This is a genomic window from Enterococcus xiangfangensis, from assembly GCF_005405365.1.
GTDB lineage: Bacteria > Bacillota > Bacilli > Lactobacillales > Enterococcaceae > Enterococcus_A > Enterococcus_A xiangfangensis.
This window is the reverse complement of sequence record NZ_BJDX01000003.1, coordinates 173,014-288,356: the sequence shown is the minus strand read 5'-3', so window position 1 is coordinate 288,356 and position 115,343 is coordinate 173,014. Positions and strand designations below refer to the sequence as shown.

125 protein-coding genes, 2 tRNA genes and 2 riboswitches (2 of these 129 only partly in view) are annotated in these 115,343 nt (G+C 38.0%); of the genes, 19 read left to right on the top strand and 108 right to left on the bottom strand.

Annotated features, from left to right (window positions below):
* The 11 genes in view from eutJ to FFM68_RS05395 are tightly spaced (at most 40 nt apart) and all read right to left on the bottom strand, a layout consistent with a single transcriptional unit that may run on beyond the window.
* A protein-coding gene (gene eutJ / locus FFM68_RS05445; protein ID WP_137618408.1) for an ethanolamine utilization protein EutJ crosses the window boundary here: on the bottom strand, nt 1-729 show its 5' portion. It extends 54 nt beyond the left edge of the window; the window shows 729 of its 783 coding nt (coding positions 1-729); the start codon lies at nt 727-729; its stop codon lies beyond the left edge, outside the window.
* Between the two features lie 11 nt (nt 730-740).
* The gene (locus FFM68_RS05440) at nt 741-1,364 is read right to left on the bottom strand and encodes a phosphate propanoyltransferase (RefSeq protein WP_137618407.1); all 624 of its coding nucleotides are present in this window, start codon (nt 1,362-1,364) and stop codon (nt 741-743) included.
* A gap of 28 nt (nt 1,365-1,392) precedes the next feature.
* Nucleotides 1,393-1,671 (bottom strand): propanediol utilization microcompartment protein PduA, encoded by a 279-nt coding sequence (gene pduA / locus FFM68_RS05435; RefSeq protein ID WP_280531855.1) that lies wholly within the window; start codon nt 1,669-1,671, stop codon nt 1,393-1,395.
* A 12-nt stretch (nt 1,672-1,683) separates the two neighbouring features.
* Nucleotides 1,684-2,175 (bottom strand): BMC domain-containing protein, encoded by a 492-nt coding sequence (locus tag FFM68_RS05430; RefSeq protein WP_137618405.1) that lies wholly within the window; start codon nt 2,173-2,175, stop codon nt 1,684-1,686.
* Nucleotides 2,176-2,514 carry a glycerol dehydratase reactivase beta/small subunit family protein gene (locus tag FFM68_RS05425; protein WP_137618404.1) on the bottom strand — a complete coding sequence of 113 codons (339 nt, stop codon included), beginning with the start codon at nt 2,512-2,514 and terminating at the stop codon, nt 2,176-2,178. It lies immediately after the preceding gene.
* A gap of 3 nt (nt 2,515-2,517) precedes the next feature.
* The gene (locus FFM68_RS05420; RefSeq protein ID WP_137618403.1) at nt 2,518-4,350 is read right to left on the bottom strand and encodes a diol dehydratase reactivase subunit alpha; all 1,833 of its coding nucleotides are present in this window, start codon (nt 4,348-4,350) and stop codon (nt 2,518-2,520) included.
* A 15-nt stretch (nt 4,351-4,365) separates the two neighbouring features.
* Nucleotides 4,366-4,875: a diol dehydratase small subunit gene (locus tag FFM68_RS05415; protein WP_137618402.1), complete on the bottom strand. Its 510-nt coding sequence runs from the start codon at nt 4,873-4,875 to the stop codon at nt 4,366-4,368.
* Between the two features lie 11 nt (nt 4,876-4,886).
* Nucleotides 4,887-5,609: a propanediol/glycerol family dehydratase medium subunit gene (locus tag FFM68_RS05410; RefSeq protein ID WP_137618401.1), complete on the bottom strand. Its 723-nt coding sequence runs from the start codon at nt 5,607-5,609 to the stop codon at nt 4,887-4,889.
* 22 nt (nt 5,610-5,631) lie between these two features.
* On the bottom strand, nt 5,632-7,296 hold the full coding sequence (locus FFM68_RS05405) for a propanediol/glycerol family dehydratase large subunit (protein WP_137618400.1): 1,665 nt from the start codon (nt 7,294-7,296) through the stop codon (nt 5,632-5,634).
* Between the two features lie 40 nt (nt 7,297-7,336).
* Nucleotides 7,337-8,137, bottom strand: a complete 801-nt coding sequence (gene pduB / locus FFM68_RS05400) for a propanediol utilization microcompartment protein PduB (RefSeq protein ID WP_137618399.1) — start codon at nt 8,135-8,137, stop codon at nt 7,337-7,339.
* 2 nt (nt 8,138-8,139) lie between these two features.
* Nucleotides 8,140-8,430 (bottom strand): BMC domain-containing protein, encoded by a 291-nt coding sequence (locus tag FFM68_RS05395; protein ID WP_137618398.1) that lies wholly within the window; start codon nt 8,428-8,430, stop codon nt 8,140-8,142.
* Nucleotides 8,431-8,705: 275 nt separating this feature from the next.
* Here FFM68_RS05395 and FFM68_RS05390 point away from each other — a divergent pair, with 275 nt between their 5' ends.
* Complete coding sequence (locus FFM68_RS05390) at nt 8,706-9,713, top strand: PocR ligand-binding domain-containing protein (protein ID WP_239585077.1); 1,008 nt, start codon at nt 8,706-8,708, stop codon at nt 9,711-9,713.
* A gap of 61 nt (nt 9,714-9,774) precedes the next feature.
* A riboswitch (cobalamin riboswitch) is annotated at nt 9,775-9,949 on the bottom strand.
* Here FFM68_RS05390 and FFM68_RS05385 read toward each other — a convergent pair.
* The 15 genes from FFM68_RS05385 to FFM68_RS05315 all read right to left on the bottom strand — a co-directional run bounded on the left by FFM68_RS05385 (nt 9,918) and on the right by FFM68_RS05315 (nt 26,566).
* Nucleotides 9,918-10,994, bottom strand: a complete 1,077-nt coding sequence (locus tag FFM68_RS05385; protein ID WP_167483453.1) for a glycerate kinase — start codon at nt 10,992-10,994, stop codon at nt 9,918-9,920. (Overlaps the previous riboswitch by 32 nt.)
* Nucleotides 10,995-11,048: 54 nt before the next feature.
* The gene (locus FFM68_RS05380) at nt 11,049-11,441 is read right to left on the bottom strand and encodes a DUF4430 domain-containing protein (RefSeq protein ID WP_137618396.1); all 393 of its coding nucleotides are present in this window, start codon (nt 11,439-11,441) and stop codon (nt 11,049-11,051) included.
* Between the two features lie 13 nt (nt 11,442-11,454).
* A complete protein-coding gene (locus FFM68_RS05375) occupies nt 11,455-12,273 on the bottom strand; it encodes an ECF transporter S component (RefSeq protein WP_137618395.1) in 819 nt (272 codons plus the stop codon).
* Nucleotides 12,246-13,931, bottom strand: coding sequence for an ABC transporter ATP-binding protein (locus tag FFM68_RS05370; RefSeq protein WP_137618394.1), 1,686 nt, complete (start codon nt 13,929-13,931; stop codon nt 12,246-12,248). The genes FFM68_RS05375 and FFM68_RS05370 overlap by 28 nt, the downstream gene beginning before the upstream one ends.
* 4 nt (nt 13,932-13,935) lie before the next feature.
* Nucleotides 13,936-14,880 (bottom strand): energy-coupling factor transporter transmembrane component T, encoded by a 945-nt coding sequence (locus FFM68_RS05365; protein ID WP_137618393.1) that lies wholly within the window; start codon nt 14,878-14,880, stop codon nt 13,936-13,938.
* An 11-nt stretch (nt 14,881-14,891) separates the two neighbouring features.
* A complete protein-coding gene (locus FFM68_RS05360) occupies nt 14,892-16,106 on the bottom strand; it encodes a DUF4430 domain-containing protein (protein ID WP_137618392.1) in 1,215 nt (404 codons plus the stop codon).
* Nucleotides 16,103-21,019: a prenyltransferase/squalene oxidase repeat-containing protein gene (locus tag FFM68_RS05355; RefSeq protein ID WP_137618391.1), complete on the bottom strand. Its 4,917-nt coding sequence runs from the start codon at nt 21,017-21,019 to the stop codon at nt 16,103-16,105. Before FFM68_RS05355 ends, FFM68_RS05360 begins: the two co-directional genes overlap by 4 nt.
* A gap of 91 nt (nt 21,020-21,110) precedes the next feature.
* Nucleotides 21,111-21,299, bottom strand: a riboswitch (cobalamin riboswitch).
* Nucleotides 21,285-21,632 carry an ethanolamine utilization microcompartment protein EutS gene (eutS, locus tag FFM68_RS05350; protein WP_137618390.1) on the bottom strand — a complete coding sequence of 116 codons (348 nt, stop codon included), beginning with the start codon at nt 21,630-21,632 and terminating at the stop codon, nt 21,285-21,287. (Overlaps the previous riboswitch by 15 nt.)
* A 23-nt stretch (nt 21,633-21,655) precedes the next feature.
* Nucleotides 21,656-22,102 carry a EutP/PduV family microcompartment system protein gene (locus tag FFM68_RS05345; RefSeq protein WP_137618389.1) on the bottom strand — a complete coding sequence of 149 codons (447 nt, stop codon included), beginning with the start codon at nt 22,100-22,102 and terminating at the stop codon, nt 21,656-21,658.
* Nucleotides 22,103-22,383: 281 nt separating this feature from the next.
* Entirely contained in the window at nt 22,384-22,875 is a 492-nt protein-coding gene (locus FFM68_RS05340; RefSeq protein WP_167483452.1) for a pyridoxamine 5'-phosphate oxidase family protein, read from the bottom strand.
* A gap of 138 nt (nt 22,876-23,013) precedes the next feature.
* Entirely contained in the window at nt 23,014-23,778 is a 765-nt protein-coding gene (locus FFM68_RS05335) for a C39 family peptidase (protein ID WP_371852007.1), read from the bottom strand.
* 113 nt (nt 23,779-23,891) lie between these two features.
* The gene (locus tag FFM68_RS05330; RefSeq protein ID WP_137618387.1) at nt 23,892-24,578 is read right to left on the bottom strand and encodes a beta/alpha barrel domain-containing protein; all 687 of its coding nucleotides are present in this window, start codon (nt 24,576-24,578) and stop codon (nt 23,892-23,894) included.
* A 31-nt stretch (nt 24,579-24,609) separates the two neighbouring features.
* Complete coding sequence (locus tag FFM68_RS05325) at nt 24,610-25,224, bottom strand: glycoside hydrolase family 73 protein (protein WP_137618386.1); 615 nt, start codon at nt 25,222-25,224, stop codon at nt 24,610-24,612.
* Between the two features lie 9 nt (nt 25,225-25,233).
* Nucleotides 25,234-26,016 (bottom strand): M15 family metallopeptidase, encoded by a 783-nt coding sequence (locus tag FFM68_RS05320; RefSeq protein ID WP_137618385.1) that lies wholly within the window; start codon nt 26,014-26,016, stop codon nt 25,234-25,236.
* Between the two features lie 16 nt (nt 26,017-26,032).
* Complete coding sequence (locus FFM68_RS05315; RefSeq protein WP_137618384.1) at nt 26,033-26,566, bottom strand: hypothetical protein; 534 nt, start codon at nt 26,564-26,566, stop codon at nt 26,033-26,035.
* Nucleotides 26,567-26,845: 279 nt separating this feature from the next.
* Between FFM68_RS05315 and FFM68_RS05310 the strand changes: the two genes are divergently transcribed.
* Nucleotides 26,846-27,805, top strand: a complete 960-nt coding sequence (locus FFM68_RS05310) for a Gfo/Idh/MocA family protein (protein WP_137618383.1) — start codon at nt 26,846-26,848, stop codon at nt 27,803-27,805.
* 94 nt (nt 27,806-27,899) lie between these two features.
* The gene (locus FFM68_RS05305) at nt 27,900-28,493 is read left to right on the top strand and encodes an FUSC family protein (RefSeq protein ID WP_137618382.1); all 594 of its coding nucleotides are present in this window, start codon (nt 27,900-27,902) and stop codon (nt 28,491-28,493) included.
* 121 nt (nt 28,494-28,614) lie between these two features.
* On the opposite strand, the gene FFM68_RS05300 is transcribed toward FFM68_RS05305, so the two are convergent.
* The 4 genes from FFM68_RS05300 to ykzS (FFM68_RS05285) all read right to left on the bottom strand — a co-directional run bounded on the left by FFM68_RS05300 (nt 28,615) and on the right by ykzS (FFM68_RS05285) (nt 32,157).
* Entirely contained in the window at nt 28,615-29,316 is a 702-nt protein-coding gene (locus FFM68_RS05300; protein ID WP_137618381.1) for an ABC transporter ATP-binding protein, read from the bottom strand.
* A gap of 285 nt (nt 29,317-29,601) precedes the next feature.
* Nucleotides 29,602-30,747 (bottom strand): N-acetylglucosamine-6-phosphate deacetylase, encoded by a 1,146-nt coding sequence (nagA, locus tag FFM68_RS05295; RefSeq protein ID WP_137618380.1) that lies wholly within the window; start codon nt 30,745-30,747, stop codon nt 29,602-29,604.
* Nucleotides 30,748-30,823: 76 nt separating this feature from the next.
* Nucleotides 30,824-31,648, bottom strand: a complete 825-nt coding sequence (locus FFM68_RS05290) for a helix-turn-helix domain-containing protein (protein ID WP_137618379.1) — start codon at nt 31,646-31,648, stop codon at nt 30,824-30,826.
* Between the two features lie 323 nt (nt 31,649-31,971).
* Complete coding sequence (ykzS, locus tag FFM68_RS05285) at nt 31,972-32,157, bottom strand: protein YkzS (RefSeq protein ID WP_137603240.1); 186 nt, start codon at nt 32,155-32,157, stop codon at nt 31,972-31,974.
* Nucleotides 32,158-32,263: 106 nt separating this feature from the next.
* On the opposite strand from ykzS (FFM68_RS05285), the gene FFM68_RS05280 reads away from it, so the two are divergent.
* A complete protein-coding gene (locus tag FFM68_RS05280) occupies nt 32,264-32,518 on the top strand; it encodes a hypothetical protein (RefSeq protein ID WP_137603241.1) in 255 nt (84 codons plus the stop codon).
* Between the two features lie 354 nt (nt 32,519-32,872).
* Here the strand turns inward: FFM68_RS05280 and FFM68_RS05275 are convergent, their stop codons facing one another.
* From FFM68_RS05275 to FFM68_RS13100, 3 genes are all read right to left on the bottom strand, one after another.
* Nucleotides 32,873-33,559 (bottom strand): DNA-directed RNA polymerase subunit omega, encoded by a 687-nt coding sequence (locus FFM68_RS05275; RefSeq protein WP_137618378.1) that lies wholly within the window; start codon nt 33,557-33,559, stop codon nt 32,873-32,875.
* 393 nt (nt 33,560-33,952) lie between these two features.
* Entirely contained in the window at nt 33,953-34,648 is a 696-nt protein-coding gene (locus tag FFM68_RS05270; RefSeq protein ID WP_239585076.1) for an Abi family protein, read from the bottom strand.
* Between the two features lie 131 nt (nt 34,649-34,779).
* Nucleotides 34,780-34,851, bottom strand: a tRNA-Met gene (locus FFM68_RS13100).
* A gap of 470 nt (nt 34,852-35,321) precedes the next feature.
* Between FFM68_RS13100 and FFM68_RS05265 the strand changes: the two genes are divergently transcribed.
* Nucleotides 35,322-35,516 carry a CsbD family protein gene (locus FFM68_RS05265; protein WP_137618377.1) on the top strand — a complete coding sequence of 65 codons (195 nt, stop codon included), beginning with the start codon at nt 35,322-35,324 and terminating at the stop codon, nt 35,514-35,516.
* 72 nt (nt 35,517-35,588) lie between these two features.
* Here FFM68_RS05265 and FFM68_RS05260 read toward each other — a convergent pair whose 3' ends face one another.
* From FFM68_RS05260 to FFM68_RS05215, 10 genes are all read right to left on the bottom strand, one after another.
* The gene (locus tag FFM68_RS05260) at nt 35,589-36,605 is read right to left on the bottom strand and encodes a peptidoglycan recognition protein family protein (protein WP_137618376.1); all 1,017 of its coding nucleotides are present in this window, start codon (nt 36,603-36,605) and stop codon (nt 35,589-35,591) included.
* Between the two features lies 1 nt (nt 36,606).
* Nucleotides 36,607-36,822: a phage holin gene (locus FFM68_RS05255; protein WP_137618488.1), complete on the bottom strand. Its 216-nt coding sequence runs from the start codon at nt 36,820-36,822 to the stop codon at nt 36,607-36,609.
* Complete coding sequence (locus FFM68_RS05250; protein WP_244925808.1) at nt 36,812-37,183, bottom strand: hypothetical protein; 372 nt, start codon at nt 37,181-37,183, stop codon at nt 36,812-36,814. The genes FFM68_RS05255 and FFM68_RS05250 overlap by 11 nt, the downstream gene beginning before the upstream one ends.
* 64 nt (nt 37,184-37,247) lie before the next feature.
* Nucleotides 37,248-37,376, bottom strand: coding sequence for an XkdX family protein (locus FFM68_RS05245; RefSeq protein WP_137618375.1), 129 nt, complete (start codon nt 37,374-37,376; stop codon nt 37,248-37,250).
* Nucleotides 37,369-37,749 (bottom strand): hypothetical protein, encoded by a 381-nt coding sequence (locus FFM68_RS05240; RefSeq protein WP_137618374.1) that lies wholly within the window; start codon nt 37,747-37,749, stop codon nt 37,369-37,371. Before FFM68_RS05240 ends, FFM68_RS05245 begins: the two co-directional genes overlap by 8 nt.
* A gap of 11 nt (nt 37,750-37,760) precedes the next feature.
* Entirely contained in the window at nt 37,761-39,491 is a 1,731-nt protein-coding gene (locus FFM68_RS13230) for a BppU family phage baseplate upper protein (protein WP_137618373.1), read from the bottom strand.
* Nucleotides 39,491-40,543: a pectinesterase gene (locus tag FFM68_RS05230; RefSeq protein ID WP_137618372.1), complete on the bottom strand. Its 1,053-nt coding sequence runs from the start codon at nt 40,541-40,543 to the stop codon at nt 39,491-39,493. The genes FFM68_RS13230 and FFM68_RS05230 overlap by 1 nt, the downstream gene beginning before the upstream one ends.
* The gene (locus FFM68_RS05225) at nt 40,543-41,565 is read right to left on the bottom strand and encodes a phage tail protein (RefSeq protein WP_137618371.1); all 1,023 of its coding nucleotides are present in this window, start codon (nt 41,563-41,565) and stop codon (nt 40,543-40,545) included. Before FFM68_RS05225 ends, FFM68_RS05230 begins: the two co-directional genes overlap by 1 nt.
* Before the next feature lie 8 nt (nt 41,566-41,573).
* Nucleotides 41,574-42,398, bottom strand: coding sequence for a phage tail family protein (locus tag FFM68_RS05220; RefSeq protein WP_137618370.1), 825 nt, complete (start codon nt 42,396-42,398; stop codon nt 41,574-41,576).
* On the bottom strand, nt 42,399-47,252 hold the full coding sequence (locus tag FFM68_RS05215; RefSeq protein WP_137618369.1) for an aggregation-promoting factor C-terminal-like domain-containing protein: 4,854 nt from the start codon (nt 47,250-47,252) through the stop codon (nt 42,399-42,401). It lies immediately after the preceding gene.
* Nucleotides 47,253-47,332: 80 nt separating this feature from the next.
* Between FFM68_RS05215 and FFM68_RS05210 the strand changes: the two genes are divergently transcribed.
* Nucleotides 47,333-47,536, top strand: a complete 204-nt coding sequence (locus FFM68_RS05210; protein ID WP_137618368.1) for a hypothetical protein — start codon at nt 47,333-47,335, stop codon at nt 47,534-47,536.
* Nucleotides 47,537-47,542: 6 nt separating this feature from the next.
* Here the strand turns inward: FFM68_RS05210 and FFM68_RS05205 are convergent, their stop codons facing one another.
* From FFM68_RS05205 to FFM68_RS05110, 20 genes are all read right to left on the bottom strand, one after another.
* Nucleotides 47,543-47,797, bottom strand: a complete 255-nt coding sequence (locus FFM68_RS05205) for a hypothetical protein (RefSeq protein ID WP_137618367.1) — start codon at nt 47,795-47,797, stop codon at nt 47,543-47,545.
* Between the two features lie 14 nt (nt 47,798-47,811).
* Nucleotides 47,812-48,435, bottom strand: a complete 624-nt coding sequence (locus tag FFM68_RS05200) for a Gp15 family bacteriophage protein (protein WP_137618366.1) — start codon at nt 48,433-48,435, stop codon at nt 47,812-47,814.
* A 5-nt stretch (nt 48,436-48,440) separates the two neighbouring features.
* Complete coding sequence (locus FFM68_RS05195) at nt 48,441-48,890, bottom strand: hypothetical protein (protein WP_137618365.1); 450 nt, start codon at nt 48,888-48,890, stop codon at nt 48,441-48,443.
* 61 nt (nt 48,891-48,951) lie between these two features.
* Nucleotides 48,952-49,209, bottom strand: coding sequence for an Ig-like domain-containing protein (locus FFM68_RS05190; RefSeq protein ID WP_137618364.1), 258 nt, complete (start codon nt 49,207-49,209; stop codon nt 48,952-48,954).
* Nucleotides 49,209-49,679: a phage tail tube protein gene (locus tag FFM68_RS05185; protein ID WP_137618363.1), complete on the bottom strand. Its 471-nt coding sequence runs from the start codon at nt 49,677-49,679 to the stop codon at nt 49,209-49,211. Before FFM68_RS05185 ends, FFM68_RS05190 begins: the two co-directional genes overlap by 1 nt.
* A gap of 12 nt (nt 49,680-49,691) precedes the next feature.
* The gene (locus tag FFM68_RS05180; protein WP_137618362.1) at nt 49,692-50,084 is read right to left on the bottom strand and encodes a phage tail terminator protein; all 393 of its coding nucleotides are present in this window, start codon (nt 50,082-50,084) and stop codon (nt 49,692-49,694) included.
* Entirely contained in the window at nt 50,084-50,419 is a 336-nt protein-coding gene (locus FFM68_RS05175; protein WP_137618361.1) for a minor capsid protein, read from the bottom strand. The genes FFM68_RS05180 and FFM68_RS05175 overlap by 1 nt, the downstream gene beginning before the upstream one ends.
* On the bottom strand, nt 50,419-50,766 hold the full coding sequence (locus FFM68_RS05170; protein ID WP_137618360.1) for a putative minor capsid protein: 348 nt from the start codon (nt 50,764-50,766) through the stop codon (nt 50,419-50,421). Before FFM68_RS05170 ends, FFM68_RS05175 begins: the two co-directional genes overlap by 1 nt.
* Nucleotides 50,763-51,161: a head-tail connector protein gene (locus FFM68_RS05165; protein WP_137618359.1), complete on the bottom strand. Its 399-nt coding sequence runs from the start codon at nt 51,159-51,161 to the stop codon at nt 50,763-50,765. The genes FFM68_RS05170 and FFM68_RS05165 overlap by 4 nt, the downstream gene beginning before the upstream one ends.
* A gap of 25 nt (nt 51,162-51,186) precedes the next feature.
* Nucleotides 51,187-51,531: a hypothetical protein gene (locus FFM68_RS05160; RefSeq protein ID WP_137618358.1), complete on the bottom strand. Its 345-nt coding sequence runs from the start codon at nt 51,529-51,531 to the stop codon at nt 51,187-51,189.
* Between the two features lie 3 nt (nt 51,532-51,534).
* Nucleotides 51,535-52,521 carry a capsid protein gene (locus tag FFM68_RS05155; RefSeq protein ID WP_137618357.1) on the bottom strand — a complete coding sequence of 329 codons (987 nt, stop codon included), beginning with the start codon at nt 52,519-52,521 and terminating at the stop codon, nt 51,535-51,537.
* Between the two features lie 17 nt (nt 52,522-52,538).
* Nucleotides 52,539-53,123, bottom strand: coding sequence for a phage scaffolding protein (locus FFM68_RS05150; protein ID WP_137618356.1), 585 nt, complete (start codon nt 53,121-53,123; stop codon nt 52,539-52,541).
* A 110-nt stretch (nt 53,124-53,233) separates the two neighbouring features.
* Nucleotides 53,234-54,370, bottom strand: a complete 1,137-nt coding sequence (locus FFM68_RS05145; RefSeq protein ID WP_137618355.1) for a phage minor capsid protein — start codon at nt 54,368-54,370, stop codon at nt 53,234-53,236.
* Nucleotides 54,371-54,372: 2 nt separating this feature from the next.
* Nucleotides 54,373-55,932 carry a phage portal protein gene (locus FFM68_RS05140; protein WP_137618354.1) on the bottom strand — a complete coding sequence of 520 codons (1,560 nt, stop codon included), beginning with the start codon at nt 55,930-55,932 and terminating at the stop codon, nt 54,373-54,375.
* Nucleotides 55,926-57,251, bottom strand: a complete 1,326-nt coding sequence (locus tag FFM68_RS05135; protein ID WP_137618353.1) for a PBSX family phage terminase large subunit — start codon at nt 57,249-57,251, stop codon at nt 55,926-55,928. Before FFM68_RS05135 ends, FFM68_RS05140 begins: the two co-directional genes overlap by 7 nt.
* A complete protein-coding gene (terS, locus tag FFM68_RS05130; protein WP_137618352.1) occupies nt 57,217-57,927 on the bottom strand; it encodes a phage terminase small subunit in 711 nt (236 codons plus the stop codon). The genes FFM68_RS05135 and terS overlap by 35 nt, the downstream gene beginning before the upstream one ends.
* 323 nt (nt 57,928-58,250) lie before the next feature.
* Nucleotides 58,251-58,667 carry an ArpU family phage packaging/lysis transcriptional regulator gene (locus FFM68_RS05125; protein WP_010739651.1) on the bottom strand — a complete coding sequence of 139 codons (417 nt, stop codon included), beginning with the start codon at nt 58,665-58,667 and terminating at the stop codon, nt 58,251-58,253.
* Nucleotides 58,668-58,946: 279 nt separating this feature from the next.
* On the bottom strand, nt 58,947-59,156 hold the full coding sequence (locus FFM68_RS05120; RefSeq protein ID WP_137618351.1) for a hypothetical protein: 210 nt from the start codon (nt 59,154-59,156) through the stop codon (nt 58,947-58,949).
* Entirely contained in the window at nt 59,153-59,347 is a 195-nt protein-coding gene (locus FFM68_RS05115; RefSeq protein WP_090409304.1) for a DUF1642 domain-containing protein, read from the bottom strand. The genes FFM68_RS05120 and FFM68_RS05115 overlap by 4 nt, the downstream gene beginning before the upstream one ends.
* A 7-nt stretch (nt 59,348-59,354) precedes the next feature.
* Nucleotides 59,355-59,903, bottom strand: coding sequence for a DUF1642 domain-containing protein (locus FFM68_RS05110; RefSeq protein ID WP_137618350.1), 549 nt, complete (start codon nt 59,901-59,903; stop codon nt 59,355-59,357).
* Between the two features lie 112 nt (nt 59,904-60,015).
* On the opposite strand from FFM68_RS05110, the gene FFM68_RS05105 reads away from it, so the two are divergent.
* Nucleotides 60,016-60,687 (top strand): hypothetical protein, encoded by a 672-nt coding sequence (locus tag FFM68_RS05105; protein WP_137618349.1) that lies wholly within the window; start codon nt 60,016-60,018, stop codon nt 60,685-60,687.
* Nucleotides 60,688-60,748: 61 nt separating this feature from the next.
* On the opposite strand, the gene FFM68_RS05100 is transcribed toward FFM68_RS05105, so the two are convergent.
* The 12 genes from FFM68_RS05100 to FFM68_RS05045 all read right to left on the bottom strand — a co-directional run bounded on the left by FFM68_RS05100 (nt 60,749) and on the right by FFM68_RS05045 (nt 66,383).
* Nucleotides 60,749-60,952: a hypothetical protein gene (locus FFM68_RS05100; RefSeq protein WP_137618348.1), complete on the bottom strand. Its 204-nt coding sequence runs from the start codon at nt 60,950-60,952 to the stop codon at nt 60,749-60,751.
* Between the two features lie 17 nt (nt 60,953-60,969).
* A complete protein-coding gene (locus tag FFM68_RS05095; RefSeq protein WP_137618347.1) occupies nt 60,970-61,437 on the bottom strand; it encodes a hypothetical protein in 468 nt (155 codons plus the stop codon).
* Complete coding sequence (locus FFM68_RS05090) at nt 61,437-61,844, bottom strand: DUF1064 domain-containing protein (RefSeq protein WP_137618346.1); 408 nt, start codon at nt 61,842-61,844, stop codon at nt 61,437-61,439. Before FFM68_RS05090 ends, FFM68_RS05095 begins: the two co-directional genes overlap by 1 nt.
* A gap of 4 nt (nt 61,845-61,848) precedes the next feature.
* On the bottom strand, nt 61,849-62,754 hold the full coding sequence (locus FFM68_RS05085) for a DnaD domain-containing protein (RefSeq protein ID WP_137618345.1): 906 nt from the start codon (nt 62,752-62,754) through the stop codon (nt 61,849-61,851).
* A 48-nt stretch (nt 62,755-62,802) separates the two neighbouring features.
* Nucleotides 62,803-63,369, bottom strand: a complete 567-nt coding sequence (locus FFM68_RS05080; RefSeq protein WP_137618344.1) for a single stranded DNA-binding domain-containing protein — start codon at nt 63,367-63,369, stop codon at nt 62,803-62,805.
* 22 nt (nt 63,370-63,391) lie between these two features.
* Nucleotides 63,392-64,084: an AAA family ATPase gene (locus FFM68_RS05075; protein WP_137618343.1), complete on the bottom strand. Its 693-nt coding sequence runs from the start codon at nt 64,082-64,084 to the stop codon at nt 63,392-63,394.
* A 1-nt stretch (nt 64,085) separates the two neighbouring features.
* Nucleotides 64,086-64,634, bottom strand: a complete 549-nt coding sequence (locus FFM68_RS05070; protein ID WP_137618342.1) for a host-nuclease inhibitor Gam family protein — start codon at nt 64,632-64,634, stop codon at nt 64,086-64,088.
* 204 nt (nt 64,635-64,838) lie between these two features.
* A complete protein-coding gene (locus tag FFM68_RS05065; RefSeq protein WP_137604281.1) occupies nt 64,839-65,039 on the bottom strand; it encodes a hypothetical protein in 201 nt (66 codons plus the stop codon).
* A 2-nt stretch (nt 65,040-65,041) separates the two neighbouring features.
* The gene (locus FFM68_RS05060; RefSeq protein ID WP_239585075.1) at nt 65,042-65,287 is read right to left on the bottom strand and encodes a helix-turn-helix domain-containing protein; all 246 of its coding nucleotides are present in this window, start codon (nt 65,285-65,287) and stop codon (nt 65,042-65,044) included.
* A complete protein-coding gene (locus FFM68_RS05055) occupies nt 65,284-65,838 on the bottom strand; it encodes a hypothetical protein (RefSeq protein WP_137604282.1) in 555 nt (184 codons plus the stop codon). Before FFM68_RS05055 ends, FFM68_RS05060 begins: the two co-directional genes overlap by 4 nt.
* A gap of 63 nt (nt 65,839-65,901) precedes the next feature.
* Nucleotides 65,902-66,156 (bottom strand): hypothetical protein, encoded by a 255-nt coding sequence (locus FFM68_RS05050; RefSeq protein WP_137618341.1) that lies wholly within the window; start codon nt 66,154-66,156, stop codon nt 65,902-65,904.
* Nucleotides 66,153-66,383, bottom strand: coding sequence for a helix-turn-helix transcriptional regulator (locus FFM68_RS05045; protein WP_239585074.1), 231 nt, complete (start codon nt 66,381-66,383; stop codon nt 66,153-66,155). Before FFM68_RS05045 ends, FFM68_RS05050 begins: the two co-directional genes overlap by 4 nt.
* Nucleotides 66,384-66,547: 164 nt before the next feature.
* On the opposite strand from FFM68_RS05045, the gene FFM68_RS05040 reads away from it, so the two are divergent.
* From FFM68_RS05040 to FFM68_RS05000, 9 genes are all read left to right on the top strand, one after another.
* Nucleotides 66,548-66,880: a helix-turn-helix domain-containing protein gene (locus tag FFM68_RS05040; RefSeq protein ID WP_137618340.1), complete on the top strand. Its 333-nt coding sequence runs from the start codon at nt 66,548-66,550 to the stop codon at nt 66,878-66,880.
* 6 nt (nt 66,881-66,886) lie between these two features.
* Entirely contained in the window at nt 66,887-67,351 is a 465-nt protein-coding gene (locus FFM68_RS05035) for an ImmA/IrrE family metallo-endopeptidase (protein WP_137618339.1), read from the top strand.
* A gap of 20 nt (nt 67,352-67,371) precedes the next feature.
* Entirely contained in the window at nt 67,372-68,340 is a 969-nt protein-coding gene (locus tag FFM68_RS05030; RefSeq protein ID WP_137618338.1) for a TerB N-terminal domain-containing protein, read from the top strand.
* 56 nt (nt 68,341-68,396) lie between these two features.
* A complete protein-coding gene (locus tag FFM68_RS05025) occupies nt 68,397-69,095 on the top strand; it encodes a hypothetical protein (RefSeq protein WP_137618337.1) in 699 nt (232 codons plus the stop codon).
* A 51-nt stretch (nt 69,096-69,146) separates the two neighbouring features.
* Complete coding sequence (locus tag FFM68_RS13225) at nt 69,147-69,929, top strand: hypothetical protein (RefSeq protein ID WP_239585073.1); 783 nt, start codon at nt 69,147-69,149, stop codon at nt 69,927-69,929.
* A 77-nt stretch (nt 69,930-70,006) separates the two neighbouring features.
* A complete protein-coding gene (locus FFM68_RS05015) occupies nt 70,007-70,198 on the top strand; it encodes a hypothetical protein (protein ID WP_137604286.1) in 192 nt (63 codons plus the stop codon).
* Nucleotides 70,199-70,275: 77 nt separating this feature from the next.
* Nucleotides 70,276-72,042: an AAA family ATPase gene (locus tag FFM68_RS05010; protein WP_137618336.1), complete on the top strand. Its 1,767-nt coding sequence runs from the start codon at nt 70,276-70,278 to the stop codon at nt 72,040-72,042.
* Between the two features lie 55 nt (nt 72,043-72,097).
* The gene (locus FFM68_RS05005; RefSeq protein ID WP_137618335.1) at nt 72,098-72,973 is read left to right on the top strand and encodes a DNA adenine methylase; all 876 of its coding nucleotides are present in this window, start codon (nt 72,098-72,100) and stop codon (nt 72,971-72,973) included.
* A 172-nt stretch (nt 72,974-73,145) separates the two neighbouring features.
* Nucleotides 73,146-74,273, top strand: coding sequence for a tyrosine-type recombinase/integrase (locus FFM68_RS05000; RefSeq protein WP_239585072.1), 1,128 nt, complete (start codon nt 73,146-73,148; stop codon nt 74,271-74,273).
* 89 nt (nt 74,274-74,362) lie between these two features.
* On the opposite strand, the gene FFM68_RS04995 is transcribed toward FFM68_RS05000, so the two are convergent.
* The 9 genes from FFM68_RS04995 to glgB form a co-directional block, all read right to left on the bottom strand.
* Nucleotides 74,363-74,446, bottom strand: a tRNA-Leu gene (locus tag FFM68_RS04995).
* 47 nt (nt 74,447-74,493) lie between these two features.
* Complete coding sequence (gene ykzS, locus FFM68_RS04990; RefSeq protein WP_137618333.1) at nt 74,494-74,679, bottom strand: protein YkzS; 186 nt, start codon at nt 74,677-74,679, stop codon at nt 74,494-74,496.
* A gap of 61 nt (nt 74,680-74,740) precedes the next feature.
* Nucleotides 74,741-75,343, bottom strand: coding sequence for a hypothetical protein (locus FFM68_RS04985; protein ID WP_137618332.1), 603 nt, complete (start codon nt 75,341-75,343; stop codon nt 74,741-74,743).
* Nucleotides 75,344-75,427: 84 nt separating this feature from the next.
* On the bottom strand, nt 75,428-77,260 hold the full coding sequence (locus FFM68_RS04980; protein WP_137618331.1) for a glycoside hydrolase family 13 protein: 1,833 nt from the start codon (nt 77,258-77,260) through the stop codon (nt 75,428-75,430).
* Nucleotides 77,241-79,676: a glycogen/starch/alpha-glucan phosphorylase gene (locus tag FFM68_RS04975; protein WP_137618330.1), complete on the bottom strand. Its 2,436-nt coding sequence runs from the start codon at nt 79,674-79,676 to the stop codon at nt 77,241-77,243. Before FFM68_RS04975 ends, FFM68_RS04980 begins: the two co-directional genes overlap by 20 nt.
* A gap of 99 nt (nt 79,677-79,775) precedes the next feature.
* Nucleotides 79,776-81,203, bottom strand: a complete 1,428-nt coding sequence (glgA, locus tag FFM68_RS04970; RefSeq protein WP_137618329.1) for a glycogen synthase GlgA — start codon at nt 81,201-81,203, stop codon at nt 79,776-79,778.
* Between the two features lie 2 nt (nt 81,204-81,205).
* Complete coding sequence (glgD, locus tag FFM68_RS04965; RefSeq protein WP_137618328.1) at nt 81,206-82,354, bottom strand: glucose-1-phosphate adenylyltransferase subunit GlgD; 1,149 nt, start codon at nt 82,352-82,354, stop codon at nt 81,206-81,208.
* The gene (locus FFM68_RS04960; RefSeq protein WP_137618327.1) at nt 82,341-83,486 is read right to left on the bottom strand and encodes a glucose-1-phosphate adenylyltransferase; all 1,146 of its coding nucleotides are present in this window, start codon (nt 83,484-83,486) and stop codon (nt 82,341-82,343) included. Before FFM68_RS04960 ends, glgD begins: the two co-directional genes overlap by 14 nt.
* 39 nt (nt 83,487-83,525) lie before the next feature.
* Nucleotides 83,526-85,430, bottom strand: coding sequence for a 1,4-alpha-glucan branching protein GlgB (gene glgB, locus FFM68_RS04955; RefSeq protein ID WP_137618326.1), 1,905 nt, complete (start codon nt 85,428-85,430; stop codon nt 83,526-83,528).
* A gap of 367 nt (nt 85,431-85,797) precedes the next feature.
* On the opposite strand from glgB, the gene FFM68_RS04950 reads away from it, so the two are divergent.
* Nucleotides 85,798-86,352, top strand: a complete 555-nt coding sequence (locus FFM68_RS04950; protein ID WP_137618325.1) for a DUF2179 domain-containing protein — start codon at nt 85,798-85,800, stop codon at nt 86,350-86,352.
* Between the two features lie 4 nt (nt 86,353-86,356).
* Here the strand turns inward: FFM68_RS04950 and FFM68_RS04945 are convergent, their stop codons facing one another.
* From FFM68_RS04945 to FFM68_RS04910, 8 genes are all read right to left on the bottom strand, one after another.
* On the bottom strand, nt 86,357-87,220 hold the full coding sequence (locus tag FFM68_RS04945; RefSeq protein WP_137618324.1) for an alpha/beta hydrolase: 864 nt from the start codon (nt 87,218-87,220) through the stop codon (nt 86,357-86,359).
* 3 nt (nt 87,221-87,223) lie between these two features.
* Nucleotides 87,224-88,021, bottom strand: coding sequence for a DUF1803 domain-containing protein (locus FFM68_RS04940; RefSeq protein ID WP_137618485.1), 798 nt, complete (start codon nt 88,019-88,021; stop codon nt 87,224-87,226).
* Nucleotides 88,022-88,230: 209 nt separating this feature from the next.
* A complete protein-coding gene (locus FFM68_RS04935) occupies nt 88,231-89,160 on the bottom strand; it encodes a manganese-dependent inorganic pyrophosphatase (RefSeq protein ID WP_137618323.1) in 930 nt (309 codons plus the stop codon).
* A gap of 269 nt (nt 89,161-89,429) precedes the next feature.
* Complete coding sequence (pflA, locus tag FFM68_RS04930) at nt 89,430-90,215, bottom strand: pyruvate formate-lyase-activating protein (protein ID WP_137618322.1); 786 nt, start codon at nt 90,213-90,215, stop codon at nt 89,430-89,432.
* Between the two features lie 127 nt (nt 90,216-90,342).
* Nucleotides 90,343-92,634, bottom strand: coding sequence for a formate C-acetyltransferase (gene pflB / locus FFM68_RS04925; protein ID WP_137618321.1), 2,292 nt, complete (start codon nt 92,632-92,634; stop codon nt 90,343-90,345).
* A gap of 285 nt (nt 92,635-92,919) precedes the next feature.
* On the bottom strand, nt 92,920-95,367 hold the full coding sequence (gene parC / locus FFM68_RS04920; protein WP_137618320.1) for a DNA topoisomerase IV subunit A: 2,448 nt from the start codon (nt 95,365-95,367) through the stop codon (nt 92,920-92,922).
* A 14-nt stretch (nt 95,368-95,381) separates the two neighbouring features.
* Nucleotides 95,382-97,412 (bottom strand): DNA topoisomerase IV subunit B, encoded by a 2,031-nt coding sequence (gene parE / locus FFM68_RS04915; protein WP_137618319.1) that lies wholly within the window; start codon nt 97,410-97,412, stop codon nt 95,382-95,384.
* Nucleotides 97,413-97,667: 255 nt separating this feature from the next.
* The gene (locus tag FFM68_RS04910) at nt 97,668-98,090 is read right to left on the bottom strand and encodes a CoA-binding protein (RefSeq protein ID WP_137618318.1); all 423 of its coding nucleotides are present in this window, start codon (nt 98,088-98,090) and stop codon (nt 97,668-97,670) included.
* 119 nt (nt 98,091-98,209) lie between these two features.
* Between FFM68_RS04910 and plsY the strand changes: the two genes are divergently transcribed.
* The gene (plsY, locus tag FFM68_RS04905; protein ID WP_137618317.1) at nt 98,210-98,839 is read left to right on the top strand and encodes a glycerol-3-phosphate 1-O-acyltransferase PlsY; all 630 of its coding nucleotides are present in this window, start codon (nt 98,210-98,212) and stop codon (nt 98,837-98,839) included.
* Nucleotides 98,839-99,453 (top strand): NUDIX hydrolase N-terminal domain-containing protein, encoded by a 615-nt coding sequence (locus FFM68_RS04900; protein WP_137618316.1) that lies wholly within the window; start codon nt 98,839-98,841, stop codon nt 99,451-99,453. Before plsY ends, FFM68_RS04900 begins: the two co-directional genes overlap by 1 nt.
* A gap of 79 nt (nt 99,454-99,532) precedes the next feature.
* Here the strand turns inward: FFM68_RS04900 and FFM68_RS04895 are convergent, their stop codons facing one another.
* From FFM68_RS04895 to FFM68_RS04820, 16 genes are all read right to left on the bottom strand, one after another.
* Entirely contained in the window at nt 99,533-100,402 is an 870-nt protein-coding gene (locus FFM68_RS04895; RefSeq protein WP_137618315.1) for an aldose 1-epimerase family protein, read from the bottom strand.
* Nucleotides 100,403-100,505: 103 nt separating this feature from the next.
* Entirely contained in the window at nt 100,506-101,294 is a 789-nt protein-coding gene (gene codY, locus FFM68_RS04890; RefSeq protein ID WP_137618314.1) for a GTP-sensing pleiotropic transcriptional regulator CodY, read from the bottom strand.
* Between the two features lie 18 nt (nt 101,295-101,312).
* Nucleotides 101,313-102,704 carry an ATP-dependent protease ATPase subunit HslU gene (gene hslU / locus FFM68_RS04885; protein WP_137618313.1) on the bottom strand — a complete coding sequence of 464 codons (1,392 nt, stop codon included), beginning with the start codon at nt 102,702-102,704 and terminating at the stop codon, nt 101,313-101,315.
* 68 nt (nt 102,705-102,772) lie between these two features.
* Nucleotides 102,773-103,318, bottom strand: a complete 546-nt coding sequence (gene hslV / locus FFM68_RS04880; RefSeq protein WP_137618312.1) for an ATP-dependent protease subunit HslV — start codon at nt 103,316-103,318, stop codon at nt 102,773-102,775.
* A 73-nt stretch (nt 103,319-103,391) separates the two neighbouring features.
* Nucleotides 103,392-104,273, bottom strand: coding sequence for a tyrosine recombinase XerC (gene xerC, locus FFM68_RS04875; RefSeq protein ID WP_167483459.1), 882 nt, complete (start codon nt 104,271-104,273; stop codon nt 103,392-103,394).
* A 219-nt stretch (nt 104,274-104,492) separates the two neighbouring features.
* A complete protein-coding gene (gene trmFO, locus FFM68_RS04870; RefSeq protein WP_137618310.1) occupies nt 104,493-105,791 on the bottom strand; it encodes an FADH(2)-oxidizing methylenetetrahydrofolate--tRNA-(uracil(54)-C(5))-methyltransferase TrmFO in 1,299 nt (432 codons plus the stop codon).
* Between the two features lie 21 nt (nt 105,792-105,812).
* On the bottom strand, nt 105,813-107,891 hold the full coding sequence (topA, locus tag FFM68_RS04865) for a type I DNA topoisomerase (protein WP_137618309.1): 2,079 nt from the start codon (nt 107,889-107,891) through the stop codon (nt 105,813-105,815).
* A 101-nt stretch (nt 107,892-107,992) separates the two neighbouring features.
* Nucleotides 107,993-108,847 (bottom strand): DNA-processing protein DprA, encoded by an 855-nt coding sequence (gene dprA, locus FFM68_RS04860; protein WP_137618308.1) that lies wholly within the window; start codon nt 108,845-108,847, stop codon nt 107,993-107,995.
* Nucleotides 108,848-108,905: 58 nt separating this feature from the next.
* Nucleotides 108,906-109,670 (bottom strand): ribonuclease HII, encoded by a 765-nt coding sequence (gene rnhB / locus FFM68_RS04855; protein ID WP_137618307.1) that lies wholly within the window; start codon nt 109,668-109,670, stop codon nt 108,906-108,908.
* Entirely contained in the window at nt 109,670-110,518 is an 849-nt protein-coding gene (gene ylqF, locus FFM68_RS04850; RefSeq protein ID WP_137618306.1) for a ribosome biogenesis GTPase YlqF, read from the bottom strand. Before ylqF ends, rnhB begins: the two co-directional genes overlap by 1 nt.
* Nucleotides 110,519-110,748: 230 nt before the next feature.
* Nucleotides 110,749-111,297: a signal peptidase I gene (gene lepB, locus FFM68_RS04845; RefSeq protein WP_137618305.1), complete on the bottom strand. Its 549-nt coding sequence runs from the start codon at nt 111,295-111,297 to the stop codon at nt 110,749-110,751.
* 36 nt (nt 111,298-111,333) lie between these two features.
* Nucleotides 111,334-112,755: a S41 family peptidase gene (locus FFM68_RS04840; protein ID WP_137618484.1), complete on the bottom strand. Its 1,422-nt coding sequence runs from the start codon at nt 112,753-112,755 to the stop codon at nt 111,334-111,336.
* A gap of 82 nt (nt 112,756-112,837) precedes the next feature.
* Nucleotides 112,838-113,059, bottom strand: coding sequence for a YozE family protein (locus FFM68_RS04835; protein WP_137618304.1), 222 nt, complete (start codon nt 113,057-113,059; stop codon nt 112,838-112,840).
* Nucleotides 113,060-113,091: 32 nt separating this feature from the next.
* Entirely contained in the window at nt 113,092-113,706 is a 615-nt protein-coding gene (locus FFM68_RS04830) for a YpmS family protein (RefSeq protein WP_137618303.1), read from the bottom strand.
* Nucleotides 113,706-114,554: an SGNH/GDSL hydrolase family protein gene (locus FFM68_RS04825; RefSeq protein WP_137618302.1), complete on the bottom strand. Its 849-nt coding sequence runs from the start codon at nt 114,552-114,554 to the stop codon at nt 113,706-113,708. Before FFM68_RS04825 ends, FFM68_RS04830 begins: the two co-directional genes overlap by 1 nt.
* Before the next feature lie 54 nt (nt 114,555-114,608).
* Nucleotides 114,609-115,343 carry the 3' portion of a DegV family protein gene (locus FFM68_RS04820; protein ID WP_137618301.1) on the bottom strand. 105 nt of this gene lie beyond the right edge of the window, so the window shows 735 of its 840 coding nt (coding positions 106-840); the start codon falls outside the window, past its right edge — the gene reads right to left on this strand; its stop codon occupies nt 114,609-114,611.

Below are 115,343 nucleotides of genomic sequence, written 5' to 3'. Positions count from 1 at the left end.
ATCCTCAAAATTAGTGGCGCCTCCAACTAAAAGAATCGGTGCTGCTTCATTGAGTACTACGTATTGTTTTGCAATACTTGCCATTTTTTCAGCAACTGGACGAATAATTCCAAAAATTTCTCTTTCATCACTAGTCTCGCGTTTTAGAATTTCTGCTTCTGCTAAAGGAATTTTTTTTGCGCCAGATAGTACCAACGACATATGATACCCACCGGTTGGCTCATCAAAAACAGCGATTTCTTTCCCGTTTTTGAAGTTGCTGATCCCTGTAGTTCCGCCCCCAATATCAACAACACTACCTTCTTCAAGTTTTAAAAAGCGTGCTGCTGCAGTTGGTTCATCAATAATCGTATGAGCAAGAAAGCCTGCATCATTGATGACATTTGCTACTACTTTTTGAGCAGTTTCTCCAGTTCCTGGTGGAATCGCTCCGCAAGCAGAAGTCAATTCAATCCCTAATTTTTCTTCCGCTTGAAGTTTTAATTTTTTAACAATCTTCACTGAATCAATATAGTTGACGACAATTCCATCACGTACGACATCTGCATATTGAAAAGCCCCATAGAGTGGAACATCATCGTGATCTAAAACAGCCAAGACGATGGATGAAGTTCCTAGATCGATTCCTACTTTTAACTTTTCTTTTGGCGAAATTGGTCTAACAGCTTGCTGTTTTTTGACAATTTCAGCAAATTTCTTCAATATTTTGTTTGACTGTTTTAAATCCATGAGAAAGCTCCTTACTCTTTTACTAAACGGCCAACCGTTCCTTTGCCTACATTTGCGGCATTTGCTTCATCTGTATCAATATGCATTTCTAAAACAAATTTAGGATCAGGACGAACGACTACATCATCGTAAATTGTTTTCCGCTGTTCTGTTTCGATCTCGACTTTAACGAGGTCGCCTTTTTTAACGCCTAAATTTTCAGCATCTTTATCACTCATATGAATATGACGCTTTGCCGCGATAGCCCCTTGGATCTCTACTTGCCCATCAGGCGTCTTAACGGTGATTACTGGCGTTCCAGCTAAATCGCCTGACATTCTGATAGGTACCGCTACGCCGATTTGACGCCCTTCTGTCCGGGATAACTCAACTTGTGAGTGTGTTCGGCAAGGTCCTAAGACACGTACACGTTCAATCGTTCCTTTGGGTCCAACCACAGTTACTGTTTGATTTGAAGCAAACTCGCCTGGTTGCTTTAAGGGGGCTTTGATTGTCATCTCTTGACCAGGAAAAAGAATAGCAAAATCTTCTTTAGTCAAATGGATATGGTGATTCGAGACTCCAATTGGAATAACTGGTTGACTTTCTTCTGCAATAATTTTACGAATCAGCGTTCTTAACTCTTCTTCATTCATTTTATTCATCCTATCTTTGTTCTACATCCTAGTTTTTCTTTGGTAAAATTCCTTCAACATCTGTATGTGGACGAGGGATTACGTATGAAGCGTAAACATCGCCAACGGATTCAGCGGCACTTGCACCTGCATCAACTGCGGCTTTAACAGCACCAACATCACCACGAACCATAACAGTCACTAAACCAGAACCAATTTTTTCAGTACCGACAAGACTGACATTTGCTGCTTTTACCATTGCATCTGCTGCTTCAATTGCTGCTACTAAACCTTTTGTTTCGATCATTCCTAATGCGTTATTCATAATATATTCCTCCGATTATTCTTTATTTTTTAATTCTTCATAATGGATGCAAACTTTTCGCGGTTCGCCTTTTTTACGAGGACACGCGGAATCTTTGCATAAGTTGCAGGTATAATGACCTGTTGTTTCTTTTGACTCAAGTGTTGATGCTAGTTCAACCAGCTCTTCACCAACAGATGATTCAATAGCTATCGACTTCTTAATTCTTTTTGATTCAGTACTGGCATCTATTCCATTTTTTAACCAAATATCTGATAAACCATCAGCCATCCTTGGAATGACAATTGCCGAAACAAATTTTAAATGCATTTGTGCAATTTTTTTACCTGATTCTACGGCAGCATTAACTGCTCCAACATCACCAACGACTTTGATAGACAACCAACCTGAACCTTTTGCTCTTTCAATTCCGATGACTGAAACATTTGCCGTTTTCACCATCACATCTGCTGTGTTTACAGCACACGCATAACCAACTACTTCGATTAGTCCTAAAGCTTGATTCAATCATTTCACTTCCTTTAATACTTTGAAAGGAATCCTTTTTACTAAACGGGCAGCATTCGTGCCAAGCTTTCTCAGCTCTTCGTAGTCCGTATCAATAATAAAAAGCGGTTCATCTTCCGGTAATTTCTTATAATGTAAGACTGCTTGATCTTTATTCATGACAATACCTACTTCCAAAGGTGAATTAGCTGCTAATTCATAGGCCGCTTCTACCAAAGTTAGTTTAGTCGTCACCACTTCTTCGTAAGGAATTCCTTCTTCTTCAATTCCCAATAAAACAGGCTTCAAAGAAATATCGGGTACTAATTTAGTAACAAAAATCGTCGGTCTGACTGTCACTTTCTATTCCCCCTTGAGCTTATTGGCATAGGATAAAATTAATCCCGTAGCAACAGCATTTCTTGGGCCTTCAACACCGCGAATATTTCCACGACCTGCTACTAGTGAATAGTGAGATAATGCATCTGTTACTAATTGTGGAACCTCAAAATCTAAAGCTGAGCCTCCAACGATTACAATAAAGGGTATGTCTCGAATGTTTCCTGTCGGACTAACATGTGCGAGTGCTCTTAGTGCATTTGTAACAAAAACTCGTTCCTTAGCTGTTTGACGGACAATCTTTATTTTCTCAATACTCAAATCACCCGTAACGGGAACAAATCCATCTGGTGTAATAACCACGGTTTTAGCAAAAATATTTGCTGGTAGTGCTTTATCAAAAAATTCTACGGTCCCGTCTTCATGGCGGATATAAAATAGGCTTTCTACTTTGGCTAAAGGATACTTCTTGATTTCTTCAGCTAAATACCGATCTTCAAGCCCAAGCTCCGAATTAATGATCATCGTCACCATATCACCGGCTCCAGCTAAATGAGTGGCAGTCGTTTTACCAGTTTGATCAATAATCGATGCATCAGTTGAGCCGGCTCCTAAGTCTAAAATTGCTAACGGCTTGTTCGTTCCCGCCGTCGTCAATGCGCCCAAGATTGCTGCTTCTGCTTCTGCACCACCAATTTCAACTTGTATCCCTAATTGTTTCTGGATCTCATCCGCAATCAAAGCCATCTGTAAATGATCTGATTTAACCATTGAAGCGATGCCGACTGCCTGTTCAAGTGAGAATTCTCCAGCTAAACCGCCTTTGACATTTAATGGTACAAATGTATCGATTGCTAATAAATCCTGAATACAAATATCCTTCAATTGTTTGTTGGTCAATTCTGACATCGTTACACGGACCCGCTCTAGCATGCCGCCTATGTTAGTCCCAGCTTCTCCTGTTACGTTATCGATATTCTCAAAACTGGAAATGACCTTCATAATTTTTTCAGCACCAGCTGAAATCCCAATTTTTTCGGTGCGTCCATCCCCTTGTAATACTAAATTACCGGCAGGGATCACACGGGCCTTGACATCTCCTTCAGGTGTCTTAATGACAACTGCTGAGCGATTTCCAATCAATGCTCGAGAAACAGGAACGATATTTTTAGTCTCGTCAGAAGTCAAGTCAAATACTGTCGCGATTCCATAAGGATTAGAAAGTTCAGAAATAACTTGCCCCTGACTGGCTACTTCTACTGCTGCCAGCATATTTAAAGGCACTTTTTCAACAAAAGCAACTTCATCGACGATCGGAATTTTTTTATTCAGCCGATTGTGGATTAATACACCATCATCTTTTTGTAAAATTGCGGCAGTCACATGGTAACCGTATTCGTCATAGAGATTGATCAGTTTAGCAGCATCATCAAAATCGATCAGCTTCGGCACAACAACAATGTATTTTCGTTCTTTATTCGTTTCAGTAAAAAGGTCAGTTAATAGAACGGTATAGCCAATACCCAATCCTTCACCACCAGGTGTTTTGGGATCATGGCCGATCATCGTTGATTCTGTAATGATCGTTTCAGTAATTGTCTCCATTGCTACATCACCGATAACTGGTGTTGCTTCATTGATTCGGATTAAATCAATTTCTTTTGTGGAGAGCTCGGCTTTTTTCAAAACTGCTTGAATCGATTTTTGAATACCGATTAGATTTCTTTTAGTTCCTTTGATCCCAGTTGTTTCGGAAATCGCTGATGCAATAAAATTAACTTCACCGATTTCTGAAACCTCTGCTAAAGCAACTTCAGTCGAGGAATTTCCGATATCGACGCCTATGACTTTTTTCATACTAAGCCTCCTCGTCTAGTTATCCCCTTTAAGTTTCTTACGTGTCTCGTAATATTCAGCCGCTTCACGGACAAAATCAGCGGTAATTTGTGCATTATATTTTGTTTCTAGTTCATCAGCCATTGCTAATAAATCAGCTTTAGAAGAACGATATGGACGTAATTCACCATACATTTCTAACAATCGTTCATCTGGAATCGCTGTTAACTCAGCGGCTCGTTTGAAGTTTTCTTGTAAAACATCACGTCCGGCATCACTTGCAATCTGACCTTGATATTTCAGCGTTTCGCGAGTAATACGTAGATCTTTTCCATCAATTTCGCCAGCTAAAACTTTGTCTAACGTGATGTCATTGATTCCTTTGCCACTTGGTGAACGCACGATATCAGGATGTTTTTCGAATAATGGATAATCACTGCGCTTCATTTCTGCTTGAGGTGCCGTCGCAACTGAAGAATGATCGGTGTTCCCTTCAGCAGCGATTTGTGCACTGATTCGTTTGATTAATTCATCTATTTCAGCCATTTTTTTCTCTCCTATGCTTGCGTGAAATCAATTTGGATTTCTTCAGCCGGTTTTCCAATCACAACATATTTTGTTTCTTTGATGTGCATCAAAGCAGATTTTGCTTGATAAGCAACTCGAGACATTTGATCACTGACGGTCGGAACTGGGTCTGGTGATTCACCTTTGGCATATTTCGCTGCATTTTTACCAATCGCCCGATAAGTATCGAGTGTTAATGTCGGTGCTTGCGGGAATAATTCAAGATTTGAAAGTGGTTCAAGATCTTTTTGATGGATGATCGTTGTTCCCTTTGATTGAATCGCAATCGAGATTCCAGATCCTGAGATTTTGTCTCCCTCGGCTCCAGCAAAGGAAACATCAGCTGTTCGATAGACTTTGACTACCCGCGCTCGTAATCCTTCTTCTTCAATTCCTGCAATCATTTGACGTAAAATTTCTTTATGAGGAATTCCTAAAAGATTTTCTTGCATTGCTTCCGCAAAACCAGGTGCAACTGCAATAACAACTTCGTCTTGGGCCACTCCAGGTTGTGCTACATCAATATGCTTGAACCATGCTAATTGTTTGATTGCGGTAGGTACATCTGACTTTTCAGATTTTGCTTCGCTTAATTTAGAATTTCCAGCAATACTTTCTTTAAATGTCACAGGTTTATCATCCAGCGGCATCTCTTTTAAAACATCTCGAATAATTGCGCGTAATAGAGATTCATTGATCGTTGTTTCTGACATTTTCTTCTCCTTTCTGTCCCAGTTAAATAGAACGTGGGTCCATGGCCATTGGGATGTTCTTGACTTGTTCCCAATTTTCGCCAGATAAACGGTAACTGCTGCCTGGTCCCATATAATCATTGCTGTCGTTAACTGCTGATACTACATGCCAATTACCATCAAAAATTGCTGAGGTTTGTAAGAAATCTCCAGCGACCCGCTGTTTTAAGAGACTCAATACTTCTTCGGCTACATCTCTAAAACCGCCTTCTGCTAAAGCTTTAACAATATCTGCACCATTCAATTTTCGATCTAACAATTCTTGTGCAGCTTTCATATCTTCAACTAAGTTACGAGCAGGCATATCTTTAGAACCATGTGCATAAGTTGCTGCTTCAACTTCTTCATCAGTTATTTTTGGTAATCCTAAGCCTTCAAAAACAGCTTGAATCGCACGAGCTGCCTTACTTCTGATTTTTATGACTTCTTCTTCCGTCACCGGACGAAGACCACCATCGACTTTTAAATCACGTTGGAAGACTAGGTAATCGTCAACATCTTCAATATCAGTATTAGAGCCTGCAAACATATTGTCGTAGTTTGGTACTGCTGAATATCCGCAAGAAATAATATCCGTTCCTGGTAAAAACTGACACATCAATTTTTCTGTTCGACGCATATCTGAATGAGAAAATGCTTGGTCATTTCCTGAAGCTACTTCTAAATCCATCATGACACAAATTAAGTTTTCAGCTAAGACTGCACGAATCCCTGAAGGCACACTCCCTGGAATTCCGATACAGCTAACGGCGCCATTTTGCAAACCTTGAACACCGCTGGCCTTTGTAATGAAAATACACCGCGCTTCTAAATAAAGCATCGATTTCCCTTCAGCGTAACCCATCATGACTTCAGAACCGGATCCGGAGGTAAAACGCATTTTCAAACCGCGAGAAGCATAACAAGAAGCTAAGAATCCTTTTGACCAAGGTGTGTCATCCCCATCAGTAAAGACCGGTTCAGTTCCATAAACGGAAATTGTTTCCGCATAGGAGGTAAATCCGCGCATTCCAAGATCAAGTTCTAATGCTTCTTCTACTGAACATTGTGTCAACACACCTGGACGACCCACTTGTGACCCAACCATGATTGAGATAGCATTAAATGGCGCATATCTTGCGACAGCAACCGTCGTTTCTTGTTCAGCAAATCCGCGCAATGCACCTTCAGCCGCGTCAGCCGCAATCTGTACTGGATTATCACGTAAATTTGTAACATGTGATTGTGTTGCTACACTGCGGCGAGGATGCATTTTTTGCATCGCCATCATCATTTCAACAACATTCATTTGACTAACAACATCCACTACTTTAGCTGGCGTCATTGATAACGTTAATTTCACGATATCTTCACGAGCAACATTTGGATTACATAACATATTTGCTAATTCAACTGAATCCATTGCTAGAACTCGTTCGGCTCCCTCTTTATCAATACCGTGTTCGGCGATATAAAGATCGATCAAGTCAAAGTCTTCACGTTTTTTTCCATCAAGTTCTGTAATCACACCGTTTTCAACTTTAATACTTGGTTTTGGATCATTTGGACTTTCCATAGCAATAAATCCTTCATCGATCCATTCTTTAACAAAGCCATCTTGATGAATTGGGCGTTGTTCAAGTACTTCAAAACGTTTCGAACGTTTCATTTTTTTTCCTCCTAACTAAAAAACAAAGCTTAGATAATTATTAAATATATGAAGGATAATCATTGACTGGCTCGCTACCTAACGTGTTTAATAAATCTTTTCCAACTTCACGAGCAGCGATGACCGCCTGACGTACGGCACCTGAATCACCTTTGATATGGATCGTTACTTCATTCGAATATTTTTGTCCATGGTTAGGAGAAGCATAAGAAATAACTTCAACATTAGCCGCTTTAACTGCTGTATCCGCCATGACTACACCGATTGCGGCAGGAGCAGCGGCAATCAACCCATAAGATTTACCTACTTCAGCTCCAAAAGCCTCTGATAACGCGTAGCTTGCACGAGCTGAATATTGTAATTCAATATGTCCAGCTTCATTGTTATAAACATCCCCAAAAGTTCGCTCAGTTTCTTTCAAAGTTACTTCAACTGCTCGACGAACATCTGAAACATCCTCTCCGCCAAAAATGATCAATACTCCATGACCGCCTCCGCCTTTTGTATCACGTGGCAGTTCTACACTGACAATTTCAGTATTTGTTGCTTTGACTGCTTCATCAGCCGCAGTAATTTGTGGCCCAGCTCCTGAACGAGCCCCCACAATTCCTAATGAACGATAATTTTTTTTGAGATTCATCGCCTCGGCCAAATTACTGTCTACATTAGCAATTACTAAACCAATCGTGTCTCCAATAGGAGCAGTCCCTACAAATTCTGTTAATGAACTAATTTTTTTATCCACAGAAGTTTCCTCCTTTTTATTTATTAAATTGGAAGAATTAGTGGATACGATTAAGCGTTCCATAATTTTATTAACTAACTCTTCTTCAGCTATCATGTCTATTCACTTACACTTTCTGGTAATAGTTTTTCAACATCTGTATGTGGACGAGGAATTACATAATTTGAAACAACCTCCCCGATTGATTCAGCTGCTGAGACACCTGCGTCAACAGCTGCTTTGACAGCGCCAACATCTCCACGTACCATTATAGTGATCAGCCCTTGACCAATTTTTTCTTGACCAACTAACTTAACGTTAGCCGCTTTCACCATTGCATCTGCAGCTTCAATCGCTGCTACTAATCCACGTGTTTCGATTAACCCTAATTGCTTCTTGTTGCATCGTATTGCCTCCTAAAATATATTTTTTGACACCCCGAGTATATGAAAAAAAGCTATGACATATTTGTCATAGCTTTTTTGTAATTGTTTTCTTAATTGGTAAAAAGGCGATGATTTTGCTAAAAATCACTAGTTATTTTCGGAAAAAAAGTCAAATAAGTCCTTTATTATTAATCACTTCACAAAGGAATCAATAATTAGTATAATATCAAATTGTAGCACGATTCTGCTTCCTCAAAAACAAAAATATACGATTTTGAACTGAAAGAAGGCTGCTTATTTTGAAAGATTATTTTCAATATATTGAATCAAATCAAAAGATATTAGATAAAATTTTAAGCGATTTCACCGAGGCCACAGGTTTAGCCACAATTTTGGTCGATACTCATGGTATGGAACTTACTGCTGGCTATGGCTTTTCACCGTTTTGTCAATTAATGCGTAACAATGAAGAAACGCGTCATTTATGTCAAACCTGCGACATGTTCGGTGGGCGCAGCTCAATAAAAAATAATGAAACAACCCCATATATTTGCCATGCTGGGTTAGTTGATTTCTCTTACCCAGTAACAATCGACGAACAAGTAGTAGGTTTTATTCTTTGTGGCCAAACACGCATTGAAGATAAAGATGATTTTCATCCGATTATTAAAGAACAAACTTACTGGAAAGATGATCCAATTCTTGTTGAAGCTTATGAAAATATGCCAATTACGACCCCTGAGAAAATTCGTTCTGGCAGTAAGCTGTTAACAATCATCATTAATTACTACCTGTCAGATATCATGAGTAAACATTTAGTTGTGCAGCAACCTACTCAGCTTCTGAATGCGGTCGATTACTCTGAAAAGGATCTTGCCGATGCTCGAATGGATCATGCCCAGATTCCATTCACTTACCACGATTCACAAGTACAAGAAGTTCCGCATGAAAAAGTCAAAAATAAAATCAGTCGGCCAGAAGTTGTCGAAGCATTAGAATATATCAATCATCACTTGAATGAAGTGATCACTTTAGATGAAGTTGCAGATCACGTTTACTTATCTGGCTATTGCTTTGGGAAACTTTTTAAAAAAGAAGTTGGAATGAATTTCGTTGATTACATCAATGAGAAAAAGATCAATCGTTCTATGATCTTATTACAAGATTCCACTTGGTCAATTGATAGTATCGCCCACAGTTTAGGTTTCTCTCAATCCAGTTACTTTAGCAAACTATTCAAAAGGGTCACCAATATTTCTCCTCGTGAATATCGACAACAAATCCAAAAAGAAGCACTCCGAAAATAGATCGGAGTGCTTCTTTTCACAAAAAAATGTGCAACAAACACGCCGACCTTTTTATTCCCGAAAAGATCCTGCGATGAAGTATCCTGGCTTTGCTTCTTCCGCCACAAGTCCTTCCAACAATAATTGCCGTGGTTACTTGCTTTGTCCACAATACAGTTGCGGGTACAGTATCAGATTCTCACTGATTTCCTTCATTTTATTCAATTAATGACTGCGAAAATAAAGCAGTCGAACAACAATTTTCAAATAGTCAAAAATCCCTATCATATTTTCTGGAGTAAAGTCAAAATATGGCAACAATATTTCATTATCAGAAATTGATGAAACTGATTGCGTTTTGATGACCATTGTTGGAACTGAATGCTCTGCCAAAATTTGACGGAAAGTTGTATACTTCTCAGGAATAATGAAATAATCGGCTTGTTGTAGCCTTTCTTCAAAATCTGTCAATTTGACAAACGCATCTAATTGATCAATTATCTCCACATGACGCATGAAAGCTAAACAAGCAAACCCCAACCCATTTCCAACACTAGCGATTGGTTCAGTCAAACTTGGTTTATTCAATAATCGACTAATCGTCTGAACACATTTTTCTGTCTCACGGTCCAATACCTTGACAATTTCATTGCTGGCTCCAGTCAAGTCTTGATTCTGATAAGAAATCCCCTGTTCACCAACCAATGGATCCAGCTCTTTTTTGTCAGAAAGAATCAGATACTGATAATCAAGCCACTTCTTATCAAGAGCTTCGTATGAAAAACTACTAATTTGTCCAATCTTTCCACCGCTGATTTTAAAAGGATACCCTTGCGCATCATAAAAAGTAATTCCTAATTCTTCAAACATACCTAACCCTAAATCCGTTGCAATGCTATGGACATTCATAAAAACAATTTTTTCTGTTTCTGAACGAACGATTTTCTTCAAAACAGACCCGATGATCTCACTGTTTGAAATCAGTGGCGCCTTGGCTATCTTCGGCACCGTAGTCGGACCAATAATTGACTTTATGTCTAAAAAAACAGTTTTCTTATCCTTAGTATATCCATATTTTGGCTTGATTGAAAATACAAACAACCCATCTTCAAGTAAAAATTTTATTGGCTGTTTGTTGTAATTTAAGATCATTTTTAATGGATCATTATGATCAACAAACGAAAATAAGCGTGCTTCAGCAGAAACATTTTCTTGCATCAAATATTCATTGAATTTTTTGACAAGATTCTCATCTGTTTTTATTTCATCTAATATCGGCGCAATCGCGTACACTTCTGTCATATTTTTCACCCAAATATATTATAGCAGAAACGGTTGCTATTATTTAGTTATTGGCTATTGCATTTGTGCTAAATTAAAGACAATTTGGTCATTTTCTTTTACTTTAATTTCTTTTGCCCCTTTCATGATTTCTTTATTATTAATTTTAAAGGTCCAATATTTTTTTGCCCTTTCGTCTTGACTATGACCTTCAATCTTAGTGATAAAGCCATCCTTACCTTCAATCGCAAAATTTTTGGCTATTACTTCATATAGTGTCGCGCCATCTTTAAACGCAACCGTTTTTTTCGAGATTTCTTTTCCATCCTCTTGTAATTTAATTGTTGCTTTTTGCTCGGTAGTTTGGCTGACAGATGTTTCTTGCGATGCTTTTGTTTCTGTTTTTTGGCACCCAGCAAAACCTGCTAAACTAAAAAATAGCGCTGTTATAATCATCATTTTTTTCATTTCAATTCTCTCCTTAAATTAAACCATATTTTATTTTGATACGTTGTAATTTTTCTAACAATGGACGTGCTAGAATAGCTAAAAAAATCACAGTCGAAATTGCATGGATTAAATCCATCGGTGCCCCAGAAATAAAGACAGTAATCAATGCTTCTTTACTGATCAGAGGTGTAAACATTAATAGTGACGCAGGATTCATAATCAATCCATAAATCAAAAAGATACTGAAAAAACCAAAAATACACAGCGATAGACGATTTGCTCGTAATAAGCCCCAACGGTAAAATATACCCGCAATGAAACCAATCATCCCAAAGGCAAACATCTGCCAGGGAGTCCAGGGTCCTTGGCTGAAAAAGATATTTGAGACCAATGCTGTACCACTTCCTACCAAAAAACCAACTTCAGGTCCAAAAGAAACCGCACTAATAATCACTAACGCTGCAACTGGTTTAAACTGTGGAAACATAAAGAAGGCTCCTCTGCCAGCAACGCCTAATCCAATCAAAACTGCGATAATGATCAATTCACGTGCTTGAGGTTTGCGTCCTTCAAAGATTAATAAAAAAGGAGCTGTTGCTAATCCTATCATCAGTAGGCTGATTTTTAAATAACTACGATCACCGCTTTTTATCCCATAATAGATAACTAAAGGGAACAAAAGCACATTTACTAACAAACTAAGTCTCGTGCGCCGAGATAGTTTGTTAGATTCAGTTTTCTGATTCCAGACGTTCATACTCGGCTGATATTCGGTTTTTTTAGACAATTTCTTCTGATAGTTCTCATCTTGATAAAATTGCGTCAAGAAATCTGGGTCTGATTGAGACATTCAATAACCTCCTTTACTGTCACTGCATTTGGAAAATAGCCACGTGCCATCCGATTGGCAGCAGTTGTGTAAAAACTATTTCCTGCAAAAAAATCTTTTGCTGGTTTTGTTGTGACAAGTGAACCATCAAAAAACAAACCACAAACATCGCTGAACTCCGCTACGAATTCAACATCATGTGAAACCATCAAGATTGTCACACCTTGAAGTTTTAATTTCAATAAAATTTCGCCTAATTCTTGTTTGAAGAAATCATCTAATCCTTTTGTAGGCTCATCAAGTAATAAGATTTTAGGTCTTAATAATAAGACTTTTGCTAATGCTAAGCGTTGCTGTTCTCCTCCGCTAAGATCATAAGGATGTTTATCTAGCAACTGTTCCAAGTGAACCAGTTCAACAATCCCAGCGACTGCCGCTTCTTTACTCATTTTTAAAGGATAGGCGGCTGATTTTTTTTCTTGCTTTCCATCGGTTATCTCAAAAAGATCATCCAATACCGTTTTCTTAACGAATAGACTTTGAGGATTTTGCGGCAATACACCTAAAAACTGATGATAAAGTTCATCCTCAGAAAACTTATTCAACGGTCTGCCATTTAATTTTATTTTTCCTCGATATGGTTGACGAATACGGCTGATCAATGATAATGCCGTACTTTTACCGGTACCATTTCCTCCGACGATACTATAAAAACTACCTGTAGGAACTTTGAAAGATAGGTCCTTGATCACATCTGGGGCAGTACGTTGATAACGAAACCATAGATCCTTTACTTCAATCATTGGCGGTGTTTTCGGTATATTTACTTCAACTGTTTTTTCCTCTGTATTGATCGTTTGTTTTTCTAACCAGCTTCGACCTTCTCCAACAGTTAAAGGATAATCTGTTCCTTGATCACAGCTGCCATAAATTTTCATGGGGGCAGGCATCGCGATAAAAAGATCATTTTTCGTCTCTTTTAACATCCTGCCCACATCTCTTGGTTTTCCATTAACGATTATTTTGCTTTTTTCCATCAGAAAGACTTGATCTGCCATTGGTAACACTTCTTGTAAACGATGTTCAGAAATTAAAATGGTTGTCCCTATTTCTCGATTGATCTTCGCAACAGTCTCTAGAAAATTTCCAGCTGCAATTGGATCCAATTGAGAGGTAGGTTCATCTAATATTAGAAGTCTGGGATGTAATGCCATGATACTGGCTAAATTTAACAGTTGTTTTTGTCCTCCTGATAATTCTTGAACATCTTTTAGAAACCATGATTGAATTCCAAAGTAAGAAGCCATCTCGGCAACTCGTAAACGAATCGTGGCTTGATCCAATCCCAAACTTTCTAATCCAAAGGCCAATTCATGCCAAACTTTATCTGTTACGATTTGGTTATCAGGATTCTGCATGACAAATCCGATTTTCTCAGTCTGTTCACGCAAATTTAATTCATCCAACGGACGACCATCAAATCTAATCAATCCTGATTTCTTTCCAAATGGACTCAAAGCGGGTTTTAATTGTCTTAACAAAGTTGTTTTCCCGCTGCCACTTTTGCCGAATAGAACATTAAAGCTGCCGGAAGCTAATTCAAGATTAATATCATCCAGTTTCTTTTCAGAAGATTCTGGATATGAAAAACTTACTTTTTCTAAACTTAAAAGGCTCATTTTTTTACTCCTTTTGACTGATTTGATCAAAGTATTTGGGCAAGACAGCCCTTTGATCTACTTTGATGCGAAACCATTTATAAGTATCCCAACAGCGGATAAAAATCGGTAAACTAACAAGGAAAAAGAAACTGACTAATCCTATCCCGCTTTGCCAGTTCAATGGCCAGCCCTTAATCATAATCTGGGGATTATAACTCACATAAAGTGCCTGTTTAGCAAAGCTCCAGAAGCATCCCACTGAAGAGATCAGCAAATATGCCAAGATTACCCCGTCGCGCAAATCAAAACGATACAATGAAAATGCTGTTCGACCTTTCAAGCCGTAGCCGCGTGCTTTCATTGAATCAGCTGTTTCAATTGCGTTTTCCAATGCCCAAGTAACCATAATTGAAAAGATTCTAAATGCTTGCCGAATTTTATAGATAAACTTGCCATTACTAAAATCTCTGCCAATACTTTTTTGCCCATTTCGCACCACCGTCAGTTGTTGACTGAACTTCGGCACGAACCGAAAAGCCATTGATAAGATCAATGAACTGGCAGGAATGATCTTGCCGAAAAGATAAATAAATTTATCACTAGTCATCACTTGATTGTAACAAGTAAACCAATTAATTGTATTAGCAAAAACCAATGCTAAAGCAAATCCAATTACAATCGCCTCTAGCGTAATTGCATTTCCATTCTGCATTCGATACAACTGTGTAACACCATAATGATTAAAAGCGGGATTAACCACTATCACCACCAGCATTCCTGGAATAATAAATTTTAATTGAAGCAGTAGAACCTTCTTGATTCCTTCCAATAATAGGCTGTAACTTACAGCACCAAAAAAGGATATTGCTAAAATGTATGGATGTAGCGAAAACATACTTATGCCAATCACAAGCAAGAAATATAAAAAATTATTTAATGGATGGACCTGTGAAAAAGGATCATTCATACTATCTCCCCTTATTTTGAATTATTACCGATATCATGACCTAGATCGCACGTATATTCCCATTTAATTTCGTCGCCACCATGAAGATCTTTATACTTCGAACTGCCGTAGTTTGGAAACCAACCATTCACTTGATACATCCAGCCAGATAGATTTCTACAATCAAATTCATATAACTGATGGATCCCTGATATATAATAGGCGTTATACATGAGTGTCCAGTTCGATTCCATTTGGATTCCTCTTTCTTTGGTGACTCGAACTAGCAAGTCGTATACACTGTCGCCAGACTTTAGTGAAACTTGTGTAGGCGGCAAAATCCAGCCGTCTTTTGGAACATAAGGTTGTTTTTCCTTTGCTAAATCAGACCAATTTGCTAAAACTGCTTTCGCCGAGATCGAAAAAGTAACGGTTGCTTTAGGTACCGGCTGAGTACTTTTCGCTCCTTCTTGAACTTGATTTATCGTTCCTTTCAAATTTTCTGTTTCAGTTTTGGTTGCTCCGTCATTCGCTTGGATGTTCTCCGAGTTTTCAGTGGGTTGCCCTTCTTTACCTTCTGAGGACTGCTGGAAAGAGTTATCCTGCTGTGTTCTCTGCGTAGAGTTGTCTTGACTAGCTTCATTAAAACCAGTTTTCGTTGCAGCAGATGTATCTTCTACTATTTTGGTGCCACCAGCAACAATATAATAATCAACGTTTGATTCAAGAACACGAAAGCTCAAGATAGTTTGTTCACCACTATTCTTCATTGTTACTGGGCTTCCTGTGACTTTTTTCAATTTTCCTTTGATATCACCAACTAAGTAGGCTTTATTAGCTTGCCATTGTTTGGGAATAGTCACTTGCAATTCTGGCGTCCCTGCCAACTCCATTTTACTGATTGAAAATCCGATACTTTCATTAGCGTTGTTTGCAGCTTTTTTGACCTGTTCTAAACCTTGATTTTTGAACCTCAACTTTAATTTTTGTTTAACGGGATTTTGGATTTGCTGTCCTTGATAAATCCAGCGATACTTAATTTTTTGATTTTCTCCAATAAAATTGTACGCCTGCTTTTTTCCAACGATCGTTTTCATTCTAGCTTTGGTAATTACCCCATTTTTAGGTAACTGGGTCTCAGTCGTTAAAGGTCTCACTTTTTTTTGCTCTTTAGCCTGAGCACTTCCACATGCTCCCAAAGTAATGATTGCTGTGATTAATAACAAGCAGTTGAGGAGTTTTTTCATTTTGATTGTCCTCCTACATGAAATTTTTTAACATACCAGAATATTCCCCCAGCGATCACCAAGATACTCGCCACTATTTCACTGATAATAGCCACATTAGTATGTCCGTGCCCTTTATCAGCGTTAGATGAATGCCCACCGGCTTTACTTGAGTCATCATTTGGTGTATAAGAATCCCCCGCGAAGTCCCAATCTTTTTTATTCTTCGTAGTTTTCTTTTGCTTTTTAGCAATAGGAATATTATCAGCTTTAATAGTTGAATGATTCTTTTTCGCATTTGAAACTGGAACTTCACTAATATAAGACATATCTGGATACATTCCAGCAGTGTCTTCACCTGATTGAGTATTATTTATCCCGCCATTACTAGATGAAATAACTGGCCCTACATGCTGCTCACTTAGTTTGCTGATTGGATCTTTGTAAGTCGTTTTTCCTTCTTTTATAGTACCTGCTGCTTTTTTATTTCCGGTTAATTTTTGAATCGTTGCTTCTGCGGCTTTCAATGTTTTCAAATCACTACTTGCTATCAGCCGTTTTTGATTTTTAGTTAAACCTTCATAAGCAGCAAGTGCCGCTGCTACTTGATTCTTTTTACTTAAAGTAATTGTTCCTAGTATTCTGATTTGATCTGTTACTTGCGCGCTGATCAGTGCATCGTTTTCCGAATAGGCATCCGTCATATCATACAATCTATTTTCATCTCTAAGGAATCGCTTGTACGCGACCAATGCATTCATCGCTTGTTCTGTTGCGATGCCATCTACTTTTCCTGGAAGAGCTCCCCCATTACTGCTTTTTCCTGGTAATATATGCATAAATCCGCTACCTGCTATATGATAATCAACCAATGAATCAAACACACTATGTTGTTTGATAAATCGTGGGTCTTTGTCTCCATCAATACCTAACGCACTCAATGCTACAAGTACTTGAGCACTAGATTCTAACGTTGCTCCATTGCTGCCAGAAACTGATGCTGAAAAACTGCCATCTTTATTTTGTAAATGGCTCAAAGTAGTCAATCCGCGATTCACTGCTGATTTAACCTTTGGTTGTTTCTTATAATAAGGAGCCAATGCTTGCAATGTCATTGCAGTTAAGTCAACATCTGGTTGTGTCCCAGACAAATTCCAACCACCATTTTTTAGTTCTTTATCTAGAATAAATTCGATCAACTTTTCTCGTGATGTTTGATTTTTAGTCGGTTGATTTTTTGGAAATTGATATCGACTATTTGAATCTACGGCTATCAAAGCAAAATCTGCCCCATTGATTCCTTGAAAAGTTGTCTGATTAAAATCACTGAGAGGAGCAAAAAGATTATAATTTTTACTTCCAACTTCAATATTTTCTGCATCTTTCCCCAACGCTGTGACCGCTAAAATTACTCGCGAATACTCAGTATATTTTCGTTGGTCAAGGACGCCCTTCGAGGCACTGATGGCTTTAATTAAGTTGCCGTAATACGTCAAGTACAGAGGATTTTTACTATTAAATCCGTTGTAGCCGTTTCGGGCCAATCCTAAAATACTCCATTCTGAACCATAACCAATGACTGTCTTTTTCGGATTTAAAATTGGCAGCATATAGTTTTGTGTTTCTTTTAAAAGGCTCTCCACAGTTTGTTCTGGTTTCACATTCTCAAGTTCTTTAATTTTTTCGACTGCTTGTTGCAGTTTTTTCTGTAGATTCCCATCTACTTGTTTTTGTAAGGTTGCCGATAGTTGGTAAAAATTTGATTCTACAGCAGATACTAGTGATTTTTCATTCAATGTCAGATTTGTGACTGCTGGCAACGCTGTGATTTGTTTTTCAACAGCTTGAATAATCGCTTGATTCTTCTCTAATTCAGCAATCTTAGCTATCGCTTCTTTTAATGATGCTTGCAATTGTTGATCGATTTTCTCTTGTTTATCTTTCGCAAGTTTTTTATAGGCTTGTTCTACTTGTACAACTGCTGCTTTATCCGTCAGTGTTAGATCTTTTACTGCTGGTAATTCTATAATCTGCTTTTCGATTTGTTTGATAACTGGATCAACAAGTGCTGGCACTGGATTTTTTTCAAAATCATAAATCAATCCTCGGTTGTTTTTTTGCATCAATACCTGACTTAAGGCTTGCACCGCTTGCTGAGTAGCCATTCCATTTTCATAGTCCTCATTTTTTAACCATTCAAAACCGCCATTAGATAATTGGAAATCTATTAAAGCATCAATTGGATTCCCGTCTTTCTTTTTATAAACAGCACCAGTTAGATCTTCTCCCACTGAAGCCAATCCTAAAATTGCTTGAGCTTGACTATTTGAATTCGCCTCTTTAGCGTAATAAGTAGAGACAAAAAAATTTCCATCTTGATTCTCAATTTTTTTAAAATAGGCGATCGCCTTTTCAATAGCTATACTAACTTTCTCTTGACCTTTATACGGTGCTAATGCCGTTAAAGTCATCCCTGTAATATCGATATCTCCTGTGTTTCCAAACAGCGCCCAGCCGCCATCAGTTAATTGTTGATCAAGCAGCTGTTTAATCAACAGATCTATTTGATTTTTTTGATTTTTCTCTGCTGGCTTTTTAGCTGATAACACAATCAATCCATATATTTGATTATTGATCGTCCCGCTCAAATTATTATTAGATAGATCTGCTAGTACATTGTAGCCATTGATATCTGTCAAATTCCCACCCAAAGATAAAACACCGATTGCTTGACGCTCGGCGTCCGTCCAAGAAGCAGTTTTCCCATACTGATCTTTTTTAGTGATTATTTTCTTAGCAAGATTATCATAGGAAATCTGACGTTGCTCATCGCTGACCGAATAGCCTGAATGTGCTAGAGCTAACGCATCCCATTCTGACAATGCCTTATTTTTGTTCTGACTGATGATGCGTTCTGTTCCACTGTTCAAAGCAGTTTGATAAATCTTTTCTAAAGAAAACTCATCCATTTTTTGTTTGGCTTGATCCAAAATAGCTTTATTAGTGACCAAAGCTTGTTGTTTGGAATCAAGTGCATCAAAAGCTGCTTCAATTGATTTTATGTCAGTAAAATCTTTCTCAGTCAACTTTTCATAGGCTGGTAAAGTATTGATTTTATCAATAACCGCTTGAACAGAGGCTTGATTTTTCAGTTTCTTGATTCGATCAACGACTGTATTTAATTTATTTAAAAGATCCTTTGAAACTTGATCCTGTTGTTCCACACTTAGTTTGTTGAACAAATCCTGCACCATTGATACAGCTGATTCATCACTTAATTTCAGCTGATTTATATCAGGAAGATTGGTTATTTTTTTCTCCACTTCTTTGATTGGAAGAAGTGGATCTTGTTGACTAAGCATTTCGCTGATTTTTGCTTCAACTTCAACTAAATAGTCAATATCTGCCTGATTGACATATTGTTTTTGTGCGTCCGTCAATTGATCGTATGTTAATCGGCAATTTTGTGCATAAAGTTGGATACTCTGCAATTGGGAACTGTCGATTACTTTTGCTTTTTCTCTTAATGTTGTGATGTAGTTAGCAAAATCATTGGCTTGCTCCTTATTCAACTGGATGATCCTCGCCTCTAGCCCTTCCAGTTTTGCTACAGCTTTTGCTGAAACTAATTGTTTTGCCTCTAAACTCAGAGCATCGTATGCTTTACGCAAAGCTGGAACCTTTTTCATGCTCATAAATCCTAGACTATCTGGCTCAGGTAATTTATTTAGTTGCTCTTCAAAAGCAATACGCTCGTTATCGGCTTGACCAAGTCTATCGATGTAGGTCACAGCTTCTTGTAGTTTTTTTTGTAAAGAACCAGATATTTTCACCTGCTCATTAGTAGGTAATGAATCAAATGCAGATTTCACTTTCAATATGAAATCTTTGTCGGTTAGTTTCAACTGTTCTTTAGCTGGCAATTTATTGATTTGTTCACTGATTTCAGTTGCTGCCCCCGACTCATTCATTGGATTGACTAAGTCTGTTAAAGCCTGATCGATCTGAAGTTGTGTTGCAGTCAGATCTTCCAATTCTTTCATCGCATTCTGATAAGCTGATTTATAGTTGCTCCCCTGTGCCTGCCAAGAATTCTTGTCTCGATTAATCTCAGCAATCTTTTTTGTCAATGCTGTTTTATCTACCGCCGAACTAGTTTCTAAATCGGTGCCTAGACCGATAACTGAATACTGGATACGAAAGACATCTCCATCTGCCGGCAATTTGTCACTCATACCAACGCCAGAGAATACATTGTTAACCGAATACATCCAACCAGCCGTTTGAGAATAATCAAACTCAGCTAAATTAGTATCCTCATTATTTTTTAAAGACGAATTACTTTCTACTGCAATTTTTTTTACTATTTCTGGAACCACGGGTGCTCCATTATCCGCATTATCGATTCCTGATAAATAAAATTGACTATCCAATGTTCCAGTGTGTTGATACGTCATTCCATTCGCTCGAAATACATTATCTAATAGCGTTGCATAGTTCATCTTTGTACTAACATGTATTTGCATTGGTTCGACAACATACCCTTCACCGATAGTAAAACGTTCTACCGAAAACGTAATGGTTTTTTCTTCTGTCGGATTTTCCGAAGTAATTTCTTCAGCAACAGATTTTTGTAATAGTCCTTGAATTTTTTGTGATGCTTGTTGTAATACCTCACTACTTTTAACTTGTATTTTTTCTTCATTTGTTAATTGATTATAATTTTGAATCAACTGTTCCACTTTTTCTTGATCCGCAACTGTTAATGATTCTAATCTGATTTGGGCAATTTGATCATTTAAATTTGTAACTTGACTAGTGGACACTGCCTCAGTTTGAACTGAACTGCTTTCAGCAAATACTGTTAGTCCAGCATTAAGTATCAATGGACTCATCATCATTAGTATTGCCAACAACTTCACTGTCTTTTTCATTTTATCCTCCAAACTATTTATAAAAAAAGACACTCAAAAAGAGTGTCTACTATCCCCATTTATTATGAGAACTGAACGTCACACCCTGATATTGTTCAGAATCAATGAATAAGGTATCCTGACTTCGCTTCAACCTTTATCTGCTCTTCCCAAGTAAAACTTAGTGAGTATCATCCAGATATTGTCCACGTTACAGTAGAAAGGGGCTGTTGAAGAATTTCACTTCATTCCCTTTATTCATTGACCAGTATTTAATTAAAATTTTTTAAGTGCGCGTAATACCACAAACCACAGTAAAATTAAGGATATTTTTTAATCCTTTGATAGCAGCATTTAACCCTTCTTCAACTGACCCAACATCTCCTGTTACAACTACAGAACCAGAGAATCGATCAATAAAGCCGATTTCAACATTTCCACTTTTGGTCGCGATATCAACAGCAATGATGGCTGCTTCACTTGGAGTAATCGTCATGATTCCCAACGCAGCCCCTTTATTATCTTGTAATCCCAATTTTGCATATAAGTTTCGATCTGGACTAGCAATGATATGTGCCATAGTAACTTGCTTTCCGGGAACGTATTCCTGAATCATTCGTTTAGTCTCTTCCATCGTAGTACTCCTTTCATTCTCTGTTAAAATTCTAATTGTTCATTTTTTAAAAAGCCTTCTAATTCTTCAAGCCCGCTATGATTAATTGATGAAGCATAAAATATTTTTTCTGCTCCTGCTGATTGCAACTGTTGCCGAATCAAATCAATTTGTTTTGCATCTTTGGCTAAATCCGTCTTACTGACAATACCAACTACTTGTTTAGGAAACATAGAGGCAAATCCAGGTGAAAAAACTTGTTCTAGTTCCGTTACGCTTTGAACCAGTCCAATCACTTGTGCGTCAGCTGCTGATACAGAAAGCGCGCTGTAGTATTGACGATGCAAAACAAATTCACCTGGAGTATCAATGATATCTGTATAATAAGAAACCGCCTGAGTTTTATTGTAACTCAAATTGTCCCCGTTCAACGCTTGGCATAACGTCGTTTTTCCGCAGCCTATAGCTCCCATTAAGATAATTTTTCTCATCCATTCCCTCCCATTCTCATGAAAACAAGAAGCAGCATTCATTAACTTTTCAAATCATAGCACTTTTTTTCTCCTGTAAAACCCCTTCCAATAGAATCACCTAAATCTTATTAGAACTTTGCTGTAAACTATGATGATTTATCTATTTCAGCAACATCGCAATTTTTCACGATCTTAAATAATAGTACGATTTAGTTCAAAAAGTATAATTCTGCTTTAAAAAAGCAAAAAAAAAAAGAGAGAGAATCAGTGACATGATCTTCTCTCTTTTACTTACTAAATTATCGCTTAGCTGGCTGAACATTTTCTTTCATCGTATATGAATTTAACGTGATCTTAATGACTCCTGTCTGTTTTAGCATTGTTTCTGGTATCTCATCAAAGGGTTTGCCTTTAGCTGCATGAGCCATCAGACTATGCAGGGCCTGCCTTTTATCTGCTAAGTCTGCTAAAATTTCAGCTTGACCAAAACCAATCAAACTTTGATAGGCATAGGAATAGGTCGCAGCATTCCTGCTTCCTTGGATTAATTGGTGATTGCCGTCCATCTCTACCGATACTTTAGGATCTTTTTTAATCCTATTGATTTTTTCCCCTTCGCTAGCTCCATGAACAAAAAGCGTTAATTTGTCTTCGTTCCATTCGTAACCAAAATTCACTGGAACTACATAGGGATACTCTTCGCCGTTCATCGCGATTCGTACTACTTGTGATTCTTCAACAAAATTTTTAATAGCTATCAGATCCGTGACTTGTCTCTTTTTTCTCCGCATAATTCTTCCCCCATCTGTTACCCTACCCTCATCATAATAGATTTATTTTTAAAAATAAATCCTTTTTAGTCAGGTATGCTGAAGACTAACTATTTTTGCATAAAAGAAGAGATGGCAAGTCGTCTGTTACAACCACTTTTATGCTTTATTATTTGTAAGGTAAAGTGATTGTTCGCCCATCTTCTGATAGATTTTCTCAAAATCAGCACGATCGACCATTCGATCTTTGTACCCATAAGGATCATTAACATATACATAGTCATCATCGACGCCAGTGACAACCGCTGCATGACATAAAGGAGAGACTGTCACTTCTCCATCAGTCGTCTGCCAAGTCAATAAATCATCTTCTGTTGGTACTTCAAAGTCAACTGTGGTCACTACCCAAACCGGGGTACCTGATTCAATCACTTTTACTAGATCATCAAATGATGTTTTACTACCAGCCACAATCGTGTGCTCTTCTCCTACAATTTCACTCGCTACTTCTGCGATTGGTTCGACGGCGACACCCATTGCATCCAAACCGCCGTAAATATTTCCTACAAAGCCTTCGTGCGGATTCCCGTGGATATTTTCGGCTTCATTTTCATATACCGGCACATAATTAAGCCTGTTAGCTAAGTCATTTTTATTTGTATCATAGCCATAATAATTTAACACCATCGACAACGCAGTGATCTCACAACCATTTTCTAAAGGAACTGTTCCATCATTTTGATTTTCCAGCGGGACATCGATCAACGCAGTATCGATAGTTTGATCGGCAGCAAGTAGAACTTTGGAACTATCTATTTCATGAACTTTATCGGTCGTGCTTTGCGATTGTTTTTGATAGAAAAAGCCAAAACAAATCACACCTAGCAAAACAATGGGACTTGCCCATTTTATTAAACGTCTGATTTTTCTCACCTCAACTTTGCGTTATGCTTCACAGTGAGTTTCTCAAAACAATCTTAACTGAACCTAAATTTATATTAAAAAAGTCGAAATCATTAACGATTTCGACGATTTTTTTATTGATGGTTCTCATCGTATTCTGTCTTACGATATTTTTCCATCTTTTTACTAAATAAAACACCATTAGATGGCGGTGTGTACGTAATAGCATTTGCACCAGCCTTGATCGTAGCTTCAATCGTGGCTTCATCTGGACCGCCTGTTGCGATGATTGGTAGTTTGGGATATTTTTTGCGGAAATAACCCACTGCTTCGGCAGTATCTTTTCCTGCACTAATATTAATAATTGCGACACCAGCCTCTAATTTTTCTTTGATTTTAGAATATTTTGAAGTCACTGTAGCAATTACTGGAACATCCACAACGTCATAAATTGCTCGAATCGTGTCTACTGGAGTTGGACCATTCACAACGACGCCAATACTTCCTTGAGATTCTGCGAACATCCCCATATAAGCAGAACGTACGCCATGAGTCAATCCACCGGCGACGCCTGAAAAAACTGGAATATCAGCGGCTTCAATGATACTTTTAGTGATCGCAGGATGCGGAGTGAATGGGTAAACAGCAATTACTGCATCTGCGTCTGTGTTTCGAATGATCGCGATATCCGTCGTGAAAATGATCGACCGAATCTTCTTGCCAAAAATCACTATTCCTGAAGCTTTCTCAATTACTTTAGGTACTCTTACGATATCTTGCCGTAATTCAGTCATAATTTCAGGTATGTTGTTTTCTGTCATAAGTCCTCTCCCCTTCCTTAGAACAATTCTACTATGGATGATCGTATTGACCCAAGTTATATGTTTCAATCACGCTAATAATTTTATTTGCGTAATCAGGATCTGTTGCATAACCGGCTGTTTGCAGGGCTTGCGCTGCTGCTTTGTAATCAGTAGCGGTTAAGACATTCGCATAAAGCTGCGGGTCCCAATTCGTTCCTTTAACAAAAAGCATCGTGTGATCATCTAAAGACTCGTCCCATGAATGATATACTTTGAAATCACCTTGGATCGTGACCCATTGCTCATTGACGTATTCTTTTGTTTCGAGGCTGACTTTGGGTTGATTACCAGAAGCTTTTATTCCAAAAAGATTTTTGTATTGACTGGCTAACTGAGATTGCCCCCAGTTAGATTCCAAAATGGCCTGCCCTAAGATGATACTTGGTAAAACACCGTACCCTTGTTGCAATTCTTGTGCATGCGGAGCCAACTGATCGATAAACGCTTGATGGGTAAGCGTTTCTTCTGGTTGCCCGCTTTCGTTTCCAAAATTTGATAATCGTTGTAAAGAAAAAACGAAAGCTAACCCAATAACTAGGATTCCCGCGAAGATAAGCGGGATCGAAGCTTTGGACTTTCGTCTTTGACCTATTTTTTTAGGCATAATGCCTCCTTACTTAGCTGACAATTGTTTTAAAAATTCTTCTAGTGTCAGATCGTGTTTAGTAATATACTCCGCATTTTCTTTCCCGACATAACGGATATGCCACGGTTCATAAGTAATGCCTGTAATGTCCTGACGGTCTTTAGGATAACGAATGATGAACCCATATTTTGGAGCATTTTCAGCGATCCATTTTGCTCCAGGCTGATCGCCATACGAGGCATCTAATACTTGGGTCGAATAAGAATTGTAGCGATCTTGATCGACGACATCGACAGCAAGTCCCGTATGATGTTCACTATAACCGGGTTCAGTGATTGTTTCTTTCGTTTTTGCGATAGCATCTTCTTCTGACAAACCATCTCCGCTAATCAAACTATTGACATTTGTATCAAAGACTTCCTTTTGTGCAGCCACAGAACGAAAAGCAGAAATGATCACTAAAGGAAAACCTGCCTTTGTTGCCGCTTCAGAAAATGCCTCATAGCTTTCAGCGATGCGACTATCGACTTGGTGGCTATTGTCTGATAACGTAGTCAGCTTGTCTTCAGAAACTTCTTCTTCAATTTTATTATTAGGACCAACTAGCGTAAGATTCCAGTCGCTTGCTTTGGAATCTGGTAATGCTTTTTGAACGGCATTTTCTTTTTTGGCTGTCGTTTTCTTTTCAAATGAATAAGTCGTAGCTGTCGTTTTCTTTGTATCTGAGTCTGTAGGTGTACTATAAAAAAGTGAATAGGCAGTCATCCCAAGCATGATAATGACTGAAAGTAGTCCTACTGTTTTTTTCAATTAAAAAATCCTTTCATTAATCATCGAGCAGTGTATATGTCTCTGTTAGATTTTCATTTACCCAATCAAGTAAGGCTGTTTTTTTATGTGCGCTAGCAATCTGATTTTGAATATGTGCCGGCAGACGAAAGCTTAGTATATCACTATAGCCCCAGTTATCGTAATCAATCGTGACGCGTAAATCAATAAAATCTTGATTTTCTTCTTCATTTTTATTTTTAAAAGGGATCATTTCCACTTGAGCCAAGCCGCTGGCGATCCATTTTTGTGCAACGATCGTTTTCATCTCACGGTACTCAGCTACTGCTGTAGGCCGCTTTTCAGGGAATAAAAACGTTTGACGGATAACTTTTTGACTCAGCATCCATTCATAGTCACTGAATAGATTTTTGATTTTCTGATTTGCTTCCGGTGATAAATTGTTTTGGCCCGCTTTCCACTGTTGCCATTGAACCTCATTAACCCCTAAGTAATCTAGATAAAAATCTTGTTCTGTATGGAATTGTTCAAAAATTGCACTCATTACTAAATCTAAATAAATTTGGTTCACACGAATCCCTCCTCTTCTATTCTACTGAATTTTTGGCTAAAATACATCTCTTTAGCAAATGGATTGAAATTTTTTAACATTTACTGCTATACTTTGAAAAAAGCAGCTAATTTTTTCAAAGTTTTACACGATTCAGTCACAGGTAACCTTCGTTTCAAAAATGCTATTCTCGTTTCGTTTAAAAGAATATATTTGTTTTTGGACATGGAATCAATCTTGTCCTACATCCTGAAAACCTATTTTTGATTGAAAAAATTTTATTTGACCAGGAGGAGCATTATGAATAACTTACAATGGGGCATCATCGGTCTTGGTGACATCGCCCACGAATTTGCTGAAAGCTTCAACCAAACTACAAGCAGTCTCACGGCTTGTGCTTCACGTACTTTGGCAAAAGCCGAAGAATTTGCCAAACACTATCATTTACCAAAAGCTTATGGCAGTTACAAAGAGTTATTGGCTGATGAAGATATTTCCATTATATATGTAGCTGTTCCAAATCGCCAACATCACGAGCACATCGTCCAAGCCTTAGAAGCCGGAAAACACGTCTTATGCGAAAAAGCCATCACAATGAATTTGGCAGAATTGCAATCAGTCATTGAATTAGCCGAACAAAAACAGTTGATTCTAGCAGAAGCTATGACCATTTTCAATATGCCTTTGTATCAGGAACTGCATGACTTGATAGCAAGCGGGCGAATGGGCAAATTAAAAATGATCCAAGCGCCTTTTGGCAGTTACAAAGATCCTGACCCAACGAATCGTTTCTTCAATCCGGAATTAGCCGGCGGTGCTTTGCTGGATATTGGGACTTATGCCGTGTCGTTTGCTCGCTGGTTCTTGACGGAACAACCAGAAGTAGTCGCTTCTACTATGGTTCCTTTTTCAACCGGGGTCGATGAACAATCCGTCACGATTTTGCAAAATAAAAAGAATGAGCTGGCGACAGTTAGTTTAACTTTTCAAGCCAAAATGCCGAAAAAAGGAATCGTTGCCTTTGAAAACGGCTATCTAACGGTTGAAGACTACCCTCGAGCGGACAAGGCTGAGCTGTTCTTCAACGATGGAACAAAAGAATTTATCGAAGCTGGTTTTACCGGTAATGCAATGAATTATGAGATTGAAAACATGGTGAAAATAATCCGTGGAGAGCGACCAAATAAATCTCTTTTCTTTACTAAAGATGTTATTGAGATTTTAGACCAGATGCAGCAAAAGTGGCAACTAAATAAATAATTCCACTACAAAAGACTTCATTCAAGTGAGGTCTTTTGTTTTTTTGTCATAATTTGGTTAAACTATTATATATAAAGAAAAAGGAGGGAGTTCCATGCAAATTGGTCGTTTTCGTTTAGGGATGCGAACGTTGAAAACTGCATTAGCTGTCATGTTATGTATCTTACTTTTTCAGGTGACTGATCGCGGGTCTCCTTTGATTGCTGCTTTAGCCGCTGTTTTTTCTTTGCGGCAAGATTTGAATACTAGTATCTCATTCGGTCGCTCGCGGGTTTTAGGCAATTCTCTCGGTGGACTGTTAGCCTTGATTTTTTACTATATCCAATCATTTTTCAAAAATGATTTCTATGTTGAATTGATCCTCTTGCCTTTATTTGTCATTTTAGTCATCGTACTTTCTGATGGTCTCAATAATAATTCCGGAATTATTTCTGCAATTGCAACGATGTTGTTGATTGCCTTGAGTATCCCCCAAGGAGAATCGTTTCTTTATGCCTTGAATCGCGTTCTTGATACATTCATTGGCACGATTATCGGGATCTCTTTAAATGGAGTTATTTCCCCGCAAACAGATGAAAAGGAAAAACAAATCAAAGAAGACTTAGTTGAGTTGCGAAAAAAAGAAGCAGAATTAAATAAAATGCTTTACAGTGTTCGAAAACAAATAAAGGATCAGTCACATAAGTAAGACTGATCCAAAACTGCAAGCCTCAATGCTTGCTTAAGTTTATTGACTGTTATTTTAGAAAATAACAGTCGAGATTGTCATAAGGTACTAGCTCAGCGCCCCGCTTTTTCAGTGTATAAACTTACCATTGGATATCTTCAATGGATTGCGGTGCTGGATTCAATTCCTCGCTGCGTACACGAGCATCATTGATTCGGATGACTCGATCAGCCATTGGAGCGATTGCTGAGTTGTGAGTGATGATTACAACGGTAGTCCCATTTTTATGTGCGGTGTCTTGTAAAATTTTTAAGATCTGTTTGCCTGTTTCAAAATCCAAAGCACCTGTCGGCTCATCGCATAACAATAATTTTGGTCGTTTAGCTAACGCACGAGCGATCGTTACTCGCTGCTGTTCACCGCCTGATAATTGCGCAGGAAAATTATCCATTCGCTCCCCTAACCCAACCGACTGTAAGACTACTGCAGGTTCCATCGCATCTGCTACGATTTGCGACGCCAACTCTACATTTTCTTTCGCCGTTAAATTAGGTACCAAATTATAAAATTGAAAAACAAAACCGACATCATTGCGACGATAAGTAGTCAATTCCTTGTCACTAAAAGTCGCAATGTCCGTTCCATCTACGATTACTTTTCCTTCATCGCAATTATCCATCCCACCTAAAATATTCAACACTGTAGATTTTCCCGCACCGCTAGGGCCCAGAATTACCGCAACTTCTCCCTTTTCGATTGAGAAATTTATTTTTTCATTTGCTTTGATTAGGGTTTCACCCATATGATAATATTTGCTTTCATCAATTACGTCAATGTATGACATGCTGGCTCCTCCTCATCCGTCAAAAATAGCCAAAAGAGCGTTTATACTTTTTAGTTTAACATAGTAAAACTAAAAGCCAACAATAGAACCCAAACAGATTTTAAAAACATGGCTAAATTTTTACTGATTAAAACGCATCTATTAATCAATTTTTGAATGGTTGATTAGTCACTTTTCTCTGTGCATTTAAAAAAAAATGGGCAACTTTAAGGTATATACGAAAATTTTCGAAAAAAAGAGGATATGACAAGCCCCTTGTCATATCCTCTTTCAAAAAGCTCATGATTATGCGTGATAACGTTCTACACCATCTAAATATGTTGCCACTAGATCCATGTTAGGTTCCAAGACGATAAAGTCCGCCGCACGACCTTCAGTGATTGATCCGCATTTGTCATCGATTTTACAGCTGACAGCTGGAACATAAGAAGCCATCATGATTGCTTGTTCTGGTGTTGCGATGTCCCATTCAACAACATTTTTAATTGCTTCTTTTAATTTCAAAATACTTCCAGCTAAGTTGCCCGATTCAAGCCGTGCTGTTCCTTCTTTAACGACTACTGGAAATTCACCTAAATTGTAATTGCCATCTGGCATACCACCAGCCATCATACAGTCAGTGATCAAAGCTACATGATCATGACCTGCTTTTTCCATCAATACTTCTGCTGCTTGCGGATGAACATGATGTCCGTCACAAATCAATTCAGAAAAAACATGTTGCAAGGTCAATAAAGCTCCGACCATCCCTGGTTCGCGATGATTCAATCCGCGCATCCCATTATAGGCATGGACAAAGACACTTGCGCCTGCTTCTACAGCCTCTTGTGCTTCTTCTAACGTTGCGTTTGAATGTCCTAATGAAACGACTACGCCTTCATCAGTAACAGTTTTGACGAATTCTTTTACCCCATTGCGTTCAGGAGCCAATGCGATTTTTTTGATCAATCCGCCTGAAGCTTCTTGCCATTCATGGAATGTGTCTAAGCTAGGATCGCCAAAGTAACTAGGATTTTGTGCTCCTTTGTGTTCTTCAGTGAAGAACGGGCCTTCAAAATAGATTCCTTGAATCTTCGCGCCATCCACGTCTTGATAAACTTTTCCAATCGTTGCTGCAACATCTTTTAAACGTTCCTTAGATGAAGTCAGTGTCGTTGGTAAAAAGCTTGTCACGCCACATGATAAAAGACCTTCAGACATTGCTTTGATACCTTCTGCATCATTATCCATAACATCATGATTTTTATAGCCATGGATATGTGTATCGACTAAACCGGGAGCGATCCACTTTCCACTTTGATCAATGATTTCTGCAGCTTCGGGTCTTTCCTTTGTATACGTTCCAAAAATGCCATCGGTGACATCTAAATAACCTGCGTTTTTAACACCAGAGTTTAAAAAGAATTTGTCAGCATAAATAAATGTTTTCATTGTGAGTTCTCCTTTTTTCTTTGTATCTTAAAGTTACTCCTGAATCCATTGTAAGTCAAGAATGGTGTAGACCATTCTACAAATCTTTTAATTTTTCTAAAGCCCGCAGTATTTTACGATAATTGATCACCGAATAAAGTTCATCGCGGCTCTCTAACATGAGGATCTTCAATTCTAGAAGCTCTTTTAATTTATAGTAACTACATTGTTGACGATTCCATTTCAATCCCATATCAACGACTTTTTCAGCCAAATCAAAGCGTTCTTGCCTAAATAAAAACGTCCCATAATTAACGAATAAATTACTTAATTCACTGCGTTCTGAATAATCAGCCATCATCGTTTGGAATAATTCAAAACTTTGACTGTAATAACTATTAGCTTTGTTCACTTCCCCTAAAACTGAACACATTTTACCAGCAAAACTCAAAAGTAAGATTCGGCTGTCAAAATAGCCGTCGTATTTTTTTGATACACTGATTGAAAGTCCTTGGATAACATGATTCAAAGCTTTCTCAGGGTCCTCGTCAATAAAATACGCGCAGACAGCTTTAAAAAAACAAGCAAGCTGCCGATCTTTGTCAAGATGAGTGATTTGACGTTCATCTAAATACTCTAGTGTCGTTTGAATTTCTTGATATTTTCCAATCCGCAGATACATGAACATCTTGTTGAAATATTTGCGTAAAAACAGTTCTTCTGGTAAAAAATCAAGCATCAATTGGTCAATAGTGATTCCCAAGCGATGACAAAGTTGCTGAATCACAATAACATTGGGGATCTCTTCATTATTTTCGATCCGGCTTAAGACACTTTGAGAACAGATCCCTTGCGAAAGGTCTTTTTGTGTCATGCCATGTTCTTTTCTGAAATCTTTTAAGACTTCACCAATTACTGCCATTGCTGATTCCTCCAAAATATGCAAATTCCCATTTTAATAGCCTCATTCTAGCTGATGGTCAACGAACAAGCAACTCATGCGATCCAAATATAGATATGGATTAAACTAAAATGAGAAAATATTTCTCTCCTACTTTTTGACACCAATTTTTCCAAAAAAAAGAAGACACCTTAACCGGGTGTATTCTTGATGCGGCGAATGGGCTTATCGATACAAAAGTACAATTCCATTCTATTAAATATACTTAAAATTTTCAACATCTACCCTTTGTGTATTTATACTATTATAACCCTTTTCGTGGTTTTTTCGTGGGTTTCTTCTCTTTATATCACACTAGTGTCATACACATATGTGACATTGCCTTTAAGACCGGCGATCCCTCGAAAGAATTTCTTATCTTCTTGTTTGATCCATGCTTCACGCCACAAAAAGAAATTATCATGTTTGACTTCGATCTTATCTATCTTACCATCGCGCAGATCTTTTATCTGTTGCTCATATGATTCCATGTGCTCACCTCGCCAATATTATACCAGATATTTTAATAATCTGTTCGCTTTACTAAAAGAACGTATGTTCGTATAATGGAGGTAACAAATTTCAAGGAGTGATCTCATGGAATCGTTAAACGGAATTGTCAGCAGCGTTAAAATTTTAAAAATGTCAGAGCGTCCCCTCGTCTATTTTAAATTGGATAATCAGTCGTGTTTGATTGCTGGTCACTCATTGAATTTTCTTGCCGACGTTGCCGACGGAATGAAGATCGTTGTTGGTGGACAATTTAATAGTAGAAAACAGTTTGTGGTGAAGAAATATGCGGTGGTAGGCATGACGAAGATTATGATGGAGTTTGAAATGATGAGAATATAAATACCCACTCTCTAGTAGGATAAAGAGTGGGCAAAAGAAAGCGAGAGTGGACTACTCTCTAATTAGTAGTTTATCATTTTTAGGTTTCAACGCAATAAAAAAACAGGCACCTATCGCCAGGGTGCCTGCCCTCCCTAAAAGGGAGTAGAAATGGATAGTTTCTGAATGTCAGTTTAGCATAAAACGGTTTCAGCAACAAGAATTATACTATTTTAACACAAAAAGAGCTCCCGATTACTCGAATGCTCCTTGCAGAAAATAAAGATTTTCTTGGATTGGTTTTATTATACAATGTAACGCTTACATGTGTAATAGAAAAGATCTTAGCCTACCTACGCTAAGATCTTTTTTAATTTATTTATGTTGGTCGACTAATTGTTGGGACTTGTTCGCTGTGTCTTTTACATCTTGGTTAGCTTTGTTTAATTTATCAATATACGCTTTTAAATCAGAATTTTCTTTAGTTGCATTTGCTAACTGCTGTTTAGTAGAATCGAGCTCTGCTTGTAAAGAATTCTTTTCACTGTTTAATGTGTTGATTTGGTTATTTAGTGAATTAATGGTATTTCGCAGATCATTCGCTTGATTTAATGCTTCTTGCAGTTTAGAATTCCATTCTTGATTTTTCTGATTGATCTCTTGATTTTTTTGATCAATTTCTTTCAATTTGTCCGCAATTTCTTGCTGTTTAGATTGTAACTCTCCATTTTTACTATTTAATTGAGATTCTAAACTAGTTTTTTCTCCAGCTAGTTGATTATTTTCATTTTTTAAATTCTCTAACTGTTGCCGATAACCGTCAATATCTTTTTGAAACTGATTTAATTGGTTCTGTGTACTAGTTGATTCATTGGATAATTGTGCGATTTTCTGTTCCTTGACTGATAGTGAGTTACTCAACTTGTCTAAGTTACTATTGATGGTAGAAATGTTATCTTCCCCACCCCAATTTAAAATGCTATCTGCATAATTTTTACCAGCTAAACCAATAAATGTTAGTACAACGATGAGTGTTCCGATTACATATTTTTTCTTTTTCATTATTCAATTTTCTCCTTACATATATAAAAGCGACATAGCAACTCTTATATAATAGAGTTTTATCTATTATTTTTCAATATCGTTGTTTATTTATAATTAAATTTTAATGTATACTTACATATTATAAAAAAGTTGTGTTTAAAAAATCAGTAACCGATACCATAAAAAATACTATGCAAGTGTGAGCACGTGACCAAAAAAAGACCTTAGCGATTGCTAGGGTCGATTAACTAAGATATTCTTCCCAATTCTCAGGAAAACCTATTTTATCAATATCTATATAATCCTTATAAATACCAATCAAGTTAGTTAGATTAGCTTTAAACATTCCAAAATACTCGGTATCCAAGCAAATTTTATGGCATATATAAATAGCTACGAACGCACGATTGTTTAGAATGTCACTATCTTTTTTCGATAACTGCGCCTGTATGGGGAAAATTCGGTCGTATATTCTCCCATTATGTGCACATATATTTCTAGTAACTGATAGAACATAAATCCAATTCGAAATATAAAAGCTACTATAACCATAATTTTTTTCGAAATCTTATTTCTTAGAGGTCGATTTATATTGTAAAAAAATTTTGATAACGATCCAAAATCAGACATCTCCATTGCGACCCATACAGGGAAAATATTATCGTAATTTTTTATGTAGTGATCTGTATATAATTCCCTTCTTTTGGATGACTGAGAAGTTAATTGTTTGAATTTCTCTAACCAGCTCTCATGAAAATCAAGTCTGTCAAAGTTATGCGGGTCATAAAAACCAAGCGGACTAGTCTCTAAAGCGAAATCTCTGGCAATGATGGATTTTAATTCTACTTCTACATGCTCAATAATTTGAAATAATAACAAACGAAATCTCTCATCAAAACGGTAATTCTGATAGATACTAAAGAAAGTTACATTTTCCCAAAATTTATCTTTTGATTTATAAAATGGTAAACAATAACCTTTGAACCTAAAATATCCAATTTTTTTTAAAGCAGCGATAGCAAAAGAACGGTCTTCGATTATTAAACCTCTATCTTCTAATATATCTACTTGTTCTTCAATAGTTGTTGCACATCTATCATATTTCATGTGATTATATCTCCTAAATACAAAAACGTCCCCGCTTGGGACACATTGTAAAGAGGTGTGCGGGGTTCTATTAATTATATTAAACTACACATAAATTCTAGTGTCAAATGTTTTAAAGATATATTTTTCTACGTACTCCGCAGGCCTCGAACCCGCATCTTCCGATATGAACCGGAGTATTCTACCAATTGAACTAGGGATACTCTTAAATAAGGATTATTATTTTTAAAACGTGTTATAATACAGAATAGAACGTCAGATCTTCCCCACAGTCCACTTCCCCAAGTAACTGTATCTGACGTTCCTTTTTTTATGGGCGAGTGACTTCCCATTAGAATTAACTTACCCATAAACCGATTTCTTTGCAAATGATACACTCATGACAAAGTGATACACTACACAAAGAAACAACCAGCCCGCACACGACTGGTTGCCGATCAAGATGAAACTTAGTTATGAAAGAAGTAAGGTTTGACGAAAACCTCACCTATATTTATACCTTTATAACTTCCTTTTTGCAAGCGGTCTCTTCTTATTTTCTAACTTATTGATATAAAAATAAAGGCCCTTGCTTGCTTGGATATTTATTATTTTTAACCTTAAATGTATATGATTTGCTTTAACTTTTGAACTACTACTATAATATGCTTAGAAATAAAAGGAGGGCTTTATTATGACAGACAAAGGTTTTACGGACAAAGCTAAAGGTAAAGCGAAAGAAACCACTGGAAAAGTAACTGGTGACAACAAAAAGAAAGCTGAAGGCCTACTTGATCAAGCTGTTGGGAAAGTAAAAGAAGTAGCGGCAGACGCAAAAGAAAAAGTTGAAGATATCACGGATGACGTTAAGAAAAAATTAGACAATTAATAGAATCTACAAAAGTAATTAGACTAACATATACCCTCCACAACCAACTAAGGCTGTAGAGGGTGTTTGAGTTTACTTAATATCGTGATACCAGCGTGTTTCATAAAAGTCTTGATGACCACCAGAAGTATTTCCGTTAGCATCATTGGTTGCACGTGTCATAACAATGACTGATTTCCCACTAAATTGTTTAGCATTGAAGTTCACATCATAACCGACTTTACCAGTCGTTTTATATGCTACATTCACATCTGGGCGTGCTACACCAGGTGCTTTTTGACGTGCTAATTCTTTACCAGTTGTACGATCAATAATGAATACATATTGATATTGATAATTAGCTACGTGCCACCCTCGTGTTTTGAGTGTGTTACCAATTCGTCCCCATTGATCCAAGTGACCATGATTGTTGCCACTATCCATTACAGAATATCCAGAACCAGCCGTTGTTGGATCAACTGGCTTAGATGGAATTGGCGTTGGGTTAGTAGCTGGATTGTCCGCTTCAGAACCGTCAATACCGTATTTCACATCATGAGCAAACTGCGTTTGGGATACGCCTTGGCTAGCTAAATATCCGTACGGATCAGTATGATCGCCCCACCAATTTGTTGAAATATACTGGTGACTGATTACACCTTTTCCATTAACTGGACTGTCTACAGTCAAAGGAATATTAAACCGCTTTGCGCTATCACGAATCAGATCAATATAAACTTTGTAGTTTTGTTTGAACAATGCCGCATTTGGAGTTGCTTGCAACTCAATTTGAACGGGTGAATTAGCGTTAGCATATGAGCCAGCACCATATTGCACGTAACCAGGTTCTCCAACTTGATACACAATACCATCACCAACGATATAAGCAGTGTAGGCATTTGCCCAATTCCGTTTCATGAACGTCGCTTCGTTACGACCTGTTGCATTTGGATTTGCAGTATCATGCGCCACAATATAATTTGGATTTGCTTGAATTGAACTCCCCTCGCCAGGGCCTAAATTAAATTCGTTGTTGACTGTGTACGCAAACGCCTGTGTTGGCAACAAAAAAAGAGCTGCGACAGCTCCAATTAAAAATTTCTTTTTCATTCTAGTCCTCCTGACTATCTGTAGAAAATTTTTTGTATGTGCGGTTCGATACTCCTAAAACAGTACCTAAAAAGGTGCTCAAACCAGTAATGATGATTACAGCAATATCTGTGTATTGCCAATTGATTGCTTTACCGATTAATCCGACAAACGTTGCTAATGCTGGGATTACAATTAAAGCAATCCATTTTAAAGTTTCAAATGTTTTATTTTGAATGGGACTCACCTCCCTTCAAAGGAAGTTCTCTAACTCGATTGTATAGAAGCTCTCCAGTTCCATTTCCTCCCAATCCGCGATACCCTCGCCACAAATATTCGAGATTATCCAAATCATCTACAGCAACTGCCCCTTCTTCAATAAAATAAGAGCATTGCTTATAAATCTCATTGTGTAAGATAGCTATATTTGCAGCTTCAAGCATTTTAAATCGCTGTTCCGTTAGTTGTTTATTTTGTTCTGCAATATTTTTATTCTTTAGTATCAATTTTCCTACCCAACCTAGAACGCCTACAATACCTCCAATTCCCAAAGACATTAAAAGCCCATTGAGTTCTAGTAACTCGTCGAAAAAATGCACATGCCTTTCCACCTTCCAATCAAAATAAATAGCCCCGTCAAAAACGAGGCTAAAAAAATAAAGCTTATTCAGCTTTAGCGATAATCTGATTCGCTTCTTCTTCAGTAATACAAGTAGGCACGAATTGTTTTACATCCTCTTCAGTGAAGCAACCCCAATCGTACATCATTTTAATATCATCAAAATTAAACATTCGCAGCACCTCCGATTTGAGTTTTGATCGATTCAATTTCTTTATTTATTGCTACATCATTCAACATTAATTTGGCATTCAGTTGTGCCATTGAATCTGTTTTAGTAGTTAGTGCCGCGTTTGATTCTTTTAGCGTTGTGTTATCAGCTTGCAAACCTGTAGACAGATTTTCCAACAATTCAAGTTTCTCAGAATAATCTTGTGTGACTGCTTCTTCCCATTTTCCTTCTGTAAAATTGAAGAATTGGGATTGCGGTTCAGTCAACGAATCTAAAGGAACAATTTCAACAAATGGTAACGTTGTTGGGAAATCATCTGCCACTTCGTGTTCTTCATATCCCAATGGATATAATACTTTGTAAATTGTTTTCATATTTTTCCCTCCTAAGCCAATTTAACAATAGCCAAATTTATTTTCTGCATGGTCGTTCCTGCGGTTCCCGAATTAAATTCGATAGTTAATTGATCATTGCCTTCAAAACTTCTGACGTACGTTAGTGAGTTTGAGCCAGATGCTGGAGACCCTAGCAAATTTCTATTTACTAAAGATGTACCGTTCAACCTCGAAATTCCAAATGTTAACCAATTGGTTAATCCAGTGTAATTCACTCCTAGCGTCATCATATAAACGCCTGATTTTTTGATAGTAATTACTTTACCACTCATTGAAAAAGCCTCAGCGTTCGAAGTGGAAAATCTTTGAATATCAGGATTTACTATTCCCGCAGTTAAATTATTAACTGCAAAATCTTCACACCAGCAAGCGTCATTGACAAGGCCAGCTGGATTCCCGCCCACTTGAAGCCCATCTTGAAAATTCTTTGTTCCTAAAATAGTTTCATTTCCAGTCGCAGAAACAAACTTGCCTTGAACCCATTTTGCGATTGCTTTAAACACTAAAGAAGGTGTCATAAACTTATTAGTGGCCGTCCCCGCTTCAGCTTCAGCCTGCGTAGCAGTCGAATAGTTATCAACGTTTCCTAGTCCAATTTGCGTTTTCGTGACTTTATGTGGATTACTGATATTTTCAGTATGGGAATCAAGAGTTGCTTTTTTAGCAATCGTGTTATCCTCAGGTTGCCACGAATAGTCCGCTGGATTATCGCTATCAACGATTGAGATACCTTTGTAGGTTGGATAGGCGTTGGCGAAATCTTCTGATGGAGCAGGTGTGTAGATTGTTGATGTGTTGCCTTTTTCAACCTTTAATTTTGATGAAGGGTCTGTATTTTGTGGTTTGACGAAACGGAGATACGCTACATTTTCAGGAACAGTATATCTGACTCTGTTTAATGAGTTTTCTGTACTTGAATATACTGATTCGAAATTTGAGTCGTACGCAACCACATTAAGAGCAACTAACTTACCGTCCAAGCCGAAAACTAATTCGTCACCTTCTTCAACTTCAATGAAGTTGACGGATCTAATTCTATCAGTTGCTGTATAGTCATCACCGCTATCCCATACCAAACCTCCGAGTTCCCAGCCACCCTCGATGATATTCTCCCCCGGGTAAACAGGCGTAAACCTGTCCGTTCCGTCTGCTGACCAAGACCATGCAGTTTTAAATCTTGCTCTAACCTCAACATCATCTAATTTTTCTTCGAGTGTTAAAATTCGAGCTTGCAGTTCATTAAGTAATCTTTCAGATTCTGTTTCAATTCCAGCAATGGTTTGATGATATTGATTCATAATCTCGTTGAAACCTTGCCAGTAGTAGTCATCTAATTCAGGCGTGTTCAAATCAATCGGGCTTCGTTTGATGTCAAAGGTAAAACGTCCAGCGGTATCGAGTGAACGCGAATCAGGTAACTCAATATAAATTGACCCCTCTACGCGACCAACGTAGCCTAAAATATTATCTTCTAGAACAATTGATACAATTCCGTTCACTGCATCTTCGATTATCGCATGATAAATATGACGACCGCCAATAAAATCTAAGCAAATTGGAACAATCGTTCCTTCAGCTAATGTTTGATTAACATAATCCTTTTGCAGTTGAAAAAGCATTTTAGCGGTTCCTTTGTCATGCGACCAAAAAACCACTCCAGTCGAAATAGGAGTGGTCGCTTTTGCCTGAATGACAATGATTTCTTCATTTGTTTTGAACATTAGGACAACACCGTCCCTTTAGAGATAATCAAGCCTTGACCGCTAGTTTTTTGTTTAGTCGTTGCTGTTAAAGCACTCGTACTACCATCGCGCACAGTGCCATCTGAAGCTTCAAAACCAATATTATTTCCAGTTCCAAGTACATCTTGAGCAATACGCGTTTCAGACATTAAAATAGATAAATTAAGTTGATTTTGATTGGAAAAATACGAATTGTAAATATGACATCTTGAAGAGCCTCCTGTGTAAACTGCAACATGGTTTGAAATAGCTTTCGTATTTTCGACACACCTAACTTGATTTAGCGCTAGATAGCCGCTTTGCTCACAAAGAAAGCTATATTTACGCCCACCATAAACAGGCGCGTTTGCTTGGTCCACTGCTTGAATTCCAGCAATTTGAAAATACCCCGTACAATTAAAGAAACTGATTGACCGGACTTTAACAGGCATATCATTTTTACTTTGGTCTAAAACGCCTAAACTTTGAATGGTCCGAATATTAATCCTTAAAGCATTGATAGATTTAAGAACTATATCTTCTAAATACACGCCATCATCGATCCAGATAGTGATTTGAGAAGAAGAAATCAACGGCATTACGTTCACTGCCATTTGAATTGTCTTGAACGGTTTTTCTTCTGTCCCGTCCCCATTTTTGTCATCACCATCAACAGAAACATATAAATCTAACGTTGCCCCATATGTTCCCATTAATTTTCCAATTGCTTGGTTTAACTGTTCAAACTGTAGTCTCTGATTTTCTTGAGTCATGTCTAATTGAGTCACGTCTTCATCGTGTTTATCCTCTGAAGCGAGCAGTCTCGATTCTAAAGTATCGAATGTTTCGCCTTTATTATTTACTCGCGCGTCCACTACTTCGTTAGGAGAATCACCGCCACTATGCAAAACGAGGTTGTCGATTCGACTGTTCGTAGTATCTAGTTTTTGATCTTGATCATGAGCATTGCGATTTAGAATATCAACATTGTCGTTAAACGTTTTTTTCCACTCTGAAGAGATACGATTCTTAATAAGTTTGAGTAATTCCATCAAATCACTCCTTTCTTAGCGAGATTCGCTAGTATTGATGTCATTGTTTTCTTCGTATTTGATAAAGTGATTTCAGGCGGTTTATTAGGCAATGCAGGGTAACAAGTTATACCTACCACTCGTATAAGAGAATTAATATTTAAAGGCTCATAGATAAATGGAACTCTATCGCCTTTTTCCAATTCAATAACCCACTTTAGTGAGATTGAGCCAGAAATATCAGGGAAGTCATGTATCTCTTGCTTTAGCCGTGCAGACATATTTCCCGGTATTGTATATCTTTGATCCTCAACCGGATCTTGAACTCTAATACCATATTTCTCAGCCAGAGGACTTGTATAAGTTATTGGACTAAAAATATAGTTATCTTTATCATCCGTTTTACCAAAACCACGGATTTGAGTCTTTAAAGCAAACGTGTCAATATCAAACTTCACTTCATCAGTATTAAATTTATATCGGATTTGTTTTTCTGTGGTTTGTCCATATTCCTCTCTAGGATAGAACCTAAGGTGTTTATTGTCAGGAATAACTACACATTTGTAATCATCTATAACCTCATTAATAAGATCCAAATAGTTACCATTTCCAAAGTTTTCCTGCTCAACTTTACTAAATACACCGATCGGATCTATAACCTCCCAAGTAAAACTATTGTTTCCTGATTTGAAAATATGTGATAAAACTTGATTAATTGTCAAATTCCCGGTCAGTGAACCATCATATTGTCTACAGTCCTGAATCGTATAGTAAATATGAGTAGCTGTCACATCCTTATATATTTTTGAGCCGGAAGCATAACTGGCCATTTGCTTGATTACAAAGCGTTGACCATTCCAAATCAAAATGTTTTCGTAATCAATCAAATCAAAACTAATTCCGTTAAAATTTGTTCTTTGTATAGTAAAACTGACTTCCCACGTTTCATTTTCTTGCCAAGATTCATAGAAAGAATCCTTATCATAACCGATAAGGATTTCTTCTTTATTCTCTTCTAAATTTCTAACTAACAAATCAGTCATGATATCACCTACTTATATAAATAACGAAAATCCCAAAAAGATTTAACGTTAGCTACATTTTGAATTTCAATTTCGTTGATCCCTTCGACTAGTGTGATTAATCCGTGATTTGTATCAATGCCCCGACTAACACCGTTTAATTTCGGATATACACGATCTATAGTGACTGTTTGCCCTAAATTAGTAGAGAACTCAGGGAAATAGATGAATCTTTCCCCAGTAGTTCTGTTAAAGATGGTCGCATTTCCTCCAGACTCACCTTGTAAAGTGATTTTTAAATACACTTCTCTAGGATCTACAGGAAAACTCCCAGCGTTAAAGATAGTAAAACGACTAGTTTCATGAGTATATTTGTAATCTCCATCCACAAGTCCCTGACTGAATTGCCATTCATTATTCAGACTGAAATCAGATAGCGTTGAGGTAATCGATTCAGCGTACCCTTTAAACACATTAAAAGATACAGTGAAATGAGACATGAAAAACGCTTTTTTTGTAACCGATATACTGTCTAAAGACACCGGATAACGTTTTCCCGGCTCTTTCGAATAGATGAAATAGTATTCAGCTTCTCGAGAAAACAATTCTCTCAACTCAGTTTCTCTTAAAACGAGGTCGTCTAAAGTGCTGACCTTTAAATCAAAATCAAGCATGATTGGAAATGAATCAAATGAATGATTAACTAATCTTTGGCCGACGGATCCTTGAAATGATGTAAATTCATTTTTTGGGACGGGCATTCCAATGACAATTGAAGCAACTTTAATATCATGATCATTCGTCAAACAGTAATCACAATCACTAAATCTTAATAAGACATCTGTTTTTACCATCTAAGCCCTCCTTGCCGTATATAATTTGCGTTTAAAAGTTGAAGCGTTTGTTTGATCTACAGAATGCCCGACTTGTTTGCCATCTATATAGCTATTTACTTCTACTGGTCGTTTATTTATCTGATCAACTAAATGATCCAAATCGGATTGACTTACACTGTGACCTCTTGAGTTACTGTAAGCAGAAACGCTTGGCGCTGATGTTGCAGGCTTGTACTGCTCTCTAGCAGCTACTGCTTTTTGAATCAACAAATCAGCGCTGTCCTTGGCAGGGTTGATAATAAATTCCTTAGCATAATTCGGGTCTTCACCAATCCATGCAAGGGTTGGTTTATCTACTTCTCCGCCGTTAGCGTACCAATGATTAGCTTTCCAAAAACTCAAAGCCCCGTTGGCTCCGCCATATCGCCCATTAACATAATCACGCATCCATCTTAATTGCGTAATTGGATTCGTTCGCCAGTCAGAACCAGCTGAAGCTAGTTTGCTAGCTGGTAATGATTGCGGAAGTCCGTATGCACCACTTCCTGGATTAGTAGCTTGAGGGTTCCAACTAGACTCGTGGTTAACAATGTAATCGATTGCCGCATATTCAGACGGACTAAATCCGGCCTGTTTCATCCAATTTTGATGACCGCCGGTTGGTTTTGCGTTTGTTCCTCCAGAATTTGTATTACCATGATATATATCACCTGATCCCATCCGTCCAGAAATATGGACATGGTTGTCATGGTCAGTTGATCCCCAAGGGACCCATTTACCAGAAGTGCCTCCGTGGGTGTATCCCATGCGGTCACGAACCATTCCGTTAGTGATTACATAGCCAACTTCTTTCGGAAATTTTTCAAATGCATAGTTCGCCGCCTTGGTGTAAAGTGGATTCAATATAGATCCTGGAATTGCGATATCAATAGCCTGATGTTGTCCATGATGATACTGATCGCCAGCTCTATAGCCTGAAGAAACATAAAAGCCACTGCCAAATTTCCCGATAACTTTTTGAGCTACCTTAACTAAGTAATCATAAACGCCATTCGCGTTCATAGCCCCATCAAAACTACCGGAACTTCCAAATTCTTCTTGATACTGATCAAATAAAGATTGAGCATATTTGATTACGTTGTCCTTAACCGTATTCAAGCCACCTTTAGCAACCTTGAATTCTGCTGAGTCTCCTAATGAGTCCAAAAACTTGGATATACCAAGCTTATCCGTGACAGTGTTGTAAAGTTTGTCGGCTCCATCAAAGACAAAGTCTTCAACATTTTCAGCCTTCTCTTTGACCCAATCTGCTATGTTGTTGATCGTTCCCCAAACACCACTAGCATGGGCAGGAAGTCCTTTTGTCATAGATAAAAACTGTTTCGATGCTTCATGAGGTAAAATAGACGTACCTGCTTGTAAAGGTCTAATTTCGGGACCATTTACACCGACCGCGAAAATTCCCTTAGATGGATGATGGGCCATTTCAAACCCTTCTTCACCAACTAGCGCAATTTCATCTTCTGTTAGACCGCTTGTACCTTTTGCGTGAGCACCCCATTTGGGAATTTTTCCCCATCCTTTATGCAATCCATTTAACAACCCGTTAATACCATCCACAATGCCATTCACAATGGATTTAAGGTTGGTTTGTAATCCTTTCCAAGAACCTTGTACTGTGCCGGTCTCATTTTGTGATGCACCGATATGTTGCCTAGCCTGATCATTCGCTAATGTAACAACAGCTGTTTTTTGCTTTTTAATCTCGTCGCTGACTTTATCGTGCTGTTCTTTTGCTTTAGCAGTTACTTCTTTGTATTGATTTTTTGCAGCAGTATGAGTATCGTCGCGTTGTTTTCTAGCTTCTTTGACAACTTTTTCATACTGTTCTTGAGAAAGAGTACCTGTTTCATCACGTTGACGTTTAGCTGCTTTAACAGTCTCTTTGTACTTTTTGTCAGCAGCCTTAATAACATCATCACGAGTCTTTTTTGCTGGTTTGACAGATGCTTCGTAAAGTTTATCTGCCTCTTCTTGAGTGGCCTCTAAATCTTTTGCGCTTAACTTGCCTTTTTTCTTACGTAGTTGTTTAAGCAAATCTTCTTGTTCTTTAGCGCCGTTTTCGATTGCTTCGACAGCTTTCCCATTCATGGCAAATTGATCAGCAACATAATCCTTGACGAACTGTTTCCGTAATTTATTAAGTTCTTTATTTTTTTGTTTTTCACTTTTGCTGGAATCATTCTGAATGCCTTCTACCTTTTTGTAGTATTCGTTGACGGTCGTCTGCATTTTTATGAGCGCATCTTTTTTACTTTTCTTGGAAGCATCGTTATTTTTTTGTTCTTTCTTGAGAAGTTTATCCGCTTCTTCCCTTGTCATAACGCCTTGCTTAACAAGCAAATCTAAATCTTTTTTAGATTGTTTTTGCTTCTTTTTGTAGTAACCATCGATGTCTTTGCCCATTTCTTCAAAAAGTTTATCGGATTCTTTTTTTGCTTTCTTAGTGCTTTTAGGGTCAATACCCATGTCGACAAGAAGTGCTTTATTTAGCTTTTTGATCTCTGGAGCGATTTTTTTATTTATTTTTTTCTCATCAATTTCAATTTCGATTTTAGCCTTGGTTTTTTTTACTTTAGGCTTCAACGGTTTTCCATTCAGAGATTCTTGCAAGCTGCCAACAAAGCCACTACCAAATTTCGAGCCGGCAAACTGTCCTGCCGCGCCGCCTAACACGGTACCTATTGCGGTACCAATTCCAGGAGCTATCATCGTTCCAATCGTTGCGCCTAATTTAGCACCACCAAGACCGCCGCCGATACCGCCTAAAAATCCTCCAGTTTTTTCTCCTGTAGATCCTTTTTTGAAAAGCTCTGGTACACTTGCTATCACGCTTATAACCGGCGTTAACTTAGCCAGTCCTGTCACTAAAGATCCTAATTTCGCTGCAATACCTGTTCCACCAACAGCAGCAGGCGCTACAGTAGCTGCCGTCTCCGTAACTGTTTGAGTCACTCCTGCTTTAGTGGCGTTTCCAAATCCTCCGCTTAAAAAGCTAGTGGCTTTTTCAATAGCAGTGAATTCTAATAAGTGTTTTTTAGCATCTTTTATCATCGAAATGAATTCAAAACCTTTTTTCACTGCGAACATAGTCACAAGTGCTTTACCCAGTAATTCAACTTTATCTTTATTGTCAGCTAGGTTTTCAATGATTTTATCCAACTGTTTAAGAGGATCTTTGATTTTCTTTGTATTATCATCGATCAAACCGAACATATCTGCAACAGCAAGGAGAATATCCTTTCCTTGCTCCCAAGCGCCAGAAATCAATGCACCGGCTAAGTCCTTGACGTTGCCAGTGATATTTCCAATCGTGGACTTGTTTTTGTCCAGATAAGAAAAGACGTCAGAAACATGTTGAAATAACCCGACAACAGAATCAGATGCGCCGTTGATTATACCTGTAAGCTTATCTTTTCCAAGATGTTTGATAATGTCATTGATTCCACCGACGATATTCGCTTGCAAATTACCAATTGCGCCTTCAAAAGTTGTGGTTGTTTTAGCGGCTTGAATTGCACCGTCGTTCATTCCTAGTTTAGTAATCGCTTGGTTAAACTCATCAGCAGAAATCTCGCCTTTTTCCATTGCATCACGGAAATTGCCTGTGTATGCACCGTTATCGACCATCGCTTTTTGTAACACGCCTGATGCACCAGGTATTGCATCTGCCAACTGATTCCAGTTTTCAGTAGTAAGTTTCCCTGCCCCAGCTGTTTGGGTAAGCATCATTGCTACTGCCTTGAAAGTCTCAGCACTCCCGCCAGCTTGAGCATTCAAGTTACCTGCTGCTTGAGTTAATTCGGTATAATTTTTAATACCGTTTGCCGCTAATTGAGCAGTTGTGTTAGAAACTGTAGAAAGGTCATATACAGTATCATCTGCATATTTTTGTACAATTTTAGTCGCTTCGTTGATCTCTTTTTCACCAAATCCACCTAGTTTCATAGTGGATTTAAATTTATCGATTGAGTCAGAAGCTTGTACAGATTCACCAATTAATTCACTAAAACTACCAGTGATTACTTGAATTGCACTTGAAGCAACTCCAGCAATTGCACCAATAGAAAGCTTGTCCTTTAAGCTCATATACTTCGATTCTGTTCGTTCAGCAGTTTCCCCAAGTTCTTTTGTTTCAGACTTTGCTTGAGTGGCATCAGCATTCAAAATAGTTTCTTTTTGTTTAGGAATTTCAGCGATAATTTTTTTATAATCGATTGCTTCGCCAGTTTTCGCCATTGTCCGAAGTTCTACTTTTTTTTCATAAGGTAATTTTTTCAATAATTTATCGAAATCTTTAATACCTTGCTCTTCAGCATCCGCAATGATTTTTGTTTTTAATTCTTTCGGGAATCTAACAATTTTCTTTTTTGTCGTTTCAACTTGCTGATTGAATTCTGTGTTTTCTAAATCTACAACTGTTTTCTTAGTAGTAGGTATTTTGCCAATTCCGTCTTTAGTGGATTGGATTTTCAACGCCATACCATCGTTATCAGCTTTCAGTTCAGTGATCTTACTTTTCGGAATATCCTTTAAGAAAGCTTTTGTTTCTTTAACGTCTTTTTCTGCATCTGAATTATCCGCTTTAATAGTGAATTTAACTGGATTATCAAATGTATTATCTACATATTTTTTGGTAGACTTCGCAATAGATTCAATTTTAACCGTTTCAGCTTTAAACGAATCATCCATCTTTGAACCAGTATTCATGCCTAACTTAGTCAAAACATCGTCAACAAAAGAGACGTCGTTTTTGAAATTCGGAAGGTTAGAGAGCATTACATCAATATTTATTGTTGCATCTGCTGCCATTCATTTCCCTCCTTTCCATTTATTGTGTATTTAATTATTTTTTTGTTTTACTATATTGATTGAAGATTGGAGGTGAAGTTATGAGCTATAACAAATTAATAGGAGAAAAATTGCTTGATATTATTAAAGAAGCCCCGACAGGCACTTCAACACATTATCTAAAAGAGTTTGATCAAAAAGACGTTATGGATACCGTTAACTTTTATCACGGAAAATATCCAGAGAATATCTTGTTATCTGAAATGTATTACGATGATTTTGCTCCCATTGTTATAAACAAATAATTTCTTTTATCCTTCCTTTGAATCACTTAGATATTTGCTCAGAGGAAGGATTTCTTTACCCACAAGCACCTCTTTAATATCTACCTCATCCAAATAACATTCTATTTTTAACTTAGGCCGTTCGTAAGCAGGCATAGATAATTCAATTTTTGTTACCCCATGTCCTAGAACCCAATCGTTGAGTTTAACCTCGTGATTAGCTGATATAGTCGGATTTTCTGTTTTTGGTTTGATTGACAACTTTAAATATTCGTTATCCATTATATTGCCTCCGTTTATGATTTTGCTTGTGCAGCTAACATGTCGAACATGCTGCCTAATTGACTATCTAAGTTATCCACAGTTTTTTCGGACTCCAAAGCATAGTACTGTTGCAACTCCAAAAGATTTGTCAGTGATTCTCCTTCTAATCCGCTAACTGTTCTAGATCGAATAGATAGAATTCGTTGAAATTGAGTTTTCTCACTCAATCCTGACAATAACGATTTAAAGGTGATATAGTGCATCTTCCCTCTTTCTTTCAACAGATCTATTCCATAGTCCGCAAAAAAAGACGCATAGATTGCACCAGCGTCTTGCGTGTAAGAATATAATTTTTCGGGTTCTACACCTTCAAATTCCAAGCTGCCATCCTCAGAATTCCCATAAGGATTCTTTTGGATATAATTGCTGACATCCTCAACTAGTTTAGATTTTTGTTCAAAACTAAATTGCTTTGCCAAAACATCATCACCAAAATAGAAAAGATCAAATGCTTTATAGATTTTTTCGAATGATTGCAGTCGGTCATCTTCCAATAATTCATAAAACTTCAAGACTGTATCAAATGAAAGGTCTAGCGGGATCTCATAATCATCAATTAGAATACTCGTTTCTAGATCATCAATTAAATCAAACAATCAGATCACTTCTTTTTATTATTTTTGTGGCGGTTGCTGTAATGTTTATCAGCTGTTTTCTTTCGTTCGACCATTACCTTATCCAGTTCTGCTTGAATCAATCCGATAACTGTGTTCAGAACTTTTGTGCTTGAACCATAAAATTCATAAACACGTCTGCCTTCTCCTTCACCTAAAACTGCATCTAACGTAGCTAAGGCGCTATCTCGCATTGAATCAATTTCATTTTGAGTAAAAGTTTTGTATTGGTCTGCTGTTGTCGTTTCTGCATCATCCATTTTTTCTAACTTAGAAGCCATGTCTCGCAGTTGGACAGATACTTCAATGTTTGTATAGTTAGCTAATGCTTGATCGACCTCATCTGAAATAATGACATCGTAGTCTTGACCCGCAATTCGTAATCGTTTAGTTAGTGATAACTTTTCATCTAAATCGATAATATTGTTAATAGCCATTCGTTTTCCTCCTAATAACCAGAGGCTTCATAGCCTCTAGTTATACATTCTCAATCTTTTTTTATGCAGCTGTAACGGTTACTGTGCATTTAGCAGTTTTACTTGCAGTAGTTGTTGTTACTGTAATATCTGCTGTGCCCTCTTTAACAGCTGATACTTTACCAGCTGTATCAACAGTGGCTATTGTTATATCGCTAGATTTCCAAGCAACAGTTTTATCAGTTGCCGTTGCTGGTGTAATAGTAGCTGTTAAGGTTTCATTTGCCCCAACCACAAGTGAAGTCGTCGTTTTATTAAGCGCTACACTGGTAGGGCTAATTACTCCCCCACCGCTGGTACCGTTACTGGTTTACCGTTAAACGCCATCGTAAAGCTGAATGTTTGCTTAGCATTCGCAGCTCCACCAAAAGGTACGATAGCCGTCAATGTAACCACAGCTTGTACCTTATTCCCTTTTGCATCGGTCCATTGAGCCAATGTGCGTAATTCATCTCCGATTGACAAGAATTTAGACGCTACATAATCCTGCGCAGCGTCACCAAATACACGGTGTCCCGCAACTTGGAACGTAATACTTTTACCGGTTACAGTGGAATCAGTGAAGCCTTCTCCATCGTAGTAAGGGGATGCATCTGTAGTGTCCGCTGCAGCCGGAGTAATAGTTGTGATCCCTGCTGCAAGTAACGCAAACGACGCGCTAGCCACATCTGCAATATCAGTATTCCCCGCTGTGTCGATTTCCAATTTGTTTTTAAAGTTCAGTAAAAATTCTTTATTGTTTTCTGCCATTTGTGTTTCCTCCTAATTTTTGAATTGATGAATAGTGATTTTGATACCTAACAAATAAGTTGAATTCCCTTGCACGTCCTGTTCACTAACGAAAGGTGTTTCACTTATTTCGATACCTAAAAAGACGAAGCTCCCATCTTCTGATTCCAAAGTTGAGAGTTCGTCCAAATGATTTGATATGAGCCAAAGCGTTTGATTGGCTTTTTCTTGATCTTTCGTATTAAATCCGACTTCATAGAGCATTTCCCGCTCTTTCGTACCGTCAAAGTATTCCTCGACTGTCCGACTTCCCGGCATGGAATAAACGCAAAGCGTGTCTTCACCGTTTAGAAAACCCATCGAGCATGGCATTGGAAGGCCTTGAATAGAATCTATTGAATCAGATAATCGTTCCCATAAATCCACTACAAGTTCCCCCCCTTGATAAATGCTCTACGCCAAGCGTCCATGTGATTCGCTTTTGCTCTAAGATCCCAACGTCTGCTAGTACCGGGAGTGGTGTAGTTTCTGACTCTACTCCCATTAACAAACCCTCTAAACTGCGCTTGTGCATACGGCACTGCATACGTGATTCGGTTCTTACTCACAAATGATTTGTCTCTTAAATGCCCATGACGTTTTGGCGCATATAAGTTCATGTCTGGATGCATTTGAGCAGTCATGTAGTACAGTGCTGAATTGATATTCACCACCGACAACTTACGATCTACACCGTTTTTTTCGACCTTAACATGAAGCATTACAGCACCTCCAGCTCATATGAATAAACTTCATTGCTGTAAGGATTGCGGTTATCAACGATTGTTGTGATAGTGTAAGTCTCACCCTCAAAATCAATCTCTGAACCAACATGTTTCTTAGTTATTGTTGGCATTGGGTCAGACACACCTGCAAACAAAAAAGCGATAGCATTCGCTACCACTTGCCGATTGTTATTACCCCCACTGTAAACTGTTTGAGGTTGAAAGATCATATGATTAATCGTGATTGGTTCAGAAAAGACAGGTTTTTGCCATTTGTCATGACCATCTAGCAGCCTCAAAGTAATTGACTGGTTACAAAGTTCTTTTGGCATTAAAGGAATCATCTATAGTCAACTCCTTTATAAAGCAGGCCTGTATAGATCAACTCGTTATAAGCCTCTGTTGCAACCATCGTTCTGCCAACTGTTGCTGCATTCGTGCTTCCCGATTCAATACGCATACGACCAACGCTGACACTTGAAGGTGAAGCATTTAGTAAGTCTGATAACGAAGTAACTCCAACTGACTTCAAATATTCAATTTGGACAGCCATTGCGATTTTGAACTTATCCGCTCGATATTTGAATGTGTCATCAGCTAAAGAATGTCTCATGTAAAAATCACCGGTAACACGATTTAGTTGGCGCTCAGCGTATTGTTCTAATTCGTCGAATACTTTTGCTTCAGATACTTTACTGAATCCGAGTTCTTTATATTCTTCGTGTGTTAAATAGCTCATTTGATCACCTCGTAAAAGAGAAAAACTATTTAATCTCTCCTTCTGACTCGTTTAGCAACTCGATTAGTTTTGAAGTGGGAGTATTATTAGCGAATTCCACTCCTAAAACTTCCAATTTTTTCTTTAAATCTTCCCGATCAGGCTCGCTATTATTTTCTAATTCAGCAATTCGTTTTTTTAAAGATTCGTTTTCGTCCAAAATTTCGTTGTACTGACCAACAGTAAATGTCTTACCACCGGTAGCTTTTTCAGTCACTTTGTAAGCCCGACCAGATTGGTCAAGCTCAACGATGTCATATCCTTGAGCTTTGTAGAAATCTTTATCGGCTGAATCAATAGTTAATACACGATTAGCGTTTTTAGCTTTCATAAATTACTCACCTCCACCAGTAGTTTTAGGTGGTGATACAACAAATGACAAGCCGTCCGTCTTGGTTTCAAACAAGATAACATCATCATAAGATTGTTCGTAGTATAAGTAATTACCAGCAGTTGATGCAGACGGTTTGTCTAAACCAGCAAATGTATATTTTTCAGGTGCACACATACAAGGCACGTGAATCAACATCATTTGAATGGTTTGAGCTGTTGGATCTGCTACAGCCCCGACAGTGAAATCATAAAGAGTCTTCATATATGCAGATGGGACAGCTGGTTCAATATCCACCTCATCCAGACGTCGTACTGCACGATCAATAACTCCATTGTTGCTTTGAACAGACAAAGTACGTTGCAACCCTTGAGCGTTTTTCAGAATAGTGCTGACCGCTGGAGTCAAGTATAGAGAGCGACCGACTGCCGGAACTGCTGCTTCGTCCATTTCAGTCATCATTTTGTCAAATTGAGTCAAGATATTTTCAGCAGTTAGATCAAGTTCGACGATACCTTTACCGCTATCTTTCGCTTTTTTCAACGTATAAAGTGAAGAAAACATTTGTTTATCCTTTTCTGGAATTTTTTCCACATCATTATATGTTTTAGTGATGTTAGCGATTGAAGTGACGTAGTTTGTTTCATCGACATCAGATGGATCTACTAAAGTGTCCCAGTAACGTTCGTTTTTCAATTCGTAAGTTTCCCATTGGTTTTCGTAATTAGCACCTGGAGTTGTGATTGAGCGGCGAGTACGATCTTTCCGTCCATTTTTAATCAATAATTTTGGTACTTTAACTGTCTTAGCGCCTACCCATTTCAATAAATTGTTAGATGGTGAATTCCACAATTTTTGGGAATACAAGATTCCATTTTCAGAGTAGCGTTTTTGTAATCCTTGTTGATAAGATTCCGCATAGTTTAATGTCGCGTTATCAGCGAACATTTGTAAATTCATTGGCATAACCGGTGTAATAAGTTTTGACATTTCTATTCCTTCTTTCGTTATTTAGTGATGTCGCTTGTCATAGCCGCAATCATTTGTGCCGTAGCATCATCTGGAGCCGAGTTGTTAATTCCCGAAGCATTTCCCGAAAAAGTAGCCTTCTTACCGTCTGGATTAGGCGTGATTTGTTCGGATTGGCCAAACAAATAGCCGTCGCTTTCTTTAAGTGCGGCCAGTTGGTCATCTAATCCTTTTAATCCATCCTCTGCTAATTCCAGTGACTCGCCATCTATTAAAGCTTTAGCAGCTTTAATATTCTTTGCCCCTGCTTGTGTTAGGGCTAAGTCGATTGCTGATGATTTCTTAATATCTGCAATCTGTTGCTCAGAATCGGTTTTGTTTTGGTCAAGACGCGTTTGTAAATCAGTCACTTGCTTTTCCAAATCTTCGTTCCCTTTAGACTTTGCTTTAAAGTCATCAAGCTCACTTTGATTTTTATCTAACTGTTCTTGATACTGAGTCGCTTGCTGTTCCGCGGTAGACACCTTGCTGTTCAGTTCGTTTACAGTTATGCCATGTAAAGCCATTACTGATCCAATCTGTTCGTCTGTTAAACCCAATTCTTTTAGTTCTTCTCGTTTCATTTCATTCATCCTTTCGTTGTTTAACGAGGCTACGCCCTCGATGGATTGAACAGTTTAACGCCATGTTCAGGGCAAAATAAAAAGCCTAGCGATTGCTAAGCTTAAAATTATTAACTTTGTACTTGTTCTCTGCTGTAGTCTCGAACTAGGAAATCATGTTCATTAATGAGTTCTCTTAACTGTTTCTGTTTGTTAGCAATCACTTGTTTGCACATTTGGACAGTTTCGGGATCTTCTAGCTCTAATGCAGCATTCATTCGTTTCTTCTGGTAACGAATATCACGCTCAAGTTTGCGTTGCTTTTGTTGTATTTCAGCATTTTCTTGCGCTTCGTCAGCGTCATATTGAGGTTGGTTGTTTGTATTAACATCCGGTCTCCCGGGATAAAGGATATGCTTACAATTAATTCCCCGGGTGCCATCTTGCTCACCATATCCATGATCATAAATAGATGGTAAATGTTTGAACTCGTCTGGCGCTTCATTTTTCGGCACAGTTAATACCCATCCGCCTTGAATTGGCGCACAAGCTTCACGAGCTGCTGGATGACTACTCATCAATGCAGTGACACAATCGAAGTCTTCCATTCGTTTCAAACGAAGATCATTAAACGTTCTGTGTGAGGTGGATTGAATCACTGTTCTCGAATAAGCCTCCATCGACCACTCACGACCTGCTTTATCGACAAAACCTGATTTAATTCCCATGTCTACCATTTTATAGACATTATCTTTTACGGCTTTCTCATGCGTTTTAAGCCCCGTCATCGATTCTATAGTTGATTGTTTGAGAATTGCTTGATAAGCTCGCATAACTGTATTTTCATTGAAATTAGTAGTGATTAATGTTTGATTGACATTATTGTTTAAGTCTTGGAAAGTTTGACGGATTAATGAATCAAGAATACGATTGATTTCATTTGAAACTGGGATACTTTTATGCACCATTCGCTCAAGCTCACGGTCTACTTCATCAACGATTTTCACACCATTTCCCTTAATCAATTGCTCAATTGCTTCTTGAGTCTCTCCTGTATATCGTGCTAACAAATCAATGACTTTATCGTTTAATGTACCCATTTTAGAAAGTTGATTTACTTGCCACAAAAGCACATCTTCTTTAGCTACATCTTGAAAACGAGATTGTTTTAACGCTTTGATTATGATGTTAAAGATTCGGTCTTCCAGTTCTGAATAGATATTGATAATTGAGTTTGCGGCCTTTTGCATTTTTTCTGGTGTAATCATAATTAATCACCTAAATCGAATAAGGCATCTTGACTACGCCGTTCGGTTGATCCCGCTTCTGGCATTTCATCTTTTAATGCAGCTAACCAATCTTCTAATTCATCTTCGTTTAGATTGTAATTACGGATAAGAAACTGTTTCTTAGGCATTACGCCAGCAGTTACAGCCTTTAGATCATTTTCTAATTGTTTGTTACGATCGACAAATAGACCATCCTCAAAACTAACTTTTACTAAATAACTATCATATTCAATAGAGAATAGCGGTTTCTCGCTTTCAAACATCTCGCCATATCCCGCAAGCTCAAAAATAGAATGGATAAGTTCGTTGATAACTTTTTCAACCATCGTCAAATAGCTTGAACGTGTCTGATAAGTCATGGAATTGTTAGAAACAATCTCAGTGGCCGTTTTAATTCCGTCGTCTGCATAGTTCATTGAGCCAACTGATAACCCAACTTGCACCTCGAACTCTTTAATCAGATGACTGATAGCATCCTTATATTGAACCGTTCGAATTGGCGTCGTGATATCTTTGACCCCAATATTCTCAGCACCATACACACCAGCGAAGACATTTTGGTCAGTATCAAACATCGGCGGATGTGTTTCATCTGTTTTGAGGAATTCTGCTGGCACAACTACTCGGCGTTGACCTAATTGTATTTCCCAAGCAAATTGATCATGAGTTGTATTAATCGTATCAAGTATCTCTTTTGAGTTATCAACAATTCCAGCACCTAATGGGCTCTCTAACGATTTATTATTAGCTCCAGGCGTTCTGAAGTATGCAAAAAGCGGTCTCTGCAAGCCTTCTAGTGTGACTGTTTCAGCTAAGTCAGGATATAGAATCGACAGTGGAACTTGCTTTCCAACAACGTTACTGTTGTCAGATTTGTAAAGCTCATTACTGATAACATACTTTTCGTCTTGCCACTCATGAAATTCGAGGAGCGTGTAGTAGTAATTTGTGTCACCTTCAGTTTGAATTGATTTAGTAGCAATAGCACACTCACTAACTTCGTTTGTATTTGAACGTAACGGATAGAATTGATCTGCACGAATCCACGAGATTTTAATCTTATCTCCATCAATGTAAGGACGCATAGCAAATCCTCCTGCAGCGATACCTTTCTCAAGATTCAATTCGAACAAATTATAGAAATTGTTGTCGTATAATGTTTGTTCCAAAAATTCAGATGCTTCTTTAATCTCTTTAGAAACATCCTTTTTATCAGTGGGATCGTTCAACGTAACTTTACATTTTTCATTGAAAATGATACTAGCCAATCGTCTCGCAGCAGTCTTAGTCACGTTCAATGATTTAAATTCTCGTTTTTTATTGTCGCCAAATGAACTTTTATAGTTGACATCCGGAAATAAATTAGCATAATATTTGAAGTTCTCCGCTATTCGAACGTACTCTAGCGAATCAATCCCAATTTTTGGGTGATCAGTGATCTTCGCTATATCTTTTCCGTTAACGCTCATATTCACACTATCAACTCCTCTCTTGAACATATTTTTGATCGTTTGAATTACTCCCATGATTTCACCTACCATTTCAGTCCTAAATCATTTAGATTATCTTTTACAAAATATTGGAACTGGTCACATGTATGATCATCTATTTTGATAACTTTTGGGTCATCGGAATGCAACGTATCTTCATCCCATCGATAATCTCTGTGCTCTTTAATAAATATTTTGTTGGCTTCTGTATCCAAATAAAAAAACCTACCCTGAGCGAGTAAGTTTTGTACATAGTCAATCATGTCAACCTTCTTTGCTTTAGCAACGGGGTGGAAAGCTACCCCAAAGTCTTTATAATATTGATTCTTTAACGCGCCTTCCGCGGAATCAATCGTGATTTTATAAGCGAACTTGTTGTATTCCGTCTGACACTTTTCAATAAAATCATGTAGATCTTTTGCCAATTCATCGGGCGCTTTTTTATTTATCTTCCCATCTGGTGAATAGTAGTACGTGTCCAACAGAATCACATTGTTCTTTCTAGTGATGGCGTAGCAACCACACGTTGTAGCTGATATTTGATGCCCACTATCAATGGAAAAACAAATTTGAGTAATATAGTCATCTTCTGGTAATTCGTCCAAAGAGTTAAAATGAGTCATATTATATATAAGAGTACCAAGACCAATTACTTCACCTAAATAAAGCCACTTGTAATAGTCCTCGTCATTGTCACGATAAGTTTGAATGAGTTTTAATTGTTGTGATTCGGTAAAACCCAATTCATCATCTAAGTAAGTCGAGTGATCTACTAAGTGATCATCAAGCTCTTTACATTTCTCTACCCATTCGTTTACCCAGTCGTATGGATTTTTTGGCGGGTTCCACGAATAATAAACTTTTACTTGGTCCACATACTTAGAACGCTGACGGATAAATGTTGCATTCGTTTGGTCAAATACTTCACTGCTTTGAAAGTTAGCAGCTTCTTCATACCACAATGAGATAATATCGCCTATCGCATTAGATTTAAGTTTCAATGGATCATCAACGCCATAAAAGTAAAACGCTGACCCTGTACGCTTATGAATGATCGTTAAAGGAGCCATGCGATACCTGTATTCGTTGGCAACACCCAACATATTTAACGCCCATTTGATTTGCAGATAAACCGCATCACGCAAGTATTTGTGCTGAGACATCATGCACACAACATTAACCTTATGTTTTGCTTGAGTGTGTTTCTTCATTTCAGTAGCAAGTTTTAAACTAATAACAGATGATTTAAACGACCCGCGTCCACCCTTCATCAAAACATACGGACATTGCGTGTGCCACATCTTATAGAAGTGAGGATTAATCAAACCAGTAAGTTTAATCTGAGGTTTCTTCTCGGCTTCCACTGCCATTAGATTCAACCTCACTTTCTATTACAGGTATGTCATCAACAATAACCGTCTGTTCTTCTGTCGGATCATAGCCATCGTCTAATTGCTTCAATTGTGCTTTAGCTAGATCAACTTGAGTGTTCATGAGTTCAAGTTTCTTACGTCGCTCATCTTGTTCATCAGCGATTGATACGAACTGTTTTATTAAATTAGCAAGAGTACTCATGGCTCTGGATTGAGCGTTCATAAAGTTCGCTTGTTTATCCCAGGCATACTGAATAGCATATTCTTCAGAACTGCCACCTTCGCTTGAAGACCACTTAGATACTTCTTTTGAAAGACTATCATCGTAAGCAACATACATTATTTTTTGTGCTCTAATTATCGCCGTATATTGAATCATAATATTGTTCCAAAGGATATCCTCTGGTTTAGAGGTTGCAACCTCATTCATAATTTCAAGCGTTTCTGATGGCAACCAATTAGCAAAAAGACCATGTGTAACAGCATTCTTATTACTCTCAGGCGCTCCTTTATTGTTTGGAACGGTTGCGTCTTTGGTTGCAACCTTTTCTTTAGACCAATAACGAGACTTCCATGATTTAACTGTGCTAATTGACACATCGAACTTTTCAGCAATCTCCCGATATTTCAGGCCTTTCTGGTAATCATCAAAAGCTTGTTCATATTTCTTCACATGTGACACCACCCCACTATCGCAACATTTGTTTTGTAAATAAAAAAGACCACCCAAAATGAGTGATCTAATAATATGTACTGACGGCACGTGAAGTTTAAAGGAAGAGGAGCTATTCACTTCCTTCTATGATTTTTTATGTGCCGTCATCGTTAAGAATAATTACGAGAAGAGGCTGTTCACCTCCTTCATATATTCTTTATTTGTTGTGGACTGTGCAGCAGACCACGATTTATTTCAACAGCTAAACTGCTGTATCCATACTATTTCATAATATAATTCTAACACCTTTTTCCGAACAAAAAGGGCAGAAAAAGGGCAATTTATTTTGTCACAATTAATTTTCCATCTCTATATACATCAGCGAACTCTAATAATGCTTCTGCTTTTAGGTCTTTAATGCTGCGTTCTGAGTATCCTAATTCTAATCCGATCGCAAATGCCGTTAATTTTTCATTTTCACAAAACGTCATCGAGATGATTTCTTTGCTTATTCGTGAAATACGGTTTAACGCTGCGTTTATTTCGTTCAATTCATTTTCTGCATCGACTCTGATGCACGTAGCATCTTCTGATTTATTTGTATATGAACTCGGTGTTCTCGGCATATCGCTTATAATTGGTGATCGCAAATTAATCTCGTCCTGTCCTGCGATCCTACTCAAACGACGGTATGAAGCTAGTATTCGTTTTGCTTTGAATTTTGTTTCTCTTACATCTATCTCTTCGAACAGTTCCAAGGCGATCGCTCCTATGCTATAATATTATGGATGAGATAACGTTTAGCGCTGAGCGAGAGCTTGGTGCTTTTTTATTTACAATGGATATATAATTGCAGTTATTCGCCTTTCACTAGTTTGGTTCACTGCCTATCAATAAATAGGCCTTTTTTGGTATTGACATACCTTTTTCATTTGTTAAACTATTCACATCTAGCGGAAACTAGATAGAGGTCAATGTTTGGGGTAGTCGGTGGTCGACTACCTCTTTTTACGTGATAGAATCGGTTAGCTGAACTACTATGCTAAATTAACTAAACTACTTAACCGACCAACTTCTAACTGAATAACGATTCTTGTTTTAAGAGACTCATCACATTGATAAGCAGCAGCAATAATAGATGATGCACGTTGTGCAGCATCAATCGGATCATTGTATACATCTGCTAAACTAACATTAACTTTGCCTAACTCTTTTTTAATTCTCTTTTTTCGCTGTCTTTTATTCATTCCGCCACCTCTTCCACTGGCACTGCAAAAGGCCAATATCGCTCGTCGATAGATTTGATTTCTGCTTCCGTAAAACGAGTTACTCTGATCGCATCAATGCTGATATTCTCTTCGATATCATAATTCACATAAAGTTTATTCTGTTTTGCTGGTAATTCTATAAAATATTCAGCTTCTTCTGTGATATTCATTTCACACCTACACTTTCTCGACTGGCATCGCGAACGGCCAGTATCGTTCGTCTATTGACTTGATTTCATGTTCGGTGAATGTACATTTCCAATCCCACGTAACATGAGGTTTTCCATATGAGTGGTCGAATATACCATCTTTGTTAAAACCTAAATATAATTCTACGACACTAGAACTAGGTATAGTTAGTCTAATGTAGAATAACGGCTCTTCCTCGACCTCGTAGCCGTCTTTCATGCGAATGATCGTTTCGAATGGTTTATTCCGGGTTTTGTTAAACCACTTCTCAAACTCGCTCAACGCTTGACCTTGAACAATTTTAGTTCTTATATCAGGTGTTATCCTACCAAGACTCAACTCTAAAAAATCTTTGTGTTCTTCAAACCAATCAGCCACGTACTGTTTCACTTTGACTTTTTTAGGTTCGTCTATTTGTTGTATTTTATTAACCAAAACATCCGTATTTATCGACATGATTCTTCCCAAAGCAGTATGCGTTGTCACACTAAATTTACTGATCCATTCAATTAATTCTTGTTTTTCCTGTTTATTCATTTCATTCCTCTTTTCTATTTGATAGGCTGATTTAACTTAGTAAACTATTCTGCTTTTTATAAACGTTTTTGATATAATTAATATGCTTAAAGACTATCTAATGGAGGTTTACATGTTAGCGATCATTTCACTCATTATCTCTGCGTTTTCTGGCATAGCAGCTATTTTTGCGATATTAGGTTATTGGGGTAACAAGCCTGAACTAATCCAGTTTATGGAAACGAATAATGATTCTTATGTCTCTGCGACTGAAGGGCAGATTTCATACATAGGGGATGATGGGAAAACATACTATCTTCCTTCAGGCATAATGGTTCATTATCAGTTTTTGAATCCTTCACCTAAGGACATTGCATTCTTTCATTTAAATTTTATTGTTAATGGGAATATTACCGAGGCTTTTACAGAAAGATCTGTCATAACTCAGGCTAAAAAACCATCATTTCTATTTTTTGATTTACTAAAATCATATATCATTCAGTTTCCTAAAGATCCTCAAGGTGTGTTCCCAGCAAACTCTCTTACTCCTATTTATGCTTTTTTGCCGCTTGAAGCTATTCCAGTTCCGAAAAAGGTAACATTCTCTATAAGATTTGCTATTAGAAAATTTCCTTACATCGGAAAACGTAATCACTATCAAACTTTTGAACATACCGTTTATCTCAACGATTACGAAATGATAACGCGATCAAACAGAGCAGTAATGAAACAATTGAGGCAATCAGGGCCACATACTCTAAAGTCAAACAAAATCACCTCCAAAAATAGAAAACGTAAAAATTAATTATTCTGAACTTCTTTTTGAAGTTCTTTTTTCTGCATAATTGGCGTGGTTACCGGAACTTTTAACACACGTACATATTGAACTGTTTTTCGACTTCCTCGCGGATCGTTTCCATTGTTGCCGGCGTGCGAATAAACCAGTCATTCGCCTGTAGGATTTCACTAATAACAACGTCTTTTGGAACCGTCCGCTCGTAGCCAATCGGCATTGTTTTAACGAACTTTCTGACTTTATGATCAATCAACACACGATCTCTGACTCTCATCTCATACCTCCAAATGGTTATGACATCATTTTCGTTGCTTTTTTCTTGGCAACCAGGATTCGAAAATTTTGCTCTCTCAACGTTGCTTTGTCCGATTCGTGATAATTAATGATCTCGAAAGCTGCAGTATGTCTGTATTCGTTTATCAGCTTGCCAACGACCAGCTCGTGAAAACGATCATCCTCGATCGTATAAAAGAAATCTGTTTTAAACTTCGACATCTTTGGACTCATCCAGTTTTGCATCTCAGTAAACTTGTCTTTTTTCGGCTTTTTCGACTGTCCTTTTCGCTTTGCCGCGCGTATTCTCGCAGCACAACTATTGCAATGTGTGAGGCTCGACATGTCTTTATTTTTGACTATCCGCTCTTTGCCACACGAACATCTTGCGAGCCATTCTTTGTCGTTATCTGTTGCTTGAATGATTGTGAACTCCCCATATTTTTCGCCAGTACGGTCACGCTTCTTATTTTTTGTGGCTTCCATCAACGAACCTCTTTTCTCTTGTTTGCGGGCATATTGAATGGATAATGAATAAAGCCATTTTTCTTTCTTTTAGCCAGTTCAATTACTATGCCTAGCTCTTTAGCTACCATTTTTGCCTTAATCTTAAAATCCTTCGTTTCCATCCCTTTAACATCAACTAGTCTTATAAGTTTTCCTTGATTATAGAAAGCATAATCAGCGACATATTGGGTCTTTCTAATAACCCATTGATTAATTTTCAGCGTTGGTAAAATATCAATCCGATCCTGTAGTTTGAGAACATATCCATGCTGCTTAGCGTAATCAATAGCGACTGGATAATAATCAGCTTCGGCAATCGAATCAAACTCACGACCGTATCTGCATACTTTCTTGTTGCCGTATTTGGATCGCTTGGTATATCTCATGCAGTCACTCCTTACTCAAGTATTCTTGTAATTTTCTATCAATCTCCGCTTCTTTTTCTGGAGTGAGTGGTACTTCTTTCGGTGGCTGCTTAATGTGTTCTGGTAAAGATTCAACACGTCCTTTAGACTTCTTTCTGCCCTTATTTTCGAAGCTAACATCATCGGCTTTGACTTGATCTATCGTGTTAATATTTTTCGCTGCCCAATTTTTCATGATTCCAGCAGCATAGCGATAGCCTTTTTGGTCAAAGTTGGCTCGCTTCATGGCCTCGCAAACAAGCTCAGCTCCCAAATCATTAACCCAGTGGTTGATATCCTGAACAATGACTGGATTAATCATCCCAAACATTTCTTGATAGAGTCGAACAGGATTAGTAGCAGGCACAGCGGTCTCTTGTGCTGTTGCTGCTGATGGTTCTGGTTCTGTTGCTGGTTCTGATGATGATGCTGGTTGCGATATCGTATCCATAGGGTATCTATATGGTATCGATACAGTATCAAACTTAGACTTTTCAGTTTTTATAGGGTATTCAAAATCTTTAGACCTCATGATGACTTCTGATTCAAATTCAGGTGTTTTGATCCCTTTTAATTCTTTATCAATCACAGCAGCTACTTTGGGTGATCGCGCTGAGTTATATTTCAACCAATTGGTTATCATTATTTCGTTATTTGATTCGTTAAACTTTATCTTCCCGTCATCTTGGAACTTAGTGATAATCTTTTTTATGTCCTCATTGGATAATCCAGTCTCAAAAGGAGCATATCGCCAAGAGAAAACATAAACGCCACATTGAGTGGTTCGATCATTAGTGGTTAAGTACATCCAAAAAAGCTTTTCTTTGATGCTCAACTCGCCAATCCAATCATCTTTCCAAACCGTCGTGTGTATTTGCCTATATATGGCCATGACTAACCCCTTTCATCATTATTAAGAGGGAGAATGCTCTCCCTCCGATTAAAATGGTAGTTCATCATCGCTGATGTTAATCCCGCCATTAGCAATACTTTTAGCTTCAGCAAATGGATCAGTACCAGGTAATGATTGTTGAAATGTATTATTATTTGTACTCTGTGTATGCGTTCCTTGATTGCTTCTTTTTTGTCTTGCGAAAAATTCTTCTTTGGTTAAAAAGTTTTTTATATCAGTACCAACCGATTGTTTTTCTTCCCCGTTTCGATCGATATAAGTCCCTGTTTTATCCTTTGCTTGAATAAACACTCGCTTGCCTTTTAAAAAGTCTAGCGTTCCTTGGTTGTATCCATAATCAATTGGAGCAATTTGTTGGTTGTTATCTTCAACACTAGCTAATACTCTATTTAAATTAGCCTCAGACCATTCAAGACCAAACGTAAGCCAGTAACTGCCCGTTTCTCCATTAGCTCCCTCTAGAGAAAATTCAAACATATCTTTTCCACTTTTAGCTTTTTTGTTGATTACATTTGAAATAACTGCATTGTGTACTCCTTCTGAAAAAGGTTTGAAATTATTTAAGTCGCTCATTTCGTTTCTGTTGTATTGCATATTAATTTCCTCCGTCTATTTTTTATTTTTTAGGGCTAGTTTCAAAATCAAAAAGTTCTTCAATTTTACAAATGATACGATCATCAATACGATTTTTGGCATACACACTGTCGTTTCCTTCTAGGATCGCGCCACGGCCGCCTGTTTTTTGATTCACTTTAATACGTCCAACGACGTCAGTAAGACCTAATAGTTGATTTAAAACTTGATCTCTAATTTGGGGAACAAATTGAGTTATCTTTGTTCCATCTTCCATTTCTAAGTCTCTAGTCACTTCCCAAGCTGTCACATATATATTTATAGGCAGATCATAGATTGCAGTAATAATTCTCAAAAAATAATTAGTGAAGTCACCATAATGTTGTATCTCATTTCTGATACCATTTTTAGAAGTTCTACCACGCTCAACAAACCAATCCAGTTGGAAAGCTGTTACGTTGTCAAAAACGACTGTATCAAAGTCTTTTACCATTTCTGGTAGTTCTCTTAAAACATGAGTCATATCCTCTGTCGGATGCGTTCGATCGAATTTATAAACTTCAATATTTTCATGTTCAGCCAAAACTTTTCCTGAGCCGTCAAGATCAATCACAAGCACTTTTCCTTTTAGGTTTTTTACTGCGCTTGTTTTTCCTTGCCCTGGTTTTCCATATAATAGAACTCTCCAATTTTCAGTTCTATTTATTTGTGCAGCATTTGTGGTTTTAAGGACCATCTTATTCAGCCTCCTTAATAACAACTTTATCATCTCGTGGAATTACTTTTATAGATTCGATAATTTCGCCATCAGGACTTACGACGCTTCCATCTTCTAATACAGTCACTGATTTTTTAAGATCTGCTTTTTTAATTGACTCTTTTACTTCAATAAATTCAGTCAATCCCATTTCCTTTACCTTTTCTACCGCATCATTTTTATACTCCCAAACGTCAGATTGTTTTCTGGTACTAACAGTCCCGTGAGGTGTTTTTACTTTTGCCTTTTTGTCAATTTTTCTAAGTTGATATAAATAATCTGCTAATTTATGTCCAAAAAAATCAATACTGTCTTGGTTACTTTGAGTTTCTTTGTTCTCCCAATCAGCAATTCGTTCACGTTCTTTGTTAGCTAATTGATTGATTTCTTTGTTTGCTTGTTTTAGGGTACTAATCTTTCTAAAAGCCCAATCAGCACCTTCCAGACTATCTATTTTCCAAGTTTGGTTTTCTTCAAGCACTTTACTCTCTTTTAAATCTTCAATTTCATATTTTTCTAAAGCGTTCATTTAATCCCAACCTTCCATATTTGTTGGTTGATCATCTTCATGAGTATCTTTGCCCCAATCGGGATCTGTTTTGTAATCGTCTATTGCTTGTTCAAAACTCTTCATTGATAAAACCTCTTTCCTTCTGCTATAATGAGGTCAAATAGATTAACCTTTTGCGACTTACTTTTGCTTGCAGGCTAGTAAGTCTTTTTTTGTGCTTTCTCATAGTCCTAGCACCTTTTTCCCAACTTTGTTTACTATCCATAAAAAAGGTAATAGGATAAATGCTGCTATCATCCAATAGCCAGTACACAACACACCGACCATCGCACCAGTCACGGTTATTTTTGCCGCTTTAAAATCTGAACGTTTTCTTGCTAATTCCGTTGGAATCGTTGGTACATATTCAAAATCATTTCTCATGCTTAGGCCTCCCTTAAAAGTTCTGCTACGTCTACGTCTAACCCATCTGCTAATAAAACTAACGTCGTAAATCCCGGTCTTAATTCGCCTTTATAATCATTTTTGATCGAACTAATCGTCACTTCTGAAACACCTGATTTCTTAGATAACTCTCGGTTTTTGATGATTCTTTCGTTCGCCATTAACAATCGAAGGTTTTTCGATATACGAATGGCATATCGTTGCATCGTTACTTCTTTTTCCGTCATGCGTTATCGCCTCCAAAATATCCTTCTGAAATCCATCTATCCATGAACATTTCGATTAGCTCCATTACGCTCATTCCAAGTTGCTCACATAATGCAAATAAAAATTGATTATTTACGATGCAAACTTCTGCTTGTTCTCTCGCTGTATCTAGAATTTTGTCATGACTAACTTTATCTAAGTTTTTAGATTTACAGAGGATACGCTTAATCTCTTTGTTTCCTATTTTCTCGTCTCGCTCGTCCTCTTCGATTTCTCGAAGATCGTCTAGATATGAAAGATCAAGTCTATAATCGCCGTTCATTGATGGCGGAAGACCTAAATAGTAATAGCCAATCACTTGAGCTAACGAAGAATCATTCGCTACTTCATTTAATCGTACTGCGTTTTCAGCGGTGACATTCTTAGCGGATCCGTCTTCTTTCGTCCAATCGGTAATCGTTTGTGCGACTACGTGCATATCTTTGGCTAATGTACGTTTGGTAATGCCCGTTCTACTTAAAAACTGATTAATCTCTCTTGGCATCTTCCTTGATGTTGATTTTGCTATCATTTAAAACACCCCTCTCTTATTTTCCTGGCTTTTAATCAGCAGGTTCAAAGCGGTAATCTGTACTTATGAAACGAGTTGAGGTTCACTCTCGAATTGCCATTTAGAATTTATAAAGTCGAAAATGTCTTGTGCTGTTTCATCATTCGATAAAAAACGGATTAGCATTTCATCGGTGCCGCCTGGTTCCATAAATATTGAACCTTCTATCCCAGGCTTGACGTCAAATTTTCTTTTAAGTGCTGGAACTAGCATTTCAATATATTGGTCTAAAAAGCCAGATGCTATTGTTGCTTTGATCGTTTGTGGTTTGTCTTTCATTTTGAAACCTCCTTATTAAATACATACGTTTTGCGTACTTCATTATCAAAAAAAATTGTCCACGGAACTCCAAGTACCACCGCCAATTTTTTTGCAGTAGTAATTGAAGGTCTTCTATGACCTTGCTCATAGGAAGAATAGGTTGTTTTAGCAATACCTACTTTTTCAGCAATTGATTCTTGGGTGTATCCTTTTTCCTCGCGCATAATTTTTAACCATTGTTTCAAAATAATCACTCCCTTCAACAAAGTAATACGTTTTGCGTACTTTTATAATAATACATATTGCGTACTTTGTAAATAGTTTTGTACTCTTTTTTTTGCACTTTTATCTTTTTTCTTTATGTACGCATTTTGTAATAGTAATATTAATAAAAAGGAGGTCATATCGTATGTTAGGCGAACAACTTAAACAGTTAAGAAAGTCAAAAAATCACCTTACCCAGTTGGATATGGCAAAATATTTAGGCGTTGCTAAAACAACCTATGCCTCTTATGAGCAAGGAAAACGCATGCCTGATATCGATCTTCAAAATAAAATTGCTGATTACTTTGGAGTAACACTGGATTATCTTCATGGTAGAGAAGGTAAAGAAGAACCTGAATTAACAAATAAACAAATGACTGTTGCAGCTCATATTGATGATGATGTATCTGATGAACAAATGGAAGATATTTTAAACTATATCGACTTTATAAAACAAAAACATTCGAAAAAGGATTGATGATCTATGGATAAAGCTGAGCAGCTAATGTCAACTTTTGCCGACATCGATTATGTTTTTGACAATAGGATGCCAAGCGGACAAAAAGGTTTATACATTGATAATTCTATCTATTTAAATCCCCAACAATCAAGTTGTGAGTTGACTTCTACAGTTGCAGAAGAGATTGCTCACCATTACACATCTGTTGGAGACATCACTAACTATGAATTAACTGAAGCTAGAAAACAGGAACGTAAAGCTAGATTAGTTGCAGCAGAAATTACAATACATCCTACCCAACTTATACTAGCTTACGAAAATGGGTGTCGTGAGTATTGGGAAGTTGCAGACGAATTGGAAATAACCGTTGAAGCTTTAAAAGAAGGAATTGAACTCTTTAAAGAGAAATATGGAGAAGGATTTATATACGGTGGTTTTAAAATCGTGTTTGGCTCTGGAGATTCAATGAAAGTGGTTAAAATTAAATAATCATAATTGGAGATGGTTTAATGGGATTGTTTGATATTTTTAAAAAGAATGACACACCCTCAGTTGTAAAGAAGGTATCTAAACGTGAAAAGGTTCTCCCTTCCGTAGTGCAAGGCATTCCTCAGGATATACTCAACCTACTTTGGTTCTCTGATGGGCCTTTGAAAAATATTGATATTGATGCTGAGGAACCATCAACGATATCCTTATCTTTACCTGTAAAAGCTGGAACTGTTGACAAGTTAGGTTATTGGCCCAGTTATAAACGGATGAGTCCTGCCGAAAGGTTCAACTACTTAACTTGGCTTAAAGATATTAGACAACCTACAGACATCGGAAATGTTTTTACATTCTTTTATGGCTTAGAAAGATATATTATGACTGAAAAATATCAAGAGGCTGTCTCTAAAATTAATTTATTGCAGAAGCATCATAATAACGCCTCATTCATACACTATTCAAATGTTGCGCTAGTTTATCTGGCACTTACAAAAAAAGATACTGCTTTTTTAAAATCCATGGCTCCAGAACCGAAAGACTCAACTTTATTCATTCTTTCAAAAGCCGCTTTAGATAAACAATTTACAAGTGAAGAAATCATTACTATGTCTAGAAGCTTTTTATGGGATAACCAACGTTACATCAAGCAATTTTATTCAAAATTCAAAGATAATATGGAAGAGATTATGGTATACAAATGGAACAAAAGAGTATATTCATTTCCTAACAATATAGGTACTATTCCAACAACTGAACTGTCCTTATCCAATATTTCTTTGAATCCAGAAAAAACACTTTTTAAAATCAATGGCGAAATAACTATGTCTATGAAAGTTAATTTACCAAAAACAATCTTAATACCAAATTTTATTGAGTCGAATATTATAAGAACAGATATGTATTCCCTGTTAAAAGAAACGCACGAAGCCACAAAAAAACAACTTGCCGAAGAGAGAAAACAAAAAAGATTATCAAAAATTGAAAATTAGTATGAATAAATTCCCTGTTTTTTTAACACTATAAATAATGTTCAGGAGGAATAAAAATGAATACTATTGGCCCTATTCTTCTTATTGTGAGTTTCTTAGGTATGGTAATTACTGCAATTATTGCTAACAGAAAAAGAAAAAAACAGCAAGATTACACATTAACTAGGCGAATGCTTATTGCATTTACAGCAATACTAATTCTAACCATAATATTTGCGAAACTAACGGATCCAAAGGAGCCTGCAAAATCGACCACTGTAGAAAGTAGTTCTGCAGTTAAGAAAACGTCTGAAAGCAAACAAATTTCAAGTAGCAGCATCGAAAATTCAACTGAAGAGTCCAGTTCTACTATGGAATCAAGTTCTTCCGATGAATCAGATTCAGTAAATACACAAATCGCTGCTTATCTAGAGCAAAACAAGGGATTTGCAAATGGTACATTGGATGAAAATGGAAATCCTACAGAAAACGGCACACCAAATCCTGTATTTAATTGGGCTTTAACTATTAATGAAATGGATTACGAAGAAAATCTTCTTAAAGTAAATGTGAACGATAACTTCCTAACGCTTAGCCAAACTGATGCTAGCTCGGCTGTTCTTTCTGCTCAGAACGCTGCTGTTTCGATTGTAAGCGAAAGTGAAAATTGGGATATGGATAAAGCTAGTGATGGTATTTTCACCCAAATTTACTACAACGGTAATGTAATTGGTAGATCAAAAATGACCGACGTTAAAGAATTTAAATGGAAATAAATGATTGACGCTAAGAAAAAAGACTTACTGGGATTGTAAGGAGGAATAAAAATGAAAAAATTAAGCGTTGCATTGTTGGTGTGCTCTACCCTGCTCTTTTCAGCGTGTTCTACTGATAAGAAGACTAAATCAACGGATTCGACTTCAAAACAAGAAACGAAAGTAAGTTTAACAAAGGATTCAAAAGAAAAAGCAGATGCCGAGGCTAAAAAGAAAGCCAAGGAAGCTGAGAAGAAAAAGCAGGAAGAAATTTCTAAAAAAGTATCTGAAGCTGATACGGCTATGAAAGCAGCTGAAGCTAATCTAACAGATGAAACAATAGCAGCGGCTAAAACAGCAATCGAAGCAATTCCTGGCGGAAATATCGATCTTCAGAAACGGTTAGAAACAGCAACAGCTAACCTTGAAGCAATCAAACAACAAACTACTCAAGTGCAACAACAGCAAGCAGCAACTCAAGAGCAACAAACGACGAACCCTGATCCTAATTTTATTGATGAAGACGGTAATGGATTTGATGATCGGTCCGTTTTCAATGATCCTACCGCAAGAGCAGAATATGCTCGCGGAGAAGCTGAAGCTCAAAGAGAATGGGAACAAAGTCAACAAAACATTCAAAACGGTTACGATCCAAATGGGCAACCCCTGCTTCCCGGACAAGACCATGCTGCTGGTGCTAATCCAGACGGCTCTCCTGATGCCTGGGTGCAAGATCAAATTGATTGGGCAATAGAAAATGGTTACTCTAATCCAGACGGAACACCTACAGAAAAAGGACAACAGGCAATAGATGAAGTCAATGCTAACGCTATCCCTACGGATGATCAGTATTAAAGTAACACCCCCGCCCCATTCATCCGAGGCTCTTTAGTAAATACTCGTCTCTCATACTAGCACGCAGGAGGAGTTTCATGTTTCAAGAATTCAACTCTTTAATTCTTTTAGAAATCCTCATGATTATTTATGGTATTGGTTTGGTAATCGGAACTGTCCGTATCTTCATTGAGGACAAAATATTAGACGCGCTAACACTATTTTGTGGTATTGCGTTAATTATCGCTGGGGTGTTTGCTATTCTCTTAACTCAGTTATTGGATTTATAGTTCCCTCCCCGCCTGGCGCCGTCGGTTCGATTCCGGCTCGGGGAATAAAAAATGCAGTGAAGTGAAAGGAAATTTATATGGCTTGGAAGAATCCACAACATTATTATATTTCAAATGCAACTTTTGAGAATTTTAGAATCATCAACAATATCAATTTTAAACCAGCGAAACATTTAAATATTTTAGCGGGAAAAAACGGGACTGCAAAATCAACGATTCTTGGTATGATTGCACAAGGCTTCTCATTTAATCCAAAAATTATTTATGACATATCAAAAACAGAGTATGAAACTATTAATTCGAAAACAAACCCCACCCCTGCTGAAATAGAAAAGATGCAACTATTCGAGAGTATTACTACTTATAATGAGAAAAATTTTGAATCCCGTGCAGATGAACACTTCAAGCTTTCGACAGCAGATGTTAAAAGGAAAAGGCATGCCTCTATTACCATGAAAGCAAATCAGAACAATAAGCCAGACATCAATTACTTAATTGAAAGCAATGATTATGCTGATCGTCGAAATCCTAGATTAGTTACCAGAAGAATAAACAATATAGATGAAAGTTCTACGGATACTTCATCTTCAAATATTATATTTCCAGTGATATATCTTGGCTTAAAAAGAGTTAATCCGATTGTTCAAGAACGAGGACTAAAGGAAAAAAACTATGGATTACCTGAATCCGATATTGAAGAAATTTTTGATTTATATCAATCAATTTTATTAAAAAAATACAATTCTAATTTTATTGGAATTAGTAATAATAACGATAAGAGGACTGCTGCCTTTATTCCTAAAGAAAGATCCATCGAAATGATTTCCTCTGGAGAGGATAACATTGGACAAATCTTACTGGCATTATATTCATTTAAAAAACTTAAAAAAAATTATGATGAATATTCTGGTGGAATTTTGTTAATTGATGAAATTGACGTCACTTTATATCCAGCAGCACAAATAAGGTTATTAAAAATACTATATAGCAAGGCAAAAGAATTTGGTATCCAAATTTTTTGCACTACACATTCACTTGAACTAATAGAGTACGCAATGGACTTAAAATTAAGTCCAAATAATAGAAATTTAATTGAGTTGTTTAATCTAAATATCGAACATCGTGATCTAGGCATTATGCCTATCACCAACATAAATACGATAAAAAATCAGTTTTTTGTCGCAGCCGAAAAGGAAATGAGTAGTGAAAAAATTCCTGTATACTTTGAAGATAAAGAAGCAATCTATGTTTTTAAAGGGCTAGTTACTAAGAAGAAAATTCTGTCATATTTAAATATTCAAAACAGTTTTTCTCTCGGTTGCACAGAATTATTAAAATTGCACAAATTTAAAATCCCTGAATTCAACGCTAGATCAATTGTCTGTTTGGATGGAGACAATGTCGCACCAAAAAATATTAAAAATTATATAAATCTACCATCTGAAAATAAATATCCTCCAGAACGATTTGTTTTTGAAATACTTGACGATAATAATTCTGAGTACTGGGATAATACCAAAAATTATTCCCACGAAATATTTATGAATAATCCACATTACGACATTATCAAACGTATCTTGCGTGATACATACGCAAATGATGATGGCCCATATAACATTGTCCATTCTGATTATTATAAAAAGAAACCTCGTGAAGTTTGGAAAATGTGGTTTAAACACGAACAATTAAATTGGAAAGGCCCTAACAATCCCGTTAAGTTTTGGAAAAGTAAAAACAATCTATCTCCAAGTCTCGAAAAATTCTATGAGGATTTAAAGAAATCAATCGAATATGTTGCAAATAAAAGTGGTATTGACATTAGCGATATTGAACATCTATTGTAATAGATTATTGGCCAAAAGACATTTAATTTGATAATATGGAATTGAGGTGATCATAATGCCACACACAAAATCCCCGCTTAGGTATCCAGGTGGGAAAACTCAGTTATGGAAGTTTGTAGATTCGACAATTAAGCAGAACAATATAATCGCTCCAATCTATTGCGAGCCTTTTGCGGGTGGGGCCGGGGTGGCCATTGAATTACTTCTTATTAAAAAAGTTGAAGAAATTATCATAAATGATTTTGACCCCGCTATTTATAATTTTTGGAGAGCTATTATAAATGATACAGATAAATTTATTCAGTTAATCAATACTACTGAAATTTCTATCGAAGAATGGCATAATCAAAAAGAAATATATAGTAATTGCGGCAGAGTCATAGGCTCATTAGAAGGTGCATTTGCTACCTTCTTTCTGAATCGGACAAACGTTAGCGGTATTATTTCTGGCGGTCCCATTGGTGGACGCAATCAAAATGGAAAATACAAAATTGACTGCCGTTTTAATAAGTTAAATCTAATAAAAAAAATCAGAAATATTGCTGAACAAAAAGACAAAATTCATTTGTACAATGAAGATGCTGCAAATCTTGTTGAATTACTAAAAAAAGAGTATCCAAAAGATCGTCTTTTCATTTTCTTTGATCCCCCATACTACGTTCAAGGACAATCCTTGTATCTATCTTTTTATAAAAAATATCAACATCAACTTATTAGAGATAAAATATTAAGTATGGATGATTATTATTGGATTTTAACTTATGACAAGGCTCCACAAATTTCTGAACTCTATTCTAAAGCTGATAAAGGGTTTCAATACTCTTTAAATTATTCAGCTAATAAGAAGCGCGTGGCTAATGAATATATTTTTGCCAGTTCTGTAACACGCCTACTTTCGACTAATAAAGTTGATCTTCAACCAATTACTTAAAGATTAGCCTTCGGGCTTTTCTTTTTAGCGGCAAGGCGAACGTATGTTTGATTATGTTAGTTTGAATCAGACATAACACTGTTTTTAAATCGATTTCGCCAACTATTTTAACGAATTAACTGATTTCTAAAATGGAAATCAGAAAGGATGTATTTTTATGGCCGAACCAAAGATGATTAAAAAAGGAAAGTGGAAACTGAGGACCCGCTATAAAGACCCGCTCACAAACGAATGGAGCGAAAAGAACTTTACTGGTTCTACTCGTGCAGAAGTTAAAGAAAAAGAAACAGATTTTCTTTCTAAATTAATGAACGGTGAAAACATGAAGAAAGTCGGACTCGTTACTTTTTTTAATCAATACATCGATACATTTAAGCGCGGTAAAATCAGTCCTGGCCGAATCGCAAAATACGAACTAGCTGCCAAGTACGTTGAAGAATATTTTGGAAAGAAAAAAACATTGAATAGTCTTTCGAAATATAATTACCAAAGCTATCTCAATTGGTTAGCTTCCACCGACGGACCGAATAAACAAGGATTATCGAAAACGACAGTCGCTGATCAGCACACGATATTTAAAACAGCAATCCTTGAAGCAATCGATATGGGATATTTACGTGCAAATCCTACCCGTAATGTCAAAATAACGGGTCGTCAGGCGACTCATTCAACCGAGACGACTCTTTCCCAAGAAGATGCGGAAAAGCTCAAAAACAAGATTTTAGAGGCTACAGATACAGCGGCCAAATATTTTTGTTTAGTTCAGTTCTATACTGGCGCAAGATACCAGGAAGTCGCTGCTTTAAAATGGGATTCTGATATTGATGAAAAAAATGAACAAATCATTATTGATGAGGCGTTTAAATATGATGGTGGTATCTATCGATTCGGGATAACCAAAACCAATGCAGGTTATCGAAAAATTGATGTGCATAGGCATCTCTTTAAATATCTAAAAAAATGGAAAACTGTCCAAGCTCAAGATATTATATCTGGCAAACTGCTCAATCCACACAACTTATTATTTGTCACGAATAACACTTACCCTATTTCAAATTCAGCAATCAACAAGTACTTGAAATATTGGTGTGAGAAAGCAGGCGTTCCAAGAATTAGAAGTCACAGCTTTAGGCATATTCGATCAGACTTCTTTACGTTATCGGAAACCGATCCAATTTACATCAAAGATCAGTTAGGGCATGCAAGTATTCGACAATCGTATGAATATGCAAGTGCAACGGAAGAAAGACGCCAAAAAAATAAGAAAAAATTCGAGTCATTTTTCGAAGAAATTCTCTAATAAAAAACTTTTCGTGGGTTTCCCGTGGGAAAAACTAAAAAAACAGCCTACAAACACTGATATGTCAGCGTTTGTAGGCTACACCTATATGCGGCGAATGGGATTTGAACCCACACGAGATTTCTCTCACATGACCCTCAATCATGCTTGTCTACCAATTCCAACACCGCCGCGTGAAACCTTTTTTATGATAGCGAGCGAACGTAAAAAAGTCAATAGTTTACACAATCGTCGTGTCATAAACATAGGTGATATTTCCTTTGAGGCCAGCGATTCCTCGAAAGAATTTCTTGTCTTCTTGTTTGCTCCATGCTTCACGGAACAAAAAAAATTCTTCCCGAGATACCGCGATTTTATCGATCTCGCCAGCTCGTAATTGGCGGATTTTTTCTTCAAATGGATTCATCTACTAATCCTCCTTCTAGTAATCTAAAAAACAGAAAGATGCTCGCAAGCATCTTTCGTTTTTAATCGTGAAAATATTTGCTGTTTTCGATATTTGAATTATCTTCTTCCAAAATTCCTCGCAGAGAACGATCCAAACGTTGCCGCACTTTTTTTCTTTCATTCAAAGGCTCTTTTTCTTCCTCTGAAGCAAATAAAACATAGGAGTCACGTGGTCTCTCCATCCGCTGCATCAATTCTCTTGGTGAAATCGCATCAGCTGGTGCATCCGGAATCAATGAAGAAGGCACATATTTTGGTGCAAAAGGTGTGGCACTGCGAATACTCCGTGAATGGAAAATATTTTTCGGTGTGGTCGCTTCTTTAGGTTTGTGTTCCTCAAATAGTTTTACATTCTTTGACTCTTTTCGGTCGCTATCATACATCGGCAAATTTGCTCTATGCTGCGCTAATTCTCTGCGCGGTTTTTCATCTAAATCAACATGCCGAGTCCGCTTTGTCTTTGGCAGCGAACGTTCAAAAATATCCTTGGCTTCCAAGTGATAATTTGTGATCAAGTCATCTTCTCCGTTAAACAAAACACGTTGATTGTTCTGTACTAACTTTACGCCAAATTCATCATCAAAGGCAGGAAATCGGCTTTTTTTTCTGCTGTACGTTTGCATAAAATCATCCTCATTGTTCTGATATAGCATAGTTTAGCATAAATACTCAAGAAATGCTTTCAAATATCCGACAATAAAAACAGACTAATTTAAGTCGTAAACAAATAAACTTTCTTTTGGTGTCAATGTCTTGCCCTCCATGATCCGATCCAAGACTGAATAATCTCCACGATACGCACGAGGACTGGTCAACTCTCCTACTTTTAAACTTTGGGCTTGATCAGATAGATTGATAACATAGACGACATAAGCGTTTTCTAAATAGCGGATAATTCCAAAAATTTGCTGTTTTTGCGAATAGAAAGGAAAAAATTTCCCTTCTTTCAACACATCATATTTCTTTCTTCGTTCAATCCATTTTTGGCAATTTTTAAATAAGTTTGGATTAATCGACTGCCAAGGGAAAAATTTGCGATTGTCGGGATCCTTACCGCCTGTCAATCCCGCCTCATCACCATAATAGATACACGGAATCCCCGGCATCATGAACATCAATCCCCACGCCTGATCCAAAGCTTCAACAGAGCCATTCAACATAGTTAAGATCCGTTCTGTATCATGGGTTCCGATATTGTTTAATTGGTTGTAATAAAAATCGATCGGATAATTTTCTTGGTAACGAATCATTTCCTCACAAATATCTTGTAATGATCGCGACTGCTGCAAGATAGCTAAGATTTGTTGACGCAATGGATAATTCATGACTCCTTGCAGATGATCGCCAAAGACATATTTTCGCCGCGTATCATAAGCAATCTTGTTCGAAGCATCTTCCCAAACTTCGCCGATCAGAATTTTCTCCTGATAGGCAGATAGATTTTTACGAATACCGGAAATAAATTCATCCGTCAACTCATCGGCAACATCTAATCGCCAACCATCGACACCCATTGAAGTCCACTTGGATAAAACGCTATCCAGATCACCATAAATAAATTCTTGATAACTAGGATTATCCTTTCGTACTTCCGGCAGATCCGCTACTCCCCACCAAGATTTATAATCCTCTGGGTAGTGATTGAAAGTGAACCAATCGCGATAGCGACTTTGCGGATCACGAGCAGCCCCAGTGTGTTCTCCGTAAAGCCCGGAGATATTGAAGTACCGACTATCTTTTCCTACATGAGAGAATACGCCATCTAAAACAACTGCGATTCCTGCCTCGTGCAGTGCTGCAATCAATTCTCGAAACTCTTCCTCCGTCCCTAAAATACCATCCACTTTAAAATAATCATTGGTATCGTACCGATGATTTGATGTGGCTTCAAAAATCGGATTCAAATAGATCGCAGTGATTCCTAGTTCTTGAAAATAAGGAATTTTGGCTTGAATCCCTTTAAAATTTCCGCCAAAAAAATCCCAGCGGACGATCTCATTTTGCTGATTGCGAATATATAAAGGCGTGTCTTCTTCGGTCGCATAAATGAATGAATTTTTTTTTGGTTGATTAATTCTTCGATCTGGATTTCCGTTAGCAAACCGGTCGGGAAAAATTTGATAAAAGACGGCCTCGCGATACCAAGTCGGCGCAACTTCTGGTTTTTGATAGCATGTTAATTGATAAGGAATGACTTCTTGTTCAGCACCATAGATCTGTCCTTCGCCGCCTTGTCCTTTAAAACCGTAATACTGGATTGTTTCACAGCCAGCTGATTCATGGACGATCTTAAAATAGTAAAAGTACAATCCCCACCCCTGATCCATAATCGTTTGAAAGTGAAAGCGATCTTCTGAGACAGCTTCCATCGGAAATATTTTTTGCCCAACAGAGCTGCCTTCTTTGCGGACAACCAAGAAAGCTTGAGCGTTTTGCTGATCCAAAACAGACAACCAGACATCTACCATCGTCCCTTCTTGCACAGCACCAAATGGCTGTTTGTAACGTTCTAACCAAGGATTAAAGTAAATAGGAGTCATGTTCTGCACCTCGTAGATCTTCATGCGCAAAGACAGGCTCTATTTGCCAAATGTCATCGGCATACCGTTGGACGGTATCATCAGCAGAAAAGCGCCCTGCACTTGCGATATTACGCAAACTAATTTGACGCCAGCGCCGTTTGTCTTGATACGCTTTGTTGACTGATTCTTGTGCCAGACAATAATCTTCAAAATCACGCAAGACAAAAAATTCATCATTGTATTTGATCAATGAATCAAATATCTCATACCCTTCAGCACTGATATTAGGAATAGTGCCATCAGTCAAGGGTGCCAGCACTTTACGGATCGTCGCATTCTCATCATAAATACTCAGTGCAGAATAATTCTTATTTTCATAATATTGATACACCTCTGACTCTGTCAATCCAAAAATAGCAATATTCTCTTCACCTACTGCGTCACGAATTTCAACATTTGCACCATCCAAAGTTGCGATCGTCACGGCACCATTTAGCATCAATTTCATGTTCGATGTGCCGGAAGCTTCTTTTGACGCAAGTGAAATTTGCTCACTAACGTCAGCGGCTGGAATGATCCGCTCGGCTAAACTGACATTGTAATTTTCTAAGAAGACAACTTTTAGTTTATTATTGATTGTTGGATCTTGATTGATCAAACTGGCTGTCTCATTGATCACTTTGATGATTGATTTTGCATAGTGATAACTTGGCGCTGCTTTTGCACCAAAGATAAAGACACGCGGTTCGATCGGCAAGTCAGGATTTTCCTTTAAATCTAAATACAGTTTGATGATGTGTAAAAGGTTCAGCAATTGACGCTTGTAGGCATGTAGTCGTTTGATTTGAACATCAAAAATCGCCTGCGGACTCACTTCGATACCGCAATGTTCTTGGATATATGCCGCTAACCGTTTCTTATTAGCTAACTTTGCATCTGCTAAAGCGGCTAATACATGATCGTCTTCTGTATAATTCAACAACAAGCGCAAATTAGTCGGCTGTTTGCGCCACGAGTTGCCGATCGTTTCATCTAAAACTTTACTCAGCGCTGGATTGGCTAACTGTGTCCAACGACGCATCGCAATTCCGTTGGTCTTATTGTTGAACCGTGCTGGATAAAGCAAATAAAAATCGTGTAAGACGACCGATTTCAAAAGATCTGAATGCAGTTTTGCAACGCCATTCGTTGAATGTGAACCAATAATCGCTAGATGAGCCATATGGACTTGATTGTCTTGAATGATTCTAGTTCTTTGAATCAAATCAAAATCATGAACTCCGGTCATTTCGGCAACGAAACGACGATCAATTTCCTCAATGATTTGGTAGATTCTAGGACAAACACTTTTCATCATATTGATCGACCATTTTTCCAACGCCTCTGCCATAATTGTATGATTCGTGTAACTCATAACCTCTTGCGTCAAGTTCCAAGCTCGTTCCCAACTTAAGTTCTCTTCATCGACTAATAGACGCATAAATTCTGCGACACACATCGCCGGATGAGTATCATTGATATGGATTGCAACAGACTGATTGATTTTATCTATCGGTTTGTTTAACTGTTTGTAATAGCGCAAAATACTTTGTACACCAGCTGAGACAAAGAAATATTCTTGTGAAAGACGCAGTTTTCTACCATCTTCGCTAGAATCATCCGGATACAATACGGATGTCAAATCTTCTACTGTCCGCCGATCTTCAATACTCCGATAATTTTCTTCTTCTTCCAGCGGGATCTCGACTGACCATAAACGCATTGTATTGACGATATCATTTTGATACCCCACCATTCCTGTATCATAGGGAACCGCACGTAAGGTCATCCCTCCTTGATAATCAGGGCTTAGATTACCAGCAGCATCAGGAACAAGATAAACTTCTCCGCCTAGATGGACATCTACGGCTTTGCTTTCTTTGCGAATTTCCCATAAATTTCCTTTATGCAACCATTTATCCGGCAACTCTACCTGATAATTGTCAACAAAATGCTGTTTGAATAATCCATATTCATATCGGATCCCATTTCCGTTTCCAGGTAGCCCCATCGAAGCAATCGAATCCATGAAACAAGAAGCCAGACGGCCGAGTCCGCCATTACCTAACGCCATGTCAGGTTCGACTTCTGCTAAATCTTCTAAATCAATTCCTAATTCAGCAAGACCTTCAGTCACCATCTCAAGCCAGCCCATGTTTAAAAGATTGCTCTTCAACATCTTGCCTGGCAGAAATTCGATTGAAAAATAATACGCTTGCTTTTGTTCCGCTTCTCGATAATCCGTCCAGGTCTGCTGCCATTTTTGTGAATACGTCGACGTCAGTAGCGAACCTAGTGTTTGATAAAGCTCATTTGGTGAAGCATCTGCAACTCCCATAGCAAATTTTTCAGCTAAGCGACGACTGAAACATTGTTTAAATTCTGTTTTATCCATATTATCATCTCCAACTGCGCTTTTATTACAGCGCTCTGTCTAATGAACCAAAAAGCCAAAATCTACAGCCAAAGGCCCTAGATTCTGGCTTTTTTAATTCTACACTGATTTGTATAGATCTAAATATTGCTGACTAGAGCCAGTCCAACTAAAATCACGCGACATTGCTGCTATCATCATTTTACGCCAAATATCTTGATGTTCTTGATAGAGTTTTATTGCTTGTTTCAAGGCATTCATCAAATAGAACGGTTCAAAAATAGTAAAACCAAAACCAGTTCCTTCATTTGTAATTGGATTATAAGGTTGGACAGTATCTTTCAACCCCCCGATTTCATGCACGATTGGCAATGTTCCATAACGCATGGAGATCATTTGCGACAATCCACAAGGCTCAAAAGCTGACGGCATTAAAAACATATCCACACCAGCATAAACTTTTTGTGCCAAATTGACATCAAAAGCGATTTGGATACTTGTTTTGTCCGGATATTTTTGGCCAAAAACTTGAAATTGCTCTTCAAATCTCGGATCACCGGTACCAACTAAGATCAATTGCACATCAAATTGCATCAAATTTTCCATTTCTTGCAACAACAAATGAAATCCTTTTTGGTACGTCAAACGACTAACGATCCCAATTACCGGAACATCTGGTCGAACTGGCAATGCTAAATATTTTTGCAATTGAACTTTATTCTCTATTTTCTGATTTAGTCGTTCTTGATCGTAATTTGTAAAAATAGCAGGATCTGTGGCAGGATTGAAGGCCTCGTAGTCAATGCCATTTAAAATTCCACAAAGCTTTTTACTTTCCATTCGTAAAATTGGATCTAGTCCTGCACCAAATTCAGTCGTTTTGATTTCTTCAGCATAAGACGGGCTGACCGTAGTCACGCGATCCGCATACAAAATCCCAGCTTTCATAAAATTTACACAGTCGTTAAATCGAATAGTCCCATCATCGTAACGATCGTAGCCCATTCCAAATAAATCACCTAGAATTTGACGGTCGTATTGTCCTTGGAATTCGATGTTATGAATGGTCAAGACTGTCCGAATTCGACTAAATTTTTTGATCCACTGATATTTTTCTTTTAATAAAAAAGGAATGAACGCCGTATGATAATCATTCAAATGCATGACATCAGGAATAAATTCGATTTTTTCCAGCAGTTCAATGACCGCTTGTTGATAAAAAGCAAAGCGTTCCCCATCATCGTAATACCCATACAATTCTGGGCGATCAAAGTAATAGAGATTGTCTAAAAAATAATAATCGATCTCATTCATTCGAAGATATTTCACACCGCAATACTGTTTGCGCCAGCCAACCTGAACTTCATACGAGAATAAATCTTGCAGCTGCTCCTGATAATGTTGCGGTAGTTTAGTGAAAAAGGGCAAGACAACCTTTATGTCTGTTCCTTTTTTTTGCAAAGCTTTCGGCAAAGCACCTGCAACATCGCCTAATCCGCCAGTTTTAAAAAACGGAGCACATTCTGCCGCTACAAATAATGTTTTCACGTCTATTCGCCTCCGTAAACGTCACTCAGTACATGTGTATTTTTTTTGATCACAACGGGTTTATCCGCTGAACCGATAATTTTGACCCCTGGTTCCACTACGACATTTTTATCTAGGATCGCATAGCGAACAACTGCCCTTTCGCAAATACGACAGTTTGCCATCACAATCGAGTCTTCAACTGCTGCATCTTTTTCGATCACGACACTGCGTGAGAAAAGTGATCCATACGCTTTGCCATCAACTAAACAGCCGGTGGCAAACTGACTTTTTTTCACTTCAGAAGTCGATGAATAATAAGTAGCGACTTCATTTTTCAATTTCGTATAAATCTTTTGTTTTGAATATAATAAAGAAGTGAATTTTTTAGGATTCAACATATCCATATTGGCATCATAATAGGATTTGATATCAAAAATATTTCTTAAAAAGCCGGTATACTCGTAAGCGGAAGTTTTTACTTTATTCATCGCTAGAGTAAAGAAATCAAGTAGTGCTACAGGACTACCTGAATTTTGTCCTTCTTGCAAAGCATGAATTAACCACTCCGTTTGGCAAATAAAGATTTTCATACCTAAATTAAATAATTCAGCTTCTGAATTATCCTCTAAAAAATTATGATGTCCTTGAACGATTCCGTGTTCATCAACTTCTAAAATCTCATCTTGCCGATAGACCTGTTCTTTGGGCATCTTTTTATAGACGACTGTCATCGTGCTGTTGCTTTGTTGATGGCTTTTCAATACAGCTTCTAAATCAATGTTGCAAAGCATTCGATTTCCCATAAAGACCGTGTATTCCGATTTTGATTTGTTCAAATAATCGATTACCGACTCAAAATAGGGGCGCCCTTCCGCTTTCTTTTTCAAAAAATCTTGATAATAGTGAATGAAATAACGACTATCTACGCTGTCTAAATGCCACTCACGTCCACCGCCGATATGATCAAAAACTGATTTCGTGGATCCTTGATTAAAGATCATATAAACAGATTTAATATTCGCGTTGATAGCATTCGATAAATTAAAATCGATCAGACGATATTTACAATCGAAAGGCAAAGTAGCCAGCGGTCTTTTTTCGGTTAACGGTAATAATTCTGGGCATTCATACACATTCCCCAAAATCGCATTCATTTTATTCGCTCTCACTTGTCAACACTCCAATCACTTCTGAATAGCCTACAACGGCAATTTCTTCTGAACCGTCGACTATGGCATTATCTCCAATAATCGCATTTTCACCGATGATTGCTTTTGTGATTTGTACGTTTTTACCAATTGTTGCACCAGGCATAATCACGCTATCAGTGACTTTCGCCCCTTCTTTGACTTGTACATCATTTGATAAAATACTGTGTTCCACTTGGCCCGCTACATAACAGCCATCTACAATCAATGCGTCTTTTACCTCCGCATTCTCCGTTAAAAAATGTGGCGGGGAAACGGTATTCTTTGCTAAGATCCGCCAATTTTTATCACGAATATCCAGACTATGGGCTGGATCAATAAACTCCATGCTGGCTTCCCATAATGATTCGATCGTCCCTACATCTTTCCAATAACCATCAAACCGATATGCAAAAACATTTTCGCCGCTCTCTAAGTAAGCAGGAATCACGTGTTTGCCAAAATCCAACATTTGATCATCTTTTTTATAACTATTCAACAGAATACTGCGCAAGCGACTCCAATTAAAAATATAAATCCCCATAGATGCTAGATTGCTTTTAGGCTCTGCTGGCTTCTCTTCGAATTCAATGATCCGATCATTTTCATCCGTATTCATGATTCCAAAACGCGACGCTTCTTCTCGCGGTACTTCAATTACAGCAACAGTCAACGAAGCATTATTTTCTTTATGATTTTCCAGCATCGCCTCATAATCCATTTTATAAATATGATCGCCTGATAAGACAAGAACATACTGCGGGTCCATCTGATCGATGTAATCCATGTTTTGATAAAGTGCATGGGCCGTTCCTTCAAACCATTTACTGCCATCATTACTGGAATACGGTTGTAAAATCGTCACGCCTGAATTTAGTCCGTCAAACCCCCAACTCGAACCATTTCCGATGTGATTGTTCAAAGCTAACGGCTGATATTGTGTCACCACGCCAACATTGTTGATTCCTGAATTGATACAATTACTCAATGTAAAGTCAATAATTCGATAACGACCACCAAAAGGGACGGCAGGTTTTGCAATTTTTTGTGTTAGTTTGCCGAGACGGGAACCTTTCCCGCCAGCTAAAATCATTGCTAATATCTCTGTTTTCATTTTATTTTGATGAAGGACTTTCCTTCATCGACCTCCCTTCTATCTCTTGCGTGTATTGATTGATTCCGGTTTTAAAATAATAACGCCTAAAGCTGGAACAGTCGTTTTGATTACTTGACTGTACTCTTTAAATTCAAATGGTTCACTTTGACATGCTTCATTATGCTTTGTCCAAGTTCCCCCAAATTTTTGCATTTCTGTATTCCAGATTTCTTTGTATTTTCCAGGATACGGAACACCAATCGTAAAATCACGACGCTCGATCGGAGTCATATTTAAAATGACGATTAAGAAATCTTTTTTACGTTTTCCTTTTCGCATGAAAGTCAGAACGGATTCTTCTGTGTTGTCTGCATCAATGATTTCGATTGTGTCATAAGAATCTTCCAACTCCCACAGTGCCGGTTGATTTTTATAGAAATCGTTCAGTTCCGCTGTAAAAGACTGCATCGAATGATTCAACGGCTCATTCAAATCGACCCATTCCAACCCTTCATCAAATTTCCATTCTAAAAATTGTCCCCATTCACTACCCATGAACAATAATTTTTTCCCCGGATGAACCATGAGATACGTATATAAGTTTCTCAGTTGAGCAAATTGTTTGTATCGATCGCCCCACATTTTGTGCATCAGACTCTTTTTACCATGGACGACTTCATCATGGGACAATGGTAAAATAAAATTTTCTTGCATCATATACATAAAAGAAAAAGTGATTAGATTAAAATGATCTTTCCGATAAATCGGGTCCATTTCATAAAAGCGCAAGACATCATTCATCCAACCCATATTCCATTTAAAATCAAATCCCAACGAACCGCTCTCAATCAATCCAGTCACTGGCGTCTCAGAAGAACTTTCTTCTGCAATCATTAATACATTTGGGTGCGCTAACTTAACTACAGCATTTAGTTTCTGTAAGAAATAATATCCTTCAAGATTTCGGTTTCCGCCTTCATGATTAGGGGTCCACGGACCATCATCATAATCTCGATAGATCATACTTGAAACGGCATCTACCCGAATCCCATCAATATGAAACATCTCAATCCAAAACATTGCACTGGAAATCAAAAAACTTTGAACTTGCGGTTTGCCTAAGTCAAAATTGATCGAACCCCAACGGTTATTTTTAGCTCGGTCAGGATCAATGTATTCAAATTGCGGTGTCCCATCATAATAAGGCAGCGTATCATCATTGATACAATAATGTCCTGGTACCCAATCTACAAACACACCAATATTATTCAAGTGACACGCTTCAACAAAATCTTGAAATTGTGCCGGTGTGCCATAATACGAACTTAGTGCAAAGTAACCTATTAACTGATACCCCCACGAACGACCTAGCGGATGCTCCATCAACGGCATAAATTCAACGTGGGTGTAATTCATTTCAACTAAGTAAGGAATCAACTCTTCCGTCAAGTCAGCTAAGCTATACGGTGTACCATCTTCATGTTGTTTCCACGAACTTGCATGAATCTCGTAAATATTCATCGGCCGTTTAAAGTGATTGGAACGCTTGCTGCGTCCGCGCCATAGACCATCTTTCCATTTCTTTTCAGGGAATTGATACAGTTCGGCTGCGTCACCAGGCCGCTTTTCAAAGCGAACCGCAAATGGATCAATTTTTAATATTTCACGCCCGTTGGCTTGCGTCACTTTAAATTTATAAAGATCCCCTTCATTGGCAAGATCTGTATAAATTTGCCAAATCCCGCTTGCGTCATCTTTTTCCATCGGCAAATCATTCTGCCATGCATTAAAATCACCAACTAAAAACACTGACAACGCATTGGGCGCCCAGACTCTAAAGACGTATCCTTCTTCTACTTGGTGAGCACCTAAAAAATGATGCGTGTAGAAATTCTCGCCTGACAAAAATGTTTTCTTAGCGTCTTCAACTTGCTGCATTCCATCTTGTTTATCATTTTTCATGAGAACCACCTTTTTAAACGCTACAGCGTTCTTGTATTGCATTTTAATGTGAAAAAATTAATAATAAAAATAAAATTCACCCTTGGTAAAACGAGACTATTTTTAATAAATAACAGCTATATATTTTTGGTTACCTTTTCAATTAATTAATTCTCCTTATTTAATATTATATTATAATAAGAAATGAAATAGAAGGTAAATTTTCTAAATCCATTAAATTAAGCCTTTTTCTTTTATAAATAACCTATATTTTTTTGCACCTCCACTCCCTTCTATTTGCCTTTTGATAAAATAATCGTTAGGCTGATAGATATAAGATAAGTCAATTGGCCGATGCTATAAAAACACATGAATTGGAGGTCATACAATGATCGATATCAAAATGTTGGTGATGATCTTTTTTATTAATTTTGCATACGTCACACTGAATACCCTTCGTTTTATGTTAACGATGAAAGGTTACCGAATTTTAGCCCCGTTGATGAGTATGGTCGAAATCACTATTTATATCCTTGGCCTTTCACTAGTGTTGGATCGTTTGGATAATCCAATCAACTTGCTGACCTATGCTTTAGGCTACGCCATCGGGATCAGTGTCGGGATCAAGATTGAGGATAAGTTAGCACTTGGCTATATCATGGTCACTGTCATCTTGCCAACAAACACTGACCAAGAAGCTAGTTTGCCGCGTATTTTACGAAAAAACGGCTATGGTGTCACACAGTCTTACGGCGAAGGACTGGAAGGCGAACGAATGGTGCTAGAGATTCTATCCCCGCGTAAAACAGAACGTGTTTTATACGCCTTAATCAAAGAAGTTGAAGAACGCGCCTTTATTATTTCTTATGAACCAAAATATATTTCCGGCGGTTTCTGGACAAAAAAGGTTCACAGACGCCAAAAAAACAGCGCGAAGCCTTAGAGCTTCACGCTGTTTTTTTCCAGATAAACCGAATCAATTCTTTTTCAAACTCAATACTTTTAGTTATTCTAGAATGTCCCCCGCTTTTTCCCGTGACAGTCAACTCCCGATAACTTTCAGCATGCCTTTGCAACAAAAAACGCAAAGCAAACACGCTGTGAATCGAGACTGAACCATCGCTATTTGAATCGTCTTTTAAATCTCCGGCGACATTCAATACTTGCAGCCGTTGTGGCAAGTGGGTCATCGCTTGATCAAAATACTGATAAATCGGCGTCTTTCCCTCCGGACCTTCTTCTGTCAATTCATACGCAAAAATCTCTTCTGTATCTTCTGCGATTTCCAAATCATTAAACGGTGCCGCAATCGCAACAAAATGTTCGACTGCCGGTGTTTTTTCTCCAGCATATTCCAATAAATAGCGCAGTGATGAAACACCGCCCATTGAGTGACTGACTAAATTGACTTGGGTAATTTTTTGTCGAAAGAGGTAGCGCATCACGTGATCAATCCATTTACTCTGAGTAATCTCACTCGTCACATCTTTGGCAAAAAGGACCATGATTGTCGGGTTGTCTTTATTATTCTCAAGCTTTCCTTCGACATCTAATGTCCCGTCTGCTTCAACGACGATCGTCAGTTCACGTTTGGCGATGTTTTCTTTTTCTAAGTTTCGCAAAAGCGGACCGAATGAAAAAGAACTGCCTTCATAACCATGAATGAATACTGTCGGAACATTTGAATAATGGATAGTCTTTTGTTTCACCAAAGTACCTGGACTAAAATAGCGGATCTTTGCATAATAAATCCCACCAGAAACTAACAAGAAACCTATTAGTAAAATAATCCCTTTAACGATTCGTTGCATGAGTTATTCCTTCTTTTTTATCAAATAAGTAAAACTTGTTCGTTCGCCTAATAATTTTTCAGCCAATTCACGGACAAAAAAGAAACGTGTCTGCTGATCCATTATCGGCTGATCGAGTGAGATCCTTTCCGCGAAAAATGGCACTGTTAGTTTCCAAGCTGGTTCTTTCGCGACAACTTGACTTCTTAGTAGGCTTTCTAAAAAAATCGATTCCCGTCGAGGCGCTTTGCCAGCGATTATTCGTTCAAACAATAGTCCCAACTGATTCGTAAAAAACTCAAGATTGACATCACCAATAAGACTAGCTAGGTTGGGAAACAATTCTGGCTGTTCAATATTTTCAAAATAATTCGGCAATGTTTCAGGCAATACTCCGCTACGATTGATCGTCACTAATTGAAAAGTTGCATGTTTTAGACGATTGCAAGTAGCCATCGGGAAATCAAGTGCCAGTGTTTCTTCCGGTTCAGCGCACCAAAATTCTTCACTTAGCCAAACGAGCAATTCTTCTGTTGAGTACTTGTCCCTCGTTGCTTGAATAAATGCTTCAACGAATGCTGTTGTTTGATAGTTTTTTATTACAGTAAGTTGAAGTTGATAACGGCGTTCTTGACGCGTAATGATCTCATTATCAATCAAAAAATCTAGATTTTTGTCTAAATGTTTTTGCTCGGGAAATGCTTTTCGGATCTCACGCAAGATCACCGGTGTTTCGAGTTTTTCAAAATAACTCAGCAATTCAGCTATCTCTGGTCGCTTTAATAATTGTTCTGTTTTTTGGTTATTTGTATAGATGCGCATAGTCATTTCCTTTCTCGATCAAGGAACAATCCTTCTAACATAAAAATTCACGGATGACCGCGTATTATTCAACAAATTAAAAAATGGGATGTGACAAAACTTTTGCCACTCCCCATTTTTTCGAATAAACAGTATCCCAGTAGATTCTTCGGAATTCCTGTTTATCGCTTAAAGCTGCTCGCTCTGCCACAACCTCTTATCTGATCAGATTATTTATCAAACGCTGCTGTTAGTTGAGGGACAACTTGTTTCTTCCGTGATACGACCCCTGGTAAGAAGGCACGATCATTTTTAAGTTGCACATTAAACGCTTCTGTCACCATTGCTCGCGGTTCGCCAGCTACTAACAATTCTGAATCAGAATTCAGAATATTGGTAACTAATAGCAAGAATAAATCGTACCCATTTTCGCTATTTTCCGCTAACATCGCGTCGCGTAATGCCTCTTGACGAGCAAAGACTTCGTCAAGATCGACTGTATTGACTTGGGCGATTCGAACTGTTTTATCAGCCATTGGAAATGATTTAGCATCTAGATCCAATAATTCTGCTTCAGATTTGTCTCCTAAATTTGTTCCAGCTTTTAACAAATCTAGTCCATATCCATTTAAGTCGACGTTTGCGATTTGAGCCAATTCGTTGGCAGCATCAATATCTTCTTGAGTACATGTTGGAGATTTGAATAATAATGTATCAGAAACAATCGCAGAAAGCATCATTCCAGCGATTTTTGCTGGTATAGCGATAGTGTTTTCTTTGTAAAGTTTCAAGACGATTGTTGATGTACAACCGACTGGTTCAGCACGATAATATAGCGGATTCGCTGTTTGAAAGTTCGCAATCCGATGATGATCGACAACTGCTAAAATATTCAATTCTTCAATATCTGCAACACTTTGTTGAAATTCATTATGGTCGACTAACATTACATCACTTGTTTCAGCCGCAATTTTGTCTACCACTCGTGGAGCTGTCAATCCGAAATGATCCAAAGCAAATTGAGTTTCTTCATTTGGTGTTCCAAGTGCGACTGCTTCTGCGTCGACTCCTAATTCTTTTTGTAAATTGGCAAAGGCGATTGCAGCCCCGATTGCATCCGTATCAGGATTTTGATGCCCGAAAATTAAAACTTTTCCCATAGTTGATCCGCTCCTTTAAATAAGTTCTCCTTTATCATATCAAAAAAACGCAAAAGAGCAACAACATGCGCCCTTTTTCACCGATAAATTAGCAACTATATCCCAATTGTTTGGACTAAAAATAGCTTGAATTAAAACCGATAAAATTATTTTTTCAATCATACCCATCCTTGAACACCGACAAAATATTTGTCTTACAGATGACTTTCCATTCAGAACATTTGCCCCATACAAAAAGGCCGTGACAAGTATTCGTCACAGCCTTTTATTTATTTTTTACGTTCTAAGTAGCCTTTATAATCTTCAGTATGCAATAATTTTTTTGCATTTTCTACTCGATCATCAGTTGGGGGTTCAATTCCTTCTAACGGATAGTCCATATCCATCTCTACCCATTTATATTTCCCCATCGTATGATAAGGTAAAATTTCAACTTTATCGACATTATTCAAGCTCTTAATAAATTTATCTAATCGAATTAAAAATTCGTCGTAGTCGCTTCTAAATGGTACCAATACATGGCGGATCCAGACAGGTTTATTGATGTCTGAAAGATATTTTGCCATCGCTAAGATGTTGTCATTGCTTTGACCAGTCAGTTCTTTGTGCTTTTGGTTATCGATTTGTTTGATATCAAATAAAACTAAATCAGTATATTTCATTAATTCTTCAAATTTAGAGAAAAATGGTTCTTCAAAAGTAAATGGATTGCCGCAGCTATCTAAAGTCGTATCGATCCCTAGTGCTTTTGCCTGTTTGAACAGATCAATCAAGAAATCGATTTGTAATAATGGTTCACCGCCGCTGACCGTGATCCCACCTTTTTTGCCCCAATAACTTTTATAGTTCAACGCTTCATTCAAAACATCTTCAGCTGTTCTCTTCTTAGCTTTAGGATCGTTGATTTTCCAAGTATCAGGATTGTGACAAAATTGGCAGCGCATCCGACAGCCTTGCATAAAGACGATAAAACGTACGCCAGGTCCGTCAACAGAGCCAAAGCTTTCAATTGAATGGACATTCCCAACAACAGGTTGTTCAGCCACAGTAGACATAAACAGTCCCCCTCTTTTATCTGTAAAAATTTTTTTGCAGAAATTTTTTAATTAGATATATGTGTTAAAAAGTAAGGCGAATAGACCTCCGTCCATCCGCCCTTACTTTTCTTATTATTGTAAGTTACTACATTTTTGCGTGGAATGTACGGCTGATTACATCTTTTTGTTGTTCACGAGTTAAGTCGATGAATTTAACAGCGTAGCCAGAAACACGGATCGTGAAGTTTGCATATTCTTCTTTTTCTGGGTGTTCCATTGCATCAATTAATTTTTCTTTGCCAAACACGTTTACATTCAAATGATGAGCGCCTTGGTTGAAGTATCCATTTAAAACATTTGTCAAGTTTTCGATTCGTTCATCTTCATCATGACCTAATGCATCTGGATTAATACTTTGTGTATTTGAGATACCATCTAATGCATATTCATAAGGTAATTTTGTCAATGAGTTAAGTGAAGCCAACAAACCATTTTGTTCAGCGCCATAAGATGGGTTTGCCCCTGGTGATAATGGTTCGCCTGCTTTACGTCCATCAGGCATTGTTCCAGTTGCTTTACCATAAACAACATTTGAAGTGATGGTTAAAATAGATGTTGTTGGTTCTGAATTGCGGTAAGTATGGTAGTGTTCAAGTTTTTCTAGGAATGTCTTCAACAACCATACAGCAATATCATCTGCGCGTGAATCATCATTACCATATTTAGGGAATTCACCTTCAGTTCTGAAGTCAGTTACGATACCGTCTTCGTCACGGATTGGGAATACTTTCGCATATTTGATTGCAGATAATGAATCGACTACGTGAGAGAAACCAGCGATTCCTGTTGCGAATGTACGTTTCAAGTTTGTATCCATCAATGCTAATTCAGCAGCTTCATAATAATATTTGTCATGCATGTAATGGATCGCATTCAATGTATTCACATACATACCAGCTAACCATTCAAGCATATCGTCATATTTATCCATTACTGCATCAAAGTCTAATGCATCATCTGAATCGATTGGGCGGAAGTCAGGTCCGACTTGGACTTTAGATTTTTCATCAACCCCACCGTTGATCGCGTATAACAAAGCTTTCGCTAAGTTCGCACGAGCACCGAAGAATTGCATTTCTTTACCTGTTTGTGTAGCAGACACACAGCAGCAGATTGCATAATCATCTAACCAGACTGGACGCATTACATCGTCATTTTCATATTGGATCGATGATGTATCGATAGAGATTTTTGCTGCATATGCTTTAAATCCTTCAGGTAAACGAGAAGAATATAAAACAGTCAAGTTTGGTTCTGGTGAAGGTCCCATGTTTTCTAATGTGTGTAAGAAGCGGAAGTCATTTTTAGTTACTAATGTCCGTCCGTCCATTCCCATACCAGCAATTGATAACGTTGCCCAAACTGGGTCGCCTGAGAACAATTCATTGTATGAAGGAATCCGTGCAAATTTAACCATACGTAATTTCATTACTAAATGGTCAATCAATTCTTGTGCGCCATCTTCAGTCAAAAGACCGTTTTGGATATCACGTTGAATATAAATATCTAAGAAAGTAGATACACGGCCAATTGACATTGCAGCACCGTTTTGTTCTTTGATTGCTGCTAAATAACCAAAGTAAGTCCATTGTACTGCTTCTTTCGCATTTTCAGCCGGACGAGAAATATCGTAGCCGTATGCAGCAGCCATTTCTTTGATACGTTTCAAAGCTCTGTATTGATCGGTGATTTCTTCACGTAAACGAATATCTTCATCTGTAAATTGACCGTGTCCGCAATTTTCATGATCTTTGAATTTTTGTTCCATCAAATAATCAATTCCGTATAAAGCTACACGACGATAGTCGCCCACGATTCTTCCGCGTCCATACGTATCAGGAAGACCAGTGATGATTTTGTTCCGACGTGCGGCACGAATTTCAGGTGTGTATACATCAAATACAGCTTGGTTATGTGTTTTATGATAGTCATTAAAGATCTCATTAAACTTAGGATTTGGTGTATAACCATAACTTTCAAGTGATTCTTCAGCCATCCGAATACCACCGTAAGGCATAAATGCACGTTTTAATGGTTTGTCTGTTTGAATACCGACAATTGCTTCTTTGTCTTTCAAAGCTTCATCGATATAACCAGCGCCGTATGCATTAGCAGCAGATACGACATCTGTTTCCATATCTAAAACGCCACCATTTTCGCGTTCTTGTTTTTGCAATTGTTGCAACTTGCCCCATAATTCATTCGTTGCATCAGTTGGTTCTGCTAAGAAATCAGCTGTTCCTTCATAAGGTGTGTAGTTCGCTTGGATGAAGTCGCGTGTGTTGACTTCTGTTTTCCATTGCTCACCTTTAAAGCCTTTCCATGCAGTTTTTTCAGTGTTTTTCATTTTTTCTAGTTCATTTGTTGCAGTTCCCATTTTAAAAGGACCTCCTTAGAATAAAAACTTAATTACTACAGCTTTATGAACAAAGTATAACACATAATTTCCGTTATACAAGCCTTTCCATGTGAAAGATTAATTAGAAAACCAAATATTTTTGTAATCATTTACAAACTGTTGATATAACAAGGTTTTTAACGATAAAAGATCTTAAAAATATTTTATGATAGCGGATGATTCCACCTGTTTTGTGATAAAACAAACGGGCTTCTGTCTTAGTACAGAAACCCGTTTGTAATGCAATTATATAGTACAGAAATCTTAGTTTTCAATTAATTCTTGGACTAGTTGAATACTAGAAAGTTCCCCATCTTGCTTCTCATTGATCACAAAAGTTCCATTAGAAATTCGATCACTGATCGTAACGTCAGCAATCTTGATTTCTTTTTCGATTCCCTTGCTTGTAGTCAACATTAGCGTTCCTTCTGTTTCCGTTGTTAAATAAACTAAACGATGCGGACTTTTCTTCAACTCACGGAAAATCATCAGACCGCGTTTAGCTCGGCCTAACTGCGGCAATTCTTGTGCCAACATTCGTTTGGCTGCTCCGCGTTGGCTGAGTAGTAAAATCGGCGAATCTCCTTCAGAAGGCACGAGTGAACCGGATACTACATAGTCGTCTTCTTTCAAATTGATTGCTTTGACACCTGCTGCTTTTGCACCTACTACAGGGACTTCATCTAACGGATAACGCAATCCAAAGGCCCGATGAGAGGCAATGAATACGTCCACCTTATGCACTTCATTAGTTAAAAAGACTGATACAAGCTGGTCAGTTGGATTTTTCATTTTCATCGCTGCGGTCGGGCGGCTGCGGTAGGTCCGCCACGGTGAAAATTCTGTCATACGTGTTTGTTTGATCATGCCTTCTTTACTCATAAAGATAAAGAATTTATTCACGTCGATCTCCTTGTAAGGAAAGGCTGCGATGATTTCTTCGGTTACCGACAGACTGGTGATGGTTTGCGAGATATGTTCACCCACGTCTTTCCATTTCAGCTCAGTGATTTCATGAACAGGCCGATAGATCATATTGCCGTGATTAGTTAAGATCAGCAAATGATCCAATGTATTCAGCTTATCAATGAAAATGATCGTATCGCCTTCCTTCATACCGTGCTCTTCTAAACGCGAGGCGTTATATGAACGTAAACTGCTACGTTTCAAATAGCCTTCTTTCGTCAATGTCACGATAACATCTTCTTGAGCAATCAATACTTCTGCTTCGATCTTGATCTCGCTGATCTCGTCTTCAATTGGCGTTAAACGATTGTTGCCGTAATTCTTTTTGATTTGACGCCATTCTTGCTTCATGACTTTATGCAATTCTTTTTCGCTGTCTAAAATCAAGTTCAGTTCTTTGATCTCGGCAGCTAGTTCAGCAGCTTCTTTTTCCAATTGAGTGATATCTGTATTGGTCAAACGATACAATTGTAACGTTACGATTGCTTCTGCTTGTTCTTCACTAAAATCAAAGCGTGCAACTAAATTAGTTTTGGCATCTTTTTTATCTTTACTGTTTCGAATCGTTGCGATCACTTCATCAAGGATCGACAAAGCTTTCATTAATCCTTCAACAATATGCTGGCGTTTTTTTGCTTTGGCTAGTTCATATTGGCTGCGCTTAGTGATCACTGCTTTGCGATGTTCAATATAGCTTTTTAAAATATGTTTCAACCCAACTTGTTTCGGCGTCATATTATCGATTGCTACCATATTGAAATTATAGTTGATCTGCAAATCGGTATTCTTAAATAAATAATTTAGAATCCCTTCCGCATTAGCATCTTTTTTTAGCTCAACGACGACTTGCAAACCAGTTCGGTCAGACTCATCACGCACTTCAGCAATACCATCGACTTTTTTATTTAAACGAATCTCATCGATTTTTTTCACTAAAACGGCTTTATTTACTTCATATGGAATCTCATGAATAACGATTTGTTGTTTTCCGCCTTTTAGCGGTTCAATCGAAGTTTTTGAACGAAGAATAACTTTACCTTTTCCTGTTTCATATGCTTTTTTTATCTCGGCTTTGCCTTGTAGGATTCCGCCAGTTGGAAAATCAGGACCTGGAATATATTCCATGATCTTTTCTAATGATGCATCTGGATGATCGACCAAATAAATAGCGCCATCAATAACTTCAGATAAATTATGAGTAGGGATCTCTGTCGCATACCCTGCTGAAATCCCTGTCGAGCCATTGACTAATAAGTTAGGATACGCCGCCGGCAAAACAGTCGGTTCTTTTTCGGTATCATCAAAATTCCAAACTAAGTCGACCGTTTCTTTTTCAATGTCTTTCAGCATTTCTCCGCTCAACTGAGACAAACGTGCTTCGGTATACCGCATCGCAGCTGGTGGATCACCATCCATTGAACCGTTGTTTCCGTGCATTTCGATCAGAACTTGGCGTAATTTCCAATCTTGACTCATCCGTACCATGGCTTCATAAATTGAACTATCTCCATGCGGGTGATAATTACCCATGATATTTCCGACTGATTTTGCTGATTTTCGGAAGCCTTTATCGTAAGTATTCCCATCTTTATTCATTGCAAATAAAATTCGGCGTTGAACAGGTTTTAAGCCATCGCGAATATCCGGCAATGCCCGTTCTTGAATAATATATTTTGAATAGCGGCCAAATCGGTCACCCATCACTTCTTCTAATGTTAATTCTTGAATTGAATGCTTTTTATCCATTCTTTGACCACCTCCTATTCATCAAACAGACTGCTAGGTTTGCCCTCATCAGTCTTTTCTACTTTTTGTTCTGTTGTTGCGGCAATCGATCCGTCTTCTTTGCTATCTAATAAACTACCATCTTCTTCTAAAGTAAATTGGACGTGGCTTTCGATCCATTTCCGTCTTGGTTCAACTTTGTCTCCCATTAGAGTCGTCACGCGACGTTCCGCTTGGGCAGCATCGTCAATCCGTACTCGGACAAGCGTCCGGTATTCTGGATCCATCGTCGTCTCCCATAATTGTTCCGCATTCATTTCACCGAGTCCTTTATAACGTTGTAGCATGTAGCCTTTACCGACTTTTTTGATCACACTTTGCAACTCATCATCGGTCCAGACATATTCAACGACCTGTTTACGTCCAGCGCCTTTTGAGACCTTGTATAAAGGCGGCAATGCAATATAAATTTTTCCAGCTTCAATCAATGGTTTCATATAACGATAGAAAAATGTCAATAATAAAACTTGGATATGCGCGCCGTCTGTATCCGCATCGGTCATGATGATGATTTTATCGTAATTACAATCTTCAATAGTAAATTCCGGTCCAACACCCGCGCCGATCGTATAGATCATTGTATTGATTTCTTCATTCTTCAAAATATCTTGCATTTTAGCTTTTTCAGTGTTGATGACTTTTCCCCGTAATGGCAAAATCGCTTGGAATTTCCGATCGCGGCCTTGTTTAGCTGAACCGCCGGCAGAATCACCTTCGACTAAGAAAAGTTCATTTCTAGCCGCGTTACGAGATTGTGCAGGAGTCAACTTGCCTGAAAGCAATGACTCGCCTTTTTTACGTTTCTTGCCATTTCGGCTTTCTTCCCGAGCTTTTCGTGCTGCTTCCCGAGCTTCCCGAGCTTTGATTGCTTTACGAATCAGCATTTGACTGTTTTCGCTATTTTCCTGCAAATAAAAACCCATCTGTTCGCCGATGACACTATCGACTGCTCCTCGAGCTGCCGGCGTTCCTAGTTTCTCTTTTGTTTGCCCTTCAAATTGCAGTAGATTTTCTGGAATTCGAATAGACAAAACAGCAGACAGCCCTTCACGGAAATCTGAGCCTTCTAAATTTTTATCTTTTTCTTTCAATAATCCCAATTTACGCGCATATTCATTGAAGGCTTTTGTCATTGATGTTTTCATCCCAGATTCATGGGTCCCACCATCTTTGGTTCGAACATTATTGACAAAGGATAATAAATTTTCTGAATAGCCATCATTGTACTGATAAGAAAATTCAACTTCGATTCCTTCATGTTCACCAGAAAAATAAACAACTGGCGTCAACGTATCCTTGTCTTCATTCAAATATTCAACGAACTCTTTGATGCCTTCTTCAAAATGGAAGACTTCTTCTACTTTTTCTTCCCCACGCAGATCAGTCAAAGTGATCTTGACCCCGCGTAATAAGAATGCCGATTCCCGTAACCGTTCTGATAATGTTTCATAAGAAAAGTTTAAGACCGTGAAAATTTCCGTATCGGGTAAAAAATGTACAGTCGTCCCATTTGGTTTACGGGTCTTGCCGATTTTTTTCAACGTTCCTTGCGGCTTACCGCCATTCTTGAATTTTTCTTGGTATTCTATGCCATCTCGAACAATTGTTACCGTCAACCATTTGGATAACGCATTGACTACACTGGCACCAACACCATGTAATCCACCGGAAGTTTTATAGCCGCCTTGACCAAATTTTCCGCCGGCATGCAAGATTGTAAAAATTACTTCCACCGTTGGAATTCCTGAAGCATGCATTCCGACTGGCATACCACGTCCTTTATCGCTTACTTCTACACTATTGTCATGATGAAGAGTGACTTCGATTTCATTTCCATAGCCTGATAATGCTTCATCGACTGCATTATCAACAATTTCATAAACCAAATGATGCAATCCGCGACTGTCCGTCGATCCGATATACATCCCTGGGCGCTTTCTAACCGCTTCTAATCCTTCTAACACCTGGATCGAAGCGTCATTGTATTCGTTATTCTTCTTAGCCAATCCTACAGCTCCTTACTTCTAGCGTAATCATCTTCCTTTAAAGAAAAATGAATTATTGTCTGTACCATATACCTTCTACATTGCTAACTTTTTAGATTTAAAGCATCGATCCATTTAATCATTAGCCAAGCTAGATTGGTATCTTTGTCTAACGTACATCATTTGTATGATACGCTAAAAAAGTACAAAAAAAAAGCCTCTCCTATTTCTGAAAAGGCATTTTAACTATTTTTTGTAAAAAAATCAACTCGAAAATCACGCTTTTTTATTTAACTCAATCTTCACACAACGGTCCATAACAATGTCATTGCGTCCCTGATCTTGTAAAATCTTTGCCGCTTCTTCGCTGCGTAATCCAAGCTGGGCCCAAAAAACTTTAGCATCCGTTTTTAAAAATTCTTCAGCGATCTCTGGTAAAAATTCACTTCGTCTGAAGATGTCCACGATATCAATTGGCTCTGGCACAGCAGCTAAATTTTCTACGACAGGAATCTCATTGATCGTTTGACCCGCTAACTTAGGATTTACACCGTATAATTTATACCCATGAGCTTTTAATACTTCAGCAATTTGATAACTAGTTTTAGCAGGATTTGAACTAAGTCCAACGACTGCAATCACCTTAGCTTCATCTAAATATTGAAAAATTTTTTCTTGACTAGGATTTTGAAAACTCATTTGATTTCCCCCGCTCACTTTATTTATTTACGATAATCAGTATATCATGGGATTAGAATTTGTTCACTCTTTTGAAATCTGCTAAAATGACCTTACTAACCGAAGAAATGAGGATTCATATGAAAATCGCTATACTTTTTGTCTTAGCTTATCTTTTAGGTTCTATTCCTTCTGGCATTTGGATTGGAAAATTTTTTTTCAAAAAAGACATCCGCGAGTTCGGCAGCGGAAATTCTGGTACGACCAATACGTTTCGTATATTAGGAAAAACGGCGGGACTGATTGTTTTTGCAATGGATTTATTAAAAGGAACGCTAGCAACTTGTTTACCTATGATTTTCCATCTAGAAATCAATCCGCTATGGTTTGGTTTAGTTGCAGTCATTGGTCATACATTGCCGATTTTTGCAGGTTTTAAAGGTGGTAAAGCGGTCGCTACTAGCGCGGGGATGTTGTTAGGATTTGCACCATTATTTTTTTGTTATTCGATAGTTTTCTTTTTGATCGTTTTGTACATTACTAGTATGGTCAGTGCGGCAAGTATTACTTCAGCCATTTTTGTCACGCTTTCTTCGATTTTTCTGCCCTATGTCTGGCCGACGATTTTACCCACATACAATTGGTTGCTGACACTGGTCTGTTTCGTTTTAACTTGTTATATCACCTATCGTCACAAAGAAAATATCGTACGAATCAAAAATGGGACAGAAAATCGTGTATCCTTCGGCTTGAATAAAAAGGAGAACTAATGGAAGAGCAATTATTGGATTGGGCGATCGAACTTCAAGCGTTGGCTCAAGCAGGGCTGGCTTACACAAAAGACCCCTTTGATCAAGAACGTTTTGAACGAATTCGAACGATTGCAACAGAGATGCTAGCTGTGCAATCACCGCTGCCTATCTTGAAATTAAGAGAATTGTTTGCGGCTGAGTCTGGTTACCCTACACCTAAATTAGATACGCGAGCTGCGGTATTTAATGAAAATAAAATTTTGCTAGTACAAGAAAAAAATGGTCTTTGGTCATTGCCGGGCGGCTGGGTCGATTTCGATCAGTCGATTAAAGAAAATACCATTAAAGAAACGCTAGAAGAAACCGGCTTGCAAGTCAAACCAGCAAAGGTTATCGCTATTCAAGATCGGAACAAGCATAATCTGCCACGCTATGCTTACAGCGTTTGTAAAATTTTCGTAGAATGCGAACTGCTTGGCGGCGATTTTATCGAAAATATCGAAACGATCCAAATTGATTGGTTCACTAGCGATAACTTGCCGCCTTTAGCTGAGGCAAAAAACACACAGAAACAAATCAAACTATGCTTTGATGCCCATCATTGCACTGATTGGTTCGTCCCTTTTGATTAACACGATTGATTGAATTTAAAAAACGGCTGAGACAGTGAGTCCCAGCCGTTTTTTATAACCATTTGGTTAAATATGCCGTTTAACTTACAGTAATTGAAAATTCTGTTTTGAAGCTTTCTTTTGCAGCTAAACGATTCATCCCCGCTTTATCTTCAAGTCGGCCCGTACTGTCTACTGTATCTGCAAAGCCCCACCATGGTTCAATGCAAACAAAGGGTGCTTCCGCAGGATACGGTGACCACAGACCCACATAAGGAATATTATTGTAGGCTACAGTCACGCTATGAGAGGATTCTTCGCTGCCTAATGTATAGGCATTTAATCTGCGTGTCTCATAAATCAGAGCATCTTCTTTAAATAGCTCACGGCTCAACTGGATATTGGTATTGGTTTGACCAATCGTTTTTTGATCCAGATTGGTAAATGGCCCTTCTAAAGGAATTTTTACTCGTGATTTTTGTGGTGAAAAAGCAATAAAATAATCCTCGAATTTTAAATCATCTGTCAGCGGAATATTGAAAGCTGGATGACCACCCAAAGCAAAAATCATTTCTTCTGCCCCAGTATTTTCGACATTAAATCGAATTCGCAGACCATCGCCCCAGATTTCATAGCTGACGGTTAAAGCAAAATCAAATGGATAAACGGCCTTTGTTTCTTCATCACTTTCAAGTAAAAAAGTCGCTTTATCTTTTGTTTGTTCAATCACTGTAAAGTCTTTGTCGCGAGCAAATCCGTGCTGGCCCATCGGATAGCTTTTTCCCTGATACGTATATTGATTCTCTTTTAAACGTCCCACAAACGGAAATAGCAATGGTGCATGTCGGCCCCAATATTTTGGATCTGCCTGCCAGATATATTCAATCTCATTGGCACGCAGACTGGCAAGTTCTGCGCCTTTTTCATTGATCGTCGCTGCTAAAAAATCATTACTGATCGTCACTGACATAAGTATTCCACTCCTTATTTCTACTATTTCCGAATTCCATAGTACAATCAAACTAAATCTGTTTGAATCTATTTGTTTCTACTCATTATTCGCTCAGCCTAATTTATTTATGACGAACTAATTCTTCTTTAAATAATGGATTCAACACTTTCAAATACGTCCCCTTCATTCCAAGTGAACGCGATTCGATGATCCCGGCTGATTCTAATTTTCGTAAGGCATTCACGATCACTGAACGAGTAATTCCGATTTTATCTGCAATGTTTGAGGCAGTCAACCGGCCTTCGTCCCCTTCTAGTGCATCAAAAATTGCTTTGACAGCTTTTAATTCGCTGTATGAAAGTGTAGAAATTGCCATTTGAACAGCAGTTTGACTACGGATTTTTTCTCCAACATGCAAAAACTGCTGATATAAGATCTCCATTCCGATAACCGTTGCTCCATATTCTGCTAAAACAAGGTCATCATCATTGAATATTCCTTCTGTTCGAGCTAACACGATTGTGCCTAAACGTTCACCTGAACCAAAGATTGGAATGACCGTTGTCAGTCCATTGGGATAAAGCTCTGCTCTTTCAGTAGGAAAAGCGGTCAATTCATTTTCTACTGGAATATTTGCTTCAGTTCGGATGACTTCCTTCATCCCTGATACATAACTGTCCGGAAACTGTCGATCTACCAAAAAGGAACGGACACGATCAGTGTTGATATTGATTTTTTCATTTAGTCCCAACAATTTTCCTTCAGCCCCGATAATATACGTCAGCGTGCCCAAGATGTCTCCTAAAATCCGCGCCATATTATTGTAAGGCAGTTCGGCTTCAGGTTCAAAAGCATTTTTTTGCTGCATCAGTTTATTTATCTGACGTGTTTTTTCTAATAAAGTTTCCACTTTTTCTCCCCCCATATTTTAAAGAATAAAGCGACTCAAATCTTTATTTTGAGCAATCGATGCCAATTTTTCATCTACATATGCTTCAGTGATCTTGATCTCACCCATTTGCATATCAGGCGCTTCGAATAATAGATCTTCCAATAATTTTTCTAAAATCGTGTGCAAACGACGCGCCCCGATGTTATCTGTTTCCCGGTTCACATCAAAGGCGATCTGAGCGATTCGTTCAATCGCTTCTTGAGTAAAAATAATTTTGACATTTTCAGTTCCTACTAGCGCAACATATTGTTTGATCAATGAGTTATTCGGTTCAGTTAAGATTCTAACAAAGTCTTCTGCTGAAAGATCATTCAATTCAACTCGAATTGGAAAACGACCTTGCAACTCAGGAATCAAATCACTTGGTTTTGATAAACTGAAGGCACCGCTAGCAATAAATAAAATGTGATCCGTTTGAATTGCTCCATATTTAGTGTTTACTTGCGAACCTTCCACGATTGGTAAGATATCTCTCTGAACACCTTCACGCGATACTTCACCCGAATTTTGTTGTGATTTTGACGTAATTTTATCGATTTCATCGATAAAAATGATCCCAGAACTTTCTGCTAATTTAATCGCTGCAGTAGAAATATCGCCTTCATTGACTAACTGTGCCTGTTCTTCCTTTACTAAAAGCTCTTGGGCTTTTTTAACAGTCACTGTTCGCTTGCTCTTTTTCTCAGGGGTCAAAGCGCCGAGTGTATCTGATAAATCGATCCCCATCTGTTCTAAGCCATTATTCATCGGCATTGATTTTTTCGGTTCAGTTATTTCGATTGTCACTTCTCGTTGGTCTAATAATCCTTTTTCTAATTGTTCAAGGACTGTTTGACGATTGACTTTAATTGCTTCTGTGAGCTCTTCTTTTGGTTCAGTTTGTGCTTGGTTGAAGATGTTCATCATTTGTTCATACGGATTGCCGCTTTGCTTTTGTTCTTTTTTAATCCCTGGAACTAAAATTTTCACTAACTGTTTATTTGCTCGCTTCAAAGCTTGAGCATACACTTTTGAATATTCCTCTTTTTCAACGATCGTGATTGCATGCTCAACTAGATCACGAACCATAGACTCCACATCGCGTCCAACATAACCGACCTCTGTAAATTTTGTCGCTTCAACTTTAACAAACGGAGCATTGACGATTCGTGCCAAGCGGCGAGCGATCTCAGTTTTACCGACACCCGTTGGTCCAATCATCAAAATATTTTTAGGTGTGACTTCTTGTTGCATCGTTTCTTCTAATTGCATCCGGCGATACCGATTACGTAACGCGATCGCTACAGAACGTTTTGCATCATTTTGTCCAATGATATATTGATCCAATTCATTGACGATTTCTTTTGGTGTTTTATTAACTTCTGTCATTTTGATTCTCCTTGCTCGTATTCTGCTAGTTTTTTTAGAAAAAAGGCTGATTTCAGCCGTGTTCTAAGCTACATTTCTTCTACAATAATATTATGATTAGTGAAGACACAAATATCTGCAGCGATATTCAGCGCGCTTTCAGCAATATCTTTTGCACTCATCTCAGAATTATGTTTCTTCATTGCTCGTGCTGCTGCTAAAGCGTAGTTTCCACCTGAACCAATCGCTAAGATCCCATCGTCAGGAGCGATAACTTCGCCATTACCAGAAACTAACAACATCTCTTGATCGTTCATAACGATCAGTAAGGCTTCTAAATTTTTCATTGCTTGTTGTGTACGCCATTCTTGAGCTAATTCAACTGCCGCACGTTGTAGATTGCCATTGTATTCGTTTAATTTGCCTTCAAATTTTTCTTCTAGCGTAAACGCATCGGCTACACTTCCAGCAAAACCTACAACAACTTTGCCATTATAAATTCTGCGTACCTTACGCGCAGTCCCTTTCATGATTACTTGCTCTCCCATAGTAACTTGACCATCGCCGGCCATGGCAAACTTTCCATCTTTTTCAATCGCACAGATAGTAGTTGAATGAAATTGTGATTCAGACATTTTATTCTCTCCTTATTTCCGATACTTCTGCACGCATTAATCTAAAACGAGCAGAGTTTTTTTCTCTATTTTTCTAAGCTCGTGGATGAAACGAGCGATAACTTTTTTGTAAACTCTCTTTTGTGACATGGGTATAGATTTGTGTCGTTGATAAATTAGCATGTCCCAATAATTCCTGGACTGTCCGTAAATCCGCCCCATTGTTCAGCAAATGAGTAGCAAACGTGTGTCGGAGCATATGTGGATGGATATCGCTGTTTAAACTGCTCTTTTTTATGATCTGATTGAGGACATATTCGATTCCTGTCGGGGTGATTTGATCGCCACGATGATTGATAAACAAATGATCATGCTCTTTACCAAAACGATCCATGATCTGTTTTCGACCCTCTTGGACAAATACTTGGATTGCATCAGCTGCGTAAGAACCCAGCGGTACATAACGATCTTTATTTCCTTTTCCATGGATCAACATGACGCTGTTGTCAAAATCGATCACTGATAAATTAAGGTTAGCGCATTCACTGACCCGAAGCCCAGAACCGTATAAGACTTCCAACAGCGCACGATTGCGCTGATCCAGCGGCTTTGTCCCTTCGACGCTTGCAAACAATACCTCGATTTCTTTTTCATAGAAAAAACGCGGTAGGCGAGCTTGCCTTTTCTTGAGATGCACATACGAAAAAGGATTCTCTGTGATTTTTTCATGTTTCAAGAGATATTGATAAAAAGATCGTAAACTAGCAATCTTTCGACTGATCGTATTGCGACTATATTTTTGATCATTCAAAAATGCTAAATACACCCGAACATCTAAATGACTCACCGGCAATAATGAAGCTTCCCCTGAATTTTTTAAAAAATCGCAAAAGTCATTCAAGTCCCGTTGATAGGCCTCTTTTGTTTTTTCTGAGTAGCCGCGTTCGGTCATTAAATAACTCACAAACTCTTGCATTATTGCTTCATTTTCCAAACTTTTTCTCACCTCGCAAACATATCACAAATGTAGCATAAGAGCTTTTTAATTACAATTGAATTGTCAGAATCTATTGATTTTTCACGAATATACTAACAATTATTTATAGATATTTCATAATTACTACTGAAAATAGACATGAATACGTTCTATTTATGTAAAGAAAAAAATCTTCGCTGCTAAAGCAGCAAAGATTTTTTAAATAGTCATTTCAGCTAGAGCACTCAGTGCACGTTCAGCCAATGTTTCGTAACGTAATTTTTTGTCACGGATCCGTTCCGGCAGACTAGGAAATAACCCAAAGTTCGCATTCATTGGTTGAAAATGTTTGCCCTCAGCATGAGTAATATAATAAGCCATCGACCCAATCGCAGTCTCACGAGGAAATTCGATCAACGCTTCATCTTTTGCAAGTCTAGCAGCATTCAAACCAGCCACTAGTCCACTGCCTGCACTTTCTACATAACCTTCAACACCCGTCATTTGACCTGCAAAGAATAAATCCTCACGTTTTTTACTTTGATAGGTTGGTTGTAAAAGTTCTGGCGAATTCATGAAACTATTGCGATGCATCACACCATACCGTAAAAATTCGGCATTTTCTAAACCTGGAATCATTTGAAAGACGCGTTTTTGTTCGCCCCACTTCAAATGGGTTTGAAATCCGACGATATTATACATTGAAGCCGCGGCATTGTCTTGGCGCAATTGAATCACGGCATAAGGACGCTTGCCAGTCTTCGGATCTTCCAATCCGACAGGTTTCATCGGACCAAACAGCATCGTTTTGACTCCACGTTTTGCCATAACTTCAATCGGCATGCAACCTTCGAAAAATTTTTCTTTTTCAAATTCTTTTTGCGGTGCGACTTCAGCTTCGATCAATGCATTATAAAAACGCATGAATTCTTCTTCTGTCATTGGACAGTTCAAGTAAGCTGCTTCGCCCTTGTCATAGCGAGATTTCAAATAGACTTTGTCGTAATCGATCGTCGATTCATCAATGATTGGTGCCGCCGCATCATAGAAATAAAACCCAGCAGATCCATTATGAGCCGCGATTTCTTCGGCCAACGCTTCAGAAGTCAAAGGACCGGTTGCAATAATTGTGATCCCATCAGGAATTTTTGTAACTTCTTCAGAGATGACCGTTACCATCGGATGGTTTTTAACTTTTTCCGTAACAAGTGCAGAAAAATTCGTTCGATCGACAGCGAGGGCGCCGCCAGCAGGCACTGCGGTCTCATCTGCGGAAGCAATCACAACCGAATTCAAGCGGCGCATCTCCTCTTTCAAAACACCCACCGCATTTGTTAATCCATTGCCACGCAGCGAATTGCTGCAAACAAGTTCTGCAAAATTTGCAGTGTGATGCGCCGGTGTCGACTTAACTGGGCGCATCTCGTATAACTTCACAGGAACACCGGCTTCTGCTAACTGCCACGCAGCTTCGCTTCCGGCAAGTCCTGCCCCGATAACATTGACTGTTTTTACCATTGATTCCCTCACTTATGGAAATTATTTTTGTACTGCTTCTTCATAATCGCCATTGACACAAACAACTTGTTTGCCGCCTTTGACTTTTTTCTCAACTAAATAGCCATCACATTTTGGACATTTCCGACCAACTGGTTTATCCCAAGATGTAAAGTCACAATCTGGATAACGTGAACAGCCATAAAACAAACGATTCTTTTTCGATTTCCGTTCAACTACTTGTCCTTCATGACAAACTGGACATTCCACACCGATCTCTTTGATGATTGGTTTCGTATTGCGGCAATCAGGAAAATTACTGCATGCATAGAATTTACCATAACGACCTAATTTAATAACCATTGGATGACCACAAACATCGCAATCAAAACCAGCCGGTTCATCTTTGATCTGGATCTTTTCGATTCCTTCTTCGGCTTTTTCTAATTCGACCGCAAATGGTTTATAGAAACGATCGACCACTTTGGTCCATTCTTCTTTGCCGTCTTCGACTTTGTCCAAATCATTTTCCATTTCCGCGGTAAAGTTGACGTCAACAATCTGCGGGAAAAAGTCCACAATTAACGTATTTACGATTTCACCAAGTTCTGTTGGCTCAAAGCGTCTTTGTGTTAATTTCACATAATAGCGCCGTTGGATCGTATCTAAAGTTGGCGCATAAGTTGACGGACGGCCCACACCATTTTCTTCCAACGTTTTGATCAAAGTTGCTTCGCTGAAACGTGCCGGCGGTTGTGTGAAATGTTGTTTTGGTTCGATATCGACGGATTGGACAAGATCACCTTTTTCAAGCTCTGGCAAAATATTTTCTTTATCTTCTTTACCATCGTCGCGTCCCTCAATATAGACTTGCATGAATCCTTTAAATTTGATCTTTGAACCGTTGGCAATAAAAATCACACCATTTTGTTCAAGCGTTACTTTCATCGTATCAAGAATCGCTGCTGTCATTTGACTAGCAACAAATCGCGACCAAATCAATGTATAGAGTTTCAATTGATCTTTATCTAAATATTGTTTCATCTCATCAGGAGTTCGTTGAACACTCGTTGGACGAATCGCTTCATGGGCATCTTGTGAGCCTTGCGGATTTTTCACCTTGCGTGCATGATGCTGCGAATATTCTTTCCCATAAGTTTTTTCGATAAACTCAGCTGCTTCAGTCTTCGCCGTATCAGAGATACGAGTCGAATCAGTCCGCATATAGGTGATCAGTCCGACCGTTCCTTGTTTTCCAAGAGCGATTCCTTCATATAGCTGTTGAGCGACCATCATGGTCTTGCGTGTTCGGAAGTTCAATTTGCGTGCGGACTCTTGTTGCAAATTACTTGTTGTAAAGGGCAATGCTGGATTTCGTTTCCGTTCTTTTTTCTCTACCTTAGTCACTTCATAATCTTTGCCGTCAATTCTTGAAGTTATCTCTTTTACAGCTTCTGCATTAGGTAATTTTTTCTTCTTACCATCAACACCCCAAAAATTAGCTTTGAATTTTTTGGTTTTTTTCTTAAAGTTTCCATCGATACTCCAGTATTCTTCTGGCACAAAATCACGAATTGCTTGTTCGCGGTCGATGATTATTTTTAAAGCGATCGACTGCACACGACCAGCACTTAAGCCTTTTTTTATTTTTTTCCATAAGATCGGTGAAATAGAATACCCTACCAAACGATCCAGTGCGCGCCGTGCTTGTTGTGCGTCCACTAGTGAGACATCGATAGAACGAGGCTCTTTAAAAGCAGCTTTTACAGCATCTTTAGTGATTTCATTAAAGACTACGCGGTTCTTATCTTTTAAATCTAATCCTAATAAATAAGCGAGGTGCCAAGCAATGGCTTCCCCTTCTCTATCCGGGTCACTTGCGAGATAAACTTTTTGGGCTTTTTTTGCCGCTTGTTTTAAACTTTTGATAACATCGCCTTTACCGCGAATGGAAATATAATGGGGTTCATAATTATTTTCTACATCGATCCCCATTTTACTTTTGGGTAAATCACGGACATGTCCGACACTTGCGACCACTTTATAATTTCTTCCTAAATATTTTTCAATGGTCTTTGCTTTAGCGGGAGATTCCACGATAACTAAGTATTTATAGGCCAAATATTTTTGCCTCCTCAATTTTTTCTACTATTATATATCGATAACTACTGACAAATCGTAGCCTATAATACGCTATTCAATTTTTGTTTGTCAAGTCAGGTCTAGTGAATTTTATTCCATAAATCGTAGGAATCTAAAATATCTTGCGGTTTTTCTACACAAATCGCACCGTCTTGAATCAGCTGATGACAGCCGCTAGAGCGTTCGTTTAAGATCGATCCTGGAACGGCAAAAACATCTTTGCCATAGTCTAACGCTTGTTGCGCGGTGATTAAAGAGCCGCTGCGTTTCTTTGCCTCTATTACTAAGACGCCGCTACTTAAACCCGCAATGATTCGATTGCGCATCGGAAAATGGAATTTTGCCGGAGAGGTCCCGTTTGGGTATTCACTCAAGACTAAGTGCTGACGACTCATTTCGATTTGTAAATTGCCGCTTGCTTTAGGATAACAAATATCTAACCCAGTTCCAACTACACCGATCGTTTTTCCTTGATTACTGATAGCAAATTGGTGCGCAAAACTATCAATGCCCTTAGCCAATCCGCTGACGATGACAAATCCACGTTTGACAAGCTCCGGCATCAATTTTTGAATAACATGATACCCATAATCAGTTGCTTCTCGTGCACCGACGATTGCTAAATGTTCCTGGTTTAACAAAGTCAGATCTCCTTTATAAAATAGCACTAATGGCGGTGTCGGAACATGGCGTAGACTTTCGGGATATTCCTTGTCTTCAATCGTTAGATAGCGATGATTCTTTTTTATTTCATACAATCGATCCGCAGTCCATTCATTCCAATCATTGGGCTTAGTTGTCTGTGCCAATAATCGAATTTCAAAACTATCAAACTGCCATCTTTGATGCTTTTTTGCAAATTGGTAAATCCGTTGTTTGCCAAAAGTACCGACACCTTTTAACAAACTTAGACGTAAAAGAAATTCATTTTTCAAAAAAATCCCTCTTTTCAGCTCTTTATCAAAAGATACAACGAAAAGAAGGATTTTATTTTTATTTATTTTTGATTGGTGCGAAAGTCTTGCGATGAATCGGTAAAATGCCTTGGATTTCGATTGCTTTTAGGTGTTCTTTCGTCCCATAACCAGCATTTTTTTCAAAACCATAAGCTGGATATTGTTCACCATACTCAGCCATCCATTTATCCCGATAAACTTTCGCAACGATACTTGCCGCGGCAATAGATACCGATCGAGCATCGCCTTTGATAATTTTTTCTTGTGGCAGACCATTATCTAAAACCATTGCATCGATCAATAAGCAATCGGGCGCAATCGTTAACTGATCAATAGCTCGCTGCATAGCAACTTTAGTCGCTTGATAAATATTTAATCGATCGATCTCTTCGGCAGTCGCTTCGCCGATTCCGATTGCCCGTGCATTTTCACGGATCTGTGCTACCAGCTCTTCACGTTTGTGAGCAGAAAGTTGTTTGGAATCATTTAGGCCTAAGATCTCATGCGTATCATTTAAGATCACAGCCGCAGCCACAACTGGTCCGGCTAGCGGTCCGCGGCCAACTTCATCGATTCCGCAAATCGCTTGAAATCCTTGCGCAGTCTTCTCATGTTCAAAAACAGACATCTGTTGATATTTTTCTGCCAATGCAATTTGTTTAACACGCTGCTTTTGCCATTGCGCTACAGCTAGCTGGACACCTTTTCGTAGATCTTGTTGAAATTCGAGCAACCGTGGATCTGCTTCTGAAACGATCGTTTTTAATTCGGCTTTTACCTCAGCGATAGATACTTTTGTCATTATTCGCTCAGCTCCTCAAAACGGTCCAACGTATAACGCCCTAGTTTTCCTTGGCGCAACTCAAGAATCAGCATTTCACTTGCACGATCATAATCATCTCTGAAGCCTCGTTTTTCAGCGATTAGCATCAATAATTCAGGCAGTTCCTTGAATAAATCATCCTCTGTCAATTTGTAGCGTTCTTTTAATTGTTCCGGATAAAACCGGCAAAATATTTCTAATTCATACAATGCGAGATCATCTAAATGCAATAGATCATCTTTGATTGCTCCGGTCAACGCCAATTTTTTACCGATCGTTGGATCTTCAAATTTAGGCCACAAAATTCCTGGAGTATCCAATAATTCTAATTGTGAGCCAAACCGCAGCCATTGCTGTCCTTTTGTAACTCCTGGACGGTTTCCAGTGCTGGCGACTTTTTTGCCGGCTAAATGATTCAGCAAAGTAGATTTGCCTACGTTAGGAATTCCTAAAACCATCGCCCGGATTGCCCGCGGTTTTAATCCGCGCTCACTATCCCGCGCAATTTTTTCTGCTAATACTTTTCTGCTGGCAGGTACGATCTGCTTGACACTTTTATCGCTTTTAGCCGTTAAGGCAAGAACATGATGTCCTTGATCTCGAAAATAATTGACCCAAAGATTGGTTTGATTAGGATCAGCCAAATCTGCTTTATTTAATAAAATCAAGCGGGGTTTTTGCTGTACGATCTGATCCAACATCGGGTTGCGCGAGGACAACGGCAATCTGGCATCAATCAATTCAAACACAATATCAACAAACTTTAATTTTTCAGAAACTTCCCGCCTCGCTTTCGCCATATGACCAGGAAACCATTGAATAGACATGAGTGAATTCCTCCTTGAAAGGTAATAATTTTTTTAATGAAGCTACATTTTTTGAATAGATATCGTCGTTTATTTCCATCCGCTATTGTATCACAACTAGTTTATTTTTGTGATTTTCTGCTAGAGCTTTTTTAGCATTTGTATTTTGCAGCTAACTTCTATTATAGATTTTACTGAATCTCATAAAAATAAGTTTCAGCGAACTAAAAAAGATGGAATTCTCCATCTTTTTAGGAAATTATTTTGATATGGGTCAATGGGTAATAGACGACTTGCGCCTTGCCCAAGATATCTTTACTTTGGACTGTCCCAAACGAGCGACTGTCCTTTGAGATCCGCCGGTTATCCCCTAAAACAAAATACTCATTATTAGGTAGTTGTTTTTTACCAATCAATTCGGTGAGCTGAAAGTCTGTAGTATATGGTGAAACTTGATGGTCGCTGCTTCGATTATTGGTTAGAAAAGACTCTGATAGTTTTTTGCCATTGATGTAAAGCTGGTCTTTATCGTAGCGTATCTGATCGCCCGGAAGTCCAATTACTCGTTTGATATAGATCATTCCATCCGGCTGTTGGAAGACAATTACATCAAAACGTTTGATTTTACTAAATTTTTCCATCAAAACCATATCGCCTTGCTTCAAATTTTGATCCATCGAATTACCAGTCACAGGGACGGGAATCAATAGAAACCCACGAATCACAACACCGACAAAGAGAGAAATCAATAAATATTTGATACCTAGCCACAAATGACCCTTAGTTAGTATTTTTTTCACTGACTTCCCTCCTTGCAATCAAAAATAATAAATGTGCTATTGTTCAGTCAGTGTTTCAATAGCTTTGGCGTAAGCAACGTCATTGGTTTTGACCAATTTAAATAGCTCTTCTTGTAAAACATCGATTGTTTTATTATCTAGTGCACCAGTCGCCGATAAATTATTTTCCATTTGGATTTTAACTACGGCATCTTTGGTTGCATCATTGAATAGATCGCCTTCTGTCGAATAGCCCAATGCTTTTAATATCGTGTTGATATTTTTAACCGCAGTACCTGAGTCCCCAATCCGCCAATTGGACTGTTTTGAAATAGGCGGAAGTTTCGCATATTCAGGATAATCAGCTTCGATCGTCGGTGCAACTCCTTTGCCTTCCACCGATGAACCGTCTGGTGTGAACCAACGCATGATCGTCAACTGCACATAATTATCTTTACCGATTGGGCTAAGATTCTGGACACTACCTTTACCGAAAGTATTCACACCAATAATCGGATAATTTTTGCTTTTGACTGCAGCTGCTAATAATTCAGCGCCATACGAACTCTCTTGATCCACTAAAAAGACTGTCGGTTCTTTGACCTTGAATCCTTGATCAATCTTTTTACCGGCCTTATCTGTGGATATGACCTTCTTATTATTTGAAAATTGTGCGATCGTATCGCCATTTTCTAAAAAGTAACTAGCGACACGTTCCGCTTCAGCCATCAATCCACCTGAATTTTGACGCAAATCGATCACAAAGGAAGTAGCGCCTTCTTTTCGTAAACTTTCAACGATCGTCCGAAATTCCAACGCTGTCGTATCGCGGAAATTGTCGATTTGGATAGACCCGATTGATTTATTTTTTGAATCAAGCTCACCTTTGACTGTATCTTCTGGGACAATATCACGTTCGATCGAAACTTCAAACTTTTCACTGCCGCGCTGGATCAACAATTTGACTTGTGTCCCTTTTTTTCCACGGATCATACTTGCTACTTGATCTAATGATTTATCTTGAGTTTTTTGACCGTCGACTTCTAAAATGATATCTTCGGCTTTTAGTTTTGCCTTTTCAGCGGGAGAGTTTTTGACCGGTACGCGATCGATTACCGGCAACCGATTTTCAAGCTGCAAACTAGCACCGATGCCTTCAAAACTGCCAGCTACTTTGGCGTTTAATTCTTTCGTTTCTTTTGCTGTCAAAAATTCTGATTCTGGATCTTCTAATGATTCTGTCATCCCTTTTAAAGCCCCTTGAATCAACTGCTCCTTATCAACTTTGTCTACATAATTTGTACTGATCAGATCATACAAATCTTGGACATCATCTAAATCATTTCGTGTAATTTTAACAACTGAATCACGATCCATCGTTTGTTTCTGATCAATGAAGTGAGTGACTACTGCTGTGATCACAATAGTAAATATAATTGCTATTAAAAAAATCGATACTGGTAATGTTTTTTTCTGCAAGGCACATTTTCCTTTCACCCTTTTTTTCATGATAGCATGCTAGAAAAAAAAGGAAAAGCTTTCCACGACTTTTCCTTTATAATTATTTATTGTTTTCTAGATAGCTCTCCCAAACTTGATCAAAAAGGTCCATCGAATTTAAATAATCGACACTCAATTCTAAATAATCCGTAATTTCATGATAATCTTCTGAATACTTCGGAAACATGATATCTTTTGCGACAGCTCCTGCGAATGCTTCGACAGGATCATAAAAATTATGTCCTCGCTGAGTCAAGATATACTGATAAAAACTTCTTCGCATTAGCTTCACCTCGCTGGTTACTAGTGATTCGATCAATTATTCGACTTTTTTTCTTTTGGTAAATACAAACTGAATTGAATATCATCACCAACAAGATCGATATGATTAGCTTTGATAAACATGCCATTATTTAATTTGAATTTATTCAATTTTAGAACGATTGTTTGATCTTTGGGGTCAATTGCTACCCATTTTGGGACTTTAAAACTGCGTTTGACCGTCGCCATCACTTGACTCACTGGTAGATTCAACGTACCGATCGACAAGTCGCGGGCTTTTAATTGAACATTGCCATTATCCATAACATAAGGATCAAAGTAAAGATAAAAATCAACTTTTGCACCTAATATTTTGAATTCACCTTTCAACATGGCTTGATTTTCTAAATAGAACTCATATTTAACATCTGAATCCTTTTGCAAGTCATTTAAAAAATATTCCATCACCGTATTTAATTTTTTCTTATTAGTATTCATCGTTAGAACAGGTGAACCTTTAGGAACAGTTGTTTCACTGCTAGGCGGCAGATTTGTTTCCCGCGCAGTAAAGATTCGAACTGTTGAAAATAAAACACCACCTAAGATGATCCCAATTAAAATAAGAAAAGCAATTTTCCAGCCATTGATTTTTTTCTTTGTTTCTTTCATTAATTGCTCTCCTTTATCAACCATAAGTCTTTCGTTGCTACTATCTTCTCCTGAATCGCATTGGCCATCAATTGATACCCTAAATTATTCGGATGAAAATTGTCCTTATCATACAAAACATTATTTTTGACTTTAGAGCTTGAGTTTTCAGTTTGTTGACTGTCTTTAGTGGCAATCCCTTTGTACAATAAGTCATTGACCGGAACAAAGAAACAATTGGACGCTTCTGCTGTCAGACTCTGTGTTTTCTCGTTCCAATTATCAACCACAGTCTGCATCGCTTTGATATCCGGAAAATTCAAGTAGTACGGATTATAGATACCTACAACATAGATTGGTGCCTCTGCATTCAACTCACGAATCTCAGTCAAAATATCACTGACGTGTTTGCCATACTTTTCGATTGAACGATTAAACTGTTTGGCTTTTTTAGCAGTCAGATTTTTTTGAAATGCTTGAAAAAGATCATTTCCGCCAACCGTCATCGTAATAAAATCGGCACTTTTCAAACTATTTTTTAGATCCGAATCTTTTTTGATCCGTTTTAAGATTTGATCACTTCGTTCACCAGAAACACCATAGTTATCTTTTTCAACCGAAGCCAGTTCGTATTTTTGTTGCAAAGCGTCCGCGACTAACGGGACATAGCCGCCTCGTTCGGTTTCATCCCCGACTCCTTCGGTCAATGAATCACCTACCGCAACAAAATGAACGGATTCCTTTTGATTTTGACTGTCGTCACGAACGATCCGAATACGCGACTCCGCTTTAGGAATTGTTAGAAAAAGAATCAGCAGCGTAACGATCGCGACGGCTAAGGGAATTATTACTATTGAAAATCGTTTCATTCATCGTCTGCTCCTTTATAAAAAAAGTGCCTCTATCGCTAGAGGCAAGTTCAACTAATCTGTGTAATACATGATCGCAAAAGCCCCAGGTCCCGTGTGTGTAGCAACAATCGGATTGGTGTGCAAAACTGGAATATGCATATCAGGAAACAACTCCTGCAATGCTTGTTTAGCCTCGTCAATAAAATCCAACTTACCAGCGTAAGAAATGCCAATTTGTTTTACATTGACTTTGGTCAATTCATCTTTAAATGCGGCAAACCATTTACTAAAGGTTTTTTTGCCGCGTCCTTTTGTAATCGGTACTAATTCACCGTCGACAAGCTCCATTACAACCCGCATATTCAATACACTTGAGATTACTCCGGCTACACGGCTGATTCGGCCGCCTTTGGCAATATTTTCTAGTGAAGAAATCCCGATAAATAATTTGCTGTGGTCTCTCACTTGTTTAATTCCTGCCAAAACTTCAGCTAAGGATGCTCCTGATTGTGCTAATTTCGCCGCTTCAATTACTTGAAAAGCTTGCGATTGATCGATAAACCCACAATCGATGACAGTCACATCGCTGCTGCTTAAAAATGTTGCTTGGCGTGCCGCTTCTGCGGTACCACTCAATGTATGCGACATGTGAAGCGAAACGATTGGGCTGCCGTCTTTTCCTAATTCATCATAAAGTTCAGCGAAATAACCGATCGGTGGTTGACTCGTCTTCGGCAGATTTTTGGCTTGTGCCATCATCTCCATAAAACGTTCTCCCGTTAACTCATCATCGTCAGGATAAACCAC

Bases quoted from the DNA above. Each gene is read 5' to 3' on its own strand.
- FFM68_RS05100 (WP_137618348.1), bottom strand. From the start codon at position 60,952: ATGAGAGTCAGAGATCGTGTGTTGATTGATCATAAAGTCAGAAAGTTC.
- FFM68_RS05010 (WP_137618336.1), top strand. From the start codon at position 70,276: ATGGCTTGGAAGAATCCACAACATTATTATATTTCAAATGCAACTTTT.
- FFM68_RS05155 (WP_137618357.1), bottom strand. From the start codon at position 52,521: ATGTCAAAACTTATTACACCGGTTATGCCAATGAATTTACAAATGTTC.
- FFM68_RS05065 (WP_137604281.1), bottom strand. From the start codon at position 65,039: ATGAGAAATGATTTTGAATATGTACCAACGATTCCAACGGAATTAGCA.
- FFM68_RS05090 (WP_137618346.1), bottom strand. From the start codon at position 61,844: ATGAGATATACCAAGCGATCCAAATACGGCAACAAGAAAGTATGCAGA.
- FFM68_RS05070 (WP_137618342.1), bottom strand. From the start codon at position 64,634: ATGAACGCTTTAGAAAAATATGAAATTGAAGATTTAAAAGAGAGTAAA.
- FFM68_RS05385 (WP_167483453.1), bottom strand. From the start codon at position 10,994: ATGACAGAAGTGTACGCGATTGCGCCGATATTAGATGAAATAAAAACA.
- nagA (WP_137618380.1), bottom strand. From the start codon at position 30,747: ATGAAAACATTTATTTATGCTGACAAATTCTTTTTAAACTCTGGTGTT.
- FFM68_RS05005 (WP_137618335.1), top strand. From the start codon at position 72,098: ATGCCACACACAAAATCCCCGCTTAGGTATCCAGGTGGGAAAACTCAG.
- ykzS (WP_137618333.1), bottom strand. From the start codon at position 74,679: ATGAATCCATTTGAAGAAAAAATCCGCCAATTACGAGCTGGCGAGATC.
- FFM68_RS05340 (WP_167483452.1), bottom strand. From the start codon at position 22,875: ATGCGGAGAAAAAAGAGACAAGTCACGGATCTGATAGCTATTAAAAAT.
- FFM68_RS05265 (WP_137618377.1), top strand. From the start codon at position 35,322: ATGACAGACAAAGGTTTTACGGACAAAGCTAAAGGTAAAGCGAAAGAA.
- FFM68_RS04960 (WP_137618327.1), bottom strand. From the start codon at position 83,486: ATGAAAACAGAGATATTAGCAATGATTTTAGCTGGCGGGAAAGGTTCC.
- pflA (WP_137618322.1), bottom strand. From the start codon at position 90,215: ATGTCTACTGTGGCTGAACAACCTGTTGTTGGGAATGTCCATTCAATT.
- FFM68_RS05135 (WP_137618353.1), bottom strand. From the start codon at position 57,251: ATGGCAGTGGAAGCCGAGAAGAAACCTCAGATTAAACTTACTGGTTTG.
- FFM68_RS05420 (WP_137618403.1), bottom strand. From the start codon at position 4,350: ATGAAAAAAGTCATAGGCGTCGATATCGGAAATTCCTCGACTGAAGTT.
- FFM68_RS05330 (WP_137618387.1), bottom strand. From the start codon at position 24,578: ATGACAGAAAACAACATACCTGAAATTATGACTGAATTACGGCAAGAT.
- FFM68_RS05075 (WP_137618343.1), bottom strand. From the start codon at position 64,084: ATGGTCCTTAAAACCACAAATGCTGCACAAATAAATAGAACTGAAAAT.
- FFM68_RS05360 (WP_137618392.1), bottom strand. From the start codon at position 16,106: ATGAAAAAACTCCTCAACTGCTTGTTATTAATCACAGCAATCATTACT.
- FFM68_RS04895 (WP_137618315.1), bottom strand. From the start codon at position 100,402: ATGTCAGTGACGATCAGTAATGATTTTTTAGCAGCGACGATCAATGAA.
- FFM68_RS05300 (WP_137618381.1), bottom strand. From the start codon at position 29,316: ATGTCATACATTGACGTAATTGATGAAAGCAAATATTATCATATGGGT.
- FFM68_RS05275 (WP_137618378.1), bottom strand. From the start codon at position 33,559: ATGAAAAAGAAAAAATATGTAATCGGAACACTCATCGTTGTACTAACA.
- FFM68_RS05305 (WP_137618382.1), top strand. From the start codon at position 27,900: ATGCAAATTGGTCGTTTTCGTTTAGGGATGCGAACGTTGAAAACTGCA.
- FFM68_RS05270 (WP_239585076.1), bottom strand. From the start codon at position 34,648: ATGAAATATGATAGATGTGCAACAACTATTGAAGAACAAGTAGATATA.
- eutS (WP_137618390.1), bottom strand. From the start codon at position 21,632: ATGGAAGAGACTAAACGAATGATTCAGGAATACGTTCCCGGAAAGCAA.
- FFM68_RS04945 (WP_137618324.1), bottom strand. From the start codon at position 87,220: ATGCAACGAATCGTTAAAGGGATTATTTTACTAATAGGTTTCTTGTTA.
- FFM68_RS05345 (WP_137618389.1), bottom strand. From the start codon at position 22,102: ATGAGAAAAATTATCTTAATGGGAGCTATAGGCTGCGGAAAAACGACG.
- FFM68_RS05015 (WP_137604286.1), top strand. From the start codon at position 70,007: ATGTTTCAAGAATTCAACTCTTTAATTCTTTTAGAAATCCTCATGATT.
- FFM68_RS05355 (WP_137618391.1), bottom strand. From the start codon at position 21,019: ATGAAAAAGACAGTGAAGTTGTTGGCAATACTAATGATGATGAGTCCA.
- FFM68_RS04900 (WP_137618316.1), top strand. From the start codon at position 98,839: ATGGAAGAGCAATTATTGGATTGGGCGATCGAACTTCAAGCGTTGGCT.
- FFM68_RS05085 (WP_137618345.1), bottom strand. From the start codon at position 62,754: ATGGCCATATATAGGCAAATACACACGACGGTTTGGAAAGATGATTGG.
- pflB (WP_137618321.1), bottom strand. From the start codon at position 92,634: ATGGGAACTGCAACAAATGAACTAGAAAAAATGAAAAACACTGAAAAA.
- FFM68_RS05120 (WP_137618351.1), bottom strand. From the start codon at position 59,156: ATGAATAAAAGACAGCGAAAAAAGAGAATTAAAAAAGAGTTAGGCAAA.
- ykzS (WP_137603240.1), bottom strand. From the start codon at position 32,157: ATGGAATCATATGAGCAACAGATAAAAGATCTGCGCGATGGTAAGATA.
- FFM68_RS05410 (WP_137618401.1), bottom strand. From the start codon at position 5,609: ATGTCAGAAACAACGATCAATGAATCTCTATTACGCGCAATTATTCGA.
- FFM68_RS05160 (WP_137618358.1), bottom strand. From the start codon at position 51,531: ATGAAAGCTAAAAACGCTAATCGTGTATTAACTATTGATTCAGCCGAT.
- hslU (WP_137618313.1), bottom strand. From the start codon at position 102,704: ATGACAGAAGTTAATAAAACACCAAAAGAAATCGTCAATGAATTGGAT.
- FFM68_RS05210 (WP_137618368.1), top strand. From the start codon at position 47,333: ATGAGCTATAACAAATTAATAGGAGAAAAATTGCTTGATATTATTAAA.
- FFM68_RS13230 (WP_137618373.1), bottom strand. From the start codon at position 39,491: ATGTTCAAAACAAATGAAGAAATCATTGTCATTCAGGCAAAAGCGACC.
- FFM68_RS05375 (WP_137618395.1), bottom strand. From the start codon at position 12,273: ATGTCTCAATCAGACCCAGATTTCTTGACGCAATTTTATCAAGATGAG.
- hslV (WP_137618312.1), bottom strand. From the start codon at position 103,318: ATGTCTGAATCACAATTTCATTCAACTACTATCTGTGCGATTGAAAAA.
- FFM68_RS05150 (WP_137618356.1), bottom strand. From the start codon at position 53,123: ATGAAACGAGAAGAACTAAAAGAATTGGGTTTAACAGACGAACAGATT.
- FFM68_RS05380 (WP_137618396.1), bottom strand. From the start codon at position 11,441: ATGAAAAAAATGATGATTATAACAGCGCTATTTTTTAGTTTAGCAGGT.
- pduB (WP_137618399.1), bottom strand. From the start codon at position 8,137: ATGATAGCTGAAGAAGAGTTAGTTAATAAAATTATGGAACGCTTAATC.
- FFM68_RS05440 (WP_137618407.1), bottom strand. From the start codon at position 1,364: ATGAATGAAGAAGAGTTAAGAACGCTGATTCGTAAAATTATTGCAGAA.
- FFM68_RS05195 (WP_137618365.1), bottom strand. From the start codon at position 48,890: ATGGCTATTAACAATATTATCGATTTAGATGAAAAGTTATCACTAACT.
- FFM68_RS05405 (WP_137618400.1), bottom strand. From the start codon at position 7,296: ATGAAACGTTCGAAACGTTTTGAAGTACTTGAACAACGCCCAATTCAT.
- xerC (WP_167483459.1), bottom strand. From the start codon at position 104,273: ATGCAAGAGTTTGTGAGTTATTTAATGACCGAACGCGGCTACTCAGAA.
- FFM68_RS04835 (WP_137618304.1), bottom strand. From the start codon at position 113,059: ATGCGAAGAAGTTTTTATCAGTATATCTTGACTCAGCGAGGACATAAT.
- FFM68_RS05215 (WP_137618369.1), bottom strand. From the start codon at position 47,252: ATGGCAGCAGATGCAACAATAAATATTGATGTAATGCTCTCTAACCTT.
- plsY (WP_137618317.1), top strand. From the start codon at position 98,210: ATGAAAATCGCTATACTTTTTGTCTTAGCTTATCTTTTAGGTTCTATT.
- FFM68_RS05260 (WP_137618376.1), bottom strand. From the start codon at position 36,605: ATGAAAAAGAAATTTTTAATTGGAGCTGTCGCAGCTCTTTTTTTGTTG.
- FFM68_RS05145 (WP_137618355.1), bottom strand. From the start codon at position 54,370: ATGATTACACCAGAAAAAATGCAAAAGGCCGCAAACTCAATTATCAAT.
- FFM68_RS05290 (WP_137618379.1), bottom strand. From the start codon at position 31,648: ATGGCAGTAATTGGTGAAGTCTTAAAAGATTTCAGAAAAGAACATGGC.
- FFM68_RS04830 (WP_137618303.1), bottom strand. From the start codon at position 113,706: ATGAAAGAAACAAAGAAAAAAATCAATGGCTGGAAAATTGCTTTTCTT.
- FFM68_RS05365 (WP_137618393.1), bottom strand. From the start codon at position 14,880: ATGAATGATCCTTTTTCACAGGTCCATCCATTAAATAATTTTTTATAT.
- FFM68_RS05030 (WP_137618338.1), top strand. From the start codon at position 67,372: ATGGGATTGTTTGATATTTTTAAAAAGAATGACACACCCTCAGTTGTA.
- FFM68_RS04940 (WP_137618485.1), bottom strand. From the start codon at position 88,021: ATGCGCATCTATACAAATAACCAAAAAACAGAACAATTATTAAAGCGA.
- FFM68_RS05240 (WP_137618374.1), bottom strand. From the start codon at position 37,749: ATGAAAACAATTTACAAAGTATTATATCCATTGGGATATGAAGAACAC.
- FFM68_RS05105 (WP_137618349.1), top strand. From the start codon at position 60,016: ATGTTAGCGATCATTTCACTCATTATCTCTGCGTTTTCTGGCATAGCA.
- FFM68_RS05095 (WP_137618347.1), bottom strand. From the start codon at position 61,437: ATGGAAGCCACAAAAAATAAGAAGCGTGACCGTACTGGCGAAAAATAT.
- FFM68_RS04980 (WP_137618331.1), bottom strand. From the start codon at position 77,260: ATGACTCCTATTTACTTTAATCCTTGGTTAGAACGTTACAAACAGCCA.
- parC (WP_137618320.1), bottom strand. From the start codon at position 95,367: ATGGATAAAAAGCATTCAATTCAAGAATTAACATTAGAAGAAGTGATG.
- FFM68_RS04985 (WP_137618332.1), bottom strand. From the start codon at position 75,343: ATGCAAACGTACAGCAGAAAAAAAAGCCGATTTCCTGCCTTTGATGAT.
- FFM68_RS05245 (WP_137618375.1), bottom strand. From the start codon at position 37,376: ATGTTTAATTTTGATGATATTAAAATGATGTACGATTGGGGTTGCTTC.
- FFM68_RS05325 (WP_137618386.1), bottom strand. From the start codon at position 25,224: ATGCCTAAAAAAATAGGTCAAAGACGAAAGTCCAAAGCTTCGATCCCG.
- FFM68_RS04910 (WP_137618318.1), bottom strand. From the start codon at position 98,090: ATGAGTTTTCAAAATCCTAGTCAAGAAAAAATTTTTCAATATTTAGAT.
- ylqF (WP_137618306.1), bottom strand. From the start codon at position 110,518: ATGTCTATTCAATGGTTTCCTGGTCATATGGCGAAAGCGAGGCGGGAA.
- FFM68_RS05170 (WP_137618360.1), bottom strand. From the start codon at position 50,766: ATGATTCCTTTAATGCCAAAAGAACTTTGTAACCAGTCAATTACTTTG.
- FFM68_RS05035 (WP_137618339.1), top strand. From the start codon at position 66,887: ATGGATAAAGCTGAGCAGCTAATGTCAACTTTTGCCGACATCGATTAT.
- FFM68_RS05225 (WP_137618371.1), bottom strand. From the start codon at position 41,565: ATGACTGATTTGTTAGTTAGAAATTTAGAAGAGAATAAAGAAGAAATC.
- FFM68_RS04950 (WP_137618325.1), top strand. From the start codon at position 85,798: ATGATCGATATCAAAATGTTGGTGATGATCTTTTTTATTAATTTTGCA.
- FFM68_RS13225 (WP_239585073.1), top strand. From the start codon at position 69,147: ATGAAAAAATTAAGCGTTGCATTGTTGGTGTGCTCTACCCTGCTCTTT.
- FFM68_RS05080 (WP_137618344.1), bottom strand. From the start codon at position 63,369: ATGCAATACAACAGAAACGAAATGAGCGACTTAAATAATTTCAAACCT.
- FFM68_RS05310 (WP_137618383.1), top strand. From the start codon at position 26,846: ATGAATAACTTACAATGGGGCATCATCGGTCTTGGTGACATCGCCCAC.
- FFM68_RS05115 (WP_090409304.1), bottom strand. From the start codon at position 59,347: ATGAATATCACAGAAGAAGCTGAATATTTTATAGAATTACCAGCAAAA.
- FFM68_RS05205 (WP_137618367.1), bottom strand. From the start codon at position 47,797: ATGGATAACGAATATTTAAAGTTGTCAATCAAACCAAAAACAGAAAAT.
- FFM68_RS05140 (WP_137618354.1), bottom strand. From the start codon at position 55,932: ATGGTAGGTGAAATCATGGGAGTAATTCAAACGATCAAAAATATGTTC.
- FFM68_RS05040 (WP_137618340.1), top strand. From the start codon at position 66,548: ATGTTAGGCGAACAACTTAAACAGTTAAGAAAGTCAAAAAATCACCTT.
- FFM68_RS05025 (WP_137618337.1), top strand. From the start codon at position 68,397: ATGAATACTATTGGCCCTATTCTTCTTATTGTGAGTTTCTTAGGTATG.
- FFM68_RS05110 (WP_137618350.1), bottom strand. From the start codon at position 59,903: ATGAATAAACAGGAAAAACAAGAATTAATTGAATGGATCAGTAAATTT.
- FFM68_RS04975 (WP_137618330.1), bottom strand. From the start codon at position 79,676: ATGGATAAAACAGAATTTAAACAATGTTTCAGTCGTCGCTTAGCTGAA.
- FFM68_RS05415 (WP_137618402.1), bottom strand. From the start codon at position 4,875: ATGGCTGAAATAGATGAATTAATCAAACGAATCAGTGCACAAATCGCT.
- FFM68_RS05175 (WP_137618361.1), bottom strand. From the start codon at position 50,419: ATGCTTCATGTTAAGGTCGAAAAAAACGGTGTAGATCGTAAGTTGTCG.
- FFM68_RS05220 (WP_137618370.1), bottom strand. From the start codon at position 42,398: ATGGTAAAAACAGATGTCTTATTAAGATTTAGTGATTGTGATTACTGT.
- FFM68_RS05055 (WP_137604282.1), bottom strand. From the start codon at position 65,838: ATGATAGCAAAATCAACATCAAGGAAGATGCCAAGAGAGATTAATCAG.
- trmFO (WP_137618310.1), bottom strand. From the start codon at position 105,791: ATGGTAAAAACAGTCAATGTTATCGGGGCAGGACTTGCCGGAAGCGAA.
- FFM68_RS05370 (WP_137618394.1), bottom strand. From the start codon at position 13,931: ATGAGCCTTTTAAGTTTAGAAAAAGTAAGTTTTTCATATCCAGAATCT.
- FFM68_RS04825 (WP_137618302.1), bottom strand. From the start codon at position 114,554: ATGAAACGATTTTCAATAGTAATAATTCCCTTAGCCGTCGCGATCGTT.
- FFM68_RS05185 (WP_137618363.1), bottom strand. From the start codon at position 49,679: ATGGCAGAAAACAATAAAGAATTTTTACTGAACTTTAAAAACAAATTG.
- FFM68_RS05280 (WP_137603241.1), top strand. From the start codon at position 32,264: ATGGAATCGTTAAACGGAATTGTCAGCAGCGTTAAAATTTTAAAAATG.
- FFM68_RS05050 (WP_137618341.1), bottom strand. From the start codon at position 66,156: ATGAAAGACAAACCACAAACGATCAAAGCAACAATAGCATCTGGCTTT.
- FFM68_RS05000 (WP_239585072.1), top strand. From the start codon at position 73,146: ATGATTAAAAAAGGAAAGTGGAAACTGAGGACCCGCTATAAAGACCCG.
- FFM68_RS04935 (WP_137618323.1), bottom strand. From the start codon at position 89,160: ATGGGAAAAGTTTTAATTTTCGGGCATCAAAATCCTGATACGGATGCA.
- glgB (WP_137618326.1), bottom strand. From the start codon at position 85,430: ATGAAAAATGATAAACAAGATGGAATGCAGCAAGTTGAAGACGCTAAG.
- FFM68_RS05230 (WP_137618372.1), bottom strand. From the start codon at position 40,543: ATGGAATTACTCAAACTTATTAAGAATCGTATCTCTTCAGAGTGGAAA.
- FFM68_RS05060 (WP_239585075.1), bottom strand. From the start codon at position 65,287: ATGACGGAAAAAGAAGTAACGATGCAACGATATGCCATTCGTATATCG.
- FFM68_RS05165 (WP_137618359.1), bottom strand. From the start codon at position 51,161: ATGAGCTATTTAACACACGAAGAATATAAAGAACTCGGATTCAGTAAA.
- rnhB (WP_137618307.1), bottom strand. From the start codon at position 109,670: ATGACAAAAGTATCTATCGCTGAGGTAAAAGCCGAATTAAAAACGATC.